At 32.4% G+C, this 85673-nt stretch carries 102 protein-coding genes, 1 tRNA gene, 1 pseudogene and 1 riboswitch; of the genes and pseudogenes, 30 read left to right on the top strand and 74 right to left on the bottom strand.

Annotated features, from left to right (window positions below):
• Positions 1–229: 229 nt before the first annotated feature.
• Both BLV68_RS08840 and BLV68_RS08845 read left to right on the top strand, forming a co-directional pair.
• The gene (locus BLV68_RS08840; protein ID WP_093752957.1) at positions 230–1678 is read left to right on the top strand and encodes a leucyl aminopeptidase; all 1449 of its coding nucleotides are present in this window, start codon (positions 230–232) and stop codon (positions 1676–1678) included.
• A 93-nt stretch (positions 1679–1771) separates the two neighbouring features.
• Positions 1772–1847: transfer RNA gene (locus BLV68_RS08845), tRNA-Val, on the top strand.
• A 40-nt stretch (positions 1848–1887) separates the two neighbouring features.
• Here the strand turns inward: BLV68_RS08845 and BLV68_RS08850 are convergent.
• Both BLV68_RS08850 and BLV68_RS08855 read right to left on the bottom strand, forming a co-directional pair.
• Positions 1888–3348: a DUF445 family protein gene (locus BLV68_RS08850; RefSeq protein ID WP_159428658.1), complete on the bottom strand. Its 1461-nt coding sequence runs from the start codon at positions 3346–3348 to the stop codon at positions 1888–1890.
• A gap of 114 nt (positions 3349–3462) precedes the next feature.
• Positions 3463–5568: a stalk domain-containing protein gene (locus tag BLV68_RS08855; RefSeq protein WP_143035262.1), complete on the bottom strand. Its 2106-nt coding sequence runs from the start codon at positions 5566–5568 to the stop codon at positions 3463–3465.
• A 191-nt stretch (positions 5569–5759) separates the two neighbouring features.
• Between BLV68_RS08855 and mnmA the strand changes: the two genes are divergently transcribed.
• The 3 genes from mnmA (at position 5760) to BLV68_RS08870 (ending at position 10282) form a co-directional block, all read left to right on the top strand.
• Positions 5760–6872: a tRNA 2-thiouridine(34) synthase MnmA gene (gene mnmA / locus BLV68_RS08860; RefSeq protein ID WP_093752963.1), complete on the top strand. Its 1113-nt coding sequence runs from the start codon at positions 5760–5762 to the stop codon at positions 6870–6872.
• Between the two features lie 82 nt (positions 6873–6954).
• Positions 6955–7138: riboswitch (Lysine riboswitch) on the top strand.
• Positions 7139–7273: 135 nt separating this feature from the next.
• Positions 7274–8659: an APC family permease gene (locus BLV68_RS08865; protein ID WP_093752965.1), complete on the top strand. Its 1386-nt coding sequence runs from the start codon at positions 7274–7276 to the stop codon at positions 8657–8659.
• Between the two features lie 15 nt (positions 8660–8674).
• Positions 8675–10282 carry an amidohydrolase gene (locus tag BLV68_RS08870; protein WP_200773731.1) on the top strand — a complete coding sequence of 536 codons (1608 nt, stop codon included), beginning with the start codon at positions 8675–8677 and terminating at the stop codon, positions 10280–10282.
• Between the two features lie 94 nt (positions 10283–10376).
• On the opposite strand, the gene BLV68_RS08875 is transcribed toward BLV68_RS08870, so the two are convergent.
• The gene (locus tag BLV68_RS08875; protein WP_093752969.1) at positions 10377–10682 is read right to left on the bottom strand and encodes a winged helix-turn-helix transcriptional regulator; all 306 of its coding nucleotides are present in this window, start codon (positions 10680–10682) and stop codon (positions 10377–10379) included.
• A 158-nt stretch (positions 10683–10840) separates the two neighbouring features.
• Here BLV68_RS08875 and BLV68_RS08880 point away from each other — a divergent pair, with 158 nt between their 5' ends.
• The 10 genes from BLV68_RS08880 (at position 10841) to BLV68_RS08915 (ending at position 13858) form a co-directional block, all read left to right on the top strand.
• Positions 10841–11275, top strand: coding sequence for a Dps family protein (locus BLV68_RS08880; protein WP_093752971.1), 435 nt, complete (start codon positions 10841–10843; stop codon positions 11273–11275).
• A gap of 162 nt (positions 11276–11437) precedes the next feature.
• Positions 11438–11593 carry a hypothetical protein gene (locus BLV68_RS15755; protein WP_200773712.1) on the top strand — a complete coding sequence of 52 codons (156 nt, stop codon included), beginning with the start codon at positions 11438–11440 and terminating at the stop codon, positions 11591–11593.
• Positions 11594–11650: 57 nt separating this feature from the next.
• Complete coding sequence (locus BLV68_RS08885) at positions 11651–11869, top strand: hypothetical protein (RefSeq protein WP_093752973.1); 219 nt, start codon at positions 11651–11653, stop codon at positions 11867–11869.
• 123 nt (positions 11870–11992) lie between these two features.
• A complete protein-coding gene (locus BLV68_RS15465; RefSeq protein ID WP_159428659.1) occupies positions 11993–12157 on the top strand; it encodes a hypothetical protein in 165 nt (54 codons plus the stop codon).
• 15 nt (positions 12158–12172) lie between these two features.
• The gene (locus BLV68_RS08890; RefSeq protein ID WP_456154808.1) at positions 12173–12481 is read left to right on the top strand and encodes a hypothetical protein; all 309 of its coding nucleotides are present in this window, start codon (positions 12173–12175) and stop codon (positions 12479–12481) included.
• A 16-nt stretch (positions 12482–12497) separates the two neighbouring features.
• Entirely contained in the window at positions 12498–12722 is a 225-nt protein-coding gene (locus BLV68_RS08895; protein ID WP_093752975.1) for a hypothetical protein, read from the top strand.
• 6 nt (positions 12723–12728) lie between these two features.
• Positions 12729–12995 carry a hypothetical protein gene (locus BLV68_RS08900; protein WP_093752977.1) on the top strand — a complete coding sequence of 89 codons (267 nt, stop codon included), beginning with the start codon at positions 12729–12731 and terminating at the stop codon, positions 12993–12995.
• A gap of 36 nt (positions 12996–13031) precedes the next feature.
• A complete protein-coding gene (locus BLV68_RS08905) occupies positions 13032–13349 on the top strand; it encodes a hypothetical protein (protein ID WP_093752979.1) in 318 nt (105 codons plus the stop codon).
• A gap of 5 nt (positions 13350–13354) precedes the next feature.
• Positions 13355–13591: a hypothetical protein gene (locus tag BLV68_RS08910; RefSeq protein ID WP_093752981.1), complete on the top strand. Its 237-nt coding sequence runs from the start codon at positions 13355–13357 to the stop codon at positions 13589–13591.
• 6 nt (positions 13592–13597) lie between these two features.
• The gene (locus BLV68_RS08915; RefSeq protein ID WP_093752983.1) at positions 13598–13858 is read left to right on the top strand and encodes a hypothetical protein; all 261 of its coding nucleotides are present in this window, start codon (positions 13598–13600) and stop codon (positions 13856–13858) included.
• Positions 13859–13894: 36 nt separating this feature from the next.
• Here the strand turns inward: BLV68_RS08915 and dusA are convergent, their stop codons facing one another.
• The 5 genes from dusA to BLV68_RS08940 all read right to left on the bottom strand — a co-directional run bounded on the left by dusA (position 13895) and on the right by BLV68_RS08940 (position 18475).
• Entirely contained in the window at positions 13895–14920 is a 1026-nt protein-coding gene (gene dusA / locus BLV68_RS08920) for a tRNA dihydrouridine(20/20a) synthase DusA (RefSeq protein WP_093752985.1), read from the bottom strand.
• Between the two features lie 212 nt (positions 14921–15132).
• Positions 15133–15555: a YbjN domain-containing protein gene (locus BLV68_RS08925; protein ID WP_093752987.1), complete on the bottom strand. Its 423-nt coding sequence runs from the start codon at positions 15553–15555 to the stop codon at positions 15133–15135.
• Between the two features lie 180 nt (positions 15556–15735).
• A complete protein-coding gene (locus BLV68_RS08930; RefSeq protein WP_093752989.1) occupies positions 15736–16248 on the bottom strand; it encodes a type 1 glutamine amidotransferase domain-containing protein in 513 nt (170 codons plus the stop codon).
• 72 nt (positions 16249–16320) lie between these two features.
• A complete protein-coding gene (locus tag BLV68_RS08935; protein ID WP_093752991.1) occupies positions 16321–17022 on the bottom strand; it encodes a hypothetical protein in 702 nt (233 codons plus the stop codon).
• A 175-nt stretch (positions 17023–17197) separates the two neighbouring features.
• Entirely contained in the window at positions 17198–18475 is a 1278-nt protein-coding gene (locus tag BLV68_RS08940) for an MFS transporter (RefSeq protein ID WP_093752993.1), read from the bottom strand.
• A 437-nt stretch (positions 18476–18912) separates the two neighbouring features.
• Here BLV68_RS08940 and BLV68_RS08945 point away from each other — a divergent pair, with 437 nt between their 5' ends.
• The 3 genes from BLV68_RS08945 to BLV68_RS08955 are packed head-to-tail and all read left to right on the top strand — an operon-like array spanning position 18913 to position 21771.
• Positions 18913–19920, top strand: coding sequence for an ABC transporter permease (locus BLV68_RS08945; RefSeq protein ID WP_093752995.1), 1008 nt, complete (start codon positions 18913–18915; stop codon positions 19918–19920).
• Positions 19920–20681 (top strand): ABC transporter ATP-binding protein, encoded by a 762-nt coding sequence (locus BLV68_RS08950; protein ID WP_093752997.1) that lies wholly within the window; start codon positions 19920–19922, stop codon positions 20679–20681. The genes BLV68_RS08945 and BLV68_RS08950 overlap by 1 nt, the downstream gene beginning before the upstream one ends.
• A 16-nt stretch (positions 20682–20697) precedes the next feature.
• A complete protein-coding gene (locus BLV68_RS08955) occupies positions 20698–21771 on the top strand; it encodes an ABC transporter substrate-binding protein (RefSeq protein WP_093752999.1) in 1074 nt (357 codons plus the stop codon).
• 177 nt (positions 21772–21948) lie between these two features.
• On the opposite strand, the gene BLV68_RS08960 is transcribed toward BLV68_RS08955, so the two are convergent.
• From BLV68_RS08960 to BLV68_RS09010, 12 genes are all read right to left on the bottom strand, one after another.
• Positions 21949–22806: a GNAT family N-acetyltransferase gene (locus tag BLV68_RS08960; protein WP_093753001.1), complete on the bottom strand. Its 858-nt coding sequence runs from the start codon at positions 22804–22806 to the stop codon at positions 21949–21951.
• Between the two features lie 23 nt (positions 22807–22829).
• On the bottom strand, positions 22830–22997 hold the full coding sequence (locus tag BLV68_RS15255; RefSeq protein WP_159428660.1) for a hypothetical protein: 168 nt from the start codon (positions 22995–22997) through the stop codon (positions 22830–22832).
• Between the two features lie 290 nt (positions 22998–23287).
• Entirely contained in the window at positions 23288–23740 is a 453-nt protein-coding gene (locus BLV68_RS08965) for a hypothetical protein (RefSeq protein WP_093753003.1), read from the bottom strand.
• 94 nt (positions 23741–23834) lie between these two features.
• Positions 23835–25337, bottom strand: coding sequence for a 4Fe-4S dicluster domain-containing protein (locus BLV68_RS08970; protein ID WP_093753005.1), 1503 nt, complete (start codon positions 25335–25337; stop codon positions 23835–23837).
• Between the two features lie 45 nt (positions 25338–25382).
• Positions 25383–25649 (bottom strand): NAD(P)H-dependent oxidoreductase subunit E, encoded by a 267-nt coding sequence (locus BLV68_RS08975; RefSeq protein ID WP_159428661.1) that lies wholly within the window; start codon positions 25647–25649, stop codon positions 25383–25385.
• Positions 25650–25878: 229 nt separating this feature from the next.
• Positions 25879–27135 carry a nitrogenase component 1 gene (locus BLV68_RS08980; RefSeq protein ID WP_093753009.1) on the bottom strand — a complete coding sequence of 419 codons (1257 nt, stop codon included), beginning with the start codon at positions 27133–27135 and terminating at the stop codon, positions 25879–25881.
• Complete coding sequence (locus tag BLV68_RS08985) at positions 27098–28447, bottom strand: nitrogenase component 1 (protein WP_093753011.1); 1350 nt, start codon at positions 28445–28447, stop codon at positions 27098–27100. Before BLV68_RS08985 ends, BLV68_RS08980 begins: the two co-directional genes overlap by 38 nt.
• Positions 28434–29246, bottom strand: coding sequence for an ABC transporter ATP-binding protein (locus tag BLV68_RS08990; protein WP_093753013.1), 813 nt, complete (start codon positions 29244–29246; stop codon positions 28434–28436). The genes BLV68_RS08985 and BLV68_RS08990 overlap by 14 nt, the downstream gene beginning before the upstream one ends.
• Entirely contained in the window at positions 29246–30244 is a 999-nt protein-coding gene (locus BLV68_RS08995) for a FecCD family ABC transporter permease (protein ID WP_093753015.1), read from the bottom strand. Before BLV68_RS08995 ends, BLV68_RS08990 begins: the two co-directional genes overlap by 1 nt.
• A 5-nt stretch (positions 30245–30249) precedes the next feature.
• Positions 30250–31203 carry a heme ABC transporter substrate-binding protein IsdE gene (gene isdE, locus BLV68_RS09000; protein ID WP_093753017.1) on the bottom strand — a complete coding sequence of 318 codons (954 nt, stop codon included), beginning with the start codon at positions 31201–31203 and terminating at the stop codon, positions 30250–30252.
• Between the two features lies 1 nt (position 31204).
• Positions 31205–31954: a nucleotide-binding protein gene (locus BLV68_RS09005; protein ID WP_093753019.1), complete on the bottom strand. Its 750-nt coding sequence runs from the start codon at positions 31952–31954 to the stop codon at positions 31205–31207.
• A 12-nt stretch (positions 31955–31966) separates the two neighbouring features.
• The gene (locus BLV68_RS09010; RefSeq protein ID WP_093753021.1) at positions 31967–32479 is read right to left on the bottom strand and encodes a flavodoxin family protein; all 513 of its coding nucleotides are present in this window, start codon (positions 32477–32479) and stop codon (positions 31967–31969) included.
• Between the two features lie 181 nt (positions 32480–32660).
• Here BLV68_RS09010 and BLV68_RS09015 point away from each other — a divergent pair, with 181 nt between their 5' ends.
• Positions 32661–33398, top strand: coding sequence for an AraC family transcriptional regulator (locus BLV68_RS09015; protein WP_159428662.1), 738 nt, complete (start codon positions 32661–32663; stop codon positions 33396–33398).
• A gap of 70 nt (positions 33399–33468) precedes the next feature.
• Here the strand turns inward: BLV68_RS09015 and BLV68_RS09020 are convergent, their stop codons facing one another.
• From BLV68_RS09020 to BLV68_RS16310, 6 genes are all read right to left on the bottom strand, one after another.
• Complete coding sequence (locus BLV68_RS09020; protein WP_327192044.1) at positions 33469–33783, bottom strand: S66 peptidase family protein; 315 nt, start codon at positions 33781–33783, stop codon at positions 33469–33471.
• Between the two features lies 1 nt (position 33784).
• A complete protein-coding gene (locus tag BLV68_RS16110; RefSeq protein ID WP_268807626.1) occupies positions 33785–33913 on the bottom strand; it encodes a hypothetical protein in 129 nt (42 codons plus the stop codon).
• 154 nt (positions 33914–34067) lie between these two features.
• Positions 34068–34991: a radical SAM protein gene (locus tag BLV68_RS09025; RefSeq protein ID WP_093753025.1), complete on the bottom strand. Its 924-nt coding sequence runs from the start codon at positions 34989–34991 to the stop codon at positions 34068–34070.
• Positions 34992–35559: 568 nt separating this feature from the next.
• Positions 35560–35835, bottom strand: coding sequence for a sensor histidine kinase (locus tag BLV68_RS16305; protein ID WP_093753027.1), 276 nt, complete (start codon positions 35833–35835; stop codon positions 35560–35562).
• Between the two features lie 36 nt (positions 35836–35871).
• Entirely contained in the window at positions 35872–36081 is a 210-nt protein-coding gene (locus BLV68_RS15265; protein ID WP_143035265.1) for a histidine kinase, read from the bottom strand.
• A 17-nt stretch (positions 36082–36098) separates the two neighbouring features.
• Complete coding sequence (locus BLV68_RS16310) at positions 36099–36227, bottom strand: histidine kinase dimerization/phospho-acceptor domain-containing protein (protein ID WP_093753029.1); 129 nt, start codon at positions 36225–36227, stop codon at positions 36099–36101.
• Between the two features lie 782 nt (positions 36228–37009).
• Here BLV68_RS16310 and BLV68_RS09040 point away from each other — a divergent pair.
• From BLV68_RS09040 to BLV68_RS09050, 3 genes are all read left to right on the top strand, one after another.
• The gene (locus tag BLV68_RS09040; RefSeq protein WP_093753031.1) at positions 37010–37768 is read left to right on the top strand and encodes an SDR family oxidoreductase; all 759 of its coding nucleotides are present in this window, start codon (positions 37010–37012) and stop codon (positions 37766–37768) included.
• A 402-nt stretch (positions 37769–38170) separates the two neighbouring features.
• On the top strand, positions 38171–39505 hold the full coding sequence (locus tag BLV68_RS09045) for an MATE family efflux transporter (protein WP_234949869.1): 1335 nt from the start codon (positions 38171–38173) through the stop codon (positions 39503–39505).
• Positions 39506–39675: 170 nt separating this feature from the next.
• Positions 39676–40482 carry a DUF169 domain-containing protein gene (locus BLV68_RS09050; RefSeq protein WP_093753035.1) on the top strand — a complete coding sequence of 269 codons (807 nt, stop codon included), beginning with the start codon at positions 39676–39678 and terminating at the stop codon, positions 40480–40482.
• A 277-nt stretch (positions 40483–40759) separates the two neighbouring features.
• Here BLV68_RS09050 and BLV68_RS09055 read toward each other — a convergent pair whose 3' ends face one another.
• The 7 genes from BLV68_RS09055 to BLV68_RS09085 all read right to left on the bottom strand — a co-directional run bounded on the left by BLV68_RS09055 (position 40760) and on the right by BLV68_RS09085 (position 46540).
• Positions 40760–41398 carry a hypothetical protein gene (locus BLV68_RS09055; RefSeq protein WP_093753037.1) on the bottom strand — a complete coding sequence of 213 codons (639 nt, stop codon included), beginning with the start codon at positions 41396–41398 and terminating at the stop codon, positions 40760–40762.
• On the bottom strand, positions 41395–41898 hold the full coding sequence (locus BLV68_RS09060) for a flavodoxin family protein (RefSeq protein WP_093753039.1): 504 nt from the start codon (positions 41896–41898) through the stop codon (positions 41395–41397). The genes BLV68_RS09055 and BLV68_RS09060 overlap by 4 nt, the downstream gene beginning before the upstream one ends.
• Positions 41899–41946: 48 nt before the next feature.
• Positions 41947–42516, bottom strand: a complete 570-nt coding sequence (locus BLV68_RS09065) for a TetR/AcrR family transcriptional regulator (protein WP_093753041.1) — start codon at positions 42514–42516, stop codon at positions 41947–41949.
• 237 nt (positions 42517–42753) lie between these two features.
• Positions 42754–43518, bottom strand: a complete 765-nt coding sequence (locus BLV68_RS09070) for an ABC transporter ATP-binding protein (RefSeq protein ID WP_093753043.1) — start codon at positions 43516–43518, stop codon at positions 42754–42756.
• On the bottom strand, positions 43511–44563 hold the full coding sequence (locus tag BLV68_RS09075; protein WP_200773713.1) for a FecCD family ABC transporter permease: 1053 nt from the start codon (positions 44561–44563) through the stop codon (positions 43511–43513). Before BLV68_RS09075 ends, BLV68_RS09070 begins: the two co-directional genes overlap by 8 nt.
• On the bottom strand, positions 44511–45461 hold the full coding sequence (locus BLV68_RS09080; protein WP_159428664.1) for an ABC transporter substrate-binding protein: 951 nt from the start codon (positions 45459–45461) through the stop codon (positions 44511–44513). Before BLV68_RS09080 ends, BLV68_RS09075 begins: the two co-directional genes overlap by 53 nt.
• Before the next feature lie 155 nt (positions 45462–45616).
• Positions 45617–46540 carry a LysR family transcriptional regulator gene (locus BLV68_RS09085; RefSeq protein ID WP_093753049.1) on the bottom strand — a complete coding sequence of 308 codons (924 nt, stop codon included), beginning with the start codon at positions 46538–46540 and terminating at the stop codon, positions 45617–45619.
• Positions 46541–46687: 147 nt separating this feature from the next.
• Between BLV68_RS09085 and BLV68_RS09090 the strand changes: the two genes are divergently transcribed.
• On the top strand, positions 46688–48313 hold the full coding sequence (locus tag BLV68_RS09090; protein WP_093753051.1) for an FAD-dependent oxidoreductase: 1626 nt from the start codon (positions 46688–46690) through the stop codon (positions 48311–48313).
• 26 nt (positions 48314–48339) lie between these two features.
• Positions 48340–49293 (top strand): (4Fe-4S)-binding protein, encoded by a 954-nt coding sequence (locus BLV68_RS09095; protein ID WP_093753053.1) that lies wholly within the window; start codon positions 48340–48342, stop codon positions 49291–49293.
• A gap of 73 nt (positions 49294–49366) precedes the next feature.
• Here BLV68_RS09095 and BLV68_RS09100 read toward each other — a convergent pair whose 3' ends face one another.
• The 5 genes from BLV68_RS09100 to BLV68_RS09115 form a co-directional block, all read right to left on the bottom strand.
• On the bottom strand, positions 49367–50998 hold the full coding sequence (locus tag BLV68_RS09100) for a carbon starvation CstA family protein (protein ID WP_093753055.1): 1632 nt from the start codon (positions 50996–50998) through the stop codon (positions 49367–49369).
• A 31-nt stretch (positions 50999–51029) separates the two neighbouring features.
• The gene (locus BLV68_RS09105; protein WP_093753057.1) at positions 51030–51527 is read right to left on the bottom strand and encodes a hypothetical protein; all 498 of its coding nucleotides are present in this window, start codon (positions 51525–51527) and stop codon (positions 51030–51032) included.
• 382 nt (positions 51528–51909) lie between these two features.
• Positions 51910–52410: an NAD(P)H-dependent oxidoreductase gene (locus tag BLV68_RS09110; RefSeq protein ID WP_200773714.1), complete on the bottom strand. Its 501-nt coding sequence runs from the start codon at positions 52408–52410 to the stop codon at positions 51910–51912.
• Positions 52411–52417: 7 nt separating this feature from the next.
• Positions 52418–52606 carry a hypothetical protein gene (locus BLV68_RS15760; protein WP_200773715.1) on the bottom strand — a complete coding sequence of 63 codons (189 nt, stop codon included), beginning with the start codon at positions 52604–52606 and terminating at the stop codon, positions 52418–52420.
• 110 nt (positions 52607–52716) lie between these two features.
• Positions 52717–52989, bottom strand: a complete 273-nt coding sequence (locus BLV68_RS09115; protein ID WP_093753059.1) for a hypothetical protein — start codon at positions 52987–52989, stop codon at positions 52717–52719.
• A 178-nt stretch (positions 52990–53167) separates the two neighbouring features.
• Between BLV68_RS09115 and BLV68_RS15270 the strand changes: the two genes are divergently transcribed.
• Positions 53168–53554, top strand: coding sequence for a hypothetical protein (locus BLV68_RS15270; protein ID WP_143035266.1), 387 nt, complete (start codon positions 53168–53170; stop codon positions 53552–53554).
• A gap of 174 nt (positions 53555–53728) precedes the next feature.
• Here BLV68_RS15270 and BLV68_RS09120 read toward each other — a convergent pair whose 3' ends face one another.
• On the bottom strand, positions 53729–54931 hold the full coding sequence (locus BLV68_RS09120) for an EAL and HDOD domain-containing protein (protein ID WP_093753061.1): 1203 nt from the start codon (positions 54929–54931) through the stop codon (positions 53729–53731).
• Between the two features lie 345 nt (positions 54932–55276).
• Between BLV68_RS09120 and BLV68_RS16410 the strand changes: the two genes are divergently transcribed.
• The gene (locus BLV68_RS16410) at positions 55277–55438 is read left to right on the top strand and encodes a hypothetical protein (protein ID WP_159428665.1); all 162 of its coding nucleotides are present in this window, start codon (positions 55277–55279) and stop codon (positions 55436–55438) included.
• 230 nt (positions 55439–55668) lie between these two features.
• Here the strand turns inward: BLV68_RS16410 and BLV68_RS09125 are convergent, their stop codons facing one another.
• The 4 genes from BLV68_RS09125 to BLV68_RS16115 all read right to left on the bottom strand — a co-directional run bounded on the left by BLV68_RS09125 (position 55669) and on the right by BLV68_RS16115 (position 59600).
• Positions 55669–56460 (bottom strand): hypothetical protein, encoded by a 792-nt coding sequence (locus BLV68_RS09125; protein WP_093753063.1) that lies wholly within the window; start codon positions 56458–56460, stop codon positions 55669–55671.
• Entirely contained in the window at positions 56450–56980 is a 531-nt protein-coding gene (locus BLV68_RS09130) for an RNA polymerase sigma factor (protein ID WP_093753065.1), read from the bottom strand. Before BLV68_RS09130 ends, BLV68_RS09125 begins: the two co-directional genes overlap by 11 nt.
• An 851-nt stretch (positions 56981–57831) precedes the next feature.
• Positions 57832–59181 (bottom strand): radical SAM/SPASM domain-containing protein, encoded by a 1350-nt coding sequence (locus tag BLV68_RS09135; protein WP_093753067.1) that lies wholly within the window; start codon positions 59179–59181, stop codon positions 57832–57834.
• Between the two features lie 293 nt (positions 59182–59474).
• A complete protein-coding gene (locus BLV68_RS16115) occupies positions 59475–59600 on the bottom strand; it encodes a hypothetical protein (protein ID WP_268807627.1) in 126 nt (41 codons plus the stop codon).
• Positions 59601–60562: 962 nt separating this feature from the next.
• Here BLV68_RS16115 and BLV68_RS16120 point away from each other — a divergent pair.
• The 3 genes from BLV68_RS16120 to BLV68_RS09145 all read left to right on the top strand — a co-directional run bounded on the left by BLV68_RS16120 (position 60563) and on the right by BLV68_RS09145 (position 64000).
• On the top strand, positions 60563–60685 hold the full coding sequence (locus BLV68_RS16120) for a hypothetical protein (RefSeq protein ID WP_268807628.1): 123 nt from the start codon (positions 60563–60565) through the stop codon (positions 60683–60685).
• A gap of 68 nt (positions 60686–60753) precedes the next feature.
• Complete coding sequence (locus tag BLV68_RS09140) at positions 60754–62013, top strand: radical SAM/SPASM domain-containing protein (protein WP_093753069.1); 1260 nt, start codon at positions 60754–60756, stop codon at positions 62011–62013.
• Positions 62014–62071: 58 nt separating this feature from the next.
• A complete protein-coding gene (locus tag BLV68_RS09145; RefSeq protein ID WP_159428666.1) occupies positions 62072–64000 on the top strand; it encodes an ABC transporter transmembrane domain-containing protein in 1929 nt (642 codons plus the stop codon).
• Positions 64001–64227: 227 nt separating this feature from the next.
• Here the strand turns inward: BLV68_RS09145 and BLV68_RS09150 are convergent, their stop codons facing one another.
• From BLV68_RS09150 to BLV68_RS09270, 31 genes and pseudogenes are all read right to left on the bottom strand, one after another.
• Positions 64228–64773, bottom strand: coding sequence for a GNAT family N-acetyltransferase (locus tag BLV68_RS09150; protein ID WP_093753073.1), 546 nt, complete (start codon positions 64771–64773; stop codon positions 64228–64230).
• A gap of 186 nt (positions 64774–64959) precedes the next feature.
• Positions 64960–65474 (bottom strand): annotated as a pseudogene (locus tag BLV68_RS16320) (GGDEF domain-containing protein).
• A complete protein-coding gene (locus tag BLV68_RS09165) occupies positions 65474–66082 on the bottom strand; it encodes a hypothetical protein (protein ID WP_093753079.1) in 609 nt (202 codons plus the stop codon). Before BLV68_RS09165 ends, BLV68_RS16320 begins: the two are co-directional and overlap by 1 nt.
• 320 nt (positions 66083–66402) lie before the next feature.
• Positions 66403–66492, bottom strand: a complete 90-nt coding sequence (locus BLV68_RS16325; protein WP_093753081.1) for a DUF4829 domain-containing protein — start codon at positions 66490–66492, stop codon at positions 66403–66405.
• Positions 66493–66502: 10 nt separating this feature from the next.
• The gene (locus BLV68_RS09175; protein ID WP_093753083.1) at positions 66503–66820 is read right to left on the bottom strand and encodes a hypothetical protein; all 318 of its coding nucleotides are present in this window, start codon (positions 66818–66820) and stop codon (positions 66503–66505) included.
• A 79-nt stretch (positions 66821–66899) separates the two neighbouring features.
• Entirely contained in the window at positions 66900–67361 is a 462-nt protein-coding gene (locus tag BLV68_RS09180) for a GNAT family N-acetyltransferase (protein ID WP_093753085.1), read from the bottom strand.
• A gap of 28 nt (positions 67362–67389) precedes the next feature.
• Positions 67390–67677, bottom strand: a complete 288-nt coding sequence (locus tag BLV68_RS09185) for a P-loop NTPase family protein (protein WP_093753087.1) — start codon at positions 67675–67677, stop codon at positions 67390–67392.
• Positions 67661–68047: an ATP-binding cassette domain-containing protein gene (locus BLV68_RS15475; protein ID WP_159428667.1), complete on the bottom strand. Its 387-nt coding sequence runs from the start codon at positions 68045–68047 to the stop codon at positions 67661–67663. Before BLV68_RS15475 ends, BLV68_RS09185 begins: the two co-directional genes overlap by 17 nt.
• Positions 68048–68853: 806 nt before the next feature.
• Complete coding sequence (locus BLV68_RS09195) at positions 68854–69606, bottom strand: iron ABC transporter ATP-binding protein (RefSeq protein WP_093753091.1); 753 nt, start codon at positions 69604–69606, stop codon at positions 68854–68856.
• On the bottom strand, positions 69603–70667 hold the full coding sequence (locus tag BLV68_RS09200) for an iron chelate uptake ABC transporter family permease subunit (protein ID WP_093753093.1): 1065 nt from the start codon (positions 70665–70667) through the stop codon (positions 69603–69605). Before BLV68_RS09200 ends, BLV68_RS09195 begins: the two co-directional genes overlap by 4 nt.
• Positions 70664–71677 carry an ABC transporter permease gene (locus tag BLV68_RS09205; RefSeq protein WP_200773716.1) on the bottom strand — a complete coding sequence of 338 codons (1014 nt, stop codon included), beginning with the start codon at positions 71675–71677 and terminating at the stop codon, positions 70664–70666. The genes BLV68_RS09200 and BLV68_RS09205 overlap by 4 nt, the downstream gene beginning before the upstream one ends.
• Positions 71678–71690: 13 nt before the next feature.
• Positions 71691–72671 (bottom strand): siderophore ABC transporter substrate-binding protein, encoded by a 981-nt coding sequence (locus BLV68_RS09210; protein ID WP_234949870.1) that lies wholly within the window; start codon positions 72669–72671, stop codon positions 71691–71693.
• 326 nt (positions 72672–72997) lie between these two features.
• On the bottom strand, positions 72998–73366 hold the full coding sequence (locus tag BLV68_RS09215; protein ID WP_093753097.1) for a glutathione peroxidase: 369 nt from the start codon (positions 73364–73366) through the stop codon (positions 72998–73000).
• Positions 73367–73377: 11 nt separating this feature from the next.
• On the bottom strand, positions 73378–73563 hold the full coding sequence (locus BLV68_RS15970; RefSeq protein WP_234949871.1) for a hypothetical protein: 186 nt from the start codon (positions 73561–73563) through the stop codon (positions 73378–73380).
• Positions 73551–75302 carry an ABC transporter ATP-binding protein gene (locus BLV68_RS09220; RefSeq protein WP_234949872.1) on the bottom strand — a complete coding sequence of 584 codons (1752 nt, stop codon included), beginning with the start codon at positions 75300–75302 and terminating at the stop codon, positions 73551–73553. Before BLV68_RS09220 ends, BLV68_RS15970 begins: the two co-directional genes overlap by 13 nt.
• Entirely contained in the window at positions 75302–77038 is a 1737-nt protein-coding gene (locus BLV68_RS09225; RefSeq protein ID WP_093753099.1) for an ABC transporter ATP-binding protein, read from the bottom strand. Before BLV68_RS09225 ends, BLV68_RS09220 begins: the two co-directional genes overlap by 1 nt.
• Positions 77039–77041: 3 nt before the next feature.
• The gene (locus BLV68_RS09230; RefSeq protein ID WP_093753101.1) at positions 77042–77521 is read right to left on the bottom strand and encodes a MarR family winged helix-turn-helix transcriptional regulator; all 480 of its coding nucleotides are present in this window, start codon (positions 77519–77521) and stop codon (positions 77042–77044) included.
• A gap of 300 nt (positions 77522–77821) precedes the next feature.
• Positions 77822–78196, bottom strand: coding sequence for a chemotaxis protein CheB (locus BLV68_RS15765; RefSeq protein WP_200773717.1), 375 nt, complete (start codon positions 78194–78196; stop codon positions 77822–77824).
• A gap of 84 nt (positions 78197–78280) precedes the next feature.
• Entirely contained in the window at positions 78281–78463 is a 183-nt protein-coding gene (locus BLV68_RS16330) for a response regulator (RefSeq protein WP_407702361.1), read from the bottom strand.
• Positions 78464–78574: 111 nt separating this feature from the next.
• A complete protein-coding gene (locus BLV68_RS09240) occupies positions 78575–78877 on the bottom strand; it encodes a CheR family methyltransferase (RefSeq protein ID WP_200773719.1) in 303 nt (100 codons plus the stop codon).
• Between the two features lie 66 nt (positions 78878–78943).
• Positions 78944–79159, bottom strand: a complete 216-nt coding sequence (locus tag BLV68_RS15775; protein WP_200773720.1) for a hypothetical protein — start codon at positions 79157–79159, stop codon at positions 78944–78946.
• Between the two features lie 164 nt (positions 79160–79323).
• On the bottom strand, positions 79324–79512 hold the full coding sequence (locus BLV68_RS15780) for a methyl-accepting chemotaxis protein (protein WP_200773733.1): 189 nt from the start codon (positions 79510–79512) through the stop codon (positions 79324–79326).
• 272 nt (positions 79513–79784) lie between these two features.
• On the bottom strand, positions 79785–80081 hold the full coding sequence (locus BLV68_RS15785) for a HAMP domain-containing protein (protein ID WP_317921579.1): 297 nt from the start codon (positions 80079–80081) through the stop codon (positions 79785–79787).
• Positions 80082–80390, bottom strand: a complete 309-nt coding sequence (locus BLV68_RS15790) for a hypothetical protein (protein ID WP_200773722.1) — start codon at positions 80388–80390, stop codon at positions 80082–80084.
• A 35-nt stretch (positions 80391–80425) separates the two neighbouring features.
• Positions 80426–80794, bottom strand: coding sequence for a chemotaxis protein CheW (locus tag BLV68_RS15795; RefSeq protein WP_200773723.1), 369 nt, complete (start codon positions 80792–80794; stop codon positions 80426–80428).
• 141 nt (positions 80795–80935) lie between these two features.
• Positions 80936–81178 (bottom strand): hypothetical protein, encoded by a 243-nt coding sequence (locus BLV68_RS15800; RefSeq protein ID WP_200773724.1) that lies wholly within the window; start codon positions 81176–81178, stop codon positions 80936–80938.
• A 118-nt stretch (positions 81179–81296) separates the two neighbouring features.
• A complete protein-coding gene (locus BLV68_RS15805) occupies positions 81297–81656 on the bottom strand; it encodes an alpha/beta fold hydrolase (protein ID WP_200773725.1) in 360 nt (119 codons plus the stop codon).
• Positions 81657–81706: 50 nt separating this feature from the next.
• Positions 81707–81925: an alpha/beta fold hydrolase gene (locus BLV68_RS15810; RefSeq protein WP_200773726.1), complete on the bottom strand. Its 219-nt coding sequence runs from the start codon at positions 81923–81925 to the stop codon at positions 81707–81709.
• A gap of 238 nt (positions 81926–82163) precedes the next feature.
• Positions 82164–82793, bottom strand: coding sequence for an ABC transporter permease (locus tag BLV68_RS09260; protein ID WP_200773727.1), 630 nt, complete (start codon positions 82791–82793; stop codon positions 82164–82166).
• Positions 82794–83031: 238 nt separating this feature from the next.
• A complete protein-coding gene (locus BLV68_RS09265; RefSeq protein WP_093753105.1) occupies positions 83032–84156 on the bottom strand; it encodes an ABC transporter substrate-binding protein in 1125 nt (374 codons plus the stop codon).
• A gap of 120 nt (positions 84157–84276) precedes the next feature.
• Complete coding sequence (locus tag BLV68_RS09270) at positions 84277–85062, bottom strand: ABC transporter ATP-binding protein (RefSeq protein ID WP_093753107.1); 786 nt, start codon at positions 85060–85062, stop codon at positions 84277–84279.
• Positions 85063–85442: 380 nt separating this feature from the next.
• Here BLV68_RS09270 and BLV68_RS09275 point away from each other — a divergent pair.
• Positions 85443–85673, top strand: a 231-nt coding sequence (locus BLV68_RS09275; RefSeq protein ID WP_200773728.1) for a transposase, incomplete at its 3' end; no start/stop codon positions are given.

Raw genomic sequence — 85673 nt, forward strand, 5'->3', positions numbered from 1 at the left:
ATTCTATTAGGTCCTTCTTTCTATTATCATGAGCGATTAGGGCTATGCGTTTTTGTTTCTTCATCTTTATCTTGGTCATTTCTCTTCTAACCATATAACCAACTCCTTCATTTTGCTACTATTACTTTATACAATTTTCAATCAAATAACAATCCTAATATAGAATTTATTTGAGATTAACCATGGATTTTGGTAAAATTATACTAACTAAGAAAGGAGGAATGGTTGCATGGATTTTAAAATCGGTAAGGGTGGAGAAGTAAAACTAATACCTGTATTTAAAGGCAGTGAAAAAATAGATGATTTTGATGGACTATATCAATTTTTAAAGGAGAAAGAAATATTTTCAGCAAAAGTTGGAGAAGTATATGCTGATATAGGATATAAGGGGGATAAGGTAGTATTAATAGGATTAGGTGAAGAAGAAAAGCTTACTGTAGACTCCATTAGAAAGGCCTATTATCAGGCTGGAAAAGAGCTTATGAAGTTTAAAGTTGAAAGTATCCAAGTTGAAGTACCTGAATTTAAAAACATCTGCTATATTGATGAAATTCAAGGAATGATAGAAGGGTTGTTACAATCTGAATACAGCTTTGAAAAATACCTAAGCCAAAAGAAGATAAAACCCAGCGTAAGAGAAGTTTACTTAAATATAATAGAGGGTAAGAAGGCAGAAGCAATTGATAAAGCCATTGAGGAAGTTAAAAACATCATAGATGGTGTATTCTTAGCAAGGGATTTAGTCAATGAACCTGCTATGACCATGACTCCTAAAATACTAGCAGAAAAGGCTAAGGAAGAATTAGAAGGATTAGGAGTAGATGTTAAAGTTTATGGCCAAGAGGAAATAGAAGAATTGGGTATGGAGGCCTTCCTAGCCGTTTCCAAGGGTTCTGCTCAGGAACCTCAATTGATAGTGATGGAATACAAGGGCAATGAAGAAGCCGAAGAAAAGTTAGCCTTAGTTGGTAAAGGCCTAACCTTTGACTCTGGTGGCTACTGCATAAAACCAGGAGATAGCATGAATACCATGTTCACCGATATGGCAGGGGCTGCGGCAGTAATAGGTGCTATGAAAGCCATTGCCAAATCTAAGCTAGATAAAAATGTGGTAGCGGTAGTAGCTGCTTGTGAAAACCTAATATCTGGCACTGCCTATAAACCTGGAGATATCATCGGCTCCATGTCAGGAAAGACTATAGAGATTTTAAATACCGATGCAGAAGGAAGGCTTACACTGGCCGATGCCTTATGGTATGCTGTAAAAAACCTAAAAGCAAATAAGGTTATAGATGTGGCAACATTAACTGGTGCTTGTGTGGTGGCCTTAGGAAATATAAATACGGGAGCTATTACCAATAATGAAGACTTTATGGAAGAGGTTAAAAAGGCAAGCCAAATAGCAGGAGAGCCAGTTTGGGAGCTTCCAAACAATGAAGAATACAAGGAATTAAATAAAGGGGATTTTGCAGATTTAAAGAATACTGGCGGCAGAGGAGCAGGAACCATAACTGCTGGCCTATTCCTAGGAGAATTTGTTGACAGTACTCCATGGGTTCACTTGGATATTGCCGGAACCTCCTATAGCAGCAAGGCTCGAGGATATCTACCTAAAGGGGCTACAGGAGTGCCAGTAAAGACTCTATATTATCTAGCAAAGAATTTTAAAAATTACTAGTATGATTGTTAACGCTCTTCTCTAGTATAGGAAAGGGCGTTAACAATTCCTATTGAAATCCCATTCGAAATATGCTAGAATATAAATAGCCTTGGGCGATTGGTTCAGGGGTTAGAGCGCCACGTTGACATCGTGGAGATCATTGGTTCAAATCCAATATCGCCCACCACACAAAAGGAACTAAGGATATCCTTAGTTCCTTTTTTATATCAATAAAGCATCGTAAGTATTGGGGTTAATAAGCCTATTATCCCACCTAATAGGCCTCCTAACCAGGTTATGGCTTTTAGCTCCCTGTTAGCAATCTCAAGTATAAGTTCTTCTGTAAAGGCTACATCAAAACCATTTATCTGGTCTTCTACTATCTTGGAAATATTGAAAGCCTTCACCATATTAGGCAATTGATTTTTTATTAAATTTTCTATTATAATCTTCAAAAAATTAACTATACTTAAAATGTCATCTTCATTAATATTAACTATTAAGGATGATATGGGCCTGTTTAAAATGCTTTCAATCGCATTATTTACAATAAAAAGTATATAATTATAAAAGTTATTAGAATCTAAGAACTTCTCTAACTCTCCCCTTATAAAAGCTAATAGACATCTCTTAATATTTTCTTCTTCAGATTTTAGCCTTTCCTCTAGTTTATCTATTATTTTATATTGATTATATTCCTTCAAAATACCTTGGATAATAAATTCAGAAACCAGCAACATATCCTCTTCTTTTAGCTCTTTTGTAAGGCCTCCAAACACATATCTAACTTCCTTTTTAAGAACTTTATCTACGACAAGCAATATAAAGGATATGATATCCTTGTTCCTATCAGGATTATTTATATATTCATCCAATAGGTTTACTATTCTATCCGATATAAGCTCTGGACTAATAAATATGGCAATTAGTTTATTCATGTTATGAGAAAACATTTCAGCAATCCACTTTTTTAATTGGTTCTGTATCTTTGGATTATCCAATACATCCTTCAGTGATGTAATTATAACCTGTTCATTCTGAATGATTGTATCCTTAAGCCTACTGATAATCTCTTCTGGAATAACTTCATATAGGGTTCTTTCATCTTGTGCAAATTGATTAATTTTCTCCATCAATAAAACATTTAATTCCCTTTTAACTTCCTCCGACTTAACCAATAAATTGAACATATTTTTTAGTATTTCTCGCATGATTCCATATATACTACCCTTAGAATCTATAAATATATATTCATCGATCAAATTAATCAGTCCATCTTTAAATTGGTCTTTACAAAATTGTAAAACTATTATATCGGCTAACTTTGTCTTAATACTTCCCTTTAACTTTTCAAATTCACCATAGTTTAAGCTTAAAATTATGCTTTTTAAAGTTCTATCATCAGTCTTAAGCTTCTTCATATAATTTATTATAAGTTTATCTATAGAACCATCATCCTTAAGCAATGAATTTACTACTATCTCTGGCGAAAGCAAATACTCTCCTACCGCCTCCCCTATACTTTTAGCAATCCTATTCTTCTCCTTTGGGATTAGACCTGGAGTAAAAGGGATGGGTATATTAAATATTCTCTTCTCATAATGAGGCCTAAATAGCATCTTTATGGCAATCCAATTGGTAATATATCCTATAACTGCACCTACTATTACTGGTATTATATAATTCACGTCTTCACCTCTTACATTATTTCCATATTCTAATAATATTTTAATTGAATATTTACCCATGTCAACCAATAATATTAAAGACCAACCAAAAAACGAAATGGTTGGCCTTTAATATTATATATCTATTATATCCAATTTCTCCAATTCATATTGTTTAATAATTCTTATTAATTTCAATGCATATTCAGGGTCTGTTGCATATCCAGCCCTCTTTAAAGCCCAGGCACCCTGATAGCTATTGTGCATTACTTGTCTAAAGGGTTCATATCTATCTGAATTTAACAATAGACTCTTGTGATCATTCCAGCTTTCTTCTACACTATTATATGCTCTAAACTCTGCATCCACATAATAAGTTTGACCATTATATACTTCCCAGGTATTATAGATTACCGATCCAGCCGGACCTTTTCCTTTTATTCCAAACAGATTATAGGATACTTTACCACTATACTTATCCACAGGTACGCTTTGTCCCCATCCAGTTTCTAAAATGGATTGGGCTGTCTGTAGTGCTGCAGACATACCAGTCTTCTCCCAGGACTTTTTGGCCAATCCCGATGCTAGGCTCAAAAATTTTTCCTTCTCTATTATAGGTACTGATTTATGGATTTCACCTAGATAGACTCTAAAGGGAATTTCATCACTAATAATTTCCTTACCCTTTAACTTACCAATAGCCACCAACTTCCAATAACCAGTATCTTCTTTCTTAGGCGTATAAGACTGCTCAGACTGAGCATCTACATCGTTTGCAATTACCTTCTGTTTATTCGTATTCTTATTAATTAGTACATAACTTACACTTTCTAAATCCACATTACTTCTAACCCTTAATTTAACTGTATCCCTAATAACCTGATTTGGTCCTATTCCATCTAATAGTATTATAGGTTTTCCTGTGGTTTTAATCCTTATAGGTTCACTTTCATGGACTTGTCCCCTTGTATCCTTGACTCTAACTAATAATTCATTTTCCCCTGATATTTCAGGACCTGGAAACCACCTATAACTACCATAAGGTATGACAGCAAGTACTTCTTCAGCTTTAGATATTGGATCTCTTAATATATATTGGGTCTCACTTGCATCAAAATTTCTAGATGCCAATAGATTTACAGGCTTATCTATAGTTTGTCCTTGAGCTACCCCTGACAAGCTCAATTTAGGCATAACTTCAATCTTTGCAATAATCTCATTGCTCTCATAGGAGTTATTTTCCATGTCATATACTATTGCCTTAAAGGAATAATTGCCATTATCCTTTAAATTAGGTATCCATCTATATTCACCATAAGGGTCAATAGGTGTATCTTCACCAAATATTTTAGTTTCTCCTTTGTCCAAATTGGTAATTTGGTATTTTACTCGAGAAGCTACAAAGCTGGTATCAACCATTAAATTTACTACATCATTTAAAACTTCCCCTTCTTTAACCCCCATTAAAGAAACTTTTGGAGTCACTTCTAAATAAACTTGAACTGCATCACCTGCTATAAACTGTTCCTCTTCATCGTATATAGCTGCTACTAACACCCTTTCTCCTTTATCCTTTAAATTGGGAATCCAACTATAATTACCCTTTAAGTCTTTACCTCTAGCAACTACATATCCTTTTCTTGTTTCAGGATTCAATAAGAGGTATTTGATCTCTTTGCCATCAATTGAGTCCTCTCCAAGGAATTCTACCCCCAATTCTGTCTTTCCCTTTATGGTTTGTCCAGATTCTAAACTGCTAATCTTTATAGGGAAAAAGGACTCTATCTCGGAAACTTTATTGGAATCAATTCGTACTATCCTATTTTCTTCATCCCACTCTATTCCAACACCTAAGGCATTGCTAATTAAACGTAAAGGCACATAGGTACGGTCATCTATGATTTTAGGAGTAGTATCGCTTAAAATATAGTTCTTTTTTTCGTCCTTACTCATAACTAAATAACTATCAATTTTAAGATCTACCACTTGTTGTCCTTTTTGAATGATAACCTTTCGGTCCTCATGAATCCAACTTACCTTTGCTCCTAATTCCTCAGCAACAAACCTTATTGGCACTAAAGTTCTTCCCTTTTCGATTATGGGACTAGCCTTTGAAGTGATATCCTTTCCATCTACCAACAATCTAATAGGTTTTGCTGCTAAAGGATATAAACTAAACCCTAGTGGTAGGATTATTGCTATTATAAGTATTAAGAATATCAATTTTTTTATTCCTTTCATATTCACCTTTTCACTCCTTCCATTTTGTCCGAAACAACTATACTTCTATTATAACTTATATGTCCCATCAACTTAATTAAATCTATATTAAATTCATATTACAAATTTAATCTGAAAAACTGCTATAATAGATCTAATTGATGATATAATATTATGGGACACAATTTAGCACTAATTTAAGGAGGAAGTTTATGAGAAAAAAAGTAATTCTAGGCATGAGCGGTGGGGTTGATTCTTCGGTTTCCGCCCTTCTGTTGAAGGAAGCAGGTTATGATGTAATAGGATTATTTATGAAGAATTGGGATGAAAAAGATGAATTTGGAGTATGTACTGCAACGGAAGATGCTAATGATGCTAGAAGGGTAGCCAACCAATTAGGCATCCCCTTTTATGTTATAAATTTTGAAAAGGAATATTGGGATAGGGTCTTCACCTATTTTTTAGACGAGTATAAAAAAGGAAGAACTCCTAATCCAGATGTAATGTGTAATCAAGAAATTAAATTTAATTCCTTCTTAGATTATGCCTTAAAACTAGATGCCGATTATATTGCTATGGGACACTATGCTCAAGTTGAAAAAAGGGAAGGTAAGTACTATCTCCTTAGGGGAAAAGATAGAAATAAGGACCAAAGTTATTTTCTATCTAGGATTAGTCAGCAGGCCCTTTCTAGAACTTTATTCCCCATAGGACATCTTGAAAAAAAGGAGGTCAGAGAAATAGCTGAAAATAATAATCTGTATACAGCTAAAAAGAAGGATTCAACGGGAATCTGTTTTATAGGTGAAAGGGATTTTGATGAATTCTTAGACAAATATCTATTGACTAAGGAAGGAGATATAGTTGATGTAGATGGAAATGTATTGGGAAAACATAAAGGCCTAATCCATTATACCTTAGGTCAAAGGCGAGGAATAGGAATTGGAGGAATAGGAACGGGTGAGCCTTGGTTTGTTGCAGGTAAAAATCTAAAGAAAAACATACTCTACGTAGCTCAAGGAGAAAATCATCCAGCTCTATATTCCATTTCCTTAATAGGAGAATCCCCTTCCTGGATTTTAGGAGAAGCTCCTATCATGCCTTTAAAATGTACTGCCAAATTCAGATATAGACAGGATGATATTCCTGTAACTGTAGATATGTTAGAAAACGGAAATATCCATATAGGATTCGACATGCCAGTGAAAGCAGTTACTCCAGGCCAAGTGGCCGTTTTGTACCAAGGAGAAATTTGTCTAGGAGGCTCTATTATAAAATCCATAGAACCTTTGGACAAAAAATATGAATATCTAAATAGAAATTAAGAAAATTTTCGATTCTAACTTGACAATTTATTGACTTGATGATACCATATATGAAAACTTAATAAAAATCCTCATCCTCCATGGGTGAGGTAGAGGCGCGGTTACTAAGAGTATCTATACTAAAGCCGGAAGCTGATGATGTATAGAGAAAGGAGTCGCCGCCGAAGTGTCAGATATCCAAAATCTGATGCTGGGACTACATCGAATAGGTGTAGGACTGTCATCATAGTATTAGCCCGGTGCTATGATGTTGTGCTATCTCACTTTGGGCCAGAAGGGAGCGAGAGGAATGTCGTTAGCTTTGCTATTGTCAAGCGTTTGACATTGCCTGTCAAATGCTTTTTTATTTTTTTGATTTAAAATTATGTAGTAGCAAAATTTTAGCATAGGAGGTAATAAGATTGATAAATGAAATTAATGAGCTAAATACTACAGTGAATTCTAGTGATTCAACAAATTCAGGCTTTAGAAAGGAAATTGGACTCTTTGGGGGTATAAGTATTTTAGGCGGAATAATGGTTGGTTCTGGAATTTTCTATCTAGGTTCCTATGTTTTAATGCGATCCGGTATGAGTTTGGGATTGGCTTTAATAAGCTGGATTCTGGGCGGTTTAGTGTCGCTACTAGGCGGTATCTGTTATGCAGAGCTAGGGGCTTCCGATCCTCGTGCTGGTGGAATGACAGTATATTTATCTAAAGCCTATTCACCTATTGTTGGCTTCTTAAGCGGGTTTACAGGTTGGTTAATTGGTGGACCTGGCTCGATTGCTGCTCTAGCATTAGCACTATCAAGCGTTTTATCATTAATTATTCCAATGGGCGAATGGACCATTAAGCTAGTAGCCATCGGGTTGATTATAGGATTAACCATCGTAAATTATATTGGGGTTAAATCTGGATCAAAATTACAAAACATATCCATGGTTGCTAAATTAATCCCTATTGGAATTATAATGGTTTCAGGTCTTATATTCGGCAAAGTAAATCCTGATTTAAGTTTAGTACCTAAGACAACAGATGCAAGTTTTAGCTCCGTAATTGGCATGGTAGCTTTTGCAATAATTGCCAGCTTATGGGCTTATGAAGGGTGGACTAACCTAAATTCAGTAGCTGAAGAAGTAAAGAATCCAAAAAGAAACTTACCACTTGCTATCATAATATCCATAATTTCAGTAACTATATTGTACACCCTATTTAATTACTCCATATATAAGGTCATCCCTTTTAGCGAGATTGAAAGCCATATAGCTAATAATGAATACTATCTGGGAAGTTATGCTGCTGAAAAATTGATGGGGAAAAGTGGTAGCCTTTTGGTAACTATAGGCATGATAGTAGCAATGTTTGGATCTTTAAATGGATGTATATTGGCTTTTCCAAGGGTACACTATGCCATGAGTGTTGAAGGTCATTTCTTCAAAAGCTTTGGTAAATTGCACCCAAAATATAAGGTTCCCCATGTTCCACTAATCGTCCAATGTGTTATTTCAGTAGTATTGGTACTGTTAAGAAATCTTGACCAATTAACTTCCTTAGTAGTATTTTCAGGAATGCTATTTAACACCTTGGGAGTTTTTGCAGTAATAATTTATAGAAGGAAATTCCCCGATTTAAATAGACCCTATAAGGTAATTGGTTACCCAGTTACCATTATATTAACAACTCTAATATTTATGGGTTTGATGATAAATACCTTTATAGAAGACCCACAAACTTCTATAATAGGCCTGTTAATTCCAGCAATAGGTATATTGTTCTACCTATACTTTGATAAACAAAATAAGTAATGATAGATGAAGGAGATGATTTTATTGGCAACAATACTCATTAACGGTAAAATCTATGTTGAAAAAAACAATTTTGTAGAAGCTTTGCTTATTGAAGATGGGATAATTAAACAGATTGGTTCCAATGAAGAAGTTTTGAAAAATAATGCAAATGAAATAATTGACCTAGGAGGAAAAACCGTATTACCAGGCTTTAACGATAGTCACCTGCATCTAATTTACATAGGTGCAGTCATGTCCTGCTGTAATTTAAATAGTGCAAAATCTATAGATGAAATTATCCAAATCGGAAAGGAATTTTTGGAAAAAAACGAGGGTATCACAGCCTTATACGGTCGAGGCTGGAACCAGGATTACTTTATAAGCGGTGAAAAAAGGCTTTTAAACCGTCATGACCTAGATAAAATATCCTCTGAAATCCCAATAATATTCGATAGGGTATGCGGACACGTTGCAGTCGGTAATACTAGGGCTATAGAGTCGTTGGGAATCGATGGAAATACTGTAGTAGATGGAGGAACTATCGAACTAGATGAACAAGGCAACCCCAACGGAATTTTTAATGAAAATGCAGTTAGCCTAATTAAATCAGCAATTCCTGAAAAAAGCAATGAGGATATAGAAGGAGAATTTTTAAAAGCAGCTAATTATGCCCTAAGCTTGGGAATAACCTCCGTCCAATCCTGCGATGTTTCCAATAAAGAATTTAAAAATATGTTTAAAATTATTCATAATATATACGATAATAGGAAAACTAAATTAAGGTATGGGGCTCAATTTAATTTCCAAGATATAGAAGACTTTAGAGAATATCTGGAAACTGAATTTAAAGAAGGCCAATATGATGAAAAATTCCTCTCTAAGGGAGCTCTAAAACTATTTAAAGATGGATCCTTAGGGGCTAGAACTGCTCTAATGTTAAAGGATTATGAAGATGCTGCTGGCATAAGAGGAGTTGAAGCATTAACTGATGAGCAATTGGAAAGCTTATGTAACTTGGCAACAGAACATGGAATTAGAGTTGTAACCCATGCCATTGGAGATGGGGCTGTAGAAAGTGTTATCAAGGCCTACGAAAAGACTATGACTGATGGTGAAAATCCTCTCCGTCATGGAATAGTCCACTGTCAAATTACCAGCAGAGAACAATTGGAAAGGATTGCTAGATTAAACATACCTGTAATGTATCAACCTATATTCTTAGACTACGACCTAAAAATAGTAGAATTCCGCGTTGGTAAAGAACTGGCAAGTACATCCTACGCTTTCAATACACTATATAAACTAGGAGCCCCCATAAGCTTTGGTACCGATGCACCAGTAGAAGATTGTAATCCCTTCCCAAATATCTACTGTGCCCTAACTAGAAAGGGATTAGATGGCAAACCTGAAGGTGGTTTCTATCCACAGGAAAGAATGGAATTAGAAGATATAATTGATGCTTATACAATTGGCAGTGCCTATAATGAATTTAAGGAAAATTTTAAAGGAAGATTAAAGCCTGGCTATGTAGCAGATTTAATCGTATTAGATAGAGATATATTCACAATAGATGAATCTGAGATTAAGGATATTAAAGTAGAAAAGACTATGGTAGATGGAGAATTTGTTTACGAAGTATAAAGTGAATAATATAAGCATGGAAGGTTGTATCAATTCCCTTCCATGCTTATATTAAAATATTTTATATATCATGTAAATACAAATTGTGTTCTTCCTATGAAGTTTGAAAATATTTTTCCTCTATATCTTCCAGGTGATTGAATATATGGACTAGATCTTTACCAAAATTCAACAAAGAATAATAGGTGTTGGTCCCATTTGTCCTCTTTTCAATAACCTTTTTTTCGATAAGGATTGATAATTTTCTGTTTAACTCTGTATGGCTTATATAAGGAATACTCGTTAATATTTCACTATAGCGTTGGTTTCCTAATTGGATGGACTTTAATATTTCAGGAACCCATCTAAGCTTTATTAGATCTTGAACAATCTGAAATCCGTTAATAACTTTGTTTTCCATAGTATCACCTCTACTAACAAATTTGTGCCTTTTTGTTTCTTATATTGTACCATATAATAATATATAGAAAAAGAATGTTTGAATAATAGATAGAAAAAAGAATACTTGGGTATATAAGTAATGTGTATACTATTAGCTAAATAATAAGGAGGTATAAAATGAAACATATTAACTTGTTACAAAAATATTTATCTAACTTAGCTGTATTAAATGTTAAGCTACACAATATCCACTGGAATGTGGTAGGCACACAATTTTTAAATGTTCATAATTTTACAGAGGAAATCTACGATGACTTATTTGAAAAGTTCGACGAAGTAGCTGAATTATTAAAAACTAAAAATGTAATGCCTCTATCTACTATGGCAGAATATCTAGAAAACGCAACTATCGAAGAAGTAAAGGCTAAAGAATTTACAATAAAAGAGTCCTATGAAATCATTAAAAAGGATTTAGAAATTATGAAAAACTTAGCAACTGAAATTAGAAATACTGCTGATGAAGAAGGCGATTTTGAAACAGTTGCCATGTTTGAAGATTTCGTTTCTGAATTGAGTAAGAATATTTGGTTTGTTGATGCTATGCTTAAATAATAAGCAAATAATAATTTTGAAGCATCCCTATATACCTAGGGATGCTTCTTTTTTTGTATTTTTATTTTTGTATTTATGTTCTCAAAAATTCTACCTCCAATTGTAACATAACTTTTTGTACATGCATACTATGTACTACCAAAGAGGAAGGGAGGTTAAGAAATGGCAGATAGAATACTGGCATCAGTAGTAAATCAAAAATCTGTAACTCAAATACAACTACAAGTTCTAACAATAATTGCTGCTCAAATAGCAAGCGTAATTGAAGCTCAAATAGGCGCTGCACTACAATTTGATGATGATTTAATAGACGTTTAATATAAATTAAACTGCTTCTAAGAATAAGTCCTATAAATAATAGAAAGGGGCGAGAAAATGAAGATAGGATTTTCAAAAGATGGCTTAACATTTAACTCAAAGAAATTTAACCCTTTAAATATTCCTATAAAAGGAATTACCTTAGAATCCGATATACCAGTAGAACAACCTGATCCAGCTGAAATATTATCTGCATTTCAACAACCTGATATTAGGAATGTTAACAGGATGCAGGGAATAGATTTGTTAAAATCAATGATAGAAAAAGCTAGATAGCCTAGATTTAAATAGAGGACTGCCTTAAAAAAACATTAAGGCAGTTCCTTTAATTTATAAATTGTAACTGTTTCATGATTATTTCATAAAATATAATATAAAACTAAAATGGAGGTAAGTTGCATGTCGAAAAAAATTCAAAAATCATTACCTGAAGAAAAGCAAAGTACCTATATGGGCGCTAAAATTGCAAATCAAATAAATACCAATCAGCAATCTAATATGCTCCTTTCCGCTTATAGTGTAGTAACTCAAAATTCTACAACGGTTAATATAAATTTAGAATAAGGGGAGGTTAAATCTTTGGAGACCATGGACAAAAGGAATAATCAGTGGATTATAATAAAGTTTAAGAAAAAATCGGATAGACTTCCTAATGAGTTAAGAATTGATATGGATGGTAGCGTATATGTAGATGGCGAGTTGTATGATGAAAAAAATTCTAAATATAGTAACCTAAACGTGGATGTAGAACATCACAATAGGCTAAGCTCTGGAGAAGAAACTCAAAAAATAATTGAACAAAGTAAAAAAGCTAAGAAAGGTGAAATCATCACTATTAAAGAAGAGGAAGGCCCTGACAAAAAGGAGATTACCACTGTTAAATTCTAGTAAGGGAGGTAATGATTTGGATAATCAAGAAGATAAGGATATATTAAGAGATAAAATCAACACGATGCCAAATTATAAAAAAATAACAACCGATAATATGGAAATAACCCTTTTCATTAAAAAGCAAAAAAACCCTGCAGAACTTCTAGAAAAATTATATATTTTGCGAAATAATGACAAATTAAGTAACCAAGAAAAAAATGAGATAGCAAAAAAGATAATGATGGATTTTATGAGGTGATTCATATTGGAAAAAGTCAAACATTCGCTACTACTTAACATATCAAATCAAGCTAATACTATCCGTTGTAGAAAAACTAATCTGTCTCAGTTTAATTTCATCGTCATTCTAGGTCTTGAATACTTGAAATCATTAGATAAATCTAAAGGCATACCAATTTCTATTAATATAGATGAAGAAGGGGATTTATCCATCAATGGAATTCCAGGAGAAGTGATTGACGATAGAAACATCTATATCTACACGGATAAAAAAATTACTGAAAGCGATTAATTAGTATTTGAATGAATTTCATATGGGGGGATTTTAGTGGTAGATATCGATAAATCGGAAGAATTCTTTGCAGAAACAGTCGACGATAGTGATAATAAAATATATAATTTTATGATAAATGCATCAAACCAAGCTAATTTAACAAGCAATAACAATATTTCTCCAACACAACTAAGTTCCATTTTTATTGTTATTAGTCCATATTATATAGAAAAGCTCAATATAGAAGGGTTAGATTTAGATATAAAAGTAAGTGAAAATAATACGGTTACAATTAATAATATAGACTATGAAATGGTAGAAATTAACCCAGGAGTTAAAATATTTGGATTATGTAAGCATAATAAGGAGTGAAAATGATGAATTCAAAAAATAATAAGGATATTAAATCTATAAAAAGAAAACTAGATAGGCTACTTACAGATGAAGAAAAAGTCCTATATAAAAAGGTGTTAGAAGATATAGCAAAAAATGAGGACTTTTATAACACAAGTTCTCCTGAAGAAATTACCGCCCATTTAGTTAATAATTGTGGTTTTGATAAGATCAGCATTTATAAATTATTCAAAAAAATAACCCTTATAAGTGAGGAGTGAATCTGAATGTCCAATGATGAATACAGTAATGAATATCCAATAATAATGAGCAATGAAATTCCCTTATTTAATAGTCAAAAAGAAAAAGCAAATAAGGAATTGTCCAAGAAAAATAAAGAACATATTGAAAAAGAAAAACCTGAAGTTGAAAAAAAGCAGGAAGAAAATAATAAAGAAACTAAAAATGCTGGTCTAGATATGGCTATCAAAATTGTAGATGAATTCACCAAAATATATATGAATTATTTTGAAAATAAAAGGGACTAAGAATAATATATTAGGCCCTTTTATGGTTTCCAGCAGTTAAATAATTCTAGGTCTCTCATCTAATACATCTTCAGGAAGTAGGTCCAATGCTCTTTCCAATATTTCCTTAGCACCATATCCTGCTTCCCATGGAGGAGATATAAGTTGCCTCCATATTCTACTTCCTCTTTTATTATGAAAGAGACCTATAGTATTTTTTATAGCATGGTAACCTCTTTTATCATCCTCCCCGAGTTTTTTAACATAATTTATTAATTCCTCTATGATTTCTCGCCTAGAAACATTATTGACTTTGCCATTATCATAAAATCGGTCTACTTCAGATAATAAAAATGGATTTTCATAAGCCACCCTACCTAGCATTACTCCATCTACATGGCGTAAATGATCCTTTATAGAATTTATAGTTTTTATGCCCCCATTTATTTCGATAAATAGATGGGGGAAATTCTTCTTTATTCTATATACCTCATCATATCTAAGAGGAGGAACTTCTCTATTTTCTTTAGGGCTTAACCCTTCTAATATAGCAATACGAGCGTGAATTATAAAATGATTTACTCCCGTTTCAGCTATTATTTTCACGAACCTTTCTAAATCTTCATATTTATCCAATACGACCTTTGGTAAGTCCTTAGGTAATACGTTGGTTCCATCAATTCCAATCCTATGCTTTACAGTAATTGGCTTATTAGTTTCTCTTTTCATAGCATAGATTATTTCAGCAACTAACTCTGGATACGCCATTAAAGTTGCTCCCATCTGATTTCCCGAAACTCTATCCGAAGGACAACCTAGGTTTACATTAATTTCATCATAATCCCAATCCTCTGCAATTTTAACTGCTTCAGCCATCTCTTTCTTATCATATCCTGCAATTTGCAAAGCTATAGGTTTTTCCACTGGATCAAAATCTAAAATTTTATTCCTATCTCCATATATGATAGCGCTACTTGTAATCATCTCTGTATATAAAATAGCTTTCTTAGTTAGTAGTCTACAAAAATATCTAAAATGTCTATCCGTAATATCTACCATAGGTGCAATACTTATTCTAGCCATCCTATTACCTCCTATTAAGCTTAATTATAATATACGATATATTATTCCTCAAAACTATACATAATCATAAAAAATTCTCCTTTCCAGTTTTAATCATATTTTGATTACAGCTAGAAAAGAGAATTAGTTTTTCAATATAAGATATTTATATATCTTAAATAAATTCAATATTCATAGTAATTATGATTATAAAAAAAACTAATTTTATGTAGTTAAGACCATATGATTCTCATCAATTTGGGATATTCCTCTTCAATAATATTCAACATGCCCAATATTATGTCCATTATTACTTCACTTCTGAAATTATTATCAACTAGTGTAAAAGCTTGAGCCATAATAGAATCATTTTGGAATACAAATTTTAAATATGTATACTTCATATTTAACTCATTTATAGCCTCATATACATAATCCCTTTTTACAGGATTAATTCCATTTATAAAATCTCCCCCGTAAACGCTAACCAATGAGTCAGTTTTGTTGAAAACAACTAAAATTCTAATATTTCCTCCTGTTTTTAAAGTTTCCCTAATTACTACAGTTGTAGATCCATCGTTTTCCTCATTAAATTGCAAATTGATATTTTGGCTTTGTAAATAACTTCTAAATTGCTGCGCATTACTAGTTAACATCTGAATGACCTCCATTTATGAAATATAATTTAATTATATCATTCCTAATGGAATCGTACAACTCCCTTATTTTCTAACTTGGAGACTTTGATAACAAAAGTATCCTAAATGATTGTGAATTTAAATAAAAAAAGAGGATGTTTTATCCTCTTTTTATGGCTTTATCCATACTTTATTACTCTAAACGTCATTTAGCTTTTTAATAATTGCTTTCAAAAATGAAGGCAGGTCCTTTGGTGTTCTAGAAGTAATTAAGTTGCCATCAATTACTACTTCTTCATCTAAGTACTCAGCCCCTGCATTAATCAAGTCATCCTTTATTGAAAAGAAGGATGTTACCTTTTTACCTTTAAGATCGCATGCTGATGCCATCATCCAAGGTCCATGACAAATTGCAGCAACTAACTTATTAGCCTTATACATTTCCCTAACAAATTCTACAGTTTCAGGACATCTTCTCATATTGTCTGGTGAAAAGCCTCCTGGTATAATGACTGCATCATAATCCCTAGCTAAAACTTCCTTAGATGAATGGGTGCTCTTTTCTTTTAGTCCAGATTTAGATACATAGACTGTATCCTTATCAGTACCTACTAAGTCTACTTTATAACCCTCTTCTAACAACCTAAAATATGGATATATGAGTTCCCTTTCATCAAATAGGTCTTCTATTAGAATAGCTACTCTTTTCATAACTATCCCCTTTCTTAAAAAATTTCTCACACTATACTTACCCTAAAAAATTTAATATAACAATTAATAACCTTATCTCTTTCTTAATACTTCGAATTTCCTTTTACCAATTTTTTGTCTCTCTAGCTTGATAAATTTATCATTTTTTACCTTCTGCTTTTTATTCATGGAGAGGCCTATTATTGTATCCGAAGTACAAGCTCCATAAAGAACATCCAATAATCTATTTACAAGGCCTTCTCCGCTACCCTTCCAGTCCACCAATTGGTCATAAGGAACATCTGTTATTATAATATCTGGTTTAATTTCAAGTTTAATCTCCTTTAATGCATCAGCTTGAAAAACTTCATATTGAATAGGGGTTTTAATCATACTTCTTAAAATAATTGCACTTTCCTTTGCCATTGCATGGGATTCTTTATTATAATTTACAATCATATTATCTATCTCTTTTATCCTGTTGTCCATCCCTTCTTCGCTCAATAAGGATAAGTTCTTCTTCGCAACTTCAAGTAGTTCTAAATCTATATCGCTTCCAATTATTCTACTTATGGTATTTTGATTTAAAAAACCCAGTACAGTAACTAGATATCCTCCTCCACAACAACAATCATATAAACAAATATTATTCTTTTTACGAGAGTATTCTATACATCTTCCATATATCTCCTGAGCTAACCTTACTGGAAAGTTAGTCATACCGCTTATATGATATAGAACACGCCCACTTGAAAAATCCTCGTAATTAATATTTTTTCCATATCTATATTCCATAAAACAACCTCTCTATGTAATACCAAGTTATTCATCTTAAGCATATTTATTTTAATAAATCTAAGGCCATGATATCAAATTCTTGATGTGGATTCAATAAAACCCTTAAAGCATCCAAACAAGATACTTTTAAGGGTTTTAAAGTCCAATTCAATTCTTAAGTATTTACTGACTTCTACTGAGTATAGATATTCTCACATTTAGTTTCTTTAGATAATAATGCAAATATTAGAGCTACAAAAGAAGATATTGCAGGAACTATAAAAGCATTTGTATAAGCCATATCCATAGGTAACCCCTTAGAAAGATTGATGTCTATGAGCTTTCCACAGATTACCTGAAGAAGGGCTGCAAAAAAGAATCCACTAACATTTACTATCGATATTGACATTCCCGCAAGTTTTGGGTCACTCACTTCTTTCCCTAATGACCAACATAATACTCCAATAGAGGATGAAATGCCAATTAAAACTACAAATACAAACATAAACCACAGGGGTGGTTTCAAAAATACCAATATTCCCCACCCTATTACTGCTGCCACAGCAAGCACTAATAAAGGCCCTTTTCTTCCTCTTAAAGTATCTGAAATCTTCCCTATGAATAAATTTGCTATACTGGAAACAACTAAAAGCATGGAAACCATATTAGCTGCTAAAATTTTGTTCACCTCATAGACAATTGCAATATATGAAACCCCAAAGGTTCCTGCAAAGAGCATAAATCCTCCATTTATACCACCAAAGGTAATAGAAGGCGCCCAAATTCTAGGATTCTTTATTATAGCAAATAATTGAGATAGAATGTTTTCTTCTCTTTTACTTGCTTGGATCTGTTGTGGGTTAATTTCAGGTAAGCCCATTTCAGTAGGAGTATTTTTAACGAATATTAAAGTTAAAATAGCAAATACAAAAGTTATAATTCCTATGAGACGAAAGGAATTTCTCCATCCCATTAGACCTACTACCATCAAAAGAGGTCCTTGAGCAAGAACTCCTCCTAACCCGCCTATAAAACTGGTAAGGCCACTCATTGTAGCAAATTTTTCTGCAAGAAACCAGTTTGATTGAATCTTTAGTACACATAAAAATATTACCGATACCCCAAGCCCAACTAATAACCTACCTACGTATGCCATTGGTACATTAATGGCAAAGGAAAATATCCCTGAACCAATGGCAGCAACTATACAACCTATTATAGCTGTCTTCTTAGGCCCTAAATAGTCTGCCAAAATGCCAGATGGAATTTGCATTATTGTATAGGCATAAAAATACATAGAACCTAAATTTGCAATTTGTGTAGCGCTCATTCCAAAGGTACTGACAAGGTCCTCTGCAATTACCCCAACTGATAATCTATGAAAAAATACAATCAAATAAATAGATACTAATATCCCCCAAACCACCCATCTATAGGGGCTTAGCTTTTGTTCATTCGGTGGCAAAGTCATCAACTTATTCCTCCTAAATAATACTTTTAAAAATTATATTTATATTTTTACCCAATACATTTTGTCCCTATAAAAAAAGATAAAATTATTATTTCATTGAAATCAGTACTTACTTCTAAATTAGTATTATTTTTTTCGATACTTCAAACTTTATTCATAACCAGTCACTATCCAAATAAATACCAAAAATATATAAAATTATTCATATTATAATAAAATTTTTTCTTATTCTATCCATTTATATAAGGATAAGATGACAAAATATTAACCTTTTTCATTAGAAGAAAATATTCATGAAATTAATTAATAGTTAAGTTTTAATCTATAGATAAAATTAGTTTCTCATTAATTGGAACATATGGTATAAAGTACTTGATGTATCAAAAGATGTATATGTTAGTTTGTTAATTTCCATCAATTATATAAGAGGTGATACTTTGGAAAATGTACAAAATTTAACAAGAGAAGATATTTTAAAATTAGAAGCCAAATCAAAATCAGAAAAAATCCTTGACTATATTATAGCTCTTTCACCTACATTATTTGGGATAATTCACCTATTAGAATATCTGTTAGTCCCAAATTATGGGATCAATAAACATACTACTACATACGCCTATTTTATTGGTCTTTTAATTACTGGCGTATTCTTTTTCTTTATAGGTGGATTATCCAATAAAAAGATATTTGCCAAGCTTAGATTTAAAGCTCCTTTTTACTCATTTGTATTCTTATTATTGATGACTTATGATTATCTAACTTTAAAAACTGGAATCCTAATTCTCCCCTATTTCCCATGGGTAGATTTAGTTATAAATGCAGCATGGGCTGATAGAGTTTATTTATTGGATTGTGTCAAAAACTCTTTAATATTATTATTTACAGGATATTTCATAGGAGCGATTATAGGTCTTGTAACCGGAATACTATCTGGCTATAACAAAAAAGTACATTATTGGATAGCTCCTTTCATGAAATTACTAGGCCCTATTCCTTCTACAACTTGGATACCAGTGGTAATGGTTATAGCTTCTAGTTTATTCAAAGGCGCCGTATTTATTATTGCATTGGGAGTATGGTTTTCGGTAACTCTTGCCACAATGACTGGAATTCACAATGTTAACAATGATTATTTCGATGCTGCAAAAACTTTAGGTGCAAAGAATACTCAATTAGTTACTAGAATTGCTCTCCCAGCTGCTCTTCCGAATATTTTACAAGGATTAATACAAGGGATGAGTTCCGCATGTACAGCACTGCTTGTTGCAGAAATGTTAGGTGTTGAGTCAGGATTAGGTTGGTACATTTCTTGGCAAAAATCATGGGCTGAGTACTCAAAAATGTATGCAGCCATAATAATTATCTGCATTACATTTATAATAGTTAATTGGATACTTACAAAAGTCAAAAGAACTGTAATAAAGTGGAAGGAGGAGGTGACTTAGTGGCTGAAGAAAGTAATTATACTTTACAGCTCAAAGAAATTTGTAAATCCTACATAAGAACTGATGCTCAAGGAGTTACAGTTGCTTTAGAGAATGTTAATTTAAATATTAAAGATGGTGAATTTGTAACTATTGTAGGACCATCGGGTTGTGGTAAATCTACCCTATTAAGGCTTGTTGCAGGTCTAATTCCTCCTACTAAAGGAAGTATCTTGCTCAACGGCAAGCCCATAAAGGGCACAAGTCCAAATAGAGGCATCGTTTTTCAAGAACCCACTTTGTTCCCTTGGCTTACCGTTGAAGATAATGTATCTTTTAGTCTGAAAGTACAAGGTAAATATAAGGAAAAAAAAGAAGAGGTTGATAGACTAATTAATATCATTGGACTTGATGAATTTAGAAAATCTTATCCTCATCAATTGTCCGGAGGTATGGCTCAGAGAGTAGCACTAATTAGAACAATGATTAATGAACCCGAAGTATTTCTTTTAGATGAACCTTTGGGCGCTTTAGACGCCTTTACAAGAATGAATATGCAAGATGAACTTTTGATTATGTGGAAATCAAATCGCCACATTATGATTATGGTAACCCACGACATTGACGAGGCTATTTATATGAGTACCAGAGTAGTAACCATGGCTCCAAGACCAGGAAAAATAAAAAAGGACATAAGAATAGATTTGCCTTATCCGCGCAATAGAATGAGCGATGAATTTATAAATTATAGAAAAGAGATTATGGAAAATCTAAATTATTAATCAGGGGGATATAAAAATGAAAAAAATAATTACTTTAGTAATATGTATTATGTATTTAAGCTCAGTTTTAACAGCTTGTTCAAACAATGTACTTAAAGATAATTCAAATATTACCTCTTCAGAATTAATCAATGAACTCGATAAACCAGAAAAAACAGAAGAAGAATTGTGGAAAGAGGAACCAATGTATGGAAAAACTATTAAAATAGGTTATAATGGTGGATTTTGTACTTCAGCACCTGGAATTGCTAAAGTATTAGGATATTTTGAAGAAGAAGGTATTAATGTAGAAATAACTTCTGTTAATCAAGCCATAGACGCTACTGGCACTAATCAGGTACAGGTCACTACAGGACATATAGCTGCACTATTAGTGCCTACTATAAATGGGGTCAATATGATATTTACTTCAGGTGCCCATACAGGGTGCAAGTCGCTATATGTATTAACCGATGGTAATATTAACAGCACTAAGGACTTAATAGGAAAAACCATTGGAGTTCCTGATGGAATAGGTAGTAGTGACCACAATATAGGACTAAGATTTTTGAATCATGACAATATTGATATAAATGAAGTAAAATTTAAACCAGTAGAATCAAGTGCTGTAATCCTAGCTATGGAAAGTGGCGAAATTCAAGGTGCCATTTTATCAGACCAATTTGCTGAGAAATTTATAAAAGAAGGAAAAATAAAGTACATTAGATCGTTAACTTACGATGCAGATTTTCAAACGGAAGCATGTTGTGTTCATGCATTAAATGGTGATTTTGTAAAAGAAAATCCAATAACTGCAAAAAAGGTCACTAGAGCAATTAAAAGAGCAGCAAGATGGATGGAAAAAAACAAGAAAGAAGCTACTGAGTTATTATTTGAAAACAACTGGGTATCAGGCGAATTCGATTTGGTGTATAAATTGATGGATGCATGTTATTTTGGCATAGAAGATGAACTGACAGAAGCAACTCTCATAAACATAATAAATGACTATAAGAAATTTAATATTATTAATAGCAATGAAGATACTCAGGAATTATTGAATCGAGTATGGCACCCTATTTTGGGTGAAGAGGATAATGAGATTAAATAAAAGTAGTAAAGACTATAAATTAACAATCAGGCTTGAATTATTTATAACTCAAGCCTGATTCCATACAATAAGAACGTATTTGTTCTTATAATATAAATGTTCTGTAACAATTATAAATATGATTATGACCATTGATATTTTAACTATAATATCAAGGTGAAATTTTAACATCTTTGTTTAAATATTTAAAATCATTTCATACTGGTCTATAAAATTATCAAAACCTAATCTTTGAAGAAATTTAATGTTACTAACACACTTATCATCAATATTAAGAAAGTTCAAGTTCTGTGATTCAGTACACTGTATTAGTCTTTTCAAAATATTATGACCTATTCCTTTGCAACGATAATCCTCATGAACTGCTAACTGAGGTATATCACCAGTAATTCTATCAACTATTCCATATCCAACAGTCTTTTCATCAACTTCTGCAATAATTACTTCAAATAAATCAGAAACAGCCATTATGGAATCAATTGAGTTTTGCCAAGAAGGTTCAAAATCCCAAAAAGATTTAAATAACTCCCAATCTATTAGCTCAATATCATATGACTTATAGTTTATAGAAGAATCAGGAGCTTCTTTGATAAAATCCTTATCAATTCGAAAGCATGAAAGAGTTCTTGTAATCATAAAACCTTGCTTCTTGTAAAGATTAACTGCAGGTTCGTTAGATTGAATTACTTCAAGTAAATAATGCTCTATATTATTCTCATGAAGAAGACTTAAAACCTTGCTAAACATTTTACTCGTAATCCCTTGTTTTCGATATTCAGGGATTACTCCTGTTCCACAATCATAAACAGTAGTTTTGCCCCTCCAATTGCGAACTCCATTAAAAATAAATCCTATTAGCTCGTCACCTTTAAATGCACCTATAGAAAATCTAGACGAATAACCTCTTCTCTGTAACATATTATTAAACTTCCATAAAGGTAATTTCATTTCTACCTGATAGTCTGAAAAAGCCTTTATAAATGCAGAGTGTAAAATTTCAATATTCATATCTTCTAGCATTTTATAATTTAGCATATGCGATCCTCCCTGCTTTAAATCTATTTGAATTTCATACCTTTTAAATTTGTCTGATGAAGTATAACAGTAGGAATTACTCCACATATTATAGGATACATGACCATCCAAGAAGTTGCAATTCTAATGCCGATTGTAGTTAAATTCATATCCTCACCCTTTCGCAAAATACTGATTTTCTTCTCTGCCATGCCTTTAACTCTATTCACACATATATTCTATACTTTCATATGGAAATCTTCTTTGACGTTGTAGTATTTTGAACTCATTTTTGGTTAGCTCTATGTTTTCTCCATTATAAGTGAGAGTTCCGTCGTTTATATTTAAAATAGCTCCTTTACATTCAATTATCTGTCCATGGCTTGTCCAATTGTAATATTCTAGATTTTTACCTTAAAATCCTTCCTTTTGATAATATTCCCCAATATTATTTCACAATTCTATACATGCCAATATCGGGAAAACTTCCCGATGACTATACTCAGGTATTGCAAATAGTTTTATACATGGTAAAAAAATTTTGGGCTGCTTCTAGCTCTTCATCTGATAGTTGATTTGTAGATTCTATTTCCTTATATTCTTTCTCTTCATCCTCAAAGATATTCTTAGACCTAAATATATATACTAAATGTATGGCTTCATCTCTATTTAAATTTAAAGCCTTGAAAAATTTGATTCTATCGTTAATATAATAATTTGCTATTATGTGGGCAAATTTTTCAATATAAGCACCTGATATATTGTTATACAGGGATAGTGTTTTCGACATTTCTTGAATTCCCAAATCGTCAGACGACAAATGTTCAAATATTATATCAATATCCTCCAAACTTAATTCATTCCAATCGGCCCAATATAACTCTTCTAGTATCTTAAGCCTATCTTTTAAGGATAGATTAGTTTTATTTGAGAGTTCCGATATTTTTTTGCTCATAGATAGCTCTCCTTTATTTTTTTATTAATGATTTATATATATTTTACCCATTGCTTTAGCAACATCTTTCACAAACAAAAAACGCTAGAATTACCTAGCGTTTCAGATCTTCACTTATCTTTTCATTTTCTAAAGGTGTAGCATAATCTGATTGTTTTTTAAATTCTGCTACAGCCTTCTTGACTCTATTATATGATGCTAATGTTCCCGGACCTCCTATACATCCATTAGGGCATGCCATGCCTTCAAGAAGATATCCATCTTTCAATCCAGCCTTAGCAAGCTTCATTAGTTTTACACAATCATGAAGATTAGATGCAGACTCTATTTTTATTTCTCTAGATGGTTCGAGCAAACGTGCTGTTTCCTTTACAGCTTCAGCTACACCACCTGCTACTGCATATCCTCTACCTAGGCTAGAGGCATATTGAATTTCTTCATCGATTTCTATTTCAGATAATTCAATATCTTTAGCAACAAACATACCCATAAGTTCCTCAAAAGTTATAACGAAGTGTACATAATCTTTTACATCATCCCTCAAAGCTTCTAATTTCTTAGAAATACATGGTCCAATAAATGTGATAATTGCATCTGGATCCTTTTTCTTAATATACTTAGCTGTTTCTACCATAGGAGATGCAGAGTCAGATATATATTTATATTGTTCAGGAAACATTTTTTCTACCATCATCGTCCAGGAGTTACAGCAGCTAGTCCCCATAAAAGGATTTTCATTTGGAACTTTTTCTAAAAACTCCCTAGCCTCACGAAGGGTAGTTATATCAGCACCGAGGCTAACCTCTACTACATCCTTAAAACCAAGTTTTTTAATTCCTTCAAATATTTGCATAGGGCTTGCCAGTACTCCAAATTGACCTATAAATGATGGCGCAATAATTGCATACACATTATCTTTTGATTTTAAAGCTTTAATTAATTGAAAGATTTGTGATTTATCAGCAATTGCTCCAAAGGGGCATTGAGTAATACAACGACCACATGAAACACACTTTTCCTCATTTATCTTAGCTCTACCTAGTTCATCACTTTCAATAGCATTTACCCCGCATACCTGTGCACAAGGTCTATGATATTCAACAATAGCGCTATATGGGCAAGCTTCTTTACATTTTCCACACTTAATACATTTTTCCTTATCTATAATAGCTCTATCCTTGCTAATTGAAACAGCATTTACAGGGCATACATATGTACACGGATGAGCCAAGCATTTTCGACAATTATCTGTTACTACAAATGCTCTCTCAGGACATGCCTCACAAGCAAAAGTAATAACATTTACCAGAGGAGGAATAAACATCATTTCATCTACATTTACTTCTTCAATTCCATCGGTTACTCTGGTAAATTCACTTAAATGTCTTGCATCAAGTCCCATAGTCAATCTTAATCTCTCTTCAATAATTGCTCGTTCCCTAAATATATTTTCTCTGTACTTAGCTACCTCTCCAGGTATTATCTTATATGGAATTTTTTCTAATTCATTAAGATCAATATCATTATAAGCTATCCTTGCTATTTCAGCAAAAACCATTCTTCTAATATTTACAAGCTCAACATAACTTTCCTTCATTACTCGTCCTCCAAATCCATTTTTCTTCTGTAGATTCCTATTATATTACTTGCTTTTTTGTTTTAATATTTTCTCCATAACTATTTGACCGGTTGCATTATATACTACTTCATCATCTATAACTACAACAGGTGAAATATTACCCTTTGATTCTTTACAATAACCTAGGCATTTAACAACTTCAATATCAAGCTCCCTATCATTATACTCATCATCCCTACTAGTAAGCTTTTTCAAATCCTCAATCTGATCTAATAGATTCATAGCACCCAGTAGGGTACAATTGGAGCCCATGCACACTTTTACTTTCATTACTCTCCACCTCACATATAATTCTATGTTCATTGCCTATATATATATATATATATATATGAAATTTTTACTTATAATTTTATTATACAATATTCTAAATCGTCTTTCTAGTAATAGAATACTAATTTCTGGCAAGAGTCAAAGCATCTAATATCTTCAAATTTAGGGTCACTGAACTTATCAGCTTTTAACAATGGTGAACATAATTTTATATAAAAAACCCCTTGATTTAAGGGGTTTTAATTCTATTCCTCTCCAATTCAATTAGGCATTGGATAATATGCAAAACGCCATTATATCCTACAAAGGGAGTATAAGGATATATGTTGTATTTTGAAAAATTAGGGTTGGCAATTTGTAGATGAAGTTTAGATTTGTTATCTAATTTTAGTGTAGCTCCATCTGCTAGCAACAAGTATGAAGGAGTTGAACTTAAGTATTCTTCCAACCTTCTTTCATTTAAATCAATCTTAATTATATCCTTCCATTTTTCAGGTATTAAATTTTTAACCTCTTTACTTAGCTTATGTTTGACTATTATGCCTTCTACTTTAAGTCCCAATTCTTCAACTAAATTTGCTAATCCTATCACCACATCATAGTCTCCAACCAATATAACTGACTTATTTTTTATTTCTCTAACCATAAATTTATAGCTTGTTATATGTTTTCTTAATTCTTTAGTTTTTTTGTTGATATAATCTTCATTTGCAGTAATTCCCAACATTTTTTCAATTTCTCTTAACCAACGAGTAGTTCCTTCTAAGCCATAAGGTCTTCCATAATAATAATTCATATTGTATTCTTTTTGAAGGGTTGTAGCTGCTTTTAATCCTTCCCTCCTTAAAACTAAGTTTATTTGTCCTTCTGTTGTTTTCTCTATTTCATCTATGGAGGTATAGGCAGTAAATATAGTATTTATATTACAATCAAAAACATTTTTCATCAAACGCTTAATTTCCTCTGCATCGGACAAAAAATTAAAGGTATCTGCATTATTCCCTATAATATTATAACTTTGTAACTTCTTATAATTAGGCTCCTTCACAATTTCCTTACAAAGCATATTTAAAGTATTTTCTATCCCCAATGTATGGTTTCCGTTAAATCCTCCAGTGGTTATAGGTATTAGCTTTGAATTCACCTTAGGCTGCATTTCAAAGCAGATACTTTCAATATCTGTACCTATAATGGATGATATTGAAGATGCCATAACGAATATATATTTAGGTCTATATTGATTATCTATTTCCAATATGGCCTTTTCTAATCTATCCTGCTTCCCAAAGGCAATATCGGTCTCACTAATATGAGTTGTATATATATTAGCGTTATGGTCTGCATTTAACTGCATAAGTCCTTCTACAGCAAAATGGGTGGTTCCTGCTGGCCCAAACTCAATAACATACGCATCCTTTATGGTGCTCAATGTCCATATGGTACCCATTCTATCTGACGGTGTTGGAAAAAATTTGCATAACTCCATGTCTGTTACCCCCTTTTGCCATTAAGTTCATCATCTTTTCTTTTAGCTCTTGGTGTTCCCTTAAGGACAATAGTATTTTCTTTATTGAATCTATTGGTATTTCATAGCCAAGTTTTTTAGTTACTTCATCTAGGGTAACCTGAACAATATCTCTTTTTGCTAAATTCACTGGATTTTCATGACCTAAATAAAAATTTGGACTACACTCATCATATATATATTGCATAGGTGCTATATTGGCTATTCTGCTAACAAAAGGATCATAGCCGTAGGATTTTATTTCCCTCATGTAAATATGGTCATTTTCATACAGTTCTCTAACTTGTATCAAAATAGGCTCCATTCCTAAATCACATAAAAAACTGCTTACTTCAAAGGCCATCATAGGAGTGTTACCATATATAAATGTTTTACCTTTTAATTCAACTTTTGCTTCTTCAATTAAGCTTTTTAGTTCTTCTTCCTTATGCTTTAATTTTGATAATAAATCCACATTTAGAGTCTTCTCTATTTGTGAGTATTTTTCCCTTATTCTTTCTATGGTTAAATGCCTATCAAAATATACATAAGGTATATTAAACTTTTCTTTCATTTTTTTAGCCATAGATAAGGCTACAAAATCCGTAACTATATTTAAACTAGCCTTTGGTGCAAACTTCAACTCCTCTATTGTAGTTTTTGATGGTATTACAGAGTTTATTTTTATGTCTTCCTCAATTAGAAGCTTCATTAATTCAGTATTTTCAACCCCATACTGCCTATGCCCTAATATATTTATAGTATTTTTTTCTTGTTTACAATCTTCCATAAGGGTTATAAGCTCTTCTAATGTCCTTTCCATTCCTGGAATATGGCTATTACATTTAAAGTGTTCTGTTGGGACAACTAATATTTTTGCGTCTACTTTATCTTGTACTTCCTTACCTAAAGAAATAAAATCTTCCCCTATTACTTCTAGAACACAAGTAGAAACTATCATTATTCCTTTAGGTTTTATAATTTTATCAATTTCAAAAATAGCCTCTTTTATCTTTTGACCACAACCAAAAGTAATATCATGTTTGTTGGCTACAAGGGAATAAAAATTGTCCCTACCACATTGTCTTTGATAGGCAAAATCCTTTGCGTAATATGTACACTCCTGCGTTCCAACTACTATCACAACTAAATCCTCAATAAAAGATGCTATCATTGCTACTCCAAATAAAGGGCAATGAGTCCCTGGAAATATTGCATGGGATAAAGACTGTATATCTTCAGACTTCTCTATCTGAGATAATCTGGACAAATTGTCTATGCTAAACAGCTTCATATTTACACCTCTTTCTAAAACTTTTGCACACTCCTATAGGATGTATTATTATTTCTCCATTTAATAAATCCTTACAAACACAAACCTCAACATTATAAACATATCTAATTAAATCTTCTGTTAAAATTTCAAAAGGCTTACCTTCCGCTACTAATTTGCCTTCTTTTATAACAAGCAATCTATCGCTGTATTTTGCTGCCTGACTTAAATCATGTAATACCATAATAACAGTTAACTCCAGCCTTTTATTTAGTTCTTTAACCAATTCCATAACCTCTAATTGATGACAAATATCAAGGTAAGTAGTAGGTTCATCCAATAATAAAATCTTTGACCTTTGAGTTAGGGCCATAGCAATCCAAACCCTTTGTCTTTCTCCCCCTGATAATTCGGAAACCCTTTTATCCTCATATCCCTGTAGAGATGTATGAGTAATTGCCCATTTCATAATTTCATCATCTTCCTTGGTTCTTCTTTCATACCATTTTTTATGGGGAAGCCTTCCATAATATATTAGCTCTCTAACTGTAATATCCTCTGGATTTCTATTGTGTTGAGAAAGTGAAGACATCTTCTTAGCTAAATTCTTTATACTTATAGTGTTCATATCTTCCTTGTCTAAAAAAATAACGCCCTCTTTTTGCTTTATTAATTTAGATATTGTTTTAAGAATAGTTGATTTACCTGACCCATTTGGACCAATTATTGATACCATTTCTCCTTTTTTGATATGAAAAGAGAAATCATCTATTACTACTCGTTCCTCATAAGCTATTTTTAATTTTTTTGCCTCTACCATTATGCCCTTCTCCTCCTTAATAAATATAAAAAGAATGGACCACCTATAACTGACATAATAACGCCAACTGGCAATTCTACAGGTCTTGCAATAGTTCTTGCAAAGGTATCTCCTAATAGTAATAAATTGCTTCCCAAAATAACACTTAAAGGCAATAAATATTTATAATCAGAACCTATCAAAAGCCTTGATATATGAGGAACTATTAACCCTACAAATCCAATAATTCCAACTATGGCTGTTGATATGCCTGCTAAAAATACGGCCACCAATGATATTAATAATCTATACTTATTTATATCTACTCCTAAATTAGATGCCATTTCATCTCCTAGCTGCAATATGTTAGCTTTTCTAATACAAAGGATGCCTAAAATTATGCCAATAAAACTGTATAGGGCTAAAACTCTAACATCCGCCCAGGTCTTCCCACTAATACTGCCATTTACCCACATAAGGACTCCTTGAATCCTATCTGAATATAAAATAGAAAGTAGAGATGTGCCTCCACCTAAAATAGCATTAACCGCAACCCCAGCTAGTACAATCCTAACTGGCTTTATCCCATTTTTCCAAGCCAAGCTATATACTAGTGCACAGGCAATAGCTCCACCTAAAAAAGCTACCATTGGAACTAAATAAGTATACTGTGGAAATATGAGCATAATTATAATTGCAGCTAAACTAGCTCCAGAAGAGACCCCGGTTAAACCAGGATCTGCTAATGGATTTTGCATAACTGATTGAAGGAGGCATCCTGCTACAGCTAAGTTAGCACCTACAATTCCAGCAATTATAATTCTTGGTAATCTGACATTATACAAAATATTTTTATATGTTGTCATTTCATTGCTGAATAGTACTCTTAATATTTGAGAATAAGTATATTCAACACTTCCCATTCTTATGGATAATAAAGATATAAATAACAGGAAAATCAAACCCGCTAGGATAAAAATTCTCTTATCAATTTTCCTTATTTTAAAAATACTTTGCATGAGTATTACTCCTTTTCATACAATATTTTTGCCATTTCCTCTAAAGCTTTCATCACCTGCATATTTGCTGTTACACCAAAATATGTTGGATCTAGGTCATATACATTCCCACTCTTAACAGCATCTAAGTTTACCCAAAATCCTTTAGAGAATTCTGCATCAAAGGCTTTTTTACTTTCCTCTGGGTTCGCATGAGTAAGTCTTAATATTATATCTGGATTGAGTTCTGCTACTGTTTCTAAACTAAACGAAATATATGGTGCTGGACTTTGAGCCAGTGATGAAGCTATATTAACTCCACCTAATTTTTCAACTAAGCTTCCTGTATATGAATACTGTGTGGCTATCATAAAACTTTCTGGTGTACCAAATATTATTAATACTTCTGGCTTATCATCCTTCACTTTTGTTAATATTTCAGCTTCTCTATCTCTCATTTCCTTTATTAATTCATTAGCTTTCTCTGTCTTTCCTAGAGCTTCACCAAGCATTTCAATATTCTTGAACACATCTTCATAGGAATTGTTAGTTAAAAATATAAGCTCAATACCTTGACCCTTAAACATCTCTTCTATAGTTTCTTTAACATTTGCATCTGATATATATATGTCGGGTTCCACTGAAACTACTGCTTCCAAATCAGGCTTCATAGGATTTCCTATTCTTGGAAGATCCTTGTATCTTTCTGGTAAAGCTTTAGATGAAGTTGGTACTCCTACTAAATCAACTTCAAGGGCATCAAGTAATTCCGTTGCTGCGACCGTTCCAGCTACTATTCTTTTTCCTTCGACTTCCGGCACCTCTGTTACATCTTCTGATGCTGTTTCTTTTTCTTCACTAGCACCTGAAACTGCTTCAGTATTTTCATCTGATGCTTCCTCCATTTTATTACTCCCACATCCTACTAATAAAAGTGACATAATTAAAATTAATCCAATAATGAAATTAAATTTTTTCATATTACTCTACCTCCATAATTTTTTTTGCTAAATCCATGTAAATTGTTGCCATATCTGAATCCTTAAATCTTTCTATTACAGTTTGGCCATTGTTTTCTGCTTCCTGTACTAAGTAACTTCTCGGTATATAATGAAATATATTTGTATCAATCTCTTTACACAATTTTTCAACTAATTCTATTTCGTTTTCTACATTCTTAGCATTTAGTATTAAGCCCTTTAGTTCTGCATATCCTCTTGATTTAAATTGTCTTACAGCATTAGATATATTAGAAGCTGCGTACATGGACATCATCTCTCCAGAAGTTACTATATAAACTTCTTTTGCATACTGATTTCTAATCGGCATTGCAAAGCCTCCACAAACCACATCCCCCAATACATCATATATAACAATGTCAGGCTTATATTTTTCAAAGGCCTCTAACTCCTCTAATTTTTCAAAAGCAGTGATAATCCCTCTTCCAGCACAGCCTAATCCAGGTGTAGGACCTCCTGCCTCTACACATAATACTCCATTGTATCCCTCAAATACTATGTCTTCCAGTTGAATATCATCCCCCTTATCCCTTAACACATTTAAAACAGTTGGTATAAATTCCCCTTTCATAAGGTTTTTTGTTGAATCCGCCTTAGGGTCGCATCCTATTTGCATAACCTTATAGTTTAGGTTTGATAGGGCTGCTGATAAATTAGATACTGTTGTTGACTTTCCTATACCGCCTTTACCATAGATAGCAATTTTTTTCATTAAAAATCTCTCCTACATATAGTCTTTTATAATGTTTTTTACAAATTCTTGTGCATTTTTAAAGTCCTTTTCATCCGGATGACTTGCAGCATCCTTATGCTTTTTAATTCTTTCCTTTGTCATCATATGGACACCAGTTGGTCCCCCACTTTTTATAAACATTTCAGTTATTTGGGGATTGATTCTTCCCTGACAAAGGAAATTTCCTAAAACTTCGTTTTTATCATTTAAAATATTATTAGTGTTTTTTATAGTCTCCATTGCATGGGGAGAATCTGGATAGGCTCCTAAGGTACCGAAAGTAATTACTTTTTTTCCCTCTAGCCTTTCCATAAACTCATGCATTTCTTTATTAGGTTTTGCTCTATCAACCCAATAACCTAAAACTAAAAGCTCATCGTCTATTTCATGATTTAAATCTTTTAAATCATATATATCTGTACCTTCAGGCATTACCTCTAAAATCCGGTATGCAACCTTCTTCGTATTTCCTGTCAAAGAAGAAAATACTATGCTCATTTTCATCTGATTTTACCTCCATATTATTGATAATGATTATCAGTTTCGCTTAATATATTACACGAAATCTTAATAAGTTTCTCAAATATTTTTCTTTTTTTTCAAATTTATTTCTTATTTATTTTTTCACATGGATATGATATCATTATTTGTTGATAATGATTATCATTATAAAGGAGTGTATCCATTGACTAATAATATGTTTCATAGCCTACACTATCCCAAACCAAATTTAGATAATATCTATAATGTCTATGACTTTGAACTTAATTTCATTGAAAACATATTAGATGGAAAAATAAATAAATCATTAAAACTATATGAAGATTTCTTCTGTAAACATTCTGCTTACAATGTTATAGATATTAACAATCTTCAAAGTTTAAAAAGTTATATAATATCCCTTTCCCTTTTGATTTGTCACAGTGTTATAAAGCAGGGAGTATCTCCCTATAGCGCAAAAGCTAAATATCATGCTTTTTCTAATTTGATCGAGAAAAGTTTATCAAGAACTGAAGTTATTGATATAGGCAGGATCATGATACATGGATACATAGAGCAGGTAAGACAATATGCTATTTCTATTGACAATATTCATATTAGAAAAGCTGTTGACTACATTCATGATCATTTAGGAGAAAATTTAACTCTAGATGATGTAGCAAACCATGTGGGATTGAGTAAATGTTATTTCTGTACTCAATTTAAGAAGTGTATAAAAATAAGTTTTACAGATTATCTTACTCATGTACGCATTCAAAAAAGCAAATACCTATTATGCAATACGGATAAATCCATTCTGGATATAGCTATAATGGTAGGTTTCAACAGCCAAAGTTACTTTACAAGCCAATTTAGAAAACATACTGGACTTTCTCCTAAGGAATTTAGAAATAAAAAAGGTGCTATTGAGTCAAAAGTATAGAAGAAGCCCCTTTTAATTTTAATAAAAAGAGGCTTTCTTAATACTGTACTGGAATTTACTTGTTTATCCCCTATTCTTCTGCTGTTCCCGATTCATTGATTCTAAACTTTTTATTGTCACAATCTATCTCAGCTTCAACACCATAGGCTAGAATAAACATTAGTACTGTATGTCCAAAATTCATATTATACATTATAGGGAGATCATCTCCTTTTACTTTATCTCTCATTACATTTAAATATTCCGCTTTATATTTTTCATCCTGAATCTTACCAATAATTAGACCATTTATTCTCTCAAATATACCAAGAGCACTAAAAACTCTTAGATACCATCTTATATAATCTGGTGAACGTTTATCTTCACTAGTCTCTAGAAATAATATTTTATTCTCCCATTCTTTTTTTGCCTATCTCATATCGATATCTAAAATCTTTATCTCCTGCACCACCCCAAGATAAACTCAAAGTCGCTGCTGTATCCCCTCTTTTTAACTTTTTTAATTTGATCATCATTAGGTTTTGCTTCCCTTTTAATCCCTTCTTTTTAGCAATGTCTACATAACAAAAATATATAAAATTTTACTATCCCTAAATTAAAATATGAAATAAGGTGATACAAACCCACCCCTTTGCATGTTCGCCTTTTATTGACTTTGGCTAAAAAAGCTTACTCTAAGGACCAATTCCTCCATTTATATATCTCCTTATTCCTCATAGCTCTCTGATCATATTCTTCTAAAGCCTTATTTATTTTATTGAGCAATATATCCTTTTGTTCTGGTAATTTCCCTTTTAATATCAAGGCATTAGTCTTATGGGTTGCATTGAATATAGTATTTCTCATGTGTAAGTTTTCTAACAATATCTTTTCTTCCTTAATAGAATCCAATACGCTTAATCTTTCAAATTCTCCATTCCTTATCTTTTCTACTAATTTTGCACCTTTAAAGCTCACTAAAGTAACCACTATAATCACCTGTGGATTAACCATTGACAATAAACTAGCTGTGTCTATAGCATTTTCCTTGCTAAGTCTTTTCCCACCAAGGCCTAACATAATATAGGTTGAATAACTTATATCACATTCCTCTAGTTTAATTAAAGCCCTGTAGTTTTCCTCCCTAGTAATTCCTTTATTATGAAAAGCTAGTACTCCATCATTACCTGATTCTACTCCTATGGACAATTCTCCCATGCCAAATTTTTTTAGCTCCAATAGCTCATCCTTGCTCTTTCTTAAAATGTCATCAGCTCTAGCAAAACTACTAATATTCTTTACCTGAGGAAAATATGTTTTTATCAAATGGATTATTTCTATTAAAATATCGGTATCCAAACAAAAAGGATTCCCTCCCGCCATAACAACCCTTTCAACAGGCTTTTTTCTGTTTGAATAAAATTTATTTAAAATCTTTAACCTATTCTCTATTTCTTCCAATCCAAAAAACTTAAACCTATTCCCTTGATTCAAATCACAATACAAGCATTTATCCCAACTACACCCCAGTGTAACAGGAACGGCTACACTATACCCCTGGGTCATTGGTACATAGAAGTATTCTCCATATTCCTTATATACCTCATCTAGCATCTTACCACTCCTTAACTTCTAAAAATGATTATATCTAAATAAAAAATTATATGTAATTACGTAAAAAATATCTGTATAGGGACTTTTAATTACTGCCCTACAGATATTATGTTCATCATATACTTCCATACATTAGTACTATACTGATTTCTTATTTAATTTCAGATCTTTGAATTTAAGTTTACCATCAATAGTGCATTGGTTCAATATTTTGCTTGCTATATAAAAAAGAAAAATATGCAATACTAATCAATAAAATTTAAATATGAGAAAATTATGTGCTATAATAAGATTGATGAGATATCAAGAGGTTCATCTTTACATAGTAGCTAATTCTCTTTATAAATAATATATCAGAAAATATTATCACATACCCAAACGAAAGGGAAATAAAAGCTACTACTATTAAAGCTACCCATACCTATGATGAAAGCACTTTTAAATCAAGCTGGTTCTATAGAAATGCTACTTATATAGCAGGGTATGGAAATAGTTCACAATCAATGATCAATTACATATTATATAAAAATGCTACCAATTTGGTATCATTTTTATATAATATGTAAGTTTAATCTAAGTACTGTATCCTCCATTTGATTGGTATATTGATTTTTTCATCAGTTATACTGACATAAATATTATGACCCATTTGCTCAACTAACTCTCTGGTTATTGCCAAACCTAGTCCAGTACTTTTATCACCCCTTGAAACATCTGCTGTAAAAAAACGGTCAAATATATGGTTAATATAGTCTTCATTAAGATTAGATGCATCATTTATAAAAGTAGTTACGATATAACCTTTATCTTCTACTAAGGTATATGCACATACATTTTCCCATATTTTAAAGCATTTTCTATTAAGTTTAAAGAATCCTTCTTACTGCACATCAACAATAGTTGTCGGTATATTCTCTTCAATATCAATTTTAGATTCAATCTCTTTATATATAAAATCCACATAAAGTAAGGCTAAGGTGTCAGAAATTATATTGCTTAAGTTTATCGATTTTAGCTCAAATTTGTACTCCCCTGCTTCAAATCTAGATAAATCGTAAAAATTGGATATTAATCTTTGTAAAGATTTCACCCTTTTTTCAATAATATCTAATTATTTCTTTTTTCTAATGCCAGATTTTCATCTTCAAGTAATTGCATATAGCCAAGTATAGATGTAAGGGGTATTCTTAAATCGTGAGACATATTAGCAATAGCACACCTTAGCTCCAATTCCATGTTTCTATAAGGTATAAGTAATTCTATGCTTTAAAGAAAATTGGTTATATCTAACCTGACGAGAAATCTTTAACCGTATAATAATACTTTTATACCTTGATTTTATGTTTGGTAAAACTATTCTATGTATTAATTAATTGGATTACAGACTTTAATCAAGTCTATAAGGCTAAAGCCTATAACCTGGGTTTTCTTTCCGTTTTCAAGTTTCATACTTAATCATTTCTCTTAATATCTCCCTAGAAAATATTTGCATAAAAATGCTCCTTTCTAGTTTAAATTTCATTCTGATTCTTGCTAAAAAGTTAAATAATCATAACTTTGAATTAATCCTTTATCTTTCTTTAAGCCCCTAACCTAAACCATCGGTTAATGGTATTAGGTATTAAATTATTCTGGATATCTCTTTCCTCAATTTGAACAACCCACTATTAGTTTTTACTAAATTAGTGTTTGATTGTCCAAATTGATTAGGCTTAATAGTAAACAATTATACAGAGCAATAGAAGGATAAGCAGATATATTATAGACAATTATGTGGATTGATAATTAACAAATATATCAATAAATAGGATAGAAATAGTCGCTATATTGTAATATAATTGGTATGTTAAATAAATAACAAAGTAAGGTAAATCCATTATTCCTCACGGATAAGTATTTAATGAATAGTATTTTATTATTAATGGAAATATATTGTATAAACCCCAGTAATATCTTACATATTTAGAAAGTTATAATGAAAAGTTTAAATAAATATTTACAAATAAAGGAGGTAAAAAATGAAATTAAAGGATAAAGTTGTAATATTAACAGGGGCAAGCTCTGGCATGGGAAGGGCAGGAGCTTTAAAATTTGCAGAAGAAGGAGCAAGAGTCGTAGCAATTGCTAGAAGAAAAGAAAAATTAGAGGAATTAGTAGAGGCTTCTAAAAATCTAAGTGGCCAGATTCATGCTTTACCAGGAGATGTATCAATTGATGAGGATATAAATAGAATAGTGAAAAAAACAATAGGGAAGTTTGGAAGAATCGACGTTTTGGTAAATAATGCAGGTATATTAGATGATTATCTTTCTGCAGATAATATGACGGATGAAATGTGGAATAAGGTCTTAGATGTAAATTTAACTGGTCCAATGAAATTAATAAGAAGTGTAATAAATTATATGATTGATCAGGGATCTGGTAATATCATAAATATAGCTTCTATAGGAGGCTTATACGGTGCCCGAGGAGGCATGGCCTATGTTACATCTAAGCACGGAATGATAGGAATGACTAAGCATATTGGCTATATGTTCCAAGATAAAGGAATAAGATGCAACGCCATAGCTCCAGGTAGTGTAAAGACTGAAATTGGAGACTCTGTAGGAAATCCAAATAAGGCAGTATTAGACAAACTGATGACAGGTCTTCAAATCCTTCCAGTAGCCGGTGAAGCAGAAGATATTGCTAATATAATGGTATTTTTAGCTTCTGATGAGTCACGGTTTATAAATGGAGCAACAATTGTAGCTGACGGAGGATGGACTGCTTTTTAATGATAAAAAACTAATCTTTTTCAATAGTTGGGGCGGGATTACGAAAATCCCGCCCTAACTGTTTTTAACCTTAATTTTGCATCTATTTAATCCCCGCCCTTTTACAATCAAGCACTAATTCTGTAAAGTAAAACCAATGGAATTTGTCTAAAAGGAATAGTAGAAACGTTAGTAGAAAAATATTAACATTTTACCTTAAACAAGGGTAAAATAAAAGCCTATGATAATGGAAAATCAGTGAGTTTTGGTCCAAAAAACAAAATGTTAATCCGATATTGTTATCCAATAGATTCACAGCTTTGCAGATTTTTATGTTAAAATATTATTAAAGATATATTTTACTTTTACTCTGGGATTTTAAAAAGGGGTATTAGACGGAATTAACTGAGGAGGACAGAAAATTTGACAGAAGGAAAAATTTCAAAAAAAATAATATTATTCGCATTCCCAATCTTTTTAGGTAGGCTGTTTCAGCAACTTTATAACGTTGTAGATTCCCTTGTAGTTGGTAATGTGCTTGGTAAGGAAGCGCTTGCAGCAGTAAGTTCTACAGGCAGTCTTATTTTTTTAATCGTAGGATTTATTAATGGAATCTTTATAGGATCATCAGTTTTGATCTCTCAGTACTTTGGTGCAGATGACAAAAAAAAGCTTTCTACTGCAGTCCACACCACTATTGCCTTTGGATTTATAGCTGGAATTATAATTACAATCATTGGAGTAGGATTTACGCCATTGTTTTTGAGATTAATGGGCACTCCAAATGATGTGTTTAGAGATGCAGTAACATATCTGAGATTATATTTTGCTGGGGGAATAGGAATTGTTATGTACAATGCCTGTATGGGGATATTTCAGGCAATTGGTGATAGTAAACGACCACTATACTATCTGATAATAGCTTCAATTGTAAACGTAGTGTTGGACCTATTATTTGTAGCTGTATACGATTTTGGTATAGGAGGTGCAGCTATTGCGACAGTAATTTCCCAATTTGTTAGCCTAATTCTTGCATTTGTAAAACTGACAAAGGTTGATAGCTGTTATAAGATATACATAAAGAGTATAAAAATTGACTATAATATGCTCAAAAGCCTAATAAAAATTGGCTTTCCTACGGGAATCCAAAATTCAGTAATTTCTTTTGCTAATGTAGTAGTTCAGACAAATATTAATAGCTTTGGATCCGTTGCTATGGCAGGTAGTGGCAGTTATTCAAAACTTGAAGGATTCTCTTTTTTGCCTATTACTAGCTTTAGCTTAGCTCTTACAACCTTTATTGGACAGAATCTTGGGGCTAAAAAATATGATCGAGCTAAAAAAGGTGCTCGCTTTGGAATAATAGTTGGAGTATCTTTAGCAGAAATTATTGGTATTTTTATATGGATATTTGCCCCTAAGCTAATAGGGTTCTTTAGTTCTGACCCAGAAGTTATAAGATATGGGGTCATGCAAGCAAGAACCATAAGCTTCTTTTACTTTTTATTGGCACTTTCCCATTGCATTTCTGGAATACTCCGTGGAGCTGGTAAAACTAATGTCCCTATGTTAGTAATGTTAATAAGCTGGTGTTTAATTAGGATATCCTACATAACCATAATGGTTAAAATAATAGCAGACATAAGGGTTGTTTATTGGGCATATCCTCTTACTTGGACTATTAGCTCGATAATTTTTATCATCTACTATAAAAAAACTAACTGGATGATGCCACATAAAGATTCACAGCTAATCTAAATCAATTAACTTTTCTTTAACCCATATAGCTTATACTATACTGAGATTGGACTATCAATTTTATCAATAATAAAGTTGCTTCTATAAAGATATACTATTATTCCTAATCATATTTAATGATATAATTAAGAGTAGTCAAATAGCTAATGGATTCGATAAGGAGGAAAAGTATGGATATTAAACTCAGTGTGGATATAATTGAATCGTATTTAGATTTAGACCGTAAACCAGTAGGAGTTAAATTTTTTTTCGATAAGGACGAATTCAAAAAATTTGATGTTCCTCAAAGAGATCGCAAAGTAACCTATTGTAACTCAGTACAACTTGCAAGTAAAGGTAAATCTATGAAGCTAACTAAAGAAAATCAAGCATGTCCTAATGGAGCAATGGCTCTAAAGATGAGAGAAATACCCGAACCAATGGCAAGTGGTAAAGCAAGGTTTAGTAAAAACATCTATCACGACATAGAAATATCAAAAAGCATTAGCGATAGCATGTTATTCTTAAAAGAAGAACCTGTTGGATATGCAGTTATGCCCCTTGATGACTATGAAGAAGCACCCCATGTTGTAATTGTAGTAAGCAGCCCATATAATATCATGCGAATGATACAGGGACATGCCTACTTTAATGGTTATACATCTAACTTAAGGACTTGTGGGCTTCAAGCAGTTTGTCAGGACTTGACTACCTATCCATATAATACTAAGGATATCAATATTACGTTATTATGTCCTGGAACTCGCTTAGTTGCAAACTGGAAAATTAATGAAATAGGAATTGGCATTCCTTTCGAAAAATGGTATGAGGTTGTAGAAGGCGTTAAAGAAACAGCTAACCCATTTGAAAGAAATAATATGAAGGAAGGTATTGTAGAGAGATTAAAAGAACGCGGATTAGATGCTAGCGTTATAAGATTCAATGAAAATTATGATGATGGATCTTATTCTGGGGGGAAAATCGAGATTAAAGAATAGCATTATACAATAGAATATATAACACTATATACTCCCATTACTTAGCAATAAACTATTACAGGAATAAAATCAAGTGGTATTTACACCACTTGATTTTTTATACTTATGTTAATTATCTATTCTGTCTAGTCAATGGTTCCACCCTTTATTCTCCGCATATTATCAAACTTTCCTGCTATTTCTATATCTTGAGTTGCTATGACCTTGTAGGAATCTTAGTTTGATGTATGTTCATAGTCTGCTCTATAATTTCCTTCAATTATTTGTCCTAATAAACCTACTTTTTCAAGAACAAATCTTTCCTCTTTAACCCATTTAATTTAACTGTCTTTCGCCATCCTATTTCTGCAGCCAGTTTATATAGAATTCTTGGGAAGTTTGGTGTAATGAATAGATCTTCCCCTGATGAACCTTTTAATATGTTTCTTGCAAGTTTTTCAAAGGCTAGCCCTAAATTTTTCTTAGGTCCATGACCAATTGGTACATTTTTTACTGCTGTAATCATACCACCTGCACCAACTCCGATACCCTGTCCCCACCCCAGTCCTGCTTTTTTGCACCAATTCTTCATCATTTCAATTGCCAAAGCATTCTGATGACCTTCATAAAATCCGCAGTTTATAATAGAATAGACAATAATATTCTTTTCTTTTATAGTTGAAAAAAAGCCTTCTAACTGAATAAGACAATTCAACATATGGGATGGGATGCCATCTACATATATGGGAAAAGCAAACACTAGAACATTATTTTCTGCCAGTGTCTCCATTTCTTCTCCATCCAATTGCGGTTTTCTAAAGTGATATTCAGAAATTGAAATATCATCATGGTCTAGAAAGCTCCTCAGCTCATAGAGGAGACAAGCTGAAGCGCTATCTTTAACTTTGGAGCTTCCGTTTATAAGGGCAATTTTCATAATATTTTTCCCTCCATTTCGGTGATATTATCAACAAATATAACTCTATATACATTACAATCTAAGTTTATAGCATTTGCTTTTACCAATCTTAAAGCAGTTTGTTTTTCATCTTCTGTAATGCTTTCCCCATAAAACCATACCTGCAAGTTAAAGATATTATCATATCGTCTTCTATGATGCATTTCTCCATTCCTTATTACAAAATAAGGATGGATGTAGGAAATACTTCGGTCTAATACATTTTTTACAAATGGACTAAATCCACCATAACAGCATTTACTAATAATAATTACATCTTTACATTTTGATAAATACTCTCCCATATCTCCATACTTATCCCGGATTACACAGGCTGCAGGTGTCTTTACCCAACAACCAAAGCACCCTATGCAATGATGTATTGTTCCATCATCTGAAATAACCATTGTGTCACTTAATAAATCAGGAAATAACTTTTGAAAATCCTCTGTTTCTAAATCATGTATAACTAATCTCATTTTCATCACCTCTTTTATACATAATAACCCCTCATTAACCACAATTTTTTAAAGCTTCCCCTTCTTCCACAATCTTGATATGATAACATCTTGCCCCATTTCCATAAGGATTTCGATAAAATATTCATTAGTTTTATCTTCAAGGATACCAGCACAAAGAAAAGCAGAAAGCCCATGGGTAAAGATATGCATTTTATTAAGAATCTGCTTTAATTCCATATCATCAAAATCTTTCAAAGTTTCCTCCATCTTCATCAATTTTATATTCCTATCTTCAAAGCTTTCAAAAAGGGATTTGTATTTGCTGTTTTCCATAAAAAGAGTCTTATAAATCATGGTATAATCCCTTGCAAAGCAAAGAAGGCCAACTCCTATATTTAAAAACTTGTTTTCCGTGTATTCCTTTTCTGTATATACTCTCAATATGTCAAATGCATTCTCCAACACCTTCTGTTTTAACTCGTCCATATTCTTAAAGTTTGCATAGATAGGTGCAGTGGAACATCCCATATGGGATGCTACATTCCTGGCAGTAACACTATCTATGCCTTTATTTTTAAATATATTGAAAGCAGCTTCAAGGATTTCTTCCCCTGTAAAAACAGTTTTTCTTGCCATACTATCCTCCTAAAAGCAGTGTTTATAAAATGAACATTTTTAAATAACATACGTTATGTAACATATGTTATTTTATCACTAGCAAAAACTTCTGTCAATAATTGTTTTATCTTTTCCAAACATTTTGAAAAATTATAAATATGTTAAATTCATCATTGTAATTTAACCATCTTTTGTTGGTCTGAGGAAATAAATACAAGGCAAAAAATTTAAAAACAGTAGACTAAATCTACTGTCTTAAATAGAAAAAATATATTGGCTTTGGCCCTTTTTATCCATATTTACTTCCTCGCACTTAACTTGGAATACTCGCTCTATTTCTTTACTACTATATACAGCCTTAGGAGAATCAAATATTACTATTTCTCCCCTATCCATTAAACAGACTTTATCTGAAATGCTAAGGGCACTGTTTAAATCGTGAATGACCATGATTACTGCCTTTCCCATTCTCTTCAACTCTTTTATAATATCCAGTATCTCCAGCTGGTGGTTTATATCCAAATAGGTGGTTGGTTCATCTAAAAATATATAATCCGTATCCTGGGCAAGGACCATTCCAATATATACTTTCTGCCGCTCTCCTCCTGATAATTCCCTAAGCTTTTTATCTTTGTATTTTTTAATTCCCAACTTCTTCATAGCCCTTTCAACCATGGCCCTGTCTTCAGCTTGAGGAATTCTAGGAAAACCTAAATAGGGAAATCGGCCGTGCATAACCAGGTTATAAACGGATATGTTAGGGGCATTCCTCATTTGGGGAAGGAAAGATACCTTTCTTGCTAACTTCTTTTCAGGAATATTATAGATACTTTCGCCATTGAGTATAATATCACCAGAGAAGGGCTTAAGTAACTTAGATGCTGTTTTTAGTAAAGTAGTCTTACCACAGCCATTCTTTCCAATTATGCTAGTAATACTTCCTTTCTCAAAGGATATGTTGATATTTTTTATTACCTCAATCCCATTATATCCAGCAGTAATATCCTTTAATTTAATCATCTATAAGCCTCCTCTTTCGCTTAAACAATAGATATATGAAGAAGGGTCCTCCCAAAAATGACATGATAATCCCAACGGAAACTTCGTAGGGAGCAAATAAGGTCCGAGCCAATATATCACAAAATAGGGTAAATAAGCTGCCTAGCAAGGCTGAAACAGGAACAAGTAGCCTATTATCATATCCTATAATAAATCTAGCTGCATGAGGAACAATTAGTCCTACAAAGCCTAGTAATCCAGCAAAGCTTATTGCACTACCTGAAAGTAAAGATGAAAGCAGGATAAATATAAAGCGATAGCTGGAAACCTTTAATCCTAAGGATTTAGCCGTTTCATCCCCTAAGGATAAAATGTTCATATCGTAGCTAAGTATAAAAGTTAATATAAAGGATATAAATATAAGCACTCCGGGTAATTTAATACCATCCATGGTAACACCAGCTAGTCCACCAATTAAAAAGCTGGTCCTACCTATGGCAGTATCTGGCCAGAGGGTTAAAATGGTATCGGTAATAGCTCCAATAAAGCTTGATACTGCTACACCAGACAGTACTATTGTAACCCTTGATGCTCCAGTTTTCTTTGCTATAGAGTAGACCAATAGTGTGGCTATAAGGGCCCCAACAAAAGCTGCTAAAGGTATTAAAGCTATATAATAAGGAAATAAGGCCATAATCAGGGTGGTAAACAAGCCTGCCCCTGAATTGACTCCTATAATACTTGGCCCTGCCAGGGCATTATTAAGAACCGTTTGTAATATTAGCCCCGATAAGGATAAAGCACAGCCAGTCAATATGGCTGCTAAGGTTCTGGGTATCCTAACATAGTGTATAATCTGAAATTCCTTTGTAATTTCATCTCCTTTGAATAGAACAGAATATACTTTCGACAATGGTATGCTGGATGATCCAATGCTTATACTCAATGCTATTAAGAATAGCAATAGAATAGCTAATAAAGCTATAACAAAAAAGTTATAGCTTTTAGTATTCTTAATTAAAAATTTCTGGGTAGATAATTTCTGCAAGGTATCTATAGCTTTCACCCCATTTTGCATTTGGTTTGTAGTGGAACAATTCCTTAGGTAGTATTATATATCTGTCATTTTTGACAGCAGTTAAGTTATTCCAAGCTGGATTTTTTTCAATTCCATTTTTTAAGGCTTCAAGGGCTTTTTCAGTGTTCCCCATAGTGGTAACAAATATATAATCTGGGTCTTCCTCGATTATCTCTTCCATACTCAATTCTTCTAGTAAAGATGGATGCTTATTAGCAATGTTTACAGTTCCTAAATCTTCTAACATCTTACAAGTCAAATTGTCATCCTTTTTAGCCTTTGCTCCACTGGAAAAGGCACGGACAAACAATACAGCGGGCTTTTCTTGGGCTTTGTCCTCCACTTTAGATAATATGTCATCTATTTCTTCCTTAACCTTCAGTCCATTTTCCTCATATAAGTCCTTCTTCTCTGTAATATCCGTACAAATATACAACATATTTAAATAATCCTCAAAATACTCTACCTTAAAATAGGCATGAGCTATGTTGGCATCATTGAGTATTTCAGACATCTTTAATTGATTTTCTATATCTGGGGATAGTATTACAAAATCTGGGGATAAGGACAATATTTCCTCTACACTGGGGTCCTTTACAGTACCTACAATACTAATTTCATCCGATACCTCAAATCGATTTTCTTTAACCACATCATCAGTTGCTCCTATTATTTCCCCTCCAGCCAACATCCATGTCTCTGCATAAGAACCTACTAAAGATACAACCCTTTCCGGTTTCTTTTCTAATATAACTAAATTGTCAAGGGAATCTATAAAGGTATAATATGCTTCTTGATTTTTACTATCTATATTGGCACTTTTGTTACTACATCCAGTTAATGCAAGAATTAACAATGCTAATAATATTAGAGCTTTTCTTATCAATTTCATACCTCCTAATTGTGGTCCATATTATTTACAGCACGTTAATCATTCTACATTGTATGGTATCATTTTATAAATCTAATTTAAAATATAATAATATAATCACAATTATAGGTTTTACCTATATAAGTAAAAAAGACTTCCATAGGAAGCCTTCATTTTATTAATCTACTTTCCGAGTCAGTTTTTATACGAGTGGATTTATTTTTATAATCCCTTATAATTTCTATTAAACTTTCCATTCCCTTAGTTAACACCTTGTCCTTATGATACACTATGCTGAAATATCTATCCCAAGCTCCCTCTGCACATTCGATAATATGAATTTGGGAGTTCTTTACTTCCTCCTCTACTAAACAGATGGAGATTACTGCTAAATAGTTATTGTTTATTACTTCTTTTTTTATAGCCTCTGGGCTATTGCCCTCAAAGGCAATTTTTATATCTAACCCATTTTCAGCCATATATCTTTCAAATAACTCTCTTGTTCCGCTTCCCTTTTCCCTCATAGCAAAGTTTTCATTTGCAAGTTCTTCTAATTTAATGGTCTTCTTCCTTGCAAAGGGATGTTTAGTGCTGCAGATGAGGACCAGATAGTCATTAACTTCTGGAATGGAAATTAAATCGGAACTCTTTATTTGCCCTTCTACTATTCCAATATCTATTTCAGACTTTAAAAGCTTATTCTCAATAAGCCGAGTATTATTCATATAGGAATATACCTCTATATTGGGCTCTTTTTTGTTAAATCTATTTATTACATCACTTAATATGGCCTCACCTACAGTTATGGTTGCCCCTATTCTTATTTTTTCTTTTTTACTTAGATTGAACATCTTTTCCTCTAAGTCATCAAATTGTTTTACTAGGCTTTTAGCATAGGTAAAGAGCCTTCTCCCTGCATCGGTAATATATAACCTCCTATTTAAGCGCTCAAATAATAGGACTCCGTAATGCTCTTCTAATTCCCTAATAGCTTGACTTACTGTAGGTTGGGAAATATAGAGTTTAGCTGCTGCTGCATTCATGCTCTTATTTTTTACTACTTCTAAAAAAATCCTTAAATGCCTAATGGTCACTTTTACCCTCCTAATATTAAACTCCGATTTATTGTTAATAGGTTTTACCTATAAACATGATTAGATTTTATCATTTTACCAGCTTCCAAACAAGTGTTATATTGTTGATAAGATGATCGTTAATCAATTAGCAAGGAGAGTGGCATCATGAATGTATTGATAATAGGTGGTGTAGCTGCTGGTACTAAGGTAGCTGCAAAGCTAAAAAGGGATAATTACGATATCAATGTAACTATACTTACAAAAGAGAAGAATATTTCCTATGCAGGCTGTGGCCTACCCTATTATGTGGGAAATGTAATCGAAAATCGTCAAGACTTAATAGTGAATACTCCTGAAAGCTTTTCCAAGTTGACAGGTGTAGAAGTTTTAACCCAAGTTGAAGTAACAAGGGTAGACCCAGATAAAAAGGAAGTAGAAGCTATTGACTTAAAAAATAATGAAAGCAATAGCTATACATACGATAAGCTTGTCATAGCTACTGGAGCCGATCCTATTAAACCTCCAATTGAAGGAACAGAGCTAGAAGGCGTTTACTTTATGAGGACTCCAGAAGATGCTATAAGTTTAAGGGAAGCCATAGAAGCTGGTAAAATTAAGCGTGCCCTAGTAGTAGGTGGAGGTTTTATAGGCTTAGAAGTGGCTGAAAACTTGGTGGCTCAAGGAGTTAGGGTTTCTGTAATTGACATGGCCCATCAAATTCTACCTGGCTTTGAGCCGGAAATAGCAAGCTATGTGGAGAACCATTTATCTGACCATGGAATTATTACCTTTACAGAAACTAAATTAGAAGCAATCCTTGGAGATGAAAGGGTTGAAAAGGTGAAAACCAGTAGAAATACCATGAAGGCAGATGCAGTTATTATTTCAGTAGGCATAAGGCCTAATACTGGCTTTTTAGCCGATACAGGTATCCAACTAGCAAGAAATAAAGCCATCATTGTAAATGAGCATATGGAAACCAATATCAAGGACATATACGCCCTTGGAGACTGTGCCATGGTTAAGAATAAGTTAACAGGAAAAGAAACCTATTCGCCAATGGGGTCTTCTGCAAATATTGAAGGAAGAATATTGGCCCAAAACCTTAATGGTAAAGACTTAAGCTATAAGGGTGTTCTTGGAACATCTGTGGTTAAGCTTCCTGGATTAAATGTTGGAAAAACTGGTTTAACGGAAGAGGCTGCTATCATAGAAGGCTATGATGTAGTAAGCGTTACAGCTGTTGTTGATGATAAGGCCCATTACTATCCTGGAGCCTCCAATTTTATCCTTAAAATGGTTGCTGATAGAAATACAAAAAAACTATTGGGATTGCAGGTTCTTGGTGAGGGTGCTGTGGATAAGATGGTAGACATAGCGGTTATGGCCATATCTCTAGGTGCTAGCCTAGATAATATTAAGGATTTAGACTTAGCATATGCACCACCATTCTCAACAGCTATCCATCCTTTTTCCCATACCGTAAATATATTATTGAATAAAATCAATGGAGAAATCCAATCCATTACACCTAGGGAATATTTAGAAGGTAAAGCTAAAAGCTACAAAGTAATTGATGCATCCTTAAGTCCAAGTATAGCTGGAGCAACCTTTGTGGACTTATCAAAGGTTGACGGAGAACTGCCTGACTTTGATAAGGATGAAGAACTGCTATTAGTCTGTACTAAGGGAAAAAGAGCCTATATGTTGCAAAAACGATTAAAGGGTTTTGGATATACGAATACATTGGTTCTTGAAGGCGGTACTAGCTTCAATAAAGTATCATTATAAATAATTTGAAAATAGGAGGATGAAATATGACTACTTTAAAGGTTACACCAGAACAAGAAAAGGCGGTTAAAGCCTTAGGCTTTTTAAGAAATAAAGGGACGGATAATTTTAATGGTAGAATAATTACAGTTAACGGGAAAATAACAGCTACCCAACTAAAATGTGTAGCAGAAGCTGCAGAAAAATTCGGAAATGGAGATGTTCTATTTACTACTAGACTAACTATAGAAGTTCCTGGCATTCCGTACGATAAGATAGAAGACTTTAGAGCCTATATAGCTAAGGAAGGCCTTGAAACAGGGGGCACCGGCTCAAAGGTGAGGCCAATAGTAGCTTGTAAGGCAACCACTTGCCAATATGGATTGCTGGATGGATATGCTCTATCGGAAGAAATCCATGAGAGATTTTATAATGGCTATTCCGATGTTAAACTACCCCATAAGTTTAAAATAGGTGTAGGAGGATGTCCAAATAATTGTATTAAGCCTGATTTAAACGACCTAGGCATTATTGGCCAAATGCTACCAATTTTTGATGAAGAACTATGTAATGGATGTAAGAAATGTCCTGTAGAAGAATTCTGTCCAATGGATGCAGCTAAAGTTGTGGACGGTAAATTAAACATCGATAAAGAAATATGCAATAACTGTGGACGCTGTATAGGTAAATGTCATTTCGATGCCATTGAAGAGGGAAAAGCTAAATTCAAGATTACCATTGGTGGAAGATGGGGTAAAAAAGTTAATAAGGGTATAGCTATAAGCAAATTATTTGAAGATGAAGAGGAAGTTATGACCACTATAGAAAAAATGATACTAATATACAGAGAACAAGGAATTACAGGAGAGCGTTTAGCAGATACCATAGAAAGGATAGGCTTTGAAAATATTGAAGCCCAGCTATTATCAGATGAAATATTGGAAAGAAAACAGGAAATTTTAGATGCAAAACTCCATCTAGTTGGAGGGGCAACCTGTTAATCCATAGATATATGTAAAATCACAGCAGAAGGACGGGAAAATATCTTACCCGTCCTTCCTTAAATCTTTTCATTTATTTTTCAGCTATCTTACTTTCATCCCTCGTGAACAATATCCTATATCCTTGTACAGCCAGTACTATGGCAAGTATGAATAATAGTACTGGGAATATTACCATTATATAGTTAGTACCTATGAAGTTAGCCTTAATTAGGAATACTAAAGCAGTAAGGGTTACGATTAGCATGAATATCATTGGAACAGTCAACATGCTAAAGCTCTTTTTAGATTTCTTCAGCCATAATGCTACAGCCATTAATGCTAATGCTGCTAATAACTGATTTGCAGAACCAAATATTGGCCATATTTTACTCCAGCCTGCAACTGCAAGTAAACAACTTAATGCAACTGTTATGGTGGTGGAAACATACATATTTGTAAGTGGGGATTGTTGTTCCTTTTCTGGGTCCTCGAAGTATTCTTGGAAAATAAATCTTGCAAGCCTTGTTGCTGTATCAAGGGTTGTAAGGGCAAAAGCTGATACTGCTAATGCAACGAAAGTTTTTCCAATGTGAAAAGGAATGCCAAACTTGGTCATGAATGTTCCTACACCCTCTGCAAAGACGTTGGTAGGCCCAATTTCACTTAATTTTGGTAAGAACTCACTTTGAGATAGGTATGCAGCTGTAATCATTGCTATAACTGCTAATGCTCCTTCTATTAACATTGAACCATATCCTATAAGCCTTACATCTTTTTCATTATCTAATTGTTTTGACGATGTACCAGAGCCTACTAATGAATGGAATCCTGATATGGCACCACAGGCTACTGTTACAAATAGCATTGGGAATAGGTATTGGGTAGCTCCACTTGCTGAGGTTATAGCAAAGGCTGTAACTGCATCAAGTTGAATTCTCGGGTTATACAAAATAATACCCAACACTGCTCCTGCAATCATTGCATATAATAAGTAGGAATTTAGATAATCCCTAGGCTGTAACAATATCCAAACAGGTGCTGTTGATGCAATCCATATATAAATTGCTAAAATAACTATCCAAGTATTGACACTTAATTCCAATGGGAATACTGTACCTAGCCATATTGATAGGAATAAAAGAATAACTCCAATTATAGTTCCGACCTTAATATCCAATCCCCTTCTATACACAGCATATCCAAATAGAATTGCTAGAATCATAAATAATATTGAAGATGTAGCTGCCTGTGGAGTATTTGCAAATGTAGTTGCAACAATATTTGCAAATGCTGCTATAACTAATAATAAGGTTAACCATGCAAATATTGCAAATAACTTTTTACCTGTATTCCCCATGGTATCCTTTATTACTTCTCCTATGGATTTACCCCTATTCCTAATAGAAACGAATAATGACCCCATATCGTGTGGTGCACCAAAGAATATACAGCCGATCATAATCCACAGATATACTGGAACCCAGCCAAATATTGCCGCTTGAATAGGCCCATTAATTGGTCCTGCACCAGCTATTGATGCAAAGTGGTGACCTAATAAAATACCGGGATGTGTAGGAACATAGTCTACTCCATCATTAATTTCATGGGCTGGAGTTTTTATTGTTGGATCTACTCCCCATTTCTTAGCAAGCCAGGCACCATAAGTAGCATAAGCTATTACAAATATAATTATGCTAGCTAGAATTAATACCAAAGCACTCATAAGCTCACCTCCTTAAAATATTAATTAATAATTACTGAATACTATAAACCTCCCTGACCTCCTTCCCTTTTTTATTCGTTACTATATATTCATCGTCTATAGTAACCAAAATCAATCTTATGTCCACCCAACCTTTAAAGCCAAAAGCAAATCCCTTGTGGTATTTGAATTTCTTTATAGCATCAATAATTTCTGTGTTTGGTTTATGTTTTGCAACTAATACCCCTGTAATAATACTTGACATATGATTTTCATCAGGTTTAACCACATCATCAATGGAATTAACCAAAAAATCTATAAACTCTTTTAAGCACTTTTCATCTATTTCTTCAAAATGTTTAATAAATATGTGCTCATTATTTTCATAGCCATATACAACAAATTTCTTTGATAATATATATCTTTCATTTCTAAAATGATATTTAGCATATAAATCCAATTGATAGCCATTTAAATTATAGTTCCTTTCAATATCAAAGTAGCTTTGTAGTTTCCTTTCGATATTATCCAGATATTCTTTATATTCCATTTTTACTCCTTTACAACTGTCATATAATTAAATATATGACAGCAATTATTATTAAATTATCATTAAATGCAATTTGTTAAGAAATTGTCAGTGGAATGCGAAATATATTGTTTATGAAAAGTTTAAAAGATGTTGGCTTAGAGCTACGATTTTATAACTCTTGTAAAAATATATGGTTGATTGGATTTAGGAAAAGTAATAATAACAATTATAATTTTAGTTGCCTTCTTGTTAATTTCATTATATTGCAAACTACTTTTTTCAATATTTTGAATAAAATTTGCATAGCAAAACATCTTCCGCTAATTCTCTTTTAGCTAATTCATAAAATGGATTACAACTCTACTCATTAGTTGCAACCCAGAAATATTTAATAACATAATTATCTTTTTATCCATCCGCTATCAATCCAATGTTGAGTGTCTGCTGATATAATGTCTTCGGTTTTTAACAAGTTTTTATGCAACATTTTTGAGATAAAAAAAAACATTCTTACTTTTATATTTTTACTTACAGGTTTTGGTAATAGATATTGCTTAGAAAACTTTCTTAATTTATACTCAACTCTTTTGCGTCTCTTGTCATTAATTTCATCCCATTTCACTGCACCCATAGTCCCAAAGCCAAACTTCTTTACATCTGATACACCCAGCCATGTCAAACTAGTTTCAATATCTTTTTGTGCAGCTCCATTAGGTGCACCAATACTTTGAGTAATTACCACTGCTCGTTTACCAAACATTTTTTTATCAGGTCTATGCACCATCCAATGACATGCAAAATGATCTAATAATGCTTTCACCTGTCCTGGAGTTCTTAATACGTATACTGGATATGCAAATACGATTAACTCTGCATCAAGTATTGCATTCCAAATAGGCATTACATATTCAGCATGAGGGCATAATAACTCGCTTTTTTAAAAAGCAAGTTTTGCATCCACTACAAAATTTAGGCATATCTTTGGGTAAATAGAATTCTATAATATCGTTGCCATTACGTAAGTTTTCCAAAAACAACTCTTTCATACGATAAGTACAACCTTTAACCTCTGTTCCATTGATTACTACTATTTTCATATACCAATACCCCCTTTTATATATCCGTAAAATAATTGTTACTATTTTTAATAAAATTGCAACTCTATCTAATATATATTAGTGTATTAATTATATTAGAGTCAGACTAATTAAGCAATTGTCTGTTTATTAATTATGGTGAAATATCTTCTTACTGGCTTCCTTCCAGAAAATATTACCCCTGTTCCACGCACTTCTTTTACTAATTGAAATACTTTAATTTGCCCTAAACTCTCAGAAATATTTCTTCCTATTCGAAAAGTATTGTGTTCCTGCATCAGCTTGTATATGACATCACCTGTAACTAACTTGCCTAATACCCACTCCCCATATTCACTAACATATTTTAGCCTAAGTATATAATACTTTATCAGCCTAGCCAATGAATTCCTAGTTCAATATTTATAAAAAATTCAACTGTTAGTTAAAATAATAAATCCTTTAAACTAATTGGTTTAAGGGTCAGATCTCTATTAAACATCCATTCTTTTTTTTATATTTTTATATCCAATCAGGATAAAAGCAACACATATAATTAACCCTAGTATAGCAGGTAAAATAATGGATTTGCCAGCCTCTCCACCAAATACTACACTCCAAGTCACCTTGGCAACAGCTATAAATACAAGCACAAATATTCCAATCCACATACTTCGCTTCCAAAAAGCTATGGCCAAGGCTGTAAGAGACATAGGTACTAAAGATGAAAGCTGGTGCTTCCATATAATGCAAGATTCAAATTACTTTACACTACCAATTATGATTAGCAAGCATACGAGTTATACTTCATCCAGTAACATGGCGGTAATAGGTTTCGCATACAGTCCTGTTACGGATATTAAGCCTACATATTCTAACCGTAACACTTTAGAACAAATCCTATTTGCTTCTCAATCAAAAAAATCAGGCCAATCCAGATTGTATTCTACTTCAACTCTCCCACTGTAAGTTTCCTAAGTTTTTCGTCACTCCTATAGATAAAGTTGTTGTTCTTTTTATTTGACGACATATTATCTTACTACTCAATCTCACATTAACAAAAAAAGACCATAGTACTTGATACTATCACTTATTGGATTAGGTCTAAATATCTCAGAATAAAGCTATAGGGAAATCGACTTGCTAAATAAATGTATATAAAACATAGGCTGCCCATTTTACAGCTTTTAAATATCCTTCAAATAACTTATTAGAATCTATCTCTATTATATCAGCATATTTATGTACATCTAGCCAATTTGCCTGTTCATATGCAGTAATCAACTTGAGAATTGGCACCAGATCTCCTTTTTGATAAACCAAAGAATCATAAATGGCATCCGATATTAATATCTTCTCTAATGCTTCTTTCATTGATTGGTCAAGCATTGCATCTAATACACTAAATAGACACATGGTATAAACTTCGTCTCTTCGATTCCTGTATTTACTATGAATAGCTATGTGTTCACCAAATTTTGCTCGAACTAAGGACATTCTAATCAGTTCAACCGGCTTATCTTTTGAAATGCTTTGGAGCATTAACACATGGATCCATCTTTCCAATTCTATAAGCCCCATATATTGTAACGCTAATTTTACTGAATTGAATGGGTCTTTTCTTCTATTGCTCATAACCCGCATTACACGATAAGAAAGATTTACATCTGATACAATAATATTTGCTATCCTGTTAAAAGAAGGCTCTTCCTTTCTTAATTCTTGTAAAATTCTAGAGTATTGGATCTTTGAATAATTTTTATCATTTGATTTTGCAACAATTTTGGGTTTACTAAAGAAAAAGCCCTGAAACAATTGGAATCCCATGTCTACAGCCTTACGGAAATCCTCTTCTGTCTCAACCTTTTCTGCAAGAATAGTTATATGTTGTGATAGTAATTCTTTAACATCGTACTTAATTGTATCAAGAGGGGTATTTATGATATCAATTTTTATGATATCCGCAATAGGTATAATTGAACTAAAAACGTCTTTTTTAAAATCATCTAAAGCTATTTTATATCCCATTCCCTTTAAATATTTTAATCTTTCTATTAGTGCTTCATCTATTTTTACGGTTTCTAGCACTTCTATTACTAATGAGTCGGAAGGAATCAATCCAATGGTATCTGACATAATGAAATCATAATCAAAGTTAACAAACGCTTTCCCATTTCCCACAATCTGGTTTAATCCCTGTTCAAAAAGACCTCCAAAAACACTAGCTGTAGCAGAAGTTGATGAGACATTTGCAAATTCCTCCGAATTTAAATCTACCCTATATAGAAGCTCATATCCATAAATTTTCATAGATTTGTTGAATATTGGTTGTCGTGCAATAAACATTAGACATCTTCCTTCTCATCATTTATAAGGCAAAATTTCGATATATCTATGACTTTTCCATTTGAATATTAGCCAACTTTGTTTATTTTAAAACAAACCAAAATATAATATTGTTCATTTATTATAACTAAAAAACTTACTTTATTTTATTATATACTACAAATAAAATTAGTCCATCATTTTTTCTACTAATCAACAAAATCCTACTGATACTGATGCAATAAAATCAAATACTAAAGCAGAGCAATACTAAAGGATAATCCTATAATTTTACTTGATGAGGCTACAGCATCCCTTAATATTGAAAACTAGCTTAAAATGAAACAAGCAATAGTAAACCCCTAAATGTTGAAAAAACATAATAATGATTGCTCAACCCTTTCAGCAGTCAAAAATGCAGGTAAGATAATTGTACTTGACCACGGCCAAGTAATAGAACAAGGAACTCATGAAGAACTATTGGAAAAAAAATACTATTCCATGTGGAATGCGAGAAAACAAGATTAAGTGTTATATAAATTTGCAGTTCTATAACAAATGTTGGGGTAGAAATAATATCCCCAACATTTATTTTCTCAAAATATAACACAAAAGGAAAATTGAAAAGAATAGAATTATCCAAAGTATGTCTAGACTTGGTAAATTGAAATGTTTTACGCTAAAATCTTTAAATCACAAGAAGATTTAAAGGAAAAATAGTTAAATACATTAAATATTACAATAAGTTCGAAATTCTCTTACTCATTAACAGCATCAGGAGATTCTGAATTAATATCTAATGACAATTCAAATAATGCATTGACCCCTTCATATTCTTCGTTTCTTCTTATTATTCCTGTCTTCTCATCATATGTATATGCACTTGAATCATAGAAGGTTGTATCGCTGACACATATATACAATCCATTATCTGCAAATTCCTCAATATTATTACATTCAGCGATTCTATATATAATACCATCCTCTACAATTTCAGTATAACCTCCACGCATTGTTATAATATTGAACTCCAACGGATTTTTACCTTTAATTAATGGAGAAACAAAGAACGAAATCTCACCATATTCAGAGTCTGTAGTATTTGGCATTGGAGTTCCATCTACATTTTCTATAGCTACAACAATATAGGTTCTATTATTTTGCACTATATCATTATGAGCAAATACATAATCAGTTAAGTTTTCTCCTGATACAACTCCTAACAATGTTATCTTATAGTTTCCGTATATTTGACTTTCATTAATAGTAATTACATCATCACTTAAAAAAGCATCAGCTAATTTTTTATCTTCTATAAATTCTGCTACCTGTGATGGTGAAAGATATCTCCAAGCTGCATATATCGAAATACTACCAATAACAAAAATTAAGGCTACAACCAACGCCGCTGCAGGAATTCTTCTTTTTTTAAATCTTTTCATCTGCTCTGCCTCCCTTATTTGACTTATAATTTTTTCATTTAACCTTCTATCTGGCTCTTCAGTTAAAATAAAAGCTTCTTTTAAAATTTCATCTATATTACTCTTCAAAATAAATCACCTCCAGTTTATCCTTTAATATCTTTCTTGCTTTGTGCAATCTACTTTTAACAGTTCCTTCAGGAATCTTCAAAAGTTTTGCTATTTCATTTAATGAAAGATCTTCCATATAATAAAGATAAATAGGAATGCGATATTTATCATTTAATTTTTTTACTTCCTGTTCAACTATATTTTTTTCTTCATTAGCCAATACTCGTTCTTCTAAAAAAGATGTTACACCTGCGACATTATTTTTTTGCTTTTCCTCTATCCATCTTTCCATCCTAGCTATTCGTTGCCTCCAGGCATACTTTCTTTTCTTGTTCTTCCAAATTCTTAATGTTATCGATAATAAATAACTCTTTGGATTTTGATCCATATGGATATCTTTCATTATTTCCACTGCTTTCAAAAAAGTATCCTGATACAAATCCTCCGCTTCCGTAAGATTACATGTCAACTGTTTACAGAAAATATATATATCTTTACCATATGTATTGATACATACCTCTAATTCTTCTATGCTCATTAATACTCACCTCCATAATATAGTCTTCTCTTCACACGTTTTTTGCTCTACACTTATACATTGTAACAATTATAAAATAGGTTCATTAAAATAGTCTAATTTTTTCCTTGTCAGGATAAGCACCTTGACCATGACTAATTCGGTTTTTAATTAGTTATAGTTCAACTTAACATATGGGGTAAGAAATACTGGAAATCATTCATGAAGGAAATACTGCTTACATGCTATTCATAAGTAAAAAAGTTCCATCTTAAAGAAAGTATTTTGGCCTCAGCGATGGGGATATCAATTTATAATATTTAATCAACGGTAGCTTTGCCATTCGTTATAAAAAGCAAAAGCATTTCAAATTTGCACTTATATCCTCATTTTTTAAGTATAATGTCGACATCGTATTGTAAAAGATAAAATAAGGTATATTGCTACGAAAGAATTATTAACGCCATTGACAATGTTATAGTATTAAAATGTTGAAAGACTAATTCAATTAAAAAAACAACTTGTATTATAATAAACAAGTTGTTTAAAACACATAAGATTTCAGCTAAATTTTACCTAACTCAATAATTAAGTAAATCCTCTTTTTAATAATTCAGTCATTCTATAGCAGCCATAGTATAACTTCCCTGTTTCAATAATTATTAATATATTTTTCTCTATTTGCCTATTGTGAATTTGATAACCACATTTGTTAATTTCTCAACTTCATTTATATCTTCAATTTTAAAACTTCTATTAATATTAAATAATGGGTAGATAAACTAAAACTAACAATTTGTCCCATTCTTTGTTCCTATGATGCTTCCAAAATCCATCCAACAAACTTCTCTCCAAAACAATTCCCCATTCTATCAATAGGCATTATTTACTGTTTCACTGCTTTTTTCCATAGCTTCTTCCATTTCTTTATAGAATAAAGGGAGCTCTTTATGCAAAATAGTTTTGATTGAATAACACATAGGTCTGAAAAAATCATCAGTTTCAGCTAATCCTAGTGGACAGCCTCCTCCACAAAGAAGAGAATATATACAATCTCTACATTCAGGTATTTTTTCTATATTACGGTTACGTATTGAGTTTTCCTTGAACTCAACTAAAGGATAATACTTTCCAACAGAAAAACGTTCTTTGCCAACACACCCCAAACATGGATAAATATCACCATAGGGATCAAACACCATACCATCAGAATGGGCATAGCAATAGGAATATAAAGGAATTATGGGCCTGCCGTACACTAAGTGGTCCAGTATTGAATTTTTTTTAGTTATAAAGTTGTTTATTCTTTGCCTATCCTCGAACGAGTGCTTTGTATCCGAACGATATACTTCAGTCAATATATCAATTCGTTCATCATGAGAGTCTTGAAGTAGTGTAGTCAATTCAAACGATAAATTGTCCTTATATCCTGAAAATCTGTCAAGCAGGTTTTCCCTTAAATCAATTCCGTTCTCATAATTGTTTTTGTCAAGATTCATTCTGATTCGAATATTTATCCCGCTTTCTAAACACCTTTCTATACCATCCATGATTTTTTTGTATGTAGGCTTTCCGTTAGCTAAAACTCTCCTGCTATTGTGAACCTTTTCGCTACCATCTAAAGTGATTAAAACTTGAGAAATTTTTAGAGACAAAAGCAAATCAAGGAATTCTGTCAGATAATAACCATTGGTAAAAATTTGATATGTTTTATCGGGAGCTTTATTAAAAAGGTATTCCAAAGCAGGTCTTGTTTTTGGAAGCAACGGTTCTCCTCCAAAAAGGCATATAGCCTGCAAGCCCTCACCCGCCAGTTTTAAAGCTGCATCAATTTGTTCAGGAGTTATAACCTCTTTTTTAAAATAAGCATCCCCCTCAAAGCAATAAGGACATCTAAAGTTACAGTCATAAGTCATAACAAAAGCAATAATTCTTTGTTCTTTTTGCCTTTGAATGTGGTCATTACGCAATACTTTTAAGATTTCATTCTTTATAGCTATTTCCTCTTCGTCATTATTTACTAGATATCCCCTAGATTGGAGATTACTCAATAACTCTACCTCCAAATCATTTTCTGGTACAATTTCTTCACAAGCCTGCCACTTGGACAAGGTTTTGTAAATAGGGGCATCGATTTCATCCATAGTACCTGTTAAAGAGTTTATCAGCAGTTTTTTGTCATCGTGTATGTCTACAAATATCATGTGTTTAATTAATTTCATTATTCTCCCTCCCTATAGCTGATTGGTTTGCTAATGGAGTCCATGGCTTCTCAGCAATGGCCTAACTAATGCCCATTATCTCCACCAAGTTTGTAGTACACACAAAATTTCCCAACAAATCACACTTCTAAAAATTATAATAAGCTAAATACCTAGCAAAATGTTAACTGTGATAAAAACCCTTCTATCACTGATATTTTAGATTGTTGTGATAGAAGGGTTTGGTTTTATAGCTTAGCTTTTTTCGAGTTACACATATTAGTAAACGAGTAAGCTAAACTACTTTACTAATATTAGCAAGCACAACACCAGTGGTTTCCAATCCCTATCATTGGTCCCATTGCACTATCTAGGTTTGACTTCTCATTTGCTATATCTTGTAAATTCCAACCATTTACAATAATTGGCTTCATTTTCATTATATTTTCACCTCCTAGCATGGCGTAAAGTTCCGCCTTCTTTTTGAATTATACCATGGTATATGTAAATTATAGTAAATTGTTTTGCTAAAGTCAAGTTATTCCATTAATTCCTTTTATCGCATTAATTTACATTTTCTTTCATTTCCTAACGTTTTTTATAAACTCCTAAATACCTCTAAATACTAGGCAAAACCTTGGACCACTTTATATTAATCTGATTCCTGCAATTTGTAAATTGGTATTACAGTTTTCGAAATACTGGGTCAAACCTATTATTCTCTTCAAAATCGGACAGAAAAACTTGTTTTTCTGAATCTCATCTGAATTATTCTATCCGTTATTTTACTAACCATATCAGCAGGCAATTCAATCCCATGAATACTGTCCCGAATTCCCTTATAGCATCCTCCTTAATGCATTAAATAATTCTCCTTTCTGGTTTAAATCCTATTTTGATACTTACCAGAAAAGAGAGTTCTATCTTCTAAAATCACAAATTATTTCACACTACCTTCTATTATTATGGAAACCGTCTTTTGTACTGCTTCTTTATAATCTGTATTCAAATATCTTGTTAATTGAGTTTTTTTTTACTATAACATATACTCACTCTTACAAACTTGTCTTCTGTTCTATTTCTTGTTAAGTAAAATACAATTAAAATGCAGAATATTGTAGATATTTCGGGAGATTTTAATGTTAAATTTACCCAATTTTTATGATATACTTTGGTATAAGCAATAGAGTAAATATATTTACTATTTTATATTTTATATTTCAAATTGCTTGCTAGACCCTTAAAAAAAGGGGAAAAAGAGGTTAAGGATTGAAGTGTTAAGCCAATTGAATATTGGATTTATTTTTAAAGAAAACACTAAAATAAACAGTTAATTTGATAATTAATCTTCTAGGATTCATAAATATTAATTAATATATTTTTAAGAAAGGAGGTTCAAAAAATGAAAATCAAGGCATTAATACCAGCTATCTTAAAAAGGAAAGTTGTGCATAGTAATATTTCATTATCCTGTTATTATGCAGGATGTGGGTCTGCAGATAGTTGGCCATTGCATGTGGACTGAAATTTGTACAGTAACCCAAGCGGGTTACTGTACGCTAGAATAAATTATAAGTAATGTAGGAGGAAAAAATGTTTCATATTTTTGAGAATAAAGATAAAAAGTATCTATATTTAACATCATATAAGCAATTCTTTGAAATTGATGAGAATACATATCTGATTTTAAAATTTAGCAATGATAATACCGAAATTAATAGAATTTTGAAAGTATATGAGCAACACGTTAATGAAGAAGATTATTTTGTAAAAAATGATGTTGAAGAATTAAGATATGGCTTGTTTTTATGCATTTCAAATGTATGCAATGCTAATTGTTCATATTGTTTTGCAAACAAAGGAAATTATGGCAAAGATGAAGGAATAATGAGTATGCAGATCGCTAAAATAGCAATAGATTTCTTTATAAATAAGGTGCCAACAAATGGGCAAGCCAATATTATTTTTTTCGGTGGAGAACCCCTGATGGCTTATAATCAGCTGGTTTCAACATGTGAGTATATAAAAGAAAGATATACTAATGAAAATATTCAACTTCACCTAGTTACTAATGGTACGTTGTTAAATGAAAAAATTATTGATTATCTGGCTATGAATAATTTTAGTGTAGGACTTAGTATTGATGGAAACGAAAAAGTTCAAAATGAACAACGGCCACTTAGAAATGGAATGAACTCATTTTTAGAAGCTACTAAACACCTAGATTACCTGTTAAAAAAAGTAAAATCTGTACATGCAAGGGGAACATATTCTAACTATAATAATTCATTAGTAGAAGCATATGATGCCTTGCTAAACCTCGGGTTTAGAGAAGTAAGCATACCTCCAGATATTTTAAGCGATAATATGAATAAAAAAATCAATTTATTAGATGAAGAATTGGATAATTTGTACGATTATATTGTAGATTATATAAATAATAATGATGATTTTCCTTTTGGTACTTTTATTGAACATATAAGAAGAATTTTTTTACCAAAAACGGATATAAAATATACCTGTGGCCTAGGGGAAGTAATTTACTCTGTTGATATTTACGGAGATATTTATCCATGTCATCGTTTTTCATCAGAAAATAATTATAAGCTCGGCAATGTTATGGATCAAGAAAAGGTTAAAGTCTTTTCTTTTGTGACAGAAGAATGTAATAAATGCTGGAATCAATATACTTGTTCCCATGGCTGTTGTTATAACGACTATATATTGACGGATTCTCTCAATAAAAAAAATCCATACTGGTGCGCTTATTCTAAAAAAATGACAGAATTATGTTTGGCTTTAATCCCAAAATTAAGCGAAGAACATTTAAAAAGGATATTGATGGTGCCATAGGAAAAAGGTATAAAGGAGGTACAATATGCTGGATAATTTAAAGAAATTTGTTTTTTTTATGGGAAAAAGATTAGAAGATAAAGATAAAAGAAAAATAGCTATTCTAGCTTTTATTGCACTTTTAACGAATATATTAATTGTACTGATTCCTTTAATGCAAAAGCATATTATTGATGATATAATCCAAAAACAAATGTATAAAAGTTCTATATTTACATTTTTAGGGTTAAGCATTTTATTATCAATAACAACATTAATAGAAATATTTTTGTTAAACAGCTTAAAAATATCTATTCAAAAAAATATCACTATGGATATGTTAACGTCCATAGTAAAAAAGGAGAATAAAATAGTTCAAACCAGAGGATCAGGTGCATTTATGAGTAGTATTTTCGGTGATTCTGAACAGTTCAGTATGCTTTTAGAAACAAATTATTTTTTTAGTATAGGTATACTCATTAGTGCTATTATTACCATAATAATAACACTTTCTTGGACTTGGAGCTTTCTTTTAATTATACTAACATCTTATATTATAATGGTCTTTGGTATAAAAGTGTGTACTCGGCTTTTCACACAAAATTTCGCATTGGCTAGAGAAGCGGTTTTTAAATTGAATCCAAAGGTTTTGGAATTTATAGAAAACAGAAAAACTATTATGAATTATAGCAATACACCTCAATACTTAAAAAAACTAGAGGATCTTATTGATAAAAGAGATGGATATTTTAAAAAAGCGTCTATCTATGATGCTTTAGGTAATACTATTATAGAAAATGTAAAAAATATTGCAATAACAATTTTTTTTATTGTATCAATGGTAGAAATATTAAATTCTAAACTAGATTTATCTTCTTTTATAGCCATGATATCGTATTTTAATATAGTATTTTTACCTGTATTAAACTTCAAGCAAATTTATGGGGCTTTAAATAAATTTCAAATGCTTTATTCAAGAACTTTCGATACACTTGATATACCTATTAAGGTTTGCTTACCGAGCAAAAATGAGTTGATAATTAAGAACATAGGTTTTTCATATGATGATGTAACAATTCTTAAAAACATAGATATAAAACTGGATAAGTTGTATGGAATTGTTGGCATGTCAGGAGAAGGAAAAACCACATTACTAAAATTATTAACTGGACAACTAACTCCAACAAAAGGAGAGATAATATACGGAAATCTTGATATTTCCGATATACCTATGAATATGATTTATTCATGTCTTAGATATTATAGTCAAGATATAGAAGTTTTTGATGATGATCTTTTATATAATATAACATTGGGTAAAGAAGGTATTTCAAAAAATGAATATTATGAAAAAATTGATATTTATAAGAAATTAATAAATGAAAGCTTAAATTGGCTTATTTCAAAGCAAAATCCCAATTTAAATGAAAATAAAAATTTTAAAACAATAATAAAAGAAATTTACAATTTAACAGAGGAAGAATGCAAAAACAAAAATATATTGAATGAAATAAAAAATAGATTAAAGCTTAGCAATTTGGCAGAAACCGTTGACTTTGTTTCTAAAGTATATGTATCAAAAAAATATTACATAAAAGAAAAATATAGACTAATTTTATCAGACTTAAAATTAGATTATTTGAAAGGTAGGAACTTTGGGCAGAGGGGGAGCAATTTATCTGGCGGAGAAAAGAACAAAATTGCTTTAGCTCGCTTTCTATTGCCAGAAATTGATGTTCCCATCATTATTGATGAGCCGTTTACAAATCTAGATTCTATTTCTGAACAGGAAAATCTACAAGTCCTTAGAAAATATATAGCTGGTTCAAAAGGAATTATTGTATCTCATAAGTTAAATGTAATTAAATTACTATCTGACGAAATAATAGTTATTAATAATAGTGAAATAGAGTCTAGAGGACTTCATGATGATTTATTAAACTCTTCATCCCTTTATACTGAATTATATGAAAATTTTTTGGAAAAGAAATCTGCCTTAAACGCATGATAACATTAAATTAATTAGGTAAATAATCTACTTTGATAATCAAGCAAGTTTTATCATTCTAATCATTTATTTGAAGAACATTAACTGCCTCCTACTTGATTACATTTGCCTTTTAGTAAGCACAAAATTATATAGATACATAACCCGCTTTAAAAAAGCGGGTTATTCTAACTTGCTATAAATATGAAAAGGAAAGCGTCAGAAAATCAATTTTAAATTCTATTTAATCATTTTAAAGTCAACTGCATGAGTATTTCGTCATAATATTCTTTATTAATATAAAAGAAGTGCTTACGACAACCACATATATGAAATCCAAATTTTTGATACAAACGTATTGCTTTAAAGTTATCTTCCCTGACTCCAAGAAATATATTTTTTAAATCTGCTTTTCTAGCAAAATCAATAGCTTGTTCTAATAAACTGCTTCCTATTCCTTTATTCCAATATTGTTTTTTTACTGAAATAGATAACTCTGCATTTTGTGAAAGTCTATTCCTTAAATACGAAATAAGTTGTAAAGAACCTACAATTTCATTATCCATAAGAGCAACAAGAATAATGCTAGTATCGTCATTAAATATATCCTGAATATACTCTTCTTCTTTTTCTAATGAAATATTGAATTCATCTTTACCAAAATTTAAATAATCGGTTTCTCCTGCAACAAAATTATAATATTTAATTAATTCACGAGCATCATCAACATTTGCACTTCTAATATACCAACAAAAGTTATTTTTGCAATAAAATTGTTTTTCAACATAACCCATATAATCACTCCCCAACCATATTATTGGATATCACTTTTATTACCCTTCATCGTGACTCCCCAAATATGATTTATATAGTCAATCATAGCTCCTATCTTTATTATCCAATATGTATGCTACTTTTACAACAAATTCTCATTTTCATCGTAAAAAGAACGGTGGGAAAATAGTATCATGGAAATAAACCTATTCATTACTTTTAATTTTCGCTGTACCTGTTATCTCTTGAGCTGCATTGGATTTATGAATTTTTTTATACTGATACATCTGGGCATCTGCTTCTTTAAGCATTTTATTAAAATCCAGCTTTTCTCCTCCTGGAAAAATACTATATCCATAAGCAACTGTTGGTAATGGATTACCATTTTCTCGCATTTCTGCCAGACTATTTGTCATATTCCTAAGATGAGATTCAATCTTTTCTTGGTCGGTTTCCTTTCCAATTATATGAAATTCATCCCCCAGATACGGTAACAGGTATAAAGCTTATTAAAGGATTTTTGAATTATTGCTGCTACTTCTTTAATAACAAAGTCCCCGTAATCATGCCCATATGTGTCATTTATCATCTTAAAATTATTTATATCAAGGATGATTAGGGAAAATGCCTTTGTCTCTCCTATATTTTTTATTGCCCTACCAAAAGCAGCTCGGTTATATAAACCGGTTAGCGTATCAAAGCTGCTATCAAACTCAGACATCAAAAGAAATAAAGCAATAAAGATAATGTCACACAATGCCAAGAAGAATAGGTAAAAGGATATACAATTTGTATACTTGTCCCAATAATAGTAAAAATGGACAGGCCTACCAACTTACCTATAATTGGATAATTATTCGTCTTTCCTACTTCTAAAGTAATAATAACGAGAATTAATAAATTTATAATATATACTATTATAAAAACAAAAAAGTAATCTCCTCGTATATACTGATTGTTAGCATCAACATAAAAAATAAATCCGAATATTGGGGATAAAGCTGTAGCAACAATATTTATGAAAGTAGAAATTAGCAAAAGTTTATGTGTTGTTAAAATCATTCTGCTAAAAATTAAAGTTATTGCAATTGGTATCATTGGAGTAAGAATAAAACCTAGAACATTACATACTATGTTTATGCCACGAAGATTTAAACTACCATTATTGGTCAGTACCGTCCCTGCTTCAGACAAAATAATAACAATAGTAAGGATTATGGCAATCAAAAAAGGTTTTTTGCGGCTTGTATTCAATGCAGCGTTTGAATATAGCAATCCCATTAAGTAAATAAGTGCAGCTATGTCTATGATATATGTAGCAATATACATATTTTTTTATCCTCCATAACAATAAATTAAACTAATACATGCTTCACTCCTTACAAGCAGTGTTATAGTTTCAACATAGCTCCACTTGATAAGAAGTTAGGTGTTTATATTTATAAACTATATTAATATAAAATAATATGCAAGAAAAATTTTCATATAAATTTAAACTTATGCTAGCATGGAACTAACCATACGGATTGATATGTTGGGTTAAATTTAAAACCTTAAATCCTCCTAAATTAATCAATACCTTTGAAGAAATATTGTTAAAACAGCTTTTTAAGTAACATATTTACTTTTTTGCTGAAATTCATTAATCCTCAATGTCCAAACCCCTCTATTTTCCATCCAGTTTCCGGAGATTCGTAAACCATGCAGCAGTCCCAATGTTGCTGTCCACTGCCAGCCATTAATTCATTTCTATATTGAAGATCTACTACTAGCACCAGCCAAAGGCAATTCTATACCTTTATTAACTAATTCATTGTTTGCTATAGTTGATGTTAAATTTCTCAGCAAAGTTTTCTTAGAAATACAGTATTCTGCTACTTTAGTATTTTTATTATCCAAGGCACTGTATACTGCTTTTTCCATACCCGAAGGGTTTTCTGTTAAAGTACCTTCTGACTGATTCAAACTCTTTTGCTTAATATTTATAACTAGTGCAATTCCAATTATGATTACAGTTATCATTGATATAATAATTAGCCAGTAAGAAAATTTCTTGTAATTTAGCAAGTTTTAAATCTCTCTCTTACATTTCCCACACTCTTAGCACAAGGATAACTTCATTGAATTAACTTCGATAAACTTAAATCTACTCTTTCTTCCAGATAAATCTTGACCCCTCTGCTCCAATAACACCACTTGAAATAAATCCTGCTTTTTCAAGAACTCTTTGTGAAGCAATGTTATCTGGCTCTGTTTCTGCCTCTATAAGCAATACTCCAGGCTGTTCAGATGCCCAGCGAACTATTGCTGACACCGCTTCCGTCATCAAGCCTTTCCCTTCGTATTTTGGATTTATTCCATAGCCTATTTCAAGCATACCATTATCATTAAGTCCTTTGAACGATAAACTGCCAACAATATTTCCGCTTCCATCATTTAGCTGCAAAACCCACAGTGCATACCAAATACGTTGATCAGGATTTTCCAGACAACCTTGAAGCATTTCTAAATAAGCAGCTTTCAACGCTTTATTTGATTCGTTATCAATCACATTACGCATTTTTTCATCAGAAAGAGGAAAAATATTCAGTCTCTCCGTTTTAATCATTTTTATATCTCTCCTTTTTTCTAAAACATTAAAAATCTGTCTTATGCACCTTCTCTTGTCCACTACTTAGCATAAGCATATGGTAATAACCTTTTTTATTCATTAATTCTTCATAGCTTCCTAATTCTACTATCCTTCCATCCTTAATTACTATAATTAAATCCATTCCTTCCGTAAATTCCAAATTATGTTTAATAAAAATGCAAATTTTGTTATTTAATTCTTTCAAAACCTTATTCAATAAAACACGTGCTGTATTCTTATATAGTGAACTTGTTAATTCATCAAATACATATATGCTAGCGGACTCTTGCAAGTTCTACTCTTTTTTTATCTCCCCCAGATAGGTATTTTCCATCTTCACCGATGGTTTCTTCTGTATAAACTTTATTTAAATTTTTTAGACCACAAAGTTCTATAAGGTGTTCCACTTCTTCCGATAGTTTTTTATTGAAGATTTTAATATTACTTTTAATACTGGTGTCAAATAAATACCCATCTTGAAGAAGATAACTAATCTTTGGCACCCCTTCCTTTCTGTGTTTTTTATAATAATAAGCAATTTCTCCTGTTGATATAGGATATAAACCGGCAATTAACTTTACCAAAGTTGATTTTCCTGAGCCTGTATCCCCAACAATTGCTAACTTACAACTGGGTGGAACCTCAAAATTAATATTTGACAATATATACTCCTTTCCATAGCTAAAACTAACATCTTTAAATTTTAGTGAGTTTACATTAATTCGTTCTTTTCCTATCGTTGGATCTAGCGGTATATCAATAATGTTCTTTATTCTTTTAAGCGATATCCTCAACTTAATTAAACTTTGCTGTAATCCTAATGCATCTACTATTGGAAAATTATTTAAAAATACTGCACCAATAATTAATAACCCAAGTAAATAGATATATTTTTTTATCCCTGTCGATAAATTCCTTTAAATAAGACATCCTTGTTTTCCCCCAATTTCTAGTTCGCTTGTTTCTCAGCAAACGTTTATAGGCATAAACTAACATATTCACTCTCTATAACTTACCAAGAAAAATAGAAGTGTTTTTTAATAACAACTTCATTGCTTACTCTTCCAAAAAAGCAATCTACATTAATACATGGGAAGCTTCTTTAAGCAAACTCTCATTTGAATCTTCTCCAGCTCTACAAATGAGTTCTGATACCTTTTTCCACAATGGAGCAATATGTTCAAATTTTAAATAAGCCTCATGAAATATCAGGATACATTATTCAGTATTCATCCCCCCCATCATTTTGTAACTATTATCTATTCTATATATAGAATAGATATGAATAATAATAATAATAATAATATTGTAAATATTTTTTTATTCATCCTAGACTTAACATTGTTAAATAGCTTATTACCCCACACTATTCCTCTTATACGCAACTGAATTCATAAGTAGTGAATTATAGTTGGTTTTGATTTCATATTGATTTGTAATTAAAATGGAGTAGCCATGCTACTCCGTCTCAATAAACTGCTATCGGTCCATAAGGGCCATTTATAATTTCAATTTTAGTTTCAAATATATCAGTTAAAATTTTCGAATCCATAATCTCTTTAACTGTTCCAAAAGCAGCAATTTTCCCATCCTTCATAGCACATATTCTATCGGAATATTTTGCTGCAAAATTTATATCATGCAAAACAGTCAAAATAGTCCTACCAAATCTATCAGCTGCATACCTTAAATGCTCCATCATCTGCACAGAACGAGCCACATCAAGGTTGTTCAACGGTTCATCTAATAGAACATATTCCGTTTCTTGGCACAACACCATGGCAACATAGGCTCTTTGCCTTTGCCCTCCTGAAAGCTCATCCAAATACCTGTTCTCCAAATCAGTTAGACCCAAAAAATCGATGTATTTGGAAATTATTTCCTCATCCTCTTTTGTTAACCTTCCCTTTGAATATGGAAAACGACCAAAACCAACCAATTGCCTAACAGTAAGTCTAGTAACAAAATGGTTTTCCTGACGTAATATTGTCAATATTTTTGCCAAGTCTTCTGATTTAGAATTGGTAACATCCATATTTGCTACCCTGATGTAACCCTCATCCATATTCAAAAGCCTTCCAATCATTAAAAGGGTAGTTGATTTACCCGCACCATTTGGTCCTATTAAAGAAGTAATACCGGCTTTTGGGATTTTAATATTTAAAGGTCCTATTTCTACCTCACTAGAATATCTTTTTTTAACATTATCTATTTTTATCATAGAGTTCCCTTCCTTAACATTACTATTAAAAATATAAACCCTCCAAACATTTCAATAATAATTGAAACTACACCCTGTGCATTGAAAACATGGTACATAAAAAAGTATGCAGCAGTTATTATTAAAAATCCTATAGCAAGAGCCATTGGAAAAATATATTTGTGGTCATAAGTTGGGGCTGCTTGATAAGTCAAAGTAGCTACCAAAAACCCATAAAAAGTGAGGGGGCCAACTAAAGCCGTTGAAACAGACATCAAAATAGAAACCAATATTAGACCAAATATTACACCAGGCTGATACTTAACTCCTAAAGCAGTAGATACATCCTTCCCAAGGGACAAAACATTCAGTTTTTTGGAATAGCTAATAAGTATAATACCCGTAATTATAACAATTGGAATTACAACAGGAAAGTATCTTGGATCTGCATTATTAACAGAACCGAATAATTTTGCTTGTAAAATATCGAACTCAGATGGGGCAAGTAGCCTTCTCATAAAAGATGATAAAGACCTCAGTCCAGTCCCAATAATAACTCCAACCAATAACATAAGCTGCAAGTCTCCATACTTTCCTGAGAGTAGCCAGCCATAAAGTATTAAACTCATTAAAACCATAGCAATAACTTGAAACGAAAAGGCTCCAATACCATTAAAGCTTAAAAAAGTGTTAAGTCCAAAGAAAAACATTGTACTAGTCTGAATTGTTGAATATAGAGCTTCAAATCCCAAAAGGGAAGGAGTTATAACCCTATTATTCGTAATCGATTGAAATGTCACGGTGGACAAACTCTGACATATTGCAGCTACAACCATAGAAACAATAGCGATCATCCTTCTTCTCACTACTGGGATAAAGGAAGGCGAATTTACAGGGACTGGATTATTATAGACTAAAAGTCCATAAGATGCCAAAAGACCCAGGGCGATAAAAGTAGTAAGCAATATCCAATAACGCCTTTCTCCTTTTTTAGAACGAAAAGCTTTAGCAGACCTATTTTCAGTATGTAGCCTTGAGCTAACTCTAGTACTTTCGTTATTTTCAAATACGAATTCGTTCATCTTGACCTCCTTTGTCTCAGTAGAACTATTATAAATACAACAGACCCGAATGTTCCAAGTATCAAAGATACTGGTACTTCAAAGGGCATAATAATAGTTCTAGAAATTATGTCGCATATTGTTATAACGCCCATTCCTATCACACATACCCAGGGTAAATTACTTCTTAAATCATCTCCTCTATACATGGAAACAATATTGGGAACTATTAACCCTAAAAAAGGTAAATTCCCAATAACTGCTGAGACAATTCCAACTGCAAAAGCAATAAGACCAGTACCCAACAGAACTATATTATTATAATTTAATCCAAGGCTTGTCGTCACATCTTCCCCTAGTCCAGCTAAAGTAAATCTATCAGCATAGATAAATATGAAAAAGGTTACTATAAGGATTAACCACAAATATTCATATCTGCCAATTTGAACTGGCGCAAAAGAACCTACAAACCATGCTTCTATATTTTGGGTCATTTTAAATACAAGCCCGACAAAAGTAGAAATTGCAGAAATTACCGCACCTAGCATCATCCCTATGATAGGTACAATTAAAGACGAGCGAAGTCTAACTCTTCTTAAAAAGAAGAAGAAAATCATAGTTCCGACAAAGGAGAAAATAATTGCACCAGTCATCCTTTGAATCAAGGTTGGAGCGGGAAATAATAAATAAACAAATGTAAGTCCCAAACCTGCCCACTCAATTGTTCCCGTTGTGGTAGACTCAACTAACCGATTCTGAGTAATAAGCTGCATTACTAATCCTGACATGGACATAGCAGCACCAGTTAGCATTAATGCAATCGTTCTTGGAACACGAGTAATGAAGAACATTTTCATTCCATCTTCTTGTCCTCGTATATCGTAGACTCCGGTAAACAATGAAATTATGCCTAAAATCAACACAATTGCAATTGTTAAGATAAAAGGTTTGGTCCATATTTTATTGTTATTATAACTTTTGGGCTGAGAATTCTCAGCCCTAACCATTGTTTGGGCTACATTCTTTTGCACTGTAGATACTCCTTTACTTGCTTGATAATGCTTTTGCAAGACTTTCAAATAATTCTATAAAGGTTTGAATTGATTCATTGGTATATGTGTCTGCTGGTGCATAAACTATATTTCCTTCAATGACTGCTTTTGTATTTTGAAGAGCAGGAGAGTTATCTATTACATCCTGTGCTGGAACTGCATCACTTGTAGAAGATACTGCTGCATCACGGTCGAGCACAAAAATCCAGTCAGGATTGCTTTGTGCAATAGCTTCTACAGAAATTTCATCACCTTGATGGTCTGAAGTAGCACTATCGATATCTAAAGCCGGAACCCATCCGAATATTTCATATAATGGTCCCCAAACACGTCCAGAGCCAGGAGCTGAAAAACCAATATTGCCACCAGAAACTATTACGCTCATAATTCTATCTGTTCCATTATATGCAGACTTAGCTTTCTCCATAGCTCCATCAAATTCAGCAACTAATTTTTCAGCTTCTTCATTTTTATTAAATATTTTGCCTAAAGCTATTGTTGAATTCTTAAGTCCATTCACTAAATTCTCTCCAGGTGTTTCAGCTGTCTCTGAAACATCAAAATTTAGGTCAATAACAACTGCATTAGGAACTAAAGCCTTTATATCTTCATAAAATCTCGAAAATCTCTGACCAACGATTACAAGTTCAGGTTCTACAGATGCTATAATTTCAAGATTCGGTTCACGGTGATTTCCTATATCCAAAACTAATTCATCAGCCACATATGGTGAATCTGCTGGCATTACTCCTTTGGGAACGGCAGCTAAATCAATTCCCCAATCAGCTAAAGTTTCAAAGGTTCTATTATCTAAAGATACTACATTCTTAGGGCTTACTGGAACCGTAATAGTTCCATGAGCATCTGTAATTTCAACGGTTGTTAATTCTTCGCTTGCTTGCTCCTTGCTGGCTTGTTCACTATCTGTTTGCTCATCAGCTACATTACTTGAATTTGAACACGCTGTAACCATTAAGGCAAAAACTGCAACAATAGAAATAATAATTAGTAATTTTGATTTTTTCATAGTACCTCTCCTTTATGTAAGATTTTTTCTTATGTGATAAGCTATTGATATTGATAATAATTATCAATTTCAATAGCTTATTTAAATATAGCAAATTCAATTTAAACTGTCAACTACTTTCCTATATTTTTATAAAAAAGTGGGCTTAGTATATTATTTCTAAGCCCACTTTATCTAATAATCATGATAGCTATCATCATATACCAAACTTTATCGTCCTTGAACTTTATTTATTGCAACATTCGTTGAATATCATCTTCTATTTCAAAAGGTTATGCTGAAAATTCAAATCTTTTTATTGTATTGCCATCTTTGCTCACCAGAAATTTTGTAAAGTTCCATCTAACAGCATTGCCTATGGTATACTCTGGAAACTTTTCCTTTAACAATGAATCTAAAATCTCGTTAATGGAATTAGTCATATCTAGTCCCTCAAATGGTGCTTTTTCCTTTAAGTATTTGAATAAGGGGGGAGCATATTTCCCATTTACATCTACCTTTTCAAAACTTGGGAAGGTTACTCCATAATTCATGCTACAAAAGGTCTTGATTTCCTCGTTGCAACCTGGCTCTTGGTTATCAAACTGATTACAAGGAAAAGCCAAGATCTCAAAACCTTGTGAATTATATTTGTCATATATTTTTTACAAATTTAGTCCAGTTCCACTGCTCCTGTATAAAGCTGATAGTATCTTCCACCCATTGCAAGGAGCTCTTTATGGCTACCCTGCTCTATAATTTGGCCATGTTCTAGTACTATAATCTGATCAGCATTTCGAACGGTAGATAGTCTATGTGCTATTATAAAAGTAGTCCTGTTCTTCATTAGTTGGTCCATGCCCCGTTCGATGTATTTTCAGTCCTTGTATCAATAGAACTGGTAGCCTCATCGAGGATCAAAATAGGAGCTTTTGATATGGCAGCCCTCGCGATATTCAAAAGCTGACGCTCTCCCTGGCTTAAATTAGAACCATCACCTTCTAATGCCGTATCGTATCCATCCGGTAACCTTTCAATGAAGGAATGGGCACTTACAATCTTTGCTGCTGTTATCACTTCTTCATCTGTTGCATCTAAACGCCCGTATCTGATATTCTCCCGGACTGTGCCAGAGAATAGATGGGTATCTTGAAGTACCATCGCTATATTTGCCCTAAGTGAATCCTTCTTAATATTCTTTATATCGATCCCATCAATCAATATCTGTCCTTCTTCTATATCATAAAATCTGTTAATCAAGTTTGTAACAGTTGTCTTTCCTGCTCCTGTTGAACCTACAAAAGCAATTTTCTGACCGGGTTTTGCCTTTAAATTGATATTTTTCAATACCACCTTATCTGGAGTATAACCAAAGGTCACATTTTTAAGTGTCACTTCTCCTTTTATTATACGAGCTCCTTCAACCCGATTTGCTTCAGAACAAATTTCAATTGCATCAGATGAATCTACCATCTCGGATCTTTCATCCATCACTTCAAAAACCCTTTCAGCTCCCGCTAATGCAGCAAAAATTGTATTCATCTGATGCGATAATTCATTAACAGGCCTTGAAAAATGCCTTGAATAATTGGTAAATATGGTAAGACCGCCTATATCAAAATTGGAAGTCAAACACAACATCCCACCAATTGAAGCAGATAAGGCATAACTTATTTGGCTTAAATTACCCATGACAGGCCCCATAATACTACCAAAAAATTGAGCCTTCATCTGCTTTTTACGTAAATCATCACTTAAAAAATCGAACTCCTCCATCGTCGTTTTTTCGTGGCAGAATACCTTTATTATCTTCTGACCAGTAACAGTTTCTTCAATATATCCATTAACTGCACCCAGTGCTTGTTGTTGAGCCATAAAATATTTCCTACTCTGCTTCCCTATCATGCTTCCAACGTAAGCTAAGAAAGGTACTGTTACAATAGTAACGATTGCTAAAATCCAATTTGTAATAAACATCAGTGTTACAGTACCAATTAATGTAAGAACACTTGAAAAAATCTGTGACAGGGTATTATTTAGCATCTCTCCAACTGAATCAAGGTCATTTGTAAAACGGCTCATGATGTCACCATGGGCATGTGTATCATGATATCTTAAAGGAAGTTTTTGAATCTTGCTAAATAATTCTTCTCTAATTCTAACTAATGCATTCTGTGATACTCCTATCATAATTTTCTGCTGCAAATAAGAGCATATAACACCGACGAAATATATACTTGCCATAATAAGGATACCCATTATAAGATTGTTTATTTTTTCTTCTGCAGTACGGTCTGCTAATACCAAATTATTAATAATAGGCCTCAAAATGTAGCTTCCACCCAAGCTAGCTAAAGTACTCCCAAATACACAAAGAAAAACAAAAGGGATTTTTACCTTATCACGTCCAATATAAGCCAGCAATCTGTTAATTGTACCATATACGTTTTTCGGTTTACCACCATCAATGCTACCACGAGGTCCTCCTGGTCCACCAAAACCTCTTGGTCTCCTACCGGCGGAATCAGCTTGTTTCATCCCTTTGCTCCCATACCTACGTAATAAGGCTTCTTTTCTTTCTTCGCTAATATAGCTCATTATGCTGTCACCTTCTTATCTATCTGTGAGTAATATATTTCAGAATATGTTTGACAATTTCTCATAAGTTCCGCATGAGTACCCATACCAACAATCTTTCCGCCATCAAGTACGATAATCTTATCAGCATCAATTACTGAGGAAATCCTTTGTGCGATAATGATTTTAGTTGCACCTTTCAGCTTAATTTTAAAGCTTTCCCTAATCTTTGCTTCCGTTGCAGTATCAACTGCACTTGTACTGTCATCAAGAATCAAAACCTTAGGTTTTTTTAGCAATGTTCTAGCGATACATAATCTTTGCTTCTGGCCTCCAGAAAGATTGACACCACCCTGTCCCAGCTCAGTATCATACCCATCCTGAAATGAAGTTATGAATCCATGTGCTTGTGCACTTTCAGCACATTGATATATTGCTTCATCACTAGCATTTTGGTCACCCCATTTGAGGTTTTCTTTAATGGTACCGGAAAACAATACATTTTTCTGGAGCACAATGCCAACTCCATTACGAAGGTTCTTTAACGAATAGTCTTTCACATTCACATCATCAACCAGTACTTCTCCTCGGTCTGCATCATACAATCTAGGAATAAGCTGTACAAGACTTGATTTCCCAGAACCAGTTGAACCAATAATACCAACCGTTTCTCCTGGATTTATTACAAAGTTCATATTTTCTAAAACCCATCTTTCATTGTTTTTATAGTATTTGAAGCATACATTTCTAAATTCAATTTTGCCATACTTAACAGTAATATCTTTATGCAAAGCATTCTCATCTGTTAAATCAATATCTGTACAAAGAACTTCATCAATACGTTTCGCAGATGCAAGTGCTCTGGAACCACTCAGAATAATTATGGAGACCATCACCAGCGATATAAGGATTTGTGAAACATAATTTACATATGCAGTCAGAATTCCAGTGGTCATGCTTCCAATAATAATCTGATTTCCACCAAACCATACCACAGCCAAAGTTGTGATATTCATTGCAAGGGTCATTGCAGGCATGGTAAAGATAACGATCTTCATTGCATTTATTGTGCTCTCTTTCAATTCGGTACTAGCTTTTTTAAATTTTTTTTCTTCATATTGTTCTCTGACAAATGATTTTACAACCCTAATATTAGTTAAATTTTCTTGGGTGGTAGTATTGAGTGCATCCAGTTTCTTCTGCATATTTGTGAAACGCGGAAAAGCCACTTTTAATATTAAATAGATTGCAATTGCTAAAAAAGGTACTATACACAGTATTGCCATTGCTAATTTTGGATTTAATACAAAAGCCATTATAAGTGCGCCTATTAACATACCAGGTGCCCTTAAGGCCATTCTTAACATCATCTGGAGCATGTTCTGTACTTGGGTAATATCGTTAGTTAATCGTGTAATCAAAGAACCTGTATTGTATTGGTCAATATTGTTAAAGGAAAAACTTTGGATTTGTTTAAACAGGTCTTTCCTCAAATCGTTAGCAAATCCTGTGGATGCCTTAATAGCAAAATAAGCTCCTCCCACACCACCTGCCATCATGCATAGCGCTGTAATTACCATCAAAATGCCCATTGCTATTATATAAGAAATGCCTCTTCCACCGCTTATCCCATAATCAATGATTTTGCTCAACAACAAAGGCATCATTACTTCGCCGATAACTTCCACAATCATGAGAATTGGCCCTATGATAAATGCAGATAAATATGGTCTTACGTATTTCCAATATCGTTTCATACACTATGTCCTTTCTTTTTGATATTTTATTTCATCTTCCATCCTAATTAAATTAGCCTCCAATTTTTGCAATAAAGTAAATAAGGTGAACTTCTCCTCTTCTGTAAATCCACCAAAGACCTTTTGATCTGTTGAATCAAAAATCTGTTTGCTTTGTTCTACAACCTTTTTCCCTTTCTCAGTAATTGTAATTTGATTGAGCCTGTTATCTCCTTCATCTATTTCTTTTTTAATATACCCTCCCTTTTCTAGCTTTTTCAAGGATACCGCTATGGTTGCTGCAGATATACCCATTGAACTAGCAATATCTTTTTGTGAAACATTTTGGGTATGAGAGATTTCCATTAGCAAGCGATGCTGGGCATGGTAAACACCTGTTTCTTCTAGGTAATACTGCATAATTTTCCTATGCTTCATAGCAAAGCTAATCAGTAGATGAATAATTTCCTTATTAGTAATTTCATTAATGTAATTATTATTCATATTTTTTGATTGTTCACCTCCTTGAATAATAAAGTCATTATAAACATATTAATCATTAACATCATAATAATTAGCTAGTTAATCTTTGCACATTATAGCATTTCGTTTTACTAATGTCAATTCAAATTTTAAACTTCTCTCAAGTCTACATAACCATCGTTCGGAGTTCAATTATCCTAGTTAGTATAGCTTACTCACTACATTATAACGATTCGAATACCATTTACCAATACCACTCTTTTATAAAAAGTAACAAGTAGATTTTTTATGTATTATATTACCAAATTTCATTTTAATAATTTAAACGTAGTCTCCTGTTTCTGCTTCTTTCATTTTAAGATTGGTTGATTTATTCAATCTTTCAGCAAAAAGCCTTGAAAATACTGGTGGTATGTGCTGTACAATAACCACTCCAGGTATTTTAACAGGCATATTTTTTAATATCCTTGTTATAGATTCAGGTCCTCCTGCAGAAGCTCCTATAGCTATTATCTTACCGGAATCAAAACTACCATGTCCGTTATCAGAATATATACTACTTTTTACTGTATTCTGAACTATCTTTGCAATTGAAGCAATCTTTATATTTTCAATAATTTCATAGATAAACTGTTCCACACTCTTCATGTTGCCCATATCTAGCTTTACTACAAAATCAACTGCACCAGTATCCATAGCTTCAAAAACAGCATTACTTACTGAGCTTAAAACAATAACAGGTATAGGATATTGGGGAATGAGCCTGCATATGAACTCTATTCAGTTCATCTTTGGCATTTCTACATCACAGGTCATAACATCAGGCTCGGACTGTAGTATTTTGTCCCTTGTATCAAAAGGATCTTTTGCTGTAGCTACGACTTCTATTTCGCTTCCCGATGAGATTCCCAGTGTTAACAATTGTCGAAATACAATACTGTCGTCAACTACTAAAACTCTTATAGTTTACCACGTCTCATGGAATCACCTCTTTAAATTCTGCAACAATTTCATACCTTTCTATAGACTGACGGCATAACGTACTTAAATCCTGCCTCATTACGTAGTATAGATTCAGTATGTCCAATGAACAGATAGCCTCCATAGTGGTGGTAGTAACTGTATCTCTTCTTTGTTATAAATTCCTCTCATAGCCTCATTAAGAGCCTTAGTTGAAATATCTATAGCAAGTATCCTTGTATCCCACAATTTCTTATCCTTCTTTAAATGATCATCGATTATAATTGCAAAAGTATAAGGCTCTTGCCCAGAAGAACACCCAGCACTCCATATTCTTAAATCCTTATATTCTACAGTTGATAAAAGATAGGAAAACACCTTATCCCTAAAGAAATAGAAGTGGTCTGCTTCCCTCATAAAGGAAGTATAACTAGTAGTAATCTTGTTAATCAGTGTAGTTATATCCTCACCAGTTTTGTCAGATTAGCATTTTCCAAACTCATTATCGCTTAATATAATACTCGGCTTTTCATCAGCTAGTGTGTGATTGTCTTTATCAACTTCTTTATTATTCTTTATCATTGATTCTATCATATCAAGAACTTCTGGGCTTAACCTGTTAATATCACCCTTATTTTTGTTAGTGGTATTAAGCTTAAAGGTGCTCACCAAATCCTGTAGTAATTCAGCCTGATCCACAACCCCGGATACCTGAACAATCCCTTGACTTACCTCGCTAATTCCAGCAGCCTATTCATTGGATGTCGTTGCTATGTAACTGATGAGTTCATACACCTTATCAATTTCACCAACAATTGCATTAAGCAAATCGGCTGTTTCACTAACTATCTTGGTTCCTTCATTTACTTTGCCATGCCAGTGGAATTTTCAATCAACTCAGTGATTTCTTTTGCAGCATCCGTTGACTTTGCAGCCAATATCCTTACTTCTTCTACTACTACAGCAAAGCCTTTTCCATATTGCCCTGCCCTAGCAGCTCCTACCACTGCATTTAATGCAAGAATACTTGTTTGAAATGCTATATCATCAATACTTTACTTATCTTTGAAATATTATTAGAAGATTCATTTATTTCTTCCATAGCCTTGAGCATTTCCTTCATTTGCTTATTTCCCTTATCTGCATTATTTTTTACGGCCTTTGTAAGTTCATTAGCTTTGCTAGCATTATTTGCATTATTTTTAGTCTGTTATGAAATCTCTTCTATTGAAGCTGTTAGTTGTTCTATGGCAGTAGCTTGTTCAGTAGATCCTTCTGAAAGAACTATACTGGAATCAGATATTTGTTTTGATCCGGCAGCTACCTATTCTGAAGCTATTACAATATTTGACAACAAATCATTTATCTTTTCAATCATTCTATTTAGTGCTATTCCAAAAGTATCCTTTTCTGAACGGATCTCAACCGACATAGAAAAATCGCCTTCTGCCATCCTCTTTACAAGATGTGTTTGTTCTTTTATAGCATTAGCTAAAACTCTAAAGGAATTACCCAATTTTCCCATTTCATCTTTATATGTACATTCAATATCAACATATATATCACCTAATGCTAACTTATCTGCTACCTCAACCATATGGTTAATTGGCTTACTTATAATTCAAGAAATTATCATTGTTAGCCGAGTATTTCTAGATATACTGATAATCTCTTCATACTCTAATCCTCCGTTTTTTGCCCTTGTATCTATAAGATTTTGTAATCCAGCCTGAACATTCTTTGCAGTATTAGTCAATCTATCACAATAAATCTTTTGAATGAGCCATTTATCATTAATTATATTACCAATATCAAGGATAAGACTTAAACTTCCATCACTCGATAATGTACATCTCGAAATACCCTTAACATTCTTATATCTTCTAATGTATTTAGGTAAAAATTTTACTACTACCTGTTGCTTACCCAACAATCTATCAGCAAAGACACAAATTGTTTTCTATCCTACGAAATCACGATCATGATTCCTTCAGCCAAATCAGTTATATTTGTTTTTACTTCAAAGAATTCATGAATCCTAAATACAGGGTAGCACCGCCCCCTTACTAAAATCATCTCATTTCCATCCGGATCAGTAATTACATCTTCCCTATTAATTCTAAAAGATTCCTGTATAGAAATGGTTGGAATGGTATAAGTTTGCTTCCTTACCTTCAAATTCATGCCATCAATAATTGCTAATGTTAAAGATATCTTTAAGGTAACTTGAGTACCTTTCTGTTCCTCACTTTGGATTGAAATACTACCTCCAATAAATTCAATATTCTTTACTGCAACATCCATCTCCACACCACGGCCTGAATATTCTGTCACATCATTTTTGGCTTCTAAAGTTATTTCCCCATTAATTGCCTCTCATCTGCTGTTTCTATCCCATGGTCTATAGCATTTCTGAGCAAGTGCATTAATGGGTCAATTATGCGTTCTATTAAATTCTTATCAACCTCTGTCTCTTCACCTATTATCTCTAAGGTTACATTCTAGCTTTCTACACATATCTCTAACGATACGATTCATCCTCTGGAAAGTAGCAGATAAAGGTATCATTCTCACTGACATTACCACATCTTGTAGCTCACTAGTTATTTTTCTAAGCTGCCTAGCAGCTTTTTGGAAGTTATCAAGTTCTAATCCTTCCAAATCTGGATTTTGTAATACCATAGCTTCTGCAATAACCAATTCACCAACTAGGTCCATAAGCTTTTCTAACTTTTCAACACTAACACTTTATGCACTAATTTTAAATATATTTCTTATGAAACCATATTATTCTGAAATAAGGAAATTTAAAATTGCAATGACTATTTCTTATATTTCAGAAATCAATTCTAATTTCTAGTAGCCTAAAATAGGCAATATTTATACACTTTTCACATTGCTTTCTCGAATCCATCCCAGAAATCTCATAAAAAGATCCATGACCAGAAAATTCAAGAGGTACCAACATAGAACTTCGAATCATCTTATGCTGTATCTCTCCTAGCTGGAAAGGCACAACTTTATCATGAATGGCATGAATAATTAAGGTAGGTACTTGAATAGATTCCATATCAGCAAAAAGTATTTCGTTAATCCAAGTCTTTGCAATTGCTGCAGTTGCCCATCCTGCTGCTTGCAAGCCTTGCTGGAAAAACCAATCTGAAAATGCTTGTGATGTATATTTAAAGAAAAACATCTCTCCAAAATCCCTAAGCATTTGAGGGCGATCATTATAGGTCTCATTGATTATCTGTAATACTCTCTCTTGATCAATTCCATTTTACCAAAGCCTCTAGTATCTATTCCAATACACCGATAGCCTAATTGTGGCAACTTATCAAACTGGTATTCGAACAGATTATGATTGCCTGGCCAACCATGTAAAAACAAGATTGCCTTTTTAGATTCTGGGTTTAAATCCTCGACATAAATATTCACGTTATTCACATTACCATAATAACCCATATTACCTCTCCTTTAAAAAATTATAGATTATTATATTCATTAATCCATAAAGTGGTATCACACTTATTATTAAAAATAATTTAATATGATGCTGTTTTTTCATTCTTAAAATTACGAACAAGTGTAAATATCAGCATTAACCATATTCTCAAGACGGAAGTCATATTGTCTTTTTTTAAATTAACTTCTCAATATATTTTTCTGCAAGCTTTTATTTTCTTGTTATTAAATAATTTTATTAATCAATTGTCCACTTAAGTAAGTAGTTTTTCAGCTTTTCAAATATCTGCATTACAATAATTAAAACTATGACCAAGAATATAAAACCAACCCATGTATAGTCATAAAGTCCAAATGTGGAATATTTTTTCACAAAGAAACCCATTCCATACTCTGTACCATACATCTCAACATATACCAACATCATAAAAGTGCTACGAAGAGAGCTTACGAATCCTGACAAAATAGTTGGACTTGCTGCTGGCAATATTACTTTAAGAATTAATTTTAAACCATTTAATTCCAGTGTGGTAGCCTTATCTAAATAGCGCTTATCAATAGTCATTATACCATTTATGGTAGCAAAAAGGGTTGTCCAAACAGTACCATAAACAATAAGAAATATTGATGCTATTTCAAAATTAGGTGCTAATAACAATACGAATGGAGATAATAAGATGGATGGTACACAGCTAAATGCATATATTATAGGATAAAGTGCATCTCTAAGCCATTTTACTAATCCAAGAATTGTTCCGACCACCAAAGAAAAAATTAAAGATATTGTAATAGAAGGAAACATAAGCTTGAAAGATGATATCAAGTTAATCAGCATTAGATCTTTACTAGCTTCAAATGCCTTTCTCATTTTGTCCACACTTGGAAACAAATAGGGATTAGCACGCTCGCTTTCTGTATAATATACATAAAAAACTATAACTCCTAAGAATATAAGGAAAGTAAGCCAATATTTTTTTGCAAAAGCACGTATATCTCTAAGAATGTCTCATCATCTCCTTTTCTTTATTCATTCATATTATTTTTCACATTCTTAAAATATTAGTGTAGGTTTTTGCATGCATGCAAAAACCTACACTGACACTTTTTTATAGGTCGTTTTCTTCATAAAATTTCATCATTCTATCGTAGAATTCTGGATCTTCGCTACCATATTTTTCTTTTGCTTCTTTTAAAGCATTTTCATATAGCACTGTGTTAATATGATCATTAATATCAACTTCCTTAGCTTGTTCGCTCAAAAAACCAGTCTTGTCTAATATACCCCATGCACGAACAATTGAATTTCTAAGTGGATCTACATGTACTATATAGTGGTCATTTAACATATAGGCTGATACATATTCCTCCGTAGTTCCAATACTTTTAGCCTGTAATTTAACACATTCTTCCTTATTAGCTTCATAATATTGCTGAGCACGGATCAGAGCCCTTAGTATAGCTTTAATTGTATTAGGGTTGTTTTTTACAAAATCTGTTTGAGCAACTAGACGGCAACAAGAATAGTTTGGCATAACATCTCCCTGATATGTAACAATTTCTACATCTTTCATATTATTTACAGCATAATTTTGACCTGTTCCCATTAGGGCATAATCAACTTCACCCTTAACTACGGCAGCTAGAGCATCATTGTAGCTATCATATGTAACCCAATCAACTGCTGAAAGTGGGTCTTCATATCCTAACTCCATAACAGCTCCTGTAAACGCAAAATAAGCTGGATTGCAAGCAAACTTCTTCCCAATTAAATCCTCAACTCCATTCCATTCAGTACCTGCACGTGCAACAACCGGCATGCACCCTTGAACCATGTGCCCTCCAAACACTGTCAAGTCCACTCCAGAAGCAATTTGCTGTAATGGATTACTAGTACCTGCATTTGAAACAACATCTACCTTACCACTTGATAGTAACTGCATAGCATCAGCATTTTCAGTTCCATATACAATTTCAAGGGTGATACCCTCATCCTCAAAATAACCCATTTCTTGAGCAATTGTAACTAATACATTTCCACTTGTTCCATAGTTCCACCTAACAGTGGTTGTTTCAAGTTCACCTCCAACAGTATCTTCTATTTGTGTAGCGTCGCTACCTGTTGTTTGTTCTTCAACATCAGTAGATACATTATTTTCAGTATTTCCAGTACAACCTGCTAATGCAAATGTAGTAATTAGTACTAAAATCAATAAAACAATTCCCTTTTTCATCTTCATTCTCCTTCCAAGTAAATATTTTTATTTAAGTTTGTCCTATCGAAAATAGGGCTTTTTATTTTAATGCAGAATTATTTTGATATTCTTGCATTATTCTTAGATTAATTAATTTTACTAATCTATGCGAGCTACTACATCTTTGTGTATCTGTGATATTAAATCATTCCTAAGTTTAAGAATTTCAGGCTTTTCAAACAGGTCTTCTCGTTTTCGACGCTTTTCAGATGAAAATGTATAATCATAGATTATTGTACTAGGAGATTGTCCAAAAACAATTATTCGACTAGCTAACAACAATGCCTCATCTACATCGTGAGTAACAAAAAATACTGTCTTCTTTTCATCTTCTTGTGACCATAAATCAAATAGTAAATCTTGTAATCGAGCACGTGTTATTGCATCCAATGCTCCAAATGGCTCATCCATTAAGAGAATGGGAGGATTAATGCTTAAAACCTGGGCAATTGCACATCGTTGTTGCATGCCCCCGGATAACTCTTTAGGTAACTTATAATATATTGATTCATCCAGTCCCACTAAGTTTAAAGTATCAAGAGCCAACTGTTTCAATTTCCTTTTACTTTCATTGGGATATCTTTGTCTTAATGCTAACATAATATTTTCCCCTGCTGTCATCCAAGGAAACAATCCATAGTCTTGAAACACTAAACCTCTATTCAGATTTGCTCCACATATAGGTTTATTATCTAAAAGAATTTCCCCTGCAGTTGGAGCCTCTAATCCTGCCAAAAGACGCAAAAAAGTACTCTTTCCACAACCTGACTGTCCAAGCAAACAAACAAATTCCCCAGATTTTATATCAATAGTGATATCTTTTAAAACCAGTCTATCTGAATTTTTATAGTAAAAAGAAAGATTTTTAATTTTTACATCATGCATTGCACCTTACTCCTTTATAATGTATAAACAATGACTACTTATATCTTTTTGCATCCTAAAAAAATTTGATAAAAATTAGTCATACATTCATTACCGAATATAGTATAATAATCAGATAAAAATAAGTAAAATCAAAAAATATAATAAGTAATTAAGTTGTTATAAGAAACTTTAATACTCGGGCATGAAAACTAAAAATAGCATAAAATTAAAAAAGAGATGATCAAAATTCATCTCTTGATTGTAATAGATTTTAAAAAATCAAATTAGTACTTTCCAAATTCATTGGGTAGTGTAAAATAATTTGTGCTTTTAGGAAATAAAATTCTCTTTTCTGGCAAGAATCTAAATAAGACCAAAACTAGAAAGGAGAATTTTTTATGGCAACTTTACCAAAGGAAGTTTTAAGAAATATGATAGTAGATGGAGATTTAAAAACAGTAAATGATCTCCACACATATCTTAAAGAAATGTTTAAAGATGCACTACAAGAGATGTTAGAGGCAGAATTAGAGGTAGAATTAGGATATGTAAAAGGAGATAAAAAGAACAAAAATACAGATAATCGTAGAAATGGTACTACGAAAAAGACTGTAAGCACTCGTTTTGGA

Source organism: Tepidimicrobium xylanilyticum (genome assembly GCF_900106765.1).
Taxonomy (GTDB): Bacteria; Bacillota; Clostridia; order Tissierellales; family Tepidimicrobiaceae; genus Tepidimicrobium; species Tepidimicrobium xylanilyticum.

Bases quoted from the DNA above. Each gene is read 5' to 3' on its own strand.
- BLV68_RS08985 (WP_093753011.1), bottom strand. From the start codon at position 28,447: ATGAAGCTGTTTAGCATAGACAATTTGTCCAGATTATCTCAGATAGAG.
- BLV68_RS09095 (WP_093753053.1), top strand. From the start codon at position 48,340: ATGACTACTTTAAAGGTTACACCAGAACAAGAAAAGGCGGTTAAAGCC.
- BLV68_RS08910 (WP_093752981.1), top strand. From the start codon at position 13,355: ATGAATTCAAAAAATAATAAGGATATTAAATCTATAAAAAGAAAACTA.
- BLV68_RS09005 (WP_093753019.1), bottom strand. From the start codon at position 31,954: ATGAAAAAAATTGCTATCTATGGTAAAGGCGGTATAGGAAAGTCAACA.
- BLV68_RS16325 (WP_093753081.1), bottom strand. From the start codon at position 66,492: ATGGCTGGCAGTGGACAGCAACATTGGGACTGCTGCATGGTTTACGAA.
- BLV68_RS09200 (WP_093753093.1), bottom strand. From the start codon at position 70,667: ATGAACGAATTCGTATTTGAAAATAACGAAAGTACTAGAGTTAGCTCA.
- BLV68_RS09210 (WP_234949870.1), bottom strand. From the start codon at position 72,671: ATGGTTACAGCGTGTTCAAATTCAAGTAATGTAGCTGATGAGCAAACA.
- BLV68_RS08870 (WP_200773731.1), top strand. From the start codon at position 8,675: ATGATTTTATTGGCAACAATACTCATTAACGGTAAAATCTATGTTGAA.
- BLV68_RS09240 (WP_200773719.1), bottom strand. From the start codon at position 78,877: ATGAGGGAAGCAGACCACTTCTATTTCTTTAGGGATAAGGTGTTTTCC.
- BLV68_RS09150 (WP_093753073.1), bottom strand. From the start codon at position 64,773: ATGGGTTATGTTGAAAAACAATTTTATTGCAAAAATAACTTTTGTTGG.
- BLV68_RS09225 (WP_093753099.1), bottom strand. From the start codon at position 77,038: ATGAAACGATATTGGAAATACGTAAGACCATATTTATCTGCATTTATC.
- BLV68_RS15255 (WP_159428660.1), bottom strand. From the start codon at position 22,997: ATGGCAGAGAAGAAAATCAGTATTTTGCGAAAGGGTGAGGATATGAAT.
- BLV68_RS15760 (WP_200773715.1), bottom strand. From the start codon at position 52,606: ATGAAAATAGTAGTAATCAATGGAACAGAGGTTAAAGGTTGTACTTAT.
- BLV68_RS08885 (WP_093752973.1), top strand. From the start codon at position 11,651: ATGAAGATAGGATTTTCAAAAGATGGCTTAACATTTAACTCAAAGAAA.
- mnmA (WP_093752963.1), top strand. From the start codon at position 5,760: ATGAGAAAAAAAGTAATTCTAGGCATGAGCGGTGGGGTTGATTCTTCG.
- BLV68_RS15810 (WP_200773726.1), bottom strand. From the start codon at position 81,925: ATGGGTTATTATGGTAATGTGAATAACGTGAATATTTATGTCGAGGAT.
- BLV68_RS09140 (WP_093753069.1), top strand. From the start codon at position 60,754: ATGTTTCATATTTTTGAGAATAAAGATAAAAAGTATCTATATTTAACA.
- BLV68_RS09040 (WP_093753031.1), top strand. From the start codon at position 37,010: ATGAAATTAAAGGATAAAGTTGTAATATTAACAGGGGCAAGCTCTGGC.
- BLV68_RS09145 (WP_159428666.1), top strand. From the start codon at position 62,072: ATGGGAAAAAGATTAGAAGATAAAGATAAAAGAAAAATAGCTATTCTA.
- BLV68_RS08930 (WP_093752989.1), bottom strand. From the start codon at position 16,248: ATGAAAAGAGTAGCTATTCTAATAGAAGACCTATTTGATGAAAGGGAA.
- BLV68_RS16120 (WP_268807628.1), top strand. From the start codon at position 60,563: ATGAAAATCAAGGCATTAATACCAGCTATCTTAAAAAGGAAAGTTGTG.
- BLV68_RS09110 (WP_200773714.1), bottom strand. From the start codon at position 52,410: ATGCCTATTTGGAATGCAATACTTGATGCAGAGTTAATCGTATTTGCA.
- BLV68_RS16310 (WP_093753029.1), bottom strand. From the start codon at position 36,227: ATGGAATTGGAGCTAAGGTGTGCTATTGCTAATATGTCTCACGATTTA.
- BLV68_RS08965 (WP_093753003.1), bottom strand. From the start codon at position 23,740: ATGAGCAAAAAAATATCGGAACTCTCAAATAAAACTAATCTATCCTTA.
- BLV68_RS08960 (WP_093753001.1), bottom strand. From the start codon at position 22,806: ATGCTAAATTATAAAATGCTAGAAGATATGAATATTGAAATTTTACAC.
- BLV68_RS08855 (WP_143035262.1), bottom strand. From the start codon at position 5,568: ATGAAAGGAATAAAAAAATTGATATTCTTAATACTTATAATAGCAATA.
- BLV68_RS08935 (WP_093752991.1), bottom strand. From the start codon at position 17,022: ATGGAATATAGATATGGAAAAAATATTAATTACGAGGATTTTTCAAGT.
- BLV68_RS08990 (WP_093753013.1), bottom strand. From the start codon at position 29,246: ATGGTAGAGGCAAAAAAATTAAAAATAGCTTATGAGGAACGAGTAGTA.
- BLV68_RS09130 (WP_093753065.1), bottom strand. From the start codon at position 56,980: ATGAGCATAGAAGAATTAGAGGTATGTATCAATACATATGGTAAAGAT.
- BLV68_RS16110 (WP_268807626.1), bottom strand. From the start codon at position 33,913: ATGATGATCAAATTAAAAAAGTTAAAAAGAGGGGATACAGCAGCGACT.
- BLV68_RS08975 (WP_159428661.1), bottom strand. From the start codon at position 25,649: ATGAAAGTAAAAGTGTGCATGGGCTCCAATTGTACCCTACTGGGTGCT.
- BLV68_RS15270 (WP_143035266.1), top strand. From the start codon at position 53,168: ATGGATTTGCCAGCCTCTCCACCAAATACTACACTCCAAGTCACCTTG.
- BLV68_RS08980 (WP_093753009.1), bottom strand. From the start codon at position 27,135: ATGGAGTTATGCAAATTTTTTCCAACACCGTCAGATAGAATGGGTACC.
- BLV68_RS15765 (WP_200773717.1), bottom strand. From the start codon at position 78,196: ATGGATACTGGTGCAGTTGATTTTGTAGTAAAGCTAGATATGGGCAAC.
- BLV68_RS09180 (WP_093753085.1), bottom strand. From the start codon at position 67,361: ATGATTAAAACGGAGAGACTGAATATTTTTCCTCTTTCTGATGAAAAA.
- BLV68_RS08955 (WP_093752999.1), top strand. From the start codon at position 20,698: ATGAAAAAAATAATTACTTTAGTAATATGTATTATGTATTTAAGCTCA.
- BLV68_RS08840 (WP_093752957.1), top strand. From the start codon at position 230: ATGGATTTTAAAATCGGTAAGGGTGGAGAAGTAAAACTAATACCTGTA.
- BLV68_RS09010 (WP_093753021.1), bottom strand. From the start codon at position 32,479: ATGAAAATGAGCATAGTATTTTCTTCTTTGACAGGAAATACGAAGAAG.
- BLV68_RS09165 (WP_093753079.1), bottom strand. From the start codon at position 66,082: ATGTATATTGCTACATATATCATAGACATAGCTGCACTTATTTACTTA.
- BLV68_RS08915 (WP_093752983.1), top strand. From the start codon at position 13,598: ATGTCCAATGATGAATACAGTAATGAATATCCAATAATAATGAGCAAT.
- BLV68_RS15465 (WP_159428659.1), top strand. From the start codon at position 11,993: ATGTCGAAAAAAATTCAAAAATCATTACCTGAAGAAAAGCAAAGTACC.
- dusA (WP_093752985.1), bottom strand. From the start codon at position 14,920: ATGGCTAGAATAAGTATTGCACCTATGGTAGATATTACGGATAGACAT.
- BLV68_RS15970 (WP_234949871.1), bottom strand. From the start codon at position 73,563: ATGGACCAACTAATGAAGAACAGGACTACTTTTATAATAGCACATAGA.
- BLV68_RS09260 (WP_200773727.1), bottom strand. From the start codon at position 82,793: ATGAGAAAGGCATTTGAAGCTAGTAAAGATCTAATGCTGATTAACTTG.
- BLV68_RS09025 (WP_093753025.1), bottom strand. From the start codon at position 34,991: ATGCTAGATGAGGTATATAAGGAATATGGAGAATACTTCTATGTACCA.
- BLV68_RS09090 (WP_093753051.1), top strand. From the start codon at position 46,688: ATGAATGTATTGATAATAGGTGGTGTAGCTGCTGGTACTAAGGTAGCT.
- BLV68_RS09195 (WP_093753091.1), bottom strand. From the start codon at position 69,606: ATGATAAAAATAGATAATGTTAAAAAAAGATATTCTAGTGAGGTAGAA.
- BLV68_RS09135 (WP_093753067.1), bottom strand. From the start codon at position 59,181: ATGAAATTAATTAAACACATGATATTTGTAGACATACACGATGACAAA.
- BLV68_RS09100 (WP_093753055.1), bottom strand. From the start codon at position 50,998: ATGAGTGCTTTGGTATTAATTCTAGCTAGCATAATTATATTTGTAATA.
- BLV68_RS09270 (WP_093753107.1), bottom strand. From the start codon at position 85,062: ATGCATGATGTAAAAATTAAAAATCTTTCTTTTTACTATAAAAATTCA.
- BLV68_RS09230 (WP_093753101.1), bottom strand. From the start codon at position 77,521: ATGAATAATAATTACATTAATGAAATTACTAATAAGGAAATTATTCAT.
- BLV68_RS08875 (WP_093752969.1), bottom strand. From the start codon at position 10,682: ATGGAAAACAAAGTTATTAACGGATTTCAGATTGTTCAAGATCTAATA.
- BLV68_RS09105 (WP_093753057.1), bottom strand. From the start codon at position 51,527: ATGGAATATAAAGAATATCTGGATAATATCGAAAGGAAACTACAAAGC.
- BLV68_RS16115 (WP_268807627.1), bottom strand. From the start codon at position 59,600: ATGAAAATGAAGCCAATTATTGTAAATGGTTGGAATTTACAAGATATA.
- BLV68_RS09050 (WP_093753035.1), top strand. From the start codon at position 39,676: ATGGATATTAAACTCAGTGTGGATATAATTGAATCGTATTTAGATTTA.
- BLV68_RS08970 (WP_093753005.1), bottom strand. From the start codon at position 25,337: ATGAAGGAAAGTTATGTTGAGCTTGTAAATATTAGAAGAATGGTTTTT.
- isdE (WP_093753017.1), bottom strand. From the start codon at position 31,203: ATGAAAAAATTTAATTTCATTATTGGATTAATTTTAATTATGTCACTT.
- BLV68_RS16410 (WP_159428665.1), top strand. From the start codon at position 55,277: ATGTTGAAAAAACATAATAATGATTGCTCAACCCTTTCAGCAGTCAAA.
- BLV68_RS15755 (WP_200773712.1), top strand. From the start codon at position 11,438: ATGGCAGATAGAATACTGGCATCAGTAGTAAATCAAAAATCTGTAACT.
- BLV68_RS09220 (WP_234949872.1), bottom strand. From the start codon at position 75,302: ATGAGCTATATTAGCGAAGAAAGAAAAGAAGCCTTATTACGTAGGTAT.
- BLV68_RS08940 (WP_093752993.1), bottom strand. From the start codon at position 18,475: ATGACTTTGCCACCGAATGAACAAAAGCTAAGCCCCTATAGATGGGTG.
- BLV68_RS08995 (WP_093753015.1), bottom strand. From the start codon at position 30,244: ATGCAAAGTATTTTTAAAATAAGGAAAATTGATAAGAGAATTTTTATC.
- BLV68_RS09065 (WP_093753041.1), bottom strand. From the start codon at position 42,516: ATGGCAAGAAAAACTGTTTTTACAGGGGAAGAAATCCTTGAAGCTGCT.
- BLV68_RS09120 (WP_093753061.1), bottom strand. From the start codon at position 54,931: ATGTTTATTGCACGACAACCAATATTCAACAAATCTATGAAAATTTAT.
- BLV68_RS09060 (WP_093753039.1), bottom strand. From the start codon at position 41,898: ATGAGATTAGTTATACATGATTTAGAAACAGAGGATTTTCAAAAGTTA.
- BLV68_RS15805 (WP_200773725.1), bottom strand. From the start codon at position 81,656: ATGTTTTTCTTTAAATATACATCACAAGCATTTTCAGATTGGTTTTTC.
- BLV68_RS08925 (WP_093752987.1), bottom strand. From the start codon at position 15,555: ATGTTAACTAGTAATGCGCAGCAATTTAGAAGTTATTTACAAAGCCAA.
- BLV68_RS09070 (WP_093753043.1), bottom strand. From the start codon at position 43,518: ATGATTAAATTAAAGGATATTACTGCTGGATATAATGGGATTGAGGTA.
- BLV68_RS09265 (WP_093753105.1), bottom strand. From the start codon at position 84,156: ATGAAAAAGGGAATTGTTTTATTGATTTTAGTACTAATTACTACATTT.
- BLV68_RS08880 (WP_093752971.1), top strand. From the start codon at position 10,841: ATGAAACATATTAACTTGTTACAAAAATATTTATCTAACTTAGCTGTA.
- BLV68_RS09055 (WP_093753037.1), bottom strand. From the start codon at position 41,398: ATGAAAATTGCCCTTATAAACGGAAGCTCCAAAGTTAAAGATAGCGCT.
- BLV68_RS15800 (WP_200773724.1), bottom strand. From the start codon at position 81,178: ATGGACCTAGTTGGTGAATTGGTTATTGCAGAAGCTATGGTATTACAA.